The following is a 115,343-nucleotide window of genomic DNA, read 5'->3' on the forward strand; positions in this document are numbered from 1 at the left end:
AAGACATCCAGATCCACACGAAATTTGTGCCGGACAAGGACGTTCTTCCGGTGATCAACATGGAGTACACGGAAGGAATCGTGGACCGCTCCTTAAAGAGAATGCACCGCGAAGCTCTGGATCTGGTACAGTTCCACTGGTGGGATTTCAATGTGCCGGGCATGATGGAGACGGCCTTTGACCTTGTAAAGCTTCAGGAAAAAGGAAAGATCCGCAACATCGGTATGTGCAACATGGATACAAACGCCTTAAAGCAGATGGTTGACGCCGGTATCCCGGTCGTATCCAACCAGGCGCAGTATTCCGTCTTTGACCGCCGTCCGGAGAGAACACTTTTGGATTACAGCGCAGAGCACGGCATCTACACATTCGCTTACGGCACACTGGCCGGTGGATTTCTCGCGGAGCGCTACATGGGAAAGACATATGAGGCGCCGGAGACCCGTTCCCAGGTGAAATACATGCAGATCATCGAGGATTCCCTCGGCTGGGACGGAATGCAGAAGCTCCTTCCGGTCCTGAAAGCAATCGCAGACAACCACGGCGTCAGCATCGCCAACGTGGCAACCCAGTACATCTTAAACCAGAAGAGCGTCGGAGCCGTCATGGTCGGAACCAGAAACTCCAAACATGTAAGATCCAACATCCAGACACTGGAATTTGATCTGACCGCGGAGGAGATGAAGACGATCCGCGACTTTATCGATCAGTACCCGACTCCGGAGGGAGAATGCTATGAGCTTGAGCGCACCTCTCCGAGATATAAGGGGATCATTCTGACGGACAGAAACCATGTGGATAAGTAAAATGACATGCAGGGATCATGGCAGGAGATTTCCAGAAAAGCAGGATCAGCGATGACAGAGAATCAGACTGCAAGAATGGTTCGGACAGTTTTGTGAGAATATCAGAAAGTACGGAAGGGACACCAGAGATGGTGTCCTGTTTCGTTACAGGACGCAGAAAAACTGCTGCTTTTCATGGGAAGGAATCTTTCTCTTTACACATACCGAATTAGTAGGTATAATGGTAAAGGTTTCAGGGGCAAAATCCCGTCGAATGGTTGTTTTAACAGGGAGATTGCCGGTAACATTGCAGGAAAGACAGGATTGGAGATAGAGATGTTAAATCAGTTCTCAAGAACACAGCTCCTTTTAGGAGCAGAAAATATGGACCGCCTTGCGAAGGCGAAGGTTGCGATCTTCGGAATCGGCGGAGTCGGCGGATATGTGGCGGAGGCACTGGCGAGAAGCGGAGTCGGTTCCTTTGTGCTGGTGGACGATGATAAGGTCTGCCTGACAAATATCAACCGCCAGATCATCGCGACGAGAAAGACAGTTGGACAGTATAAGGCGGAAGTCATGCGCGACCGGATCCTGGATATCAATCCGGATGCCCAGGTCGAGGTCAGAAAGTGCTTTTATCTCCCGGAAAATGCGGATGAGTTCGACTTTACGGAATATTCCTATGTGGTCGATGCGGTGGACACGGTGACGGCAAAGATCGAGATCATCATGCGGGCGATCGACTGTAAAGTTCCGGTCATCAGCAGCATGGGCGCCGGAAACAAGCTGGATCCGACGCAGTTCCATGTGGCGGATATCTATAAGACGAGCATGTGCCCGCTCGCGAAGGTCATGCGCCGCGAATTAAAGAAGCGCGGAGTGAAGAAGTTAAAAGTCGTTTACTCCACGGAACAGCCGGTTGAGCAGCAGGAAGACATGAGCATCAGCTGCAGAAAGAACTGTATCTGTCCGCCGGGCGCGAAACATAAATGCACCGAGCGCCGCGCAATCCCGGGCAGCATCGCGTTCGTTCCGTCGGTTGCCGGACTGATCCTTGCAGGGGAGATCGTGAAAGACCTGACAGTGATGCCGCCGAAGAAGGTGGAAGAGCAGGGGCAGTGATCAATGCCGGGAGCGAATAAAAGATCATAAAAAGACATCACAAAACCGGAAATTGGAGTGGATTCCATTCGAACAAGGTTTTGTGATGTCTTTTTACTTTCAGGGATACAGAAAGAGCTGCCAATGGCAGCCCCCTCTGATTTCAGTTTTATAATCTTTCCAGGATCGCATCCACATACTCTTCGGTACTTGCTGTTCCGTGCAGGTCTTTTGTGAGGTGTTTTCCTTCTGCGAGAACTTCATCGACGGCTTTGCGGATCCGCGCTGCAGTCTCATTTTCCCCGAGGTACTCTAACATCATGCAGGCGGACCAGAGGAATGCAGTCGGGTTTGCAAGGTGCTTTCCGGCGATATCCGGCGCGCTGCCGTGTACAGCTTCAAACATGGCGTAATCGGCACCGATATTGCTGGATGGAACGAGTCCGAGACCGCCGATCAGACCGCTGCAGAGGTCGGAGAGGATGTCTCCGTACAGGTTCTGCATGACCATCACGTCAAACTGGTTCGGGTTCATCACGAGCTGCATGCAGGTGTTGTCGATGATCTTGTCATCGCTCTCGATCTCCGGATATTCTTTCGCGATCTCCTTGAAAATGGATAAGAACATGCCGTCGGACATCTTTAAGATGTTTGCCTTGTGGACGCAGGTCACTTTTCTGCGGCCATTTTTCTTTGCATACTCGAATGCGTCACGGATGATGCGCTCACTCGCTTTTCGTGTAACGATCTTGATCGCATGGACGGTGTCCGGATCGATCTGCTCTTCGACGCCGACGTAGAGGCCTTCCGTATTTTCACGGAAAATGACGATATCCACATTTTTGAACGGTGTTTTTACGGCATCGTTGGATCTTACCGGGCGGATGTTTGCGTAAAGATCATATTTTCCGCGGAGTGTCACGTTCAGGGAGCGGAATCCCTTTCCGACCGGGGTCGTGATCGGGGATTTTAACAGCACTTTTGTCCGCTCAAAAGATGCGTAGGCTTCCTCCGGGATCAGTGCGCCGTTGCGTTTCCATTCGTCCTCTCCGACGTTGTAGATTTCATATTCGAGAGGTGCGTTCGCTGCCTTTAAGATCTTTAACACATTGTCAACAAGTTCCGGACCGATTCCGTCACCGCGGAATACTGTAATTTTGTGATTCATATGATGATTCTCCTTTTTGAATGATTTGATTTGATCCTACAGTACAAATGTCACGATCAGGTTATAGACTGCACAGCAGATCACACTGATCGGAACGGCAACAAAGAGAAGCCGGTTAAACAGATGGTTGCGGTCTTCCTCGTTTCCACAGGAACCGAGGATCAGACTTCCGCCGGATGAGAACGGGCTGATCGCGCTGCTCTGTGCGCCGAGGATCGTGCAGGCAAAGAGAGCGGCTGGGTTCAGTCCGGTTGCAGCGGCGAGTCCCGGGATCAGCGGGAATAATGCCGGTGCAACAACGCCGGTCGTGGAACTGAAGAAGCTCATAAACGCACCGACGAAACTGAATGCCAGCGGGATCAGGGCAGCCGGTACATTGGATCCGATCCATGCGGACAGGGCATCGATCGTGCCTGCTTTTACAGCGACCGCGATCAGCATGCCGGCTCCGGCGATCATGAGGATCGTATTCCACGGAACACGAGCGATGACCTCTTTCTGAGGTGCCAGATCAAATAACAGGGCAATGATGGTAAAGCAGAAAGCAACGAGACCGACATCAACTTTTCCTGCAATCGTTCCGATCAGGGCATTGTCCGGAAGCGCGAGCTTTAAGAGTGGGAAGATCAGGACGATCACCATCATCAGCAGCATCAAGTATAAAGTCAGCTTCTGCTTCCTGTCAAACGGTTCCGGCCTGGAGAAAGTAACTCCTTTGCCGATGCCGCGGTTGCTCTTAAAACCGAAGCGGAAGATCGCGATCAGGATCAGGGAGAAGATGATGGCGAATCCAAAAATCTTCATTTCGTCCACAAACGAATTCGGTGTTCCAAAAGCCGGTTCTGACTCGTAAGCGGTATCGATCAGACCGCGGAATACGACACCGAGAGAGGCTGTCGGAAAGTTTCCGCCTGCAAGCGCACCGCAGTTGATCGCGACAGCGCCGGTCAGCTTGTCCATTTTTGCTTCCTCGCAGATCAGGATCGTGATCGGAGCCAGAAATGCGAGAACAGTAAAGTAGGCAGCTCCCATTACCGAGAGAACAACTGCTACAAAGAAGAGGGCAAACGGCAGCATGCCCGGGAAACGGCGGCACATGTAGAGAAGACTTGCAGACATCTTCTCAAGCGTTCCGTTGACAGCCGCAAAGTTGTAAAAAAGGGAGACGGACAGGATCACAAACATCGTGCTGACCGGCCAGAAACTAATCAGCTCTTTTGGCTTGATCCCCATACCGAAACATCCGATCAGGTAAGCGAACGCGATACAGAAGAATCCGGTATTGATCTTTGTCTTGTAGCCAAGAACGACGGCAACTGCGATGGATGCGACCAGAATGATACTTAACATGCGGATTCCTCCTGTTCGTTGATGCCGAGCAGGGATGCCGGGATCGTGTGAGTCATATGGTAAACATGTTCTTCCGGAATTCCGTGATCGACCAGATACTGCATGTATTCCGCAAGTGCGAGTTCCCAGTGCGGATTTTCCGTCTGTCCGCCGTCGGTGTCGACCATGACATTTCGGTAGCCGACTTCTTTGATGATCTCCAGATTGTCTGCGAGATTGCTCTTATATTTTCCGCCGCCCATGTTCTGTGCGTAACAGCGCTCCAGGATGACATTGTAATCCTTCACGAGGCGGAGCTGGTCTTCATGGCTCATTCCCACGATCCACCACTCCGGATGGGTGATCACGATATTTTTGACTCCGAGATCGCGGGCTGCCTCGACGACGGTAAAGATCTCATCAGGTGCGATATGGGCAGTTCCAAGGACTGCATTGTGATCGCGGACAAGTTCCAGTACAGAGCGCAGTTCCGGAACGATCTTTCCGTCTTTTACGACTTCCACGCACTGGCTCAGATCCTGGCCCATTTTCTGCATGTGATTTTTTGCGGACTGTGTCGGGAGCCAGACAACTTTTGCTCCAAGACGAAGTGCGGTATCGACGGCTTTCGGATTGATCCCGCCTACAACGCGGTTTAATGTGATGCTTCCGTACATGGTGAAGTTGTTCGTGTTTCCATGTACGATCTCGTTGTGACGGTTGCAGAGATATGCGCGGTCCATGGTTGTCCCCTGATGTGTCTTGATGACGATGGCACGCGCGCCGACGCGGATCGCTGCTTCCATGAGTTCGAAGTCATCGTATGCGCGAAGGCGCAGATCCGGATTCGTATGGACATGCATGTCGATCACGCCTTGCATGAGATCCTGTTTCATTCAAATTCCCTCCTGTGTGTTTTTGCTGTCTTCAGAGACATTGATTTTGCTATGGTTATATTTTATACTAGTCTTGATATAGGGGAAAGTCACAATTTACGATACCAGGTATCGGTAATTCCGATATCTGACGGAGGTGTTTTATGGACTTAAAAGAGCTGGATTACATTGTAACCGTTGCCGATGAGGGGAGCATTTCCCGGGCGGCGGAAAAATTGTTTATGGCGCAGTCAAGTCTCAGTCAGGCTGTCCGTCTGATCGAACAGGATCTCGGTACATCTGTTTTTGTCCGCACTGCCAGAGGAGTCCGCCTGACGGCTGCCGGGGAGGCGTTTATTTCTCATGCCAGACAGATCTTGCAGCAGTACCGGGAAGCGCGCAGTGAGGCTTCTGATATCGAAAACTTAAAAGGCGGGACGATCATCTTTGGGATCAGCACCTACCGGGGAACGTATCTGCTGCCGCCGGTCCTGAAAAAATTTCACGAGCGTTATCCAAAGGTGCATGTGGAGATCAGCGAGATGGACAGTATTGATCTGGAAAACCAGATCCTGGAGGGAATCCTGGATCTCGCACTGATCGCAGCACCTCCGGTCCGGATCAAGCATGGATTCGAGGAACTGATGAGGGATGAGATCATGCTCGTCACTACGAAAGAGCATCCTGTCATGAAATATGCACACGAATGCGAGAATGATCCGGAAGAACTGTGGATCGATCTGAAGGATACCGCCCCGTATGAATATATTTTAGGTCCGCCGAACACGGTACTCGGCCGGACGGCACGCCATTCTCTGCGGGAAGCAGGTGTGGAACCTCTCGGACTCGATACATACCTTTCCGCGGCGTTTGCGGCAGCTGTTGCGCGGGAAGGTGTTGCGCTGGCTTTTACCTACCGGTCCTGCCGGATCATGCGGGATGGATTCCGGTATCTGCGGATCGGAAAAGAGGGGATTTTCCTGGACCTTGCACTGGTCTGGCCGGCAGGAAAATACCGGTCCAGGGCGGCGAAAGCGCTCGCGGATCTGCTCCATGAGATGGCACCGGAACTGCTTCACCGATAGGATTTGACAGAGACACACTTGTATGTGTATAATAGAAATCAATGCATGACAATTTAACAGACTGGCGCGTCGTGGTGGTGAAGCTTTTTGCCGGTGCCGGTCTGGAACGACGGCTGTAAGAGGGGAAATGACAGAACAGCCGGAAAGATCGATCTGAAAAGGAGAAAAGAAAATTATGGTGTTAGCAGTCATCGAAGCGGTGTACCGCTTCCTGTGGGGAGATCTGTTCACGATCCCGATCGGCAACGGAAATGGGATCGGAATCCCTCTTCTCGTGTTGCTTTTGATCCCAACGGGGATCTATTTTACGATCCGGACGAAATTCCTTCCGGTCCGGCTGTTTCCGGATATGATCCGGGCGCTGGGCGGAAAAAAGAAGGAAGAAGGCGGTCTGTCACCGGTGCAGACCTTGTTTGTGTCGACAGCGACCCGTGTGGGAATGGGGAATCTCGTCGGAGTTGTCGCTGCGATCTCTGCGGGCGGTGCGGGAGCCGTGTTCTGGATGTGGATCTCGGCGATCTTTGGTTCCTCCACGGCATTTGTGGAGGCAGCCCTGGCGCATCTATACAAAGAAAAAGATCCGCTCTACGGCGGATATCACGGCGGTCCGGCTTATTATATCCACAGCTATGCGGAGCGCGTGAGAAAAAAGAAATTGAAACACTCCGTCGTTGCCGTTTTGTTTGCGCTGTCCGGTCTGATCTGCTGGGGTGGGATCAGCCAGGTCATCAGCAATTCGGTGGCATCGGCATTTAAAAATGCATTTGGAATCTCACCAATGATCACGACGGTCATTCTTGTTGTGCTCTCGGCGGTGATCGTCTTAAGAAAAAATGCAACGGTCCGCGCGCTGGATGTGATCGTTCCGATCATGGCGGGATGTTATTTTGTGATCACCCTGTTCATCATCGCGACGCATCTCGGAAGCGTTCCGGGCGTTTTCAAGAGGATTTTTGAGGAGGCATTCGGACTCCGCCAGATCGCAGCGGGCGGTTTTGGCGCGGTTCTCATGAACGGAGTCAAGCGCGGTCTGTTCTCCAACGAGGCCGGTTCCGGTTCCGCACCGTGTGCAGCGGCAGCGGCGGAGGAGAGTGACCCGGTAAAGGTCGGACTTGTCCAGGCACTAGGCGTATTTATCGATACGATCGTGATCTGCAGCTGCACGGCGATGATCATGCTGCTTGTCCCGGAGGAACTGACGATGGGACTCGCAGGAATGGACCTTCTCCAGAAAGTCATGAGCTACTATATGGGCGAGTTCGGAGTGGTCTTTATCGCCATCACGCTGGCATTGTTCAGTTTCTCGACATTCCTCGGAATCCTGTTCTATGCGCGTTCCAACGTGGCATACCTCTTCGGAAACCGCTGGTGCTATCAGACTCTTTATAAGATCTTCGCCCTGATCATGCTGTTTGTCGGCGGTCTTCAGGCCTACACAGTCGTCTGGGACCTCGGCGATGTCGGCGTCGGACTGATGACCGTGTTCAACCTCATGGTACTGTTCCCGCTGTCCGGGGAGGCGCTGCGGGCGTTGAGGGAGTATGAAGAGAAGAAAAAGATGAAGTGAAATGCTGGAAAAGAATAGAAAAGCGGCAGAAATCTGAAAAACTGTGAGCGGAGGAACGGGACAGTTCCATGATCGCATAAAAAGATCCGTCAGGATACCGGGGGGAAGAAATTTTCGGTATTTTGGCGGATCTTTTTTGTTTGATCATCATCCCGGAAATACCGCCTCGATCGTCAGCGACTTCCCATCCTTCGTGGACGCCTGGATCTTTCCGCGGTGCGTGTTCACGATGGCTTTTGCGATCGCGAGACCGATCCCGTAGCCGCCGGTCGCGGAATTCCTCGATCGGTCGGAGCGGTAGAAACGGTCAAAAAGGTGCGGGAGCTCAGTAGGATCGACCTCAGATGCCGTGTTGAAACAGCGAGAACCGACATGCTGGAGCTGCTGAAGAAGTTTCCGGACGATCAGAGGTCCGGATTCCACGCGGTCCAGTATATCTGTTCCAGGATCAAATCGCCGGAGAGCATGATGGAGAAATTAAAGAGGAAAGCGCTGCCGGAGACACTGGAGTCGGCACTCTGTGAAGTCCATGATGCGGTGGGAGTCCGGGTCATCTGTTCCTTTGCGGATGATGTGTTCCGGGTGGAAAAATGGCTGAAAAGTCAGGAAAACTATGAACTGGTCAAAGAAAAGGACTACATTTCATATCCGAAGCCAAACGGGTATCGCGGGATCCATCTGATCCTTCGGGGAATGACCGGAAAAACGGCGGGAACTTATGTGGAGATCCAGCTCCGGACGATCGCCATGGAGTTCTGGGCGAGCCTGGAACACCAGCTGAAATATAAAAAGGAGATCGGACATGCGGCGATGATGAGCGGGGAATTAAAGCAGTGCGCGGATGATATCGCGTCCGTAGATCTTTCGATGCAGACGATCCGCGATATCATCGAGACGGAAGAGTGAAAAGCTCTCAGCCGCGGATCCGCGCATGGATCCCGGAAGTGAGATTCGGGTGTTTCAGACCGCAGATCCGCTGTTTCGGGCTGCCGCCGATGAAGACGCGTTTCCAGACATCCTGGTCCAGTTCATCGTCATGGACATACACTTCGATATCGGTCATCGGCGGGAGCGGAGTTCCGCCGAGCGTGAAGCTGCCGGATGGATCCTGGATCAGGATCCCCTCTTTCACGACGTCTTTCTGCATATAAGAAGCGGCAAACTGAGCGGAGGAGAGATGTGTGATGAGTTCCAGCATCAGGTCGATCTTCAGGCTTTCCTCGGCGGACATTTCCTGTTTATTCAGAGCGCTTGTGAGTACGGATTCATATTTTTCGAGAAAATTTCCGCATGCGGATTCCAGCGTGGAGAGATCCTGCTTCAGTTCGTTTGTGATTTCCATAAAGACATCCTCCTTTAAATATATTTGGGAATTGAGAAACCTGCTCCGGAAACGGCAGCAGGATTATTTTTCATGATGATAATCCAATAATTTCCACAAATGACATTCACTGAATGTCATCGGTGTTTCAATAATAACATATATTGTTTGGAGTGACAATCAGTGAATGCCAAACAAGGAGTGTTATTATATGTATAAAAATAAAACAATATCCGGCAGGAACAATATCTGCGGGATCAAAATTCATGAGCTTCGCTGTGCGATGACGGATGTATCGCAGAAGCATCTGGCGGACATGCTCCAGCTCAAGGGACTGGATCTTGATAAGAATGCGATCCAGAGGATCGAGAGCGGGAAGCGGTTTGTGACCGATATTGAGCTGCGTTATTTCGCAAAGGTCTTAAACGTCAGTTATGAGGCACTTCTGGATCCGGATGTTCCTGAGAATGAGTAAAAGCTTTTGTGTAGTAATTTCCCGCAAACAGATCTGAACGTGCTTTCGACCGTCTGTTTGAGGAAAAATCGTCTTTTTCCTGGAAGAGAAGACCGATATGGTACGGAAAACCGCCGTCAAAGATGCGGTGGTAGGCGGGACTTCCGTCCTCACGGATCAGGAGTGTTTCCAGCGGAACCTGAAATAATTCACCGAGTACCAGCATATTCGGGAGGGAAGGAAAGGATTCCCCCCGGAGCCATTTATAGATCGACTGGGGACTGTCCAGTTCCAGCGCGTCCTGGAGATCCCGCACGGTCATTTTTCTTCTTCGCATTTCATCCCGGATCTTTTTTCCGGTCAGTTTTTTCGACAGATTTTTCATACTTTCAATCTTATCCTCCATATTTCCAATCAGAACAGATCAATATCAACTGTCGGACATAAAAAACGTTGCCGGCAGCCGGATGGGAAAGTATTCAATATATTTTCAAGGGAAACGGACGGCGGATCCTTGCCGGCCGGTGTGAAGATCTGAAGCCTTTGTTTTGCAGGCAGGTCTATCATACTATAAAATTCCGGGTTTGTCTTGAACTAAAAGGTTAAAATGAGAAATTTTATGAAAAAATATCAGGGCAGTGGATCCGGGGAGATGTACAGCTTACAGCGGGAAAGACAGAAAATGCACATTTTTCAGATGTAATGGGAAATAAAGACAAAAAAGATGGAAAACAGGAATCCGGCAGGACTGTCTTATCCCCGGACAGGAACCGGGAAAATGGTCTGCAGGGAATCTGTTTTCCACCTCTGAAAAATATAAATGATGTTATTTTAAGCATTGGAGACTGAGCTGCTCCGCTCCGGTTACTTTTCCTGACGTGCCTTTAACGGAAGGATTTCTTTCCGATACACATAGCCGAGGCAGACTGCACTGAAAATGATCGCGAAAACTTCGGCGATCGGGAATGCGAACCATACGACGTGAAGTCCTCCGAGTTTCGCAAAAACAAATGCGACCGGGAGAAGAACGACCAGCTGACGGAACACGGAGATCCATAAGCTCAGCATGCCGTGACCAAGCGCCTGGAACATGGAAGAGCAGACGATGGAGAATCCGGCGAACAGGAAGCTCAGGGAGATGGTCCGGAGTGCCGGGATGCCGATGGAGAGCATGGTGTCGGAGGCGCTGAAGATCATTAGGAGCTTATCCGGTATGAGCTGAACGACCGCTAAACCGATCAGCATGATCGTTACGGCATACATGGCAGCGAGCTTCAGGGTTCCCATGATGCGGTCCGGCTTTCCGGCGCCGTAGTTGTAGGCGATGATCGGGACCGTTCCGTTGTTCAGACCGAAGACCGGCATGAACACGAAGCTCTGGAGCTTAAAGTAGATGCCGAACACCGCAGTCGCCGTGGAGGAGAATGCGATGAGGATCTTGTTCATTCCGAAGGTCATGACACTTCCGATGGATGCCATGATGATGGACGGAATACCGACTGCATAAATATGGCTGATAATCTCGCTGTTTGGTTTAAAGTCACGGAGAGAGATCGTGATCTCATGGTTTCTCGTCTTGTTAAAGAAGAAACCGAGACAAAAGGCGATGATCTGCCCGATCACGGTAGCGCCGGCCGCACCCGCGATGCCGAGAGCAGGCGCTCCGAAATAACCGAAGATCAGGATCGGATCCAGAACGATGTTGATGATCGCGCCGAGACCCTGGGTGTACATGGAGTAGATCGTTTTTCCGGTGGACTGTAAGAGACGCTCACAGGCGATCTCCATGAAAAGTCCGAAGGAAGCGATCGTGCAGACTCTTAAATAAGTAGTTCCGAGATCCACGATCTCCTCGATATCGGTCTGGAGACAGAAGAACTGTCTTGCAAAGCAGAGGCCGAAGAGTGCAAATACGACATAGCTCAATGCAGCAAGGAACAGAGCGTGATCCGCGATCTTGTTGGCGCGTTCAAAGTTCTTTTCCCCAAGGTTTCTCGAGAGGGCGGCGTTGACACCGACGCCGGTTCCGGTCGCAACGGCGATCATCAGGTTCTGGGCCGGGAACGCCAGGGATACGGCGGTCAGGGCATTTTCACTGAGCTGTGCGACGAACATACTGTCGACAATGTTATAAAGTGCCTGGACGAGCATCGAGATCATCATCGGCACGGACATGGAGATCAGAAGCCGGTTTAGCGGCATGACTCCCATCTTGTTTTCTGTTGCCATAGAACATGACTCCTTTCATACATACATCCCTGCCTGTTTTCAGAAAAGAAAAAATGTAGGTAACGATTCAGCAGGTCTGCGCAGTTGCTGCGCTGACCGTAAGAAAGCCTTGACTTGAGGGAAAAATTCCATCGGCGCAGCGATCTGGAATGGATTTTTGCTCATAGCTTGCCATGCATCCGAAGGGAAGCTCCGGGGGAGATTCCAGTAGGTGTGAAGGTACTGAACAGTTACAAATGTGGAAAGACTGCCGAAAGTTTGTACTTTGGCAGTCAGGATTCCTGAAAAAGGCATACTGTCTGGCATTATACGACAAATAAAAATGTTCGTCAACATAGATCTCATAGGTTGCCGTGCCGGGGGAAGAGTTTTGCTGATCTTAGCGGATTTTGCCGGATTGACAAAAGGGCGGGGGCGGCGTATCATAAAAACGATGCGGTAATTTTTGCGGACAGAGTGTGTCCGTGTACTGCAGCATGAAAATTTCATGGTTTCCGTCTGAGAAAAACGAGGAAAGCTGTGTACAGAGCAGAGAGCGGAAACTTATATTAATGAATAGGAGAGAAAGAATGATCCAGGAAATCGCCCCACATAAATTTGATCTGACTTACGGACAGCCGAAGGCGCAGGATGAGGACTTTGTCCTCTTTATCAAGAAGAGCAAGACACTTTTGAGAAAAACAGCTGAGGAGAATCATGAGATTCCGAAGTTTTCTGATTTCCAGGAAGACAAAGAAGCGCTGAAAGAGAACGCGTACTATCTGTTCGCGATCGATGGAAATCATTATTATTATGTGACAGAGATGCCGGAACATGTCTCCGACGCATATGAGCTCTGCCCGACAGCGGCATATCGGAAGATGCATCCGATGTACCAGGCGTTCGCAGGGATCACTGCTACCCAGCTTCACCGCTTTAAGGAGAGCAGAAAGTACTGCGGATGCTGCGGTCACCTGATGGAAAACAGCAAGACCGAGCGCGCGCTGGTATGCCCGGAGTGCGGACAGACTGAGTATCCGAAGATCTCCCCGGCTGTGATCGTTGCGATTTCCGATGGGGACCGTCTCCTGATGTCCAGATACCGTGTGAACAACAATCCGTACCGCGGATATGCGCTGATCGCCGGTTTTGTAGAGATCGGAGAGAGTTTTGAGGAGACGATCCACCGCGAGGTCATGGAGGAAGTTGGCCTGAAGGTCAAAAATATCCGCTATTATAAGAGCCAGCCGTGGGCATTCTCCGACACGGAGATGATCGGATTCTTCGCGGAGCTCGATGGACCGGACAAGATCAAGCTTCAGGAGGACGAGCTCTCCGAGGCTGGCTGGTACCACCGCGATGAGATCCCGGATGAGACGATGATGAACAGCATTGGAAGTGAGCTTAAGATGGTGTTCAAGTACGGAAGTCTCGAGAAGTTCTATGAGGCGACCGGGTATCACGACGAAAATTAGGGATATGGGAATATCGGATCAAGTGTGATCCTGATGGGGATCCTGCAGAAAGAATCGATGGCAGGTTGTAAATTGAAAAAAAGCCGGAGACTGAATTTCAGACTGTACGAGAAATTCAGTTTCCGGCTTTTTGCAACAGAAATTTTCTGCTAAAAAGACAGATGGATCAGGCTTTGCGGAATGTCCGGCAGAATTCCAGAAATTCTCGCAGGGTATCAGGAATATCCTGTGGATGATAACAGAATCCGATCACGCGTTTCGGAATCGGGATATCAAGCGGGATCTCGATAAGCGTACCGTTTTTCAGATCATCTTCGATGAAGTCTTTGATGACGCAGCCGATCCCGAGTCCGATCCGGGAGAACTCGATGAGGAGTTCCATGTCAGTCGTCTCGAGGATCTGGTTGATCTCGATCTGATTGTCGGACAGGTAGGCATCGACGTGTTTCCGGCTCATGTTGGAGCGGTTTAAGAGCATGATATTTCCGGTCTTAAAGATATCCGGGTCGTTTCCTTCTCTTAAATGAAGATTCTCCAGGTAGGCAGGCGTACAGACGAAGATGTCGCTGATCTCCATCAGGGGCTGGAAGTGGAGTCCTTTTCTGTTTTTTGGCTCAGCGACAAGGCCGATATCGATCTTTCTGGCATCGAGCATGTCGAGTGTCTGGTAGGTGGACTGGCTCTCGATGGCGATGTTTACATGTGGATATTTTCCGATAAATCCTTTTAAGTAGGGGAGGAGGACGTATTTACACAGGGTGTTGCTGACGCCGATCTTTAAGTTTCCGATATGGAAGTCATGGATCCGTTTGAGTTCGCGTTCGCCGTGACCGATGGAGTCGAAGGCTGTGTTCACATGCTGGAAGAGGATGGTTCCTTCTCTTGTGAGCTGGACTCCGCGGGAGTTTCGGTTGAAGAGTCTGGTTCCGAGGCTTTCTTCAAGTTTGCTGATGGCTTTGCTGATGGCGGGCTGGCTGATGTAGAGTTCTTTGGCAGCCCGGGAGATGTTGCCGCAGCGGGCTACCTCGTAGAAGATTTTGTATTGTGACAGATGTTGTTCCATGAAAATACCGCTGTCCTGTCAGGGACCGCAGGAACATAACCCCCTTTCATATGTGGTATTCGTATTATTTATAGCTATTATAATGAATGGGGGTGGGGATGTCAATATGAAATTGATGGCGAAAGGTACGCGCCGGTCGGCCTCCGGCTTCGGGCACTCGGGATTTTAGGGGCGGTTCCTCTAGACTTGCGGAAGAATGCTAAGGGCGGAGAAGATGGGACACAACTCGCTGCGCTCAAACAAGTGTCCCATCTCCTCCAACGCATTCTCCCGCGAGCCAAGAGGAAGCCAAGCCCCTGAAATCAGGCACCCGGATCCGGAGGCCGGCCGGCGCTGAAATTGGCTGTGCTGGGTGGGGATCGCAGGCGCTGCGCTGTGCGATCCTGGATAGTGGTGATGTCAGATGCGGTATGTTTTGAAGATTTCTGATATCTGGTACTGGACTGTGTGCAATCCTGGCTTAGGCGATCGCACAGAGGCCCAGTTCTTTTTTGAGGATTTCATCGACGGAGTCGAGGATTCCGAGGTGTGTCTCGAGATCGAGGTGGTCTACGGTCATTTCATTTTTTCGGGTGCAGCCGTCGACGCTGCCTGCGGCTACGGCGAGACGGAGAGATTCGGTCTCTTCGGCGCGGGTCGGGAGCAGGCTCTTCTCGGCGAGGAGGGAGCAGAGGGCGGCGATGCCGATGCCCCACCAGTTGGAGACGCCGCTTGCGAGTGTGAGATCGGCGGCTTCGGCGGTGCAGATCTTATCTCCGAACGGGACAAATGTCTCGATCACATTCCGGTAGGTTCCCATTCCCATTTCGTTTCCGCCGTCACCGATGGAGATCGTGACTGCTCCGGCTTTTTTTGCCTCGGAGAGGAAGAGGGCGGAGTCGGTGATCATGTCGTCGAGGACTTCACCGCGCATGCTGTGATAGTGGCCATTGGCGGCTTTTCCTGGGCGTTCTAAGGAGATGAAGTGGGTCGGGGAGAAGTTTTTGATGCAGCTTCGGATGAAGTCTTCGGTGTCTGTTTTTGGCAGCATCATGAGTTTTGCTTTAGGTGCGCGGTAGCAGACGACGTCGCTCACGATGGAGAAGGCGGGTTCGTCGGTGATCACGAGGACGGAGACGCCGAGTGCTGTCAGGGCGGCGGCGATATCGGCGATGCCGAGAGGTCCGTCTGTCTCGCCTACATAGGTTCCGTCTTCAAGGCGGACCGGGAAACCGGTGAGAAGGATCACGCGGCGGGCAGTGGAGAGTGTTTCAAGTGTTTCGCGGATCGGGTTGTCCGGCAGTGCTTTTAAGAGTCCGCGGTTTCCGAAGTCCTGTTTCATAATGGTATCCAGATCTTTAAAGAATGTCATGTTCATATCCTCCAATTGATGATCGGGCTGCAGGGAAGCGGAGATGGGATCGCCTGGGACGGTCCGGGGCTTTTGCGGCAGCGCGAATGTGATGAGAAGGAGAATGCTTTTTTCGTATCAGGGCAACAAAAAAAGCCACTGATCCCCTTGTTGGAAGATTCATGGCTCTTATTTACGGTGGGAGCATCCGGGCAGGAGTCCCGATAAATAAAAGAATCTGTTTTTTGTATCTTTAGTTTAGTGGAAATGGGTGGAAATGTCAATGGAAAAAGGGAAATTCCGGTGGTATAATAAGCAGTAAAGTTACTTTTTATGGGTAGGAATTTTCTGAACTGAAAATTCCGTATGATACTGTTATGGCCGCAGATTTTGCCGATTCGGAATGCGAAGCATCGGCAAAATCCTGTTACAGTGCGCGGGCATGGAGTGCCCGTGTACTGTAACGCAGTAAGGTTATAAGTTGATCAATGGAAGTACAGAGTTTTGGGAAAAGGGGAATACATTATGGAGAACAGGAACACGATCCTCGTGGTCGGCCAGGCGAAGCCGAGCAAAGAGGATGCGATCTACAATCTGCACGGGGAATTTTATATCAGTCTGATCGTGGAGCGGGAGACTGGAAAAATTTTGGAGCTGGACTGCAATACGATCCTGGATGTGACAAAGCGGTTTGTGGCATCGATGTTTGTCGGAAAAAGTTTAAAGACGGATATTCCGGCGATCGAGAAGGAGATCCGGGAGCGGTATTTTGCGCTGACGCAAAAGCCTCTGATCGCGTGTATGAAGGACGCGTGCAACCGGTATCTCACGGCAATCGGGGAGAATTGTCCGCAGAAGAAGAGCTGAGGAGACTGAAAAGATGCAGGAATGTCTGATCAGACTGAGCTGAACGACCGGTTAAAGGAACTTTTAACAGAGCAGAGATGAGAACTATAACATAATTGTATAGATCTGGAAACAAAAGAGTATAAATTTTAACATTCTTAAGCCGGAGCTTGTCTCCGGCTGTTTTTTTCTTGTTTTTTCCGGGATGGATTGACAAGGGGAAAAAACATGATAAAGTTATGAATGCTGTTTTTCAAAACCCCATGAAAAAGCGGCAGATAGACAGAGGTCTGGCATGAAAAAATGATTCCACAGAAATATCCGGGAGACAGGTTTTCTGCGATATGTTGAGAAACATGTGACCCTGTTATCATGAAAATCTAAAGTATGAAAAAGGAGTACCCCACTTATGAGTTCGTGGAATGATGTAACGAAAAAGGTGCGCGGGATGCGGAAAAATTTCGCATTCCGCTGTGCGATTTCTTTTGTGGCAGTTCTGGCATCTGCCCTTTTGCAGTCCTATGTGATTCTGGCGTTTATCCGTCCGGCGGGACTTTTGTCCAGCGGATTTACAGGACTTGCGATCCTGATCGACCGAATTACCGAGCTGTACGGATTTTCCGTATCGACTTCCCTGGCGTTAGTTGTCCTGAATCTCCCGGTCGCACTCATGTGCTGCCGCAGCATTAACGTGAAATTTACCGTATTTTCACTTTTACAGGTATTTTTCGCCAGCTTTTTCTTAAAAGTCTGCCATTATACCCCGTTGTTTGATGACCTGACCCTGAATGTAATCTTCGGAGGTGTTCTTTATGGACTCTCTGTTGTTCTCGCACTGAAAGGAAATGCATCGACCGGCGGTACCGACTTTATCGCACTTTATGTCTCAAATAAGACAGGAAAGTCGATCTGGAATTACGTGTTCATGGGAAATGTCTGCATCCTTGTGATCTTCGGACACATGTTCGGATGGAAATATGCAGGTTATTCGATCCTGTTCCAGTTCATTTCCACAAAGATGATCTCCACCTTCCATCACCGCTACGACCGCGTGACCTTACAGATCACGACCGAGAAGGCGGAGGAGATCATGAAAAAGTACGTCAGCCAGTACCACCACGGAATTTCCTGTGTGGAAGCGATCGGCGGTTACAGCCACAAAAAGATGTATCTGCTCCACACCGTGATCTCTTCCTATGAGATCAACGATATCGTCCAGCTGATCCAGGATGTGGATGAGCATGTGATCATCAACGTATTTAAGACGGAGAACTTCTACGGAGGATTCTACCGGGAGTCCCTGGATTAAGAAAATCAAAAAGTAATAAAGTAACTATTCAGTAGGTCTGCGCACTTGCTGCGCTGACCGTAATAAAACATGGGACGGAAGGCAAAAATCCCATCGGCGAAGCCGATCTGGAATGGATTTTTGCTCGTAACTTGCCATGCATCCGAAGGGAAGCTCCGGGGGAGGTTCCTGTAGGTGTGAGGGTACTGAACAGTTACGTAATAAATTACAGACAGCACACAGAACTCTGATTGTCGACATGGAAGGAGTACGTGTGCTGTCTTTTTATTTACGCGGACAACGAGCCAAAGTCCGCGCTTGCGCGAGACCTTGGCGACTGTCGCGATAACAAGGGGAAACTCGCGAATCGTGTTTTTGCTTGTTTGACAGGAAATTCCTGCGTTAAATGTTGCGTACATTCGACTTAATGATGCCGCACACACCTTTTCTCCAGCATCGTCACCGCCTGATACAGCACCGCCGACAGCACACACAGGATCACGATAGACATGATCACGAGGTCCAGTTTGAAGACCTGGCTGCCGTAGATGATGAGAAAGCCGAGGCCTGCCTGCGCGGAGAGAAATTCCCCGATGATGACGCCGACGAGACAGAGACCGATGTTGACCTTCATGTTGCTGATGATGAGAGGGACAGAACCTGGCAGCAGGACCTTTGTGAGGACATCTTTCTGCTTCCCTCCGAGCGTATAGATCAGCCGGATCTGATCCGGGTCCATGGAGAGAAAGCCGTTGTAGAGCGTTAAGATCGAGCCGAAGACCGCCACGGAGACGGCCGCCGTGATGATCGTTTTCATGTTGTTGCCGAGCCAGACGATGAGGACCGGGGCGAGGGCGGACTTCGGCAGGCTGTTCAGCATGACAAGATACGGCTCCAGGATCTTTGCCAGCCGCCTGCTGGACCAGAGCGCCACCGCACCGAAGATCCCGATGCATGTCACGAGAAAAAAGCTGAGCATCGTCTCAAGAATCGTGATCCCCGTGTGATAAAAGATCGTCCGGTCCGCCGCCATGGAAAGAAAACAGGAGAGCACGCGGGACGGAGAACTGAAAATAAAATCATTCAGGATCCCGATGCGGGCACTGACTTCCCAGGAAACAAGAAACAGGATCAGAAACAAGACCCGGCAGGCAAAAATCTGTCTGCGGATCCGCCGTTCCTGTTCCAGATAGCGATGCTGGGCGGGAGAGACGGAGAGCGCTTCCGTGGGGATCGCACCCCGCCGCCGGAAAAAAAGAAAAGAAGCGATATCATGAAATTTCATCCGCTCCACCTCCGATCCCACATTTCGGTCCGTCATTTTCATCCTTTAGAGGAACACCCCCATACTTCCGATCATTTCCGTCCAAAGCCATTTCATCACCTTCCCCTGAATTTCCAAGAATCCTCCACAATTCATTAAAATAAGAAGAAAACTCCGGATAATTCCGCCGCTTCAAAGGACTCGTCTCATGATCCGGAAAACGGATCAGAAGCTCCCCCTTGATCCGCCCGGGCCGGCTCGTCAGGACCAGGATCCGGTCTGCCGCGCTGACGGCCTCGGAGAGATCGTGCGTGATCAGGATCGCCGTCTTTTTCCGGCTGCGGATGATCGAGCTGATATCATCACAGACGGAGAGTCTTGTCTGATAATCAAGAGCAGAAAACGGCTCATCGAGAAGCAGAAGATCCGGCTCCAGCGCCAGTGTCCGGATCAACGCCGCCCGCTGCCGCATGCCGCCGGAAAGCTCGGACGGCCTTGCGTCATAAAAATACTGAAGCCCATACGCATCAAGAAGCTCTCTCAGCCGCCCGATATGCCCGGGATCACACTTCCCCTGAACCTCAAGCCCGAGAGAAGCATTTGAAAAAATCGTGCGCCACTCAAACAGATGATCACGCTGCAGCATATACCCGATCCCGGACGATCCCTTCGCGACCGGGATCCCATCCAGAAGGATCTCCCCCCGCTCCGGCGCCAGAAGCCCGGAAAGCAGCGAAAGCAGCGTAGACTTCCCACACCCCGACGGCCCGACAATACAAAGAAACTCCCCACTGTTCACATGAAACGATATATCAGAAAGGGCCTTCGTCTCTCCCTCCAACGTATGATAGGAGAAATCCACCCCATTCACTTCCAACTTCGGAGTCATGGACACCTCACAAACAGTATTTATTATAAAATATGAATCCATATCTGCACACGTGAACCGTTATGCATCAATCTTTCCTTTTGTCCACCGCCAGCGCAGACCACCCACCAGGCACGGGTGCATATTTGCGGGGCTTGGCTTCCTCTAGGCTCGCAAAAGAATGCGTTGGAGGCGCGGGGACACTTGTCTGAGCGAAGCGAGTTGTGTCCCCGCACCTCCGCCCTTAGCATTCTTTCGCAAGCCTAGAGGAACCGCTCCGAAAATCCCGGCACCCGCGCCTGGTGGGTGGCCTGCGCGTCCCCCTCGCCAATCCCCCAAACCGTAAAGATTCCGCAAGAAAACCGAAAGACAGAAGTCCAAAAAACGCAAGCTTTCCCTGCTATACTACTCCTTAGTATAAAAAACAACACAAACACCAAGGGAGTAAACCATGAGCAGTGAAGAAAAAATCTCACCTGATGAGTTCGATCAGGAACTGGAAGCTCTGATGAGCGGAAAAAAAGAACCAAAAAAGAAAAAAGGTGGAAAGAAAAAGAAGATCGCCGTTTCGGCAGCCGTCATCCTGGTCCTTGGGATCGCAGCCGGAAAGATCCTCGGCGGCGGAAAAGACATGGTCCCGGTGGTGGACACCGTAAACCCTGTGAGAAAAACGATCCAGAACCGCCTCTCCGTCACCGGCCCGGTATCCGGGACCGACAGCGTGGACGTCGTCTCCAACCTCCATGCGGAGATCCTGGAGATTCCGGTAAAAGAAGGGGACAAAGTCACAAAAGGACAGACACTGGCAGTCCTCGATGACTCCGATGTAAGAAAAACGGCAGATATCGCAAAAAACGATTACGATCTCGCAGTGAGCACCTGCGCGGAGAAAGACAAAGAAGCACGAAACGGCTACGCGAAAGCCATACAGGACCTAAATACCGCACAGGCGAACTACGACCGGACAAAAGCACTCTATGATGGCGGCAGCGTGCCGAAAGTAGACCTTGAGACCGCGGAAAACGGACTCAATGACGCGAAACGCGAGCGGGACTCCTATACCGTGAAGAATGGGACAGCCGTCGCGGACGATTCCTACCGCCTCCAGATCGAAAAGGCAAAATATGACTACGAGAAAGCGACGGAATCCCTGGAGGACACCGTGCTGAAAGCGCCGATCGACGGCACCGTGGTCCGCGTAAATACGAAAGTCGGCCGCTTTGCCGACAAGATGGAGAACGATGCCCCGCTGTTCGTGATCGAAAACCTCGACCAGCTGGAACTTGAGATCAAAGTCAGCGAATATTCGATCGGAAAAGTCGCACTCGGACAGGAGGCGGAGATATCAGCGGACATTTTAAATGGCGCAACGGTCCACGGAGTTGTCGACTCGATCTCCCCGACCGGAGAGGAAAAAGGCGGCGGTTCTACCGAACGCGTCATCCCGACAACGATTCGGATCACGGACAGCGATACGAAGCTGATCGCCGGGATCACCGCCCGCGCTTCGATCGTGCTGGAGGAATCGGAAAACGCCCTGACAGTCCCTGTGTCGGCAGTCATGGAGAAAGACGGGGCAGCTTATGTCCAGGAGCTCACGGACGGGGTCGTCTCCTGGGTTCCGGTCACCATCGGCGTGGAAGGAGATGTGGAGGCGGAGATCATCCCGCAGGAGGGCCATGCGCTGGACGAAAATTCGCTTCTGATCGCGGAGCCGGGAGAGCAGTATCCGGAAGGAATGGCTGTCAATTCAGCGGCAAAACAGGGGGAATAAGAGATGTTTGAAAAATGGAGAGGAGCTGCCTGGCTTACGGAAAATGTGACGGACGAGCTGATCCGCCTGGAAAATCTCGTGAAGATCTATGACACGGGCGCGATCCGGGTCCTGGGATTAAAAAAGATCAACCTGACGATCCGCCGCGGGGAATTTGTGGCGATCATGGGCCATTCCGGATCGGGAAAATCCACCCTGATGAACATTCTGGGCTGTCTCGACCGCCCGACACTCGGTCATTACTATCTGGATGGGATCGACACGGCGGCGCTGTCGCCGGATGAACTCTCGGCGGTGAGAAACAAAAAGATCGGTTTCGTATTCCAGTCCTTCAATCTGATCTCACGCACATCGGCATTAAAAAATGTGGAGCTGCCGATGACTTATGCGAGGATCCCGAAGAAAAAACGGACGGAGCGTGCCATGGAACTTTTAGATTGTGTGGGACTTGGCGCACGTGCCGGTCACATGCCGAACGAGATGTCTGGCGGACAGAGACAGCGCGTGGCGATCGCCAGAGCTCTCGCAAACGAACCGCCGCTGATCCTCGCGGATGAGCCGACGGGAAACCTCGACACGGCGGCATCGATCGAGATCATGGAGATCTTTGCGGAGCTCCACAAGGCTGGAGCCACGGTGATCGTGGTCACCCACGAGGAAAACATTGCCGCCTTCACGGATAGGATCATCCACTTTTCCGACGGACAGATCATCAAAGATGAGATCAATGAGAATCCGACAAAGGGGAGCGGGGAACTCCACATGAAGGGCCTCTACCGACATTTCCGGGAGGCAGCCGGAACAGAGAGCGGGGTGAGTTCATGTTAGGGGAAAATATGGTCATGGCGTTCCATGCCATCATGGCGAACAAGATGCGTTCCTTTCTGACGATGCTCGGCATCATCATCGGGATCGGTTCCGTCATCTCGATCGTCTCCATCGGAGACACCATGCGGGGACTGTTTGCGGATCTCTACAAGGATGCGGGAACGACGCAGGCAGTCGTGTCGATCGGATACTGGGTCGAGGACGTGCGGGACAGCGATTATTTCACATTGGATGACCTGGAGAAGATCCGGGAAGTGTTTGCAGACGAGATCGCATATATCGACAGTTATGCAAGTGTGAGTCCGGATGTCCGCGTGGGTCGGACTTCCATGAAATTTGATCTTCAGGGAGTCGACCGGGATTATCAGGAAGTACAGCCGGTGACGATGGTTGCCGGACGGTATTTAAACGAGAGTGATATCCTTGGAAGAAAGAAAAACGTGGTGATGGAGGCGGAGAGCGCCGGAAAACTTTTTGGAACGGAGGATGCGGTCGGGAAGACATTCCGGACGACGATCTACGGGGACACGGACCTCTATACCGTAGTCGGCGTCTATAAAAAGGAGATGAGCGCGTTTCAGAAACTGCTGATGGGCGGTTCCAGCGATACAGGGTCCGCATACATTCCGTACACGTTGCTCACCTGGCCGAATGATACGTTTTATTACTGCCGCTTATATGCAAAAGAAGGAACCGATATGGTGGATCTCATGTCCCGCCTGACCGCCTATCTCGGAAAATTAAAAGGGCGGAACGCAGGAGATTTCTATACGAACACGGTGGCGGATGAGATGGGAAGCATTGACAGCATGATGGGAGGACTTTCCATGGCGGTCGGCGGGATCGCGGCGATCTCCCTGATCGTCGGCGGGATCGGGATCATGAACATCATGCTGGTGTCCGTCACGGAGAGGACCCGGGAGATCGGGATCCGGAAAGCGCTGGGCGCGAGGACCAGGGATGTCCTGATCCAGTTCCTCACGGAGTCGGCGATCCTGTCCGCCCTGGGCGGGATCATCGGCGTCGTACTTGCCGTGACCGTTGTGACGGCGGGAGGTGCCGCGTTTGGACTCCCGGCCGTGATCCGGCCGGGGATCATCATTCTTGCAGTGTCATTTTCGGCGGTTGTCGGAATTTTCTTTGGAATCTATCCGGCATCGAAGGCCGCAAAGGCGGATCCGATCGACGCGCTGCGGTACGAGTAAAAAAGTCTGCGATCCCCTTTAAGAATTTACGCGGCTAATCTGTTTGCAAGAATGTTCAGCGCCGTGTATAATTATGAAATGAACTGCCGCCTGGTATTCCGGACCGGAGAGAGTCGGGAGTCATTTCTTGAATATGCAGCGCTGGCAGCCGGAAACCTGATCCTGGACAGCATTATCCTCGGGATCCTTGTGAGGGGAGGAATTCCTCTCTACGTGGCAAAGTTCATGACGGAATGTACCATGTTCCTGTTCAGCTGGATCATGCAGCATCAGATCATATTCAGAAAGAGAGGAAAGCAGTATGGGATGGGAGTTTGATATCTTAAACGGGATCCAGTCGGTATTTCAGTCGGATCTTATGGATCAGCTTATGCCTGCAGTCACCGCTCTCGGGAACGGCGGCATCTTCTGGATCGCGGCAGGACTTGTTTTTACTTTATATAAAAAGACGAGAACATTTGGAATCTGCATTCTGACAGCACTGGTCTTTGAGGTACTGAGCTGCAATGTGATTCTGAAACCTCTGGTCGCAAGACCGCGTCCGTTTACTTCAGATCCGGCGAGAATCCTTTTGATCCCGAGACCGGAAGATTATTCGTTTCCGTCTGGACATACGGCGGTATCCTTTGCTGCAGCGTCAGCCGCCTGGTTTATGAAGAAGAGAAAAACAGGTGTGGCTTTTGGGGCCGTCGCATGCCTGATCGCATTTTCGAGACTGTATCTGTATGTCCATTATCCGACGGATGTATTGGCCGGGGCTGTCATTGGAATCCTCTGCGGGGCAGCCGCTTCAAAACTGACAGAGATGGTAGCGGCGGCCCGAGAGGCACGAAGAGATTCCGGCCCGGAAATTCCGGTCGGGAAGTTATGAAAGAGGGAGAACCATGGAGAAAAAGCCGGGAATGTCGCTGAGTTTGAGCTTCTGAGGTTCATGGCGCAGAATCCGAATGTCGTATTTTCAAAGGATCGTCTCTTTGAGGCAGTCTGGGGATACGATTACGTCTCGGACGCGGCGACTGTGTCAGTCCATGTGAACAGGATCCGGGAGAAGATCGAGGACGATGCGAGAAATCCGAAGATCCTCGAGACGGTCTGGGGAGCGGGATACCGGTTGAATTCATAATTATAACATGAAAAAACCGCTTACGGATTTCCGGATCCATAAGCGGTTTTGATCAATTTTTTCCTTTTTTATTCTACAAGAGCTCCATTTACATCAACCGTGTGTCCATCCGGAGTTACACAGTCAACCATGAGAGTTCCCTTGAATCCGTCGCCTTCCTCATGGAAGTAGTACCATTTGCCGCCGATCTCATGCCATCCGGTAAAGAGGGCGCCGGTCTCAAGGTCCATGTAGTACCAGTTGCCGTCATCTTTTACCCAGCCGGTCTGCATGATGTTGTCATGACCGAAATAGTACCAGGTTCCGTCGATCTCCAGCCAGTAGTCAGTTGCTTCGAGACCTTCTGCAAAATGATATTTCCAGGTGCCGTCAGCGAGTTCTTCCCACGCACCGCCAGCCGGGGATTTTAAGCCGCGGAGACGACCGCCGTTTACACTGCGGTACTGTTTAGGATAAGTCGGCTCTGTTGTGTCAGCAGCCTGTGCTGTGATCATTGTTCCGAGTGCCAGAGTTGCAGCGAGAGCTGCGATACAGATCTTTTTCATGAAAAATACCTCCTGGGATTTCCTTTTCCGGTATCAGACTGCATATAAAAAATATGAAATCTGCCGTTTTTTCTACGAACTTATCTATATCCTAATATGGAAACAGAAAAGAGTCAATAAAAAGTGGCAAAATAGCGGCAAATAGAGAGTGAAAAGACGGCAAAAATGCGGCGGGAGCTCTCACAGGCAGGAAATTTTGGGGTTGCTTTGTCATAGTGAGAAATTTCGTGAACTGAAAATTTCGTACAATCCTGTAACGTTTTCTGAACATGGAATTCCACGTGATATTGGAGTGAAAATATGAGAAAAAAGGGAAATAGAAAAGTGTTGTCAAGTTTTCGGGTTTGTGATAAAATGAGTGGCACAGTTTTGTGGATGACACAATTTCGATGAAACCGGCGGTTTTATGGAATTTTCTGCCCGGAATAAGGGCGGACGGACCGCCTTTTTGGATTCACTTTTGCGTTGATGGAGGCAGATATGAAATATAAGTGTCTGATCTTTGATCTCGATGGAACACTGGTAAATTCGATCCATGCGCTGACCTACTGCACGAACCTCGCTCTTGAGAAGTTCGGGCTCGGTCCTCTGACGGAGACTCAGATGAAGACGATCGTCGGGGATGGATATAAGATGCAGATGAAGCGTTCTCTGGCCGCCTGCGGAGATACGGACGAAGCGCATTACGAGGCAATCTTACCTGTATATATGGAGATTTTCGGAAAATACTGTAACTATGAGATGCATCCTTACGATGGGATCATGGAGCTCACGGCGAGAGCGAAGGAACTCGGTCTTAAGATCGCGGTCGTGTCCAATAAGCCGGACGCTCAGGCGAAAAAGACGGTGGAATACGTGTTCGGAACAAACTATTTCGACACGGTGATCGGGGAGCAGGAAGGTGTCCCGAAGAAGCCGGATCCGTCAGGGGCGCTGAAGGCGGCGAAACTCTGCGGTGCAGATCCGTCGGAGTGCCTGTATTTTGGTGACACGAACACGGATATGAAAACTGGAAAGAATGCGAAGATGACGACCGTTGGAGTTCTCTGGGGATTCCGGGGGCGTGAGGAACTTGCCGCATTTCATCCGGAATTTCTGCTTGAAAAGCCGCAGGATATCTTAAAAGAGATAGTCGGGTGATGATACCGGAGGAGACAGATTGAAATATTTTAAGAAAACAAGACGAAAACGGGTGGAAGCATGGCTCATTGCAGCGATGTTTCTTTTTGGTTCCCTGACCGGGTGCGCTTCTGTCAGGGACACACACGGGAATGTGGGAACTCCAGAAGACGGGAAGCTGAAGGTTGTGACGACCTTGTTTCCGTATTATGATTTCGCAAGACAGATCGCCGGTGACGTCGTGGATCTTTCCATGGTGATCCCTGCCGGTCAGGACAGCCATTCGTTTGAACCAACGCCTGCAGATATCCGACTGATCCAGAATGCGGATCTTCTGATCTGCAACGGCGGAACGATGGAACAGTGGGTGACACAGGTGCTCGGATCCCTGGATGCCCCGGACCTGAAGGTCATCACGATGATGGACTATGTCGATGTCGTTCAGGAGGAAATCGTAGAAGGAATGGAAGATTCCGGCGACGATCATGGACATGATCATGCGCATCATGACGAGGAAGACGGTGACCATGCAGATCATGACCACGATACGGAGGACCATGACCATGCGGACGACGACCATGCCTACGAGATCGAGTATGACGAGCATATCTGGACGTCTCCGGTGAATGCCATGAAGATCACGCAGGTGATCGCGGATACGCTGGAGGAGATGGATCCGGCGGATGCGGCGGTTTTCCGGGCGAATGAGGCGGATTACCTCGGGAAGCTGAAGAATCTCGACCAGGAATTCCGGGATGTCGTGGACGGTGCGGATCTTGACCTGATCGTCATGGCGGATAAGTTCCCACTCCGCTATTTTGCGGACACCTACGGACTCCGCTACCGGGCAGCGTTTTCCGGCTGTTCGTCCGACACGGAGCCGAGCGCGAAGACGATCGCTTATCTGATCGACAAAGTGCGGGAGGAACAGATCCCGGCGGTCTACTATCTGGAGCTTTCCAGCCACCGGGTGGCGGAGATCATCAGTGAGGAGACCGGAGCGAAGCCGTTATTATTCCACTCCTGCCACAACGTGACGAGGAGAGAATTTGAGAGCGGCGTTACCTATCTGCAGCTGATGGAACAGAATGTTGTGAATTTACGGGAAGGACTTTATCGATGAACCAGCCTTTATTAAAATGTGAACATGTGGACTTTGGATATGAAAATTACGATGTGGTGAAGGACGTGTCCATGGAGATCGTTCCCGGGGATTATCTCTGCATCGTCGGTGAGAACGGATCAGGAAAGAGTACGCTGATGAAGGGCCTTTTAGGGCTCTTAAAGCCGACCGGGGGAGTCCTCACGATCGCGGACGAGTTAAAACGGTCCGGCATCGGATATCTCCCGCAGCAGACGCCGGCGCAGAAGGATTTCCCGGCAACGGTCCAGGAGGTCGTACTTTCCGGCTGTCTCGGAAAGCGCGGAAACCGCCCGTTCTATTCTGCGGCGGAGCGGAAGATCGCACAGATCAACATGGAAAAGCTCGGGATCACGGATCTGAAAAAAAGCTGCTACCGGGATCTCTCCGGCGGCCAGAAGCAGAGAACACTGATCGCGAGGGCGCTCTGCGCGACCGACAAGCTCCTGATCTTAGACGAGCCGATCACCGGTCTCGATCCGGCATCGACCCAGGATTTCTATGCGGTGATCCGCCATCTGAACAGAGATGAAAAGGTCGCAGTCCTGATGGTCTCCCATGATATCGGGAACATCGTGACTCAGGCGAACAAGATCTTACAGTTGAAACAGACAGTCCAGTTCTACGGGACTGTGGAAGAGTATAAAAAATCGGAATTTGGAAGAGAATTCCTCGGAGGTGAGAGCTAAATGGGACTTTTACAGGAAATGTTTTCCTATCCGTTTCTGGTGCGCGCGATGATCGGCGGGATCTGTATCTCTCTGTGCGCGTCGCTTTTAGGCGTCAGCCTTGTATTAAAACGGTATTCGATGATCGGTGACGGACTGTCCCATGTATCGTTCGGTGCCTTATCGATCGCAGTGGCGTTTAACTGGGCGCCTCTCGCGGTGTCGATCCCGGTCGTCGCAGCCGCAGCGGTCCTGCTCCTTCGGATCACGGGAAACGGAAAGATCAAGAGTGACGCGGCGATCGCGATGATCTCTGCAGGATCCCTGGCGATCGGTATTATCGTGACCTCCCTGACAACGGGAATGACGACCGATGTGAGCAGCTACATGTTCGGAAGTATCCTCGCCATGAGCCGTGAGGACATGTATCTGAGCGTGGTGCTCTCCGTGATCGTCCTCGGAATGTTTGTGATCTGTTATAATAAGGTCTTTGCAGTGACGTTCGACGAGAGCTTCGCAAAGGCGACCGGCGTGCGCGTGTCGGCCTATAACCTTCTGATCGCGGTCCTTACTGCGATCACGATCGTCCTCGGAATGCGGATGATGGGTGCCATGCTGATCTCGAGTCTTGTGATCTTCCCGGCGCTGACCTCCATGCGGATCTTTAAGAGCTTTTTCGGTGTGGTCGTTTCCTCCGGCGTCGTGTCGGTGGTGTGTTTCTTCATCGGACTCGTTCTTTCCTATGTATATTCGATCCCGGCAGGAGCGAGTGTGGTGGTCGTCAATCTCGTGATGTTCGGGGTGTTCTGCATCGTTCAGATCCTGAAGCAGAAGGTGCGGTAAGAAAGATATGCTTTCTTCCGGTCAGCGCAGACAGATGCGCAGATCTGCGGAAAACTTCATAATGAGAAAAAATCTCAGATACTGCCGCTTTCTGAAAAACAAAGGAAAGCGGCAGTACTTGACTTTGCGGGAAAATGTGTTAAAGTTAGTAAATGGTAACGAAAAATGAAAGTGCTATGAGAAGACGGATTCGCAGTGATCTGAAAACTGCGGCATGTGTTCCGGTCTGCGGATGAGAAGAAACACCGGAAAACAGACCTGTCAGAACTACAGAAACATGGCACAGGTGACAAGAAAGAGGTGTCATTATGACAAAGATCGATATTATCTCCGGTTTCCTCGGAGCCGGAAAAACAACATTTATAAAGAAGCTTCTGAAAGAAGCGATCGCGGGTGAGAAAGTAGTCCTGATCGAGAATGAATTTGGTGAGATCGGAATCGACGGCGGATTTTTAAAGGATTCCGGAATTGAGATCCGTGAGATGAACTCCGGATGCATCTGCTGTTCCTTAGTTGGTGATTTCGGACGTTCCTTAAATGAAGTCCTCACAAAATATACACCGGACCGTGTCATTATCGAGCCGTCCGGCGTCGGCAAACTTTCTGATGTCATGAAGGCAGTATGCGACGTTGCAGGCGAGATCGACGTTGTATTAAACGGTTCTGTTACGGTTGTTGACGCACAGAAGTGCAAGATGTACATGAAGAACTTCGGTGAGTTCTTCAACAACCAGATCGAGAGCGCCGGAACGATCGTTTTAAGCCGTACCGATGTCGCTGACGCTGACAAGGTTGCACAGTGCGTTGAGATGATCCGTGAGAAGAACCCGAAGGCAGCGATCGTGACAACTCCGATCGACAAGCTGACTGGTGAGCAGCTTCTTGCGATCATCGAGAAACCGACCGATGATATGGCTGAGAAGCTTCTTGAGGAAGTAAAAGAAGGTCATCACCACCATCATGACGATGACGAGGAGTGCTGCTGTGGCCACCACCATCATCACCATGACGACGATGACGATGAGGACGAGCATGAGCACCACCATCACCATGACGATGACGAGGAGTGCGGCTGCGGTCATCACCATCATCACGACGATGATGACGATGAGGACGAGCATGAGCACCACCATCACCATGACGATGACGAGGAGTGCGGCTGCGGTCATCACCATCATCACCATGACGATGATGACGACGAGGATGAGCACGAGCATCATCATCATGACGGCGAGTGCGGCTGCGGTCATCATCACCATCACCACCATGACCATGATGCCGATGAGGTATTCACAAGCTGGGGTCTTGAGACAAACCGCACGATCACAAAGGAGAAACTTGAGTCCCTGTTACAGGAGCTTGCTCATTCCGAGAAATACGGTCAGGTTCTCCGTGCAAAGGGAATGCTCCCGGATGCAGACGGAACCTGGTACTACTTTGATCTCGTTCCGGAGGAGACGGAAGTCCGCACAGGCGCTCCGATCTACACAGGTAAAGTGTGCGTGATCGGTTCCAACTTAAAGGAAGACGAGTTAAAGAAAGCATTCGAGGCTTAAGAGACGAATGCGCAGTGTCGGGCATGTGCCGGACACGGATATGAAAGAATGCCCGTAGCTGTGAGAGCACTGAACAGTTACGATTACAGGAAATAAAAACGACAGGAGCTTTTTGCGTCATCAGGATCTCGCGAAAAGCTTCTGTCATACAATCAGATAGGAGAATAAAGCATTGAAACAGCAGGAAAAGATGCCGGTATTTGTCATCAATGGCTTTCTGGAAGCAGGAAAGACCCAGTTTATCACAAATACCTTACAGCAGGATTATTTCCAGGCCGACGGAACAACAGTCCTGATCCTCTGCGAAGAGGGAGATACGGAGTATGATAAGGAGATCTTAAAGAAGACAAGAACGAAGATCGTGACGGTTGAAGATGTCTCCGAGATGGATGAAGACTTCTACGGCCGGATCGAAGCGCTCTATGACCCGGACCGTGTCCTCATCGAGTGGAACGGAATGTGGCCGCAGGATCAGCTGCAGCTGCCGGATACCTGGGAGCTCTTCCAGCAGATCACGATCATTGACGGTTCTACCTTTGATCTTTATCTGAACAACATGAAGCCGCTCCTTGCGCTTCTTGTCAAACACTCCGAGCTTGTGATCATGAACCGCTGCGATGAAGTCAGCGACGAGAACATCACCCGCTACCGCCGCGGATTAAAGGCGTTAAACCCGCAGGCAGAGCTGATCTTCGAGGACGCGGAAGGCGAGATCGAGCAGGAAGTCCTGGAAGAGGATCTTCCGTACGATATGAAGGCGGACGTGATCAAGATCGATCCGAAGGATTTCGGTATCTGGTATATCGATGCGCTAGATAAGAAAGACCGCTACGAGGGAAAGGTCGTGGAGTTTACCGGAATGGTATTAAAATCCCCGGAATTCCCGAAGAACTACTTCGTTCCTGGCCGTATGGCGATGACATGCTGCGAGGCGGATATGACGTTCCTGGGCTTCATCTGCAAGGCGCGTGAGGCGAGAAACCTTGAGACAAAGCAGTGGGTCAAAGTCCGCGCGAAGATCGCTTACGAGTTCTGGCAGGACTACGACGGCGTCGGACCGGTCCTCTACGCGGAGAGCGTTGAGCCGGCGGAGGAGATCAAGGAGATCGTGCAGTTCTAAGGAAATTTGACAGGCAGAAAATTGGATTCCAACGAAAATAAAAAACAGACTCTTACTCTCGATTTGCAGGAGGAAAGAGTCTGTTTTTTATGTTAGTTCATCGGTGCCACCGGAACCGGCCGCTCGCGGTCGAACACTTCCGACACATCGAAGAGATCGCTCAGATGATCTTTCGTCGGATTCGTCTCCGGGAGGTCATAGTACATCCGGTAGCCATCGATATTCCGGCGTCCCTGACGCAGATAATCCGGTCCGAACTGTACCCAGTACCGGCTGGAGTCCACGTTGCAGAAGTAGCGGAAACCGAGCTGGTGGAGATACTCGTATTTCTGATTTTCAGATGTGTACGGGTGCCAGTCGCCGACATCGGAGCCGAACGGATAGAGCAGGATATCGGTCTTTCCGATCAGGGATTCCACGCGGGACGCCCATTTATCGGAATCGGTCTTCACATCTTCAAAGGAGCGCTTTCCGAAGTTGATATGTCCCCAGCTGTGGGAGGCGAGCTCCCAGCCGTTGTCGCGGAGACACTGCGCCACCTGGCGGACCGTCTCCTTATCGGCCTCATAGTTGGGGTTCGTAGTCTCATAGGACGGATCTGTCCGGTATCCGAGGACACCCTGATATCCTGTGAAAGCGAGGACAGCTCTTGCACCGCGGTAGGAGAAGTCCGGATGTTCCGTGATGAAATCCTCCAGAAGCGGAACGAGATCGTAGGAGCCGACGGACACGGAGCCGTCATCCATCACCATCTCACAGGTCGGTTTCCCGTCTTCCCCGACGATCATCCGGCTCGCGAAACCGTCGCCGGTCATGTACTCATAGTAGCAGAGATCATCCTGCGACATGACGAATGGGATCTTTCCGGGCGGCAGCAGGATCGTTCCCGGCACCATTTTTGCATTGCCGTTTTCATCGGTCTCCTCATGCGCAATGTCGTGAAGTTTCACGAGGACATAGCCTTTTGCGTACATGGAGTCCAGGATCTTTAAGAACTCACTTTTTGTCGTCATCACCTGATCGTAGCCTTTTTCATCGGCATCCCCGTCAAACGCTTTGGAGTTGTCCATGATGAGGGAATGGAAAAAGATGTGGGTGATCTTATTCACATCAGCAGGAACCAGAGTGGCTTTTGTCTCTTCGCAGGACGCGATCAATGCCTTTACATCCTCGTTTTCGGCATAATCTGTCGCCGAGTTCAGGATCTCAAGGGCGGCATCGTAATCGTAGGTAACAAATTTTGCATGGGCGCTGTTTAAGATCTCGTCCAGCGCAGCATCGCCGGTATTGTAGGCGGCTGTCAGAGCTGTGGAGGAAGGCGTTTCGGAAGATGCATCTCCATCGGATCCGCTCTCCGCCAGTGAAACGTTTGTCTCTCCGTTTCCGGAGGAAGGATCGGAGGAAGTTTCTGTCTCCTTTTTCACAAGTCCGGGAAGCCCGCCATGTTTTTTTATAAGGATCCCGCCGCCGACCAGAAGGAACAGAGCAGCGAGGACCATAAAAAGGATCGTAAGATAAACGGTCCGGCGTCGTTTCCGCATCTTTTCGCGGCTTGAAATATATGCGCGGCGTCTCTCAAAATCGTCGTTGTATTCCAAAGTATCACCTCTTGTAATCAATAAGGATTTTATGTAACTGTTCAGTACTTTTCACGGGTAGGAATTTTCTGAACTGAAAATTCCGTATGATACCGTTATGGCCGCGGATTTTGCCGATTTGGAATGCGAAGCATCGGCAAAATCCTGTTACAGTGCGCGGGCATGGAGTGCCCGTGTACTGTAACAACTGTTCAGTACCTTCACACCGAAAGGAACCTCCCCCGGAGCTTCCTTTCGGATGCATGGCAAGTTACGATTTTATTACTTCTATCATAACACAACCGCATGTTCGCCGCTATGGGAAATACAAAAATTAAGCATTTTGTAAGCAGTGGCATAATAAGGAATGTCCGCTCCATATTTTATATGGAGAAATCCTGCGCGAGAGCAGGCTGGGCGGGAGAAAAAGCATGAGAGCTGGAAAAAGGATCTTTTGCGGGATCATGGCCGGGATCCTAGTGATGATGGGACCGGTAAACGGATATGCGGGGGCAGGAAACAGCAAAATAGCGGAGAGTGGACGGATCACAGCGGAAACTGCGGCGGGAGCCGATCCCGGCCCGGAGATCACAGCCCCGTCCGCGATCCTCATGGAGGCGTCCACAGGGACCGTGATCTGTGAGAAGAACGCGGATGAGCCGAGAAACCCGGCGAGTGTCACGAAGATCATGACGCTGATCCTGATCTTCGATGCCCTGCAGTCCGGGAAGATCCACCTGACGGATGAGGTGGTGACGAGTGCCCACGCGAAATCCATGGGCGGATCGCAGGTGTTTCTGGAGGAAGGAGAGATCCAGACGGTGGAGACACTGATCAAGTGCATCGTCATCGCATCGGGGAACGACGCGTCGGTGGCGATGGCGGAGTTTGTCGGCGGAGATGAGGGGACATTTGTGAAGATGATGAATGAGCGGGCGAAAGGACTGGGGATGGAGCACACAAAATTCATCGACTGCTGCGGACTCACAAATTCCCCGGAACATGTGACGACCGCGCGGGACATTGCGCTGATGTCACGGGAACTCATCACAAAATATCCGCAGATCACGAACTACACGACGATCTGGATGGAGAACATCACCCATGTGACCAAACAGGGATCGAAGGAGTTCGGCCTCTCCAACACGAATAAGCTTTTAAAGATGGCGACGAACTTTGAGGTGACCGGTCTAAAGACGGGGTCCACGAGCATCGCGAAATACTGTCTCTCTGCCACGGCGAAGAAGGACGGTGTGGAGCTCATCGCCGCGATCATGGCAGCGCCGGATTACAAGGCACGATTTAAAGATGCGGTGACGCTCTTAAATTATGGATATGGGAACTGCAGGCTCTATAAGGACGAGACACCGCCGGAGCTTCCGAAGCTCCCGGTCAACGGCGGAAAAGAACCGGAAGTGGAACTTTCCTACGGGGAACCTTTTACATATCTCGGGCTCCACGGCGAGGATTTTTCCGGCATGGAGCGGGAACTGATGCTGGAGGAAGACGTAAACGCCCCGGTAAAGGCGGGGGACCGGCTTGGAACCTTAAGTTACCGCCTGAACGGGGAAGAAGTCGGAAATGTCCCTGTCATAGCGGCACAGAATGTGGACACTGCCGGATTTGCTGATTATATGAAGTGGATGACAGGGTGGTGGAGAATGAAAGGTGAAGAAGCTGGTGGTACTTTTCACAGGTAGAAATTTTCGGGATTGAAAATTCAATCTGGCGGTTCCATTTTCCGGAAAAATATTGTATGATGGTAACTATTCAGCAGATCGGTGCATTTACTGCACGGACTGTAAAAAACGATAAAGACACTGCGTGCCTGAAACGCGTACTCGCCCGAAGTTGAAGATTGGCGCAGGTAGCCGCGCCCGGAGCGAGAATGTGTCAAGGCACATTTTTTTATAACTGAGGAAGAAAAATGGCGGACAGACAGGAGAATAAAAAGACTGTGGTCGTGGTGGATGACGAACCGATCATCCGGATGGACCTCGGTCAGATGCTGGAAGAGTTAAATTATGAGGTAGTAGCGGAGGGCGCGGACGGATTTGACGCGGTGGAACTCTGCAGAAAGAAGAACCCGGATGTGGTCCTCCTGGACCTTGAGATGCCGGTATTTGACGGAATGACAGCGGCGGAGACGATCATCAATGAGAACCTCGCAGGCTGCGTTGTGATCTGCACCGCTTTTGCAGATGAAGACTTTCTGGAACAGGCCGGCCGGATCGGAGTGTCCGGTTATATCGTGAAGCCGGTCGAAGCGAGAAATCTGCGGCCGACGATCGAGATGGCATATGCGCAGGGGAGACGGCTTGCGAAACAGAAGCTGGCGATCGGTGAGGCGAACAGAAGACTGGAGGAGAACCGTGTGATCGAACGGGCAAAAGGTCTTCTGGCGAGATCAAAACATATCTCTGAAATGGATGCGTACCGGAAAATGCAGAAGACAGCCATGGAAAAGCGTGCACCGTTAGTTTCCGTGGCCCGTGCGATCATCCGCGTGGAATCCCAGAGGGACGAGGCAAATCAGGCGAAGAAGTGGCTGATGAGGGAGCGCCGGATGACGGAGCAGGAGGCGTACCGTTACCTCGTAAAGGGAGCGGAAAAGGCCGGGCTTACGGTTTCCGCCTTTGCAAAGCAGCTCCTGGAAGAGGAGGCGTAGCATGACAAAAGAAGAACTCATGAAACGCACCGGTCTCTCGGAGGAGAATGCAGAGATTTTAAAACGGACGGAACAGATGCTGCCGATGATGGCGGAGCTTGCGGGGGCCGATCTGTTTATCGACTGTATGGACAAAACGGATGGGATCATGTTTGTCGCAGCCCAGGCAGGACCGAAATATATGCCGTCAGCCTATCAGAAAAGTGTTGTCGGATGTGCAGCTGAGCAAAAGGACGAACCGGCGGTTTACCGGGCGCTCGAGACGAGAACTCCTGTACGGGATATCAAAGCAGTGACTCAGGAGGAAAATATGGTGCGCCAGGATGCAGTCCCGATCCAGGGCGAGGATGGAAGCGTCATCGGGATCCTGATCGGCGAGCGGGACATCAGCAAAGATATCCGGAGAGAACAGAAATACGAGGCGATGGCGAGACAGTCGGTGGCGTTTGGTTCGGTCGCGTCGAGGACTGAGAGTACCGCAGTCCGGAATGCGAGACGGGAAGTCCATCACCGGGTAAAAAATCATCTTCAGCTCATCGCCAGCATCATGAACATCCAGGCGAGAAAGTCGGAGAGTGAGGAAGTGAAGCAGGCGTTCCGGGAAAACATCGCAAGAGTCCAGAGCATCGCCTCCATCAACGAGATCCTCACGGCAAATGATGAGGGACCGGCGCCTCTGATGCCGTTTCTCGAGAAGTTAAAGAACCAGTTCCTGCTCCTATATGGGGCAGAATATCCCATTGATCTGAAACTTTCCGGCGATGATCTGACGGTTTCCCAGGATCAGGCAACGGACGTTGCGCTCGTGGTGAATGAGCTTGTTTCAAATGCGTACAAACACGCGTTTAAGGGAAGGGAAAACGGGGAAATCCGCGTGATCTTAAAGAACGGAGAACGGTACGCATCCGTGACGGTCCAGGACAACGGGACCGGAACGGAAGAGATCCGGAATGAGGGAAATTTCGGTATGATGCTGGTACAGATGACCGTGAAGGACAAATTAAAAGGAAAAGTCTATGTGGAGAGCGGAGAGAACGGAACCTCCGTCACCTTCGATTTTTTGATTGACAAATCCACGGAGACTGGAATATAATAAATGAAGAAATTGAATATTTCACCGCACAACAGGGTACGGTGCAACAGCGATAAGGCTCAGAGCAGGAATTTATTTCTGCTCTGGGTCTTTTGTCCTTTTCTGGGAAAATTTCGGTGAACGGAGGTGAGAATCCTGGAACATTCAAAAATGTTGAGCGTTGGGATCGATATCGGGACATCGACATCGCAGGTGATCTTCAGCCACCTGACGATCGAAAATACAGCGGGATACTTCTCGGTTCCTTCTGTGGAGATCGTGGGAAAGGAGATCATCTATAAGAGTCCGGTTTACCGGACACCGCTTCTGGACAGATCCTTGATCGACGGAGCTGCGTTAAAGAAGATCCTCGAAAAAGAGTATCAGAGCGCGGGCGTTGTCCCGGCACAGGTGGAGACGGGAGCCGCCATCATTACCGGTGAATCGGCGAGAAAAGAGAATGCCTCCATGGTCCTCGATGAGCTCAGTGTGTTTGCCGGAGATTTCGTCGTATCGACGGCGGGTCCTGATCTGGAATCTGTGATCGCGGGACAGGGAAGCGGCGCCTGGAAATATTCGGAGGATAACGGCGTTGTCGTTGCGAACCTGGATATTGGAGGCGGAACCACGAACGTGGTCCTCTTTGACGGAGGCGTGATCGGAACGAGAGGCTGCATGGATATCGGCGGCCGTCAGGTGACCGTGGATGAACATGGACGAATCACTTATGTGAGCCCAAGTGCCGCGGCAATTGCAAAAGCGCTGAGACTTTCGATCAATGAGGGTGACCCGGCAGATGAGGCGGTCCTCTCGAGACTCTGTGACGGAATGGCGGAAGTCCTCGAGGAAATGCTCGGGGCGGCGGAACCCACAGAGCTTTTAGAAGAAGTCCGGACAGCGGGTTCCTCAACATTTGAGATCCCCGCAGAACGTCCGATCCGGTACATCTGTTTTTCAGGCGGTGTGGCGGAATGCATCTACCATCCGGGAATGGATGTATTTGCATACGGGGATATCGGGATCCTCTTAGCAGATGCCATCCGGCGGAGCCGCCTGTTCTCAAAATTCCATGTGATCAGTGCGCAGGAGACGATCCGGGCCACAGTGATCGGAGCAGGAACTTACACGACGACGATCTCCGGAAGCACCATCGCTTACGCGGACGGGCTGTTCCCGATGAAGAATATTCCGGTACTCAAACTTTCGGAAACAGAGGAAAACGACTGCTGGCTGGGAAAGAGCGAAGGACTGAAAGAAAAGATCCTCTGGTTCTTAAAACAGAGTGACAGCTCGAAGATCGTTCTCGCCGTGAACGGAAAGAAAAATCCGGGTTACACGGAATTAAAGACGTTCGCCGCCGCTCTGGGAGATGGAATGCATGCGACGATCCCGACCGGGGAACCGCTTCTTTTTGTTGTCAGGGAGGACATGGCAAAGGCGCTGGGACAGCTTTTGAGACAGAGGTTTTTAAAAGAAAGAAATATTGTGGTGATCGACGAGATCCGCGTGGAGGACAACAACTTCGTGGATTTCGGAAAGCCGGTGATGAACGGTCTTGTCATCCCGGTAGTTGTAAAGACATTATTATTTGGGTAAAAGGAGGAGAGGAAAAAGGAACATGGGATACCATACGATACTTTCCGGACAACGCTTTACCTTTGATTCTGTAAAAGAAGTGATGGCGAAAGCCGGGGAACATAAATCCGGAGATGTCCTGGCCGGTGTGGCGGCCGCATCCGATATCGAGCGCATCGCAGCGAAGGATGTTCTCGCAGGAATGACATTGAGAGAACTCTACGAGAATCCGGCGGCGCCCTACGAGGAAGATGAGGTCACAAGGATCAACATCGACGGATTGAACAGGAAAATATTTGGCGAGATCGCCGGATGGACGGTCAGCGACCTCAGGGAATGGCTCCTCTCCTATGAGGCGGACAATGAGGCGATCCACCGGATCTCCCGGGGACTGACCGCGGAAATGGTTGCTTCCGTCTGTAAGCTCATGACGAATCTGGACCTGATCTACGCGGCACAGAAGATCCGCGTGACGGCTCACTGCAATACCACCGTCGGAGAGCGTGACATCATGGGAACAAGACTTCAGCCGAACCATACGACCGATAATGTCGAAGGGATCACGGCATCCTTATTTGAGGGACTTTCCTACGGATGTGGAGATGTCCTGATCGGACTGAACCCGGTCAATGATACCGTGTCGAGTCTCGCGGAGGTATTAAAGCGGTTTGACGAGGTCAAACACCAGTTTGACATTCCGACGCAGATCTGTGTACTGGGACATATCACCACCCAGATCGAGGCGGTCAAACAGGGAGCGCCGTGTGACATGATCTTCCAGTCCATCGCGGGCAGCGAGAAAGGAAACCGGGCGTTCGGTTTCTCCGCGGAGACTGTGGATGAGGCGCAGGAGCTGATGAGGACGCAGGGTACGGCGGCAGGACCGAATGTTCTCTATTTCGAGACAGGACAGGGAAGTGAACTTTCCTCGAACGCCCACTGGGGAGCGGATCAGGTGACGATGGAGGCGAGATGTTACGCGTTCGCAAGAAAATATCACCCGTTCATGGTCAATACAGTCGTCGGCTTCATCGGACCGGAGTACTTATATGATTCCAAACAGGTCATAAGGGCAGGACTTGAAGACCACTTCATGGCGAAGCTCTCCGGAATCCCGATGGGATGTGACTGCTGCTACACAAACCATATGATGGCAGATCAGAACGACATCGAGAACCTGTCCCTGCTCTTGGGGGCAGCGGGAGTCAATTACATCCTTGGCGTTCCGACCAGCGACGACATTATGTTAAACTATCAGACAAATGCCTACCATGACATCGGAACGATCCGTGAGATCCTGGGGAAACATCCGATCCCGGCATTCGAGCGGTGGCTTGAGAAGATGGGGATCATGGAAAACGGAAGACTTACAAAGTACGCGGGAGATCCGACGATCTTCATGAAGAAAGGGCGGTGATCGGAGTGCTGAGTAAAGAAGAGATCGACCGGATCGCGGAAGAGATCCTGGCCGGGTTTCAGGCGGGAAAGGAAGAGCGAACGTCCGCTCCCAAAACAAAAAAAGAAATTCCGGGGCTCTCTGGAGTCGCTGATGTGAAGGCGGAAGCTTCCGTGAGAGAAAACAGAAAAAAACAGGAACAGGAGATCCTCGAGGCGGCCGTCGGAAGTGTTCCTAAGGCGGAAACAACGGCGAAAGAGTCAGAAAGCGGAGAGGATGAGTTGAAGGAAAAGGACTGGCGGGCGCCTCTCATCGATAGCCCGCAGGATCCGGATGCCCTGCAGAGGATGATGGCGAAGACGACGGCTCGGATTGGAGTCGGCAGGTGCGGTCCGAGATTAAAGACCCAGACGCTTTTAAAGCTTCGCGCCGACCACGCGGCTGCGCGGGATGCGGTCATGATGGATGTCAGCGAGGAACTTGTCTCGGAACTGGGACTTTTCCCGGTAAAGACACTCTGCGAGGACAAAAACGTATTCCTCACGAGACCGGATCTCGGAAGAGATTTCTCTGAGGAGACAAAGAAGGCAATCTCCGAACACTGTGTCCATGATATCGATGTCCAGATCATCGTGAGTGACGGACTTTCTTCCTCCTCCATCGAGGCGAATGCGCCGAAGATCCTGCCGATCGTGATGGAAGGACTAAAAGAGAAAGGGATCAGTACGGGAACGCCGATCTTCGTAAAATTCGGAAGAGTCGCTGCCCAGGACCAGATCTCAGAGCTTCTTAACGCAAAGATCGTCTGCTCCTTTATCGGAGAACGGCCGGGTCTCGCAACGGCGGAGAGCATGAGCGCCTACATTTCCTATATGGCGACAGTCGGAATGCCGGAGGCGAGAAGAACCGTTGTTTCCAATATCCACAAAAACGGAGTCCCGGCGGTCGAAGCGGGAGCTTACATCGTTGATCTTTTAGCTCTGATTCTGGAGAAAAAGGCCAGCGGTGTTGACCTGAAAAAATAGGAGGCAGCATGGCAGGAAAACAGCTGAACACAAAGATCCTGGCAGTGCGGATCATCCCGAATGCGGATCCGATGCTCTTAAAGAACCTGGATGTCCGTCCGGGGGATAAGAGTCTCGGAATCTTCACCACCGACTGCGACGATGTGTCCTACACGGCGGTGGATGAAGCGACAAAGAAGGCAGATGTCCATGTGGCCTACGCGAAGAGCATGTACGCGGGTTCTGGAAATGCCAGCACGGCACTTGCGGGAGAGTTTATCGGGATCCTTTCCGGACCGGATCCGGAGGAAGTGAGAAGCGGACTTCAGGCGGCATTCTCCCTGATCGAGAACGACGCGCACTTTTATGAGGCGAATGAAACGGGAACGGTAGTCTACTTTGCCCACTGTATTTCCCGGACAGGAAGCTACCTTTCCAGTCAGGCGGGAGTGCCGGAGGGAACACCGATGGCGTATCTGATCGCACCGCCGTTGGAAGCTTCCGTGGGACTCGATGCAGCGTTGAAGGCGGCGGATGTGGAGCTTTCCCTTTACTACGGACCGCCCACGGAGACAAACTTTGCAGGCGGACTTCTGACGGGAAGTCAGGCATCCTGTCAGGCGGCATGCGATGCCTTTGCAGATGCGGTCTGCCGGATCGCTGAGGATCCGTTGGCATATTAGAAAATGAGATAGAACTACAGAACAGAAAGGAGTGGTCAGATCGTGAATATTGATCGTGATCTGCAGTCGATCCAGGAGGTCAGAGACCTGGTCGCAAAAGCAAAAGAGGCAGAAAAAACACTCTGCACATTTCCGCAGGAAAAATTAGATGCCATCTGTGCTTCCATCGCTTCCGCATGTATGGAGCATGCGGAGGAGCTGGCGAAGATGGCGGTCCAGGAGACCGGATTTGGAAAATGGGAGGACAAGGTATTAAAGAACAAGCTCGGCAGCGCAATTACCTGGGAGTCCGTAAAGAACATGAAGACGGTCGGAGTCTTAAGGGAGAATGAGGAGACAAAGGTGACTGAGATCGGCGTTCCGATGGGCGTTGTAGCGGCACTGATTCCGTCCACAAACCCGACTTCCACCGTCATGTACAAGAGCATCATTTCCATCAAAGCTGGAAATGCCATCGTGATCAGCCCGCATCCGGGAGCAAAAAACTGTATCACAGCTACATATAAGATCGTGAAAGAGGCGGCGGAACGCGCGGGTGCTCCGGAGGGAACCGTCAACTGTGTGAGCCTCACAACTGTCCAGGCGACGGATGCTCTCTTAAAGCATCCGGATGTAAGCATCATCCTTGCCACAGGCGGCGAAGCGATGGTCCATGCGGCGTATTCTTCCGGAAATCCGGCGCTCGGCGTTGGTCCTGGAAATGGTCCGTCCTATATCGAAAAGAGTGCGGACATCCCGATGGCGGTAAAACGGATCATGGATTCGAAGACCTTTGACAACGGAACGATCTGTGCATCCGAACAGTCCATCGTCACAGAGACTGAGATCGCAGAGAAGGTAAAAGAGGAATTAAAGAAACAGGGCGGCTATTTCCTGACGAAAGAGCAGTCGGACAAGCTTTCCGGATTTCTTCTCAGAGCGAACGGAACGATGAATCCGAAGATCGTCGGAAGAACGGCACTGAAAATTGCTGAGATGGCTGGGATCACGGTTCCGGCGGGAACAAAACTTCTCGTGTCCGAACAGGATCCGATGAATGTCAGCAAGAAGAATCCGTACTCCAGAGAAAAGCTCTGCCCGGTCATCGCATTCTTCACGGTAGACGGCTGGGAGGCCGCATGTGAGCTCAGCATCCGCATCCTTCAGAATGAGGGCGCAGGTCATACCATGACACTCCACACAAAAAATAAAGATGTTGTCCGTGAGTTCGCCTTAAGAAAACCGGTATCGAGGATCCTTGTCAACACCCCGGGTGCGCTCGGCGGAGTCGGAGCGAGCACAGGTCTTGCACCGGCCCTGACGCTTGGCTGCGGAGCAGTCGGCGGAAGTGCAACTTCCGATAACATCACCCCGATGAATCTCATCAACATCCGCCGTGTGGCATGGGGACTCTGCGAACTGGAGGATCTGAGAAAAGGAAGTCCGGTCCCGAAGGATGAGCCGGCCTGCGAATGCGGTACCAAAACAGATCTGACCCCGGAGGATATCGAGGCGATCACACGTGAGATCATGAAACGACTCGGAGCAGGACTCGGAAAATAATCAAAAAACAAGAAAGAATATATAATTTAAACTATTAGAACAGATAAAACAGGAGGAAATTGATTATGGCAGCATTATTAGCACTTGGAATGGTAGAGACAAAAGGTTTAGTAGGATCCATCGAAGCAGCCGATGCAATGGTAAAGGCAGCAAACGTTACTCTGATCGGTAAAGTACATGTCGGCGGCGGACTTGTGACCGTTATGGTGCGCGGCGATGTCGGAGCAGTCAAGGCAGCGACAGACGCAGGCGCAGCAGCAGCGGGCCGTGTAGGGGAACTCGTATCTGTACATGTAATTCCGCGTCCGCACGCAGAGGTTGAGTCCATTCTTCCGAAGCTTGGGGAATGATCATCTCAGAAGATCTAAGACATGTCACAGCCTGAAAAAGGCTGCGTGAAAGATATCAGGAGGAAACGAACATGGCATCATTACAGGCACTTGGAATGATCGAAACAAAAGGACTTGTCGGCGCGATCGAGGCGGCCGACGCGATGGTAAAGGCAGCAGATGTTACGCTGATCGGCAAAGAGCATATCGGCGGCGGACTCGTAACCGTTATGGTTCGCGGCGATGTGGCAGCAGTCAAGGCAGCCACAGATGCAGGCGCGGCGGCAGCAGGAAAAGTCGGAAATCTCGTATCCGTACATGTAATTCCGCGTCCGCACGGCGAAGTGGAATCCATTCTTCCGCACGTGAGCGTAGTCACAGAGTAAACAAAAGTAAAGGAAACAGCGCATGAAAGTACTGACAGAAATGGAGCTTCGGGCAAAGTGGAAAACCCCGGAGGACGGAGTCTACCATGTGGAAGCCGGGACATTTGTCACGCCGATGGCAAAAGACTTTCTGCGGGAAAAGGGGGTGTCCATGGTCATTGACCCGGAGGAGAAGAAGTCCATGACCAGGACGCCGGTAAAAAAACAGGGAGACCATACCTATATCGATGCAAAAACAGGAGAGGGATACCGGGAGAAACCGGAGAACATGACTCATCTTCGCGGGAATCTTCTTGTGATGAAGACCCATCCCCGGATCGCTTTCCGGGGAAAGGTGGATACGATCCAGGCGAAAGTCCTTCTTCTGATGGCGGAGTACCGGAATGAACCCGGGCTATATAAAGACCTCGCCGATATTTTAAACGGTCTGAGGGAAGTCCTGGGATCAGAAGTAAAGGAAGAGGAGATCGCGGGATTTTCTCTCTTCGGCCTGGATGAGAAGGAGATCCATCGGATGTCCCACCAGGTAAGGGAGACATTTGGGATGGATCATCCGATCCCGGACGCATCGATGGGAAAAACGGCCCTGGAACTGAACCTTTTGCGGGCAGAGATCCGGGAAGTGGAGCTTGCGGCGGCAAATGCGTTTGAAGACGAAGAAAACGACTATGGGATCATAAAGGCGTTAAACCGGTTGAGCAGCGGAGTCTATGTTGTGTTCTGCCGCCTGCTTTCCGGCTATTACGACAGGATGGAGGAATAACGTGGACAGAGAACAGATTCAGGAGATCATCTTCCGCGTATTGTCCGAATTCGGAAACTGGATGCCGGGACGGGAACCGGAACTGGAATTTCCCGTTGAGGTATCCGCAAAACATGTACATCTGACGGATAAAGCAGTGGAAGTGCTGTTCGGCAAGGGAAAAAAGCTGACGCCAAAGCGCCCGCTCTCCCAGCCGGGACAGTTCCTGAGTGAGGAGCGTGTAACTCTCGTCACTCCAAAAGGAAGGATCGAAAATGTGGCAGTCCTGGGACCGGAGCGCCCCTATGTGCAGGTGGAACTCTCAGCAACGGATGCCAGAACACTCGGCGTTAAGGCCCCGCTCAAAATGTCCGGGGATTTAAATGGAGCCGGGGATGTCTATATCATTGGACCGGAAGGCGTCTACGACGCAAAAGGAAGTGCGATCGTGGCACAGGCCCATATTCATCTCACACCGGATGACGCAGCAAAAGCAGGCGTTTCCGATGGACAGAGAGTGTCGGTGACGATCCGCGGGGAGCGTCCGGCAACTTTTGAAAATGTGATCTGCAGAGTCAGCTCCACAGCGGGACTTGCGATGCACATTGATTATGATGAGGCGAACGCGTGCATGCTTCCAAAGAATGCGACTGCGAAAATGCGCCTTCAGACACCGTGCTGCAGCCTGGAAAAGACTCCGGCAAAGCCGCACGCGGAGGAAAAGATCGAACAGAAACCGGCTGCGAAGACGGAGCCGGAGAAAGAAAACATTCCATGTGATGAGCCGGTAAAAAAGCCGGAGACGGTATTTAACGGAAAGCTGATCACGGAAGCGATCGCGAAAGAACTGACTGCACAGAAAGGCGGCACGCTGACGATAAAGAAAGGCGTGATCGTCACTCCATCTGCGAAGGACATTTTCAGCCGGGAAAAGATGGAACTCGTGTGGGAGACAGGGAGGTAAAAAACGATGATGATCTGTCAGGTGGTCGGTCATGTCTGGGCGACAAAAAAAGAAGAAAAATTAAACGGACATAAACTTATGATCGTCCGTGAGGAGACGACGACAACGAGAAAGGGAGCGACGTTTGTCGCTGCGGATTCGGTGGGAGCCGGGATCGGAGAGATGGTCCTTGTTGTCAGCGGAAGTACAGCGAGACGGGCGATCGGCGAGGATGACGCGCCCATCGACAGCGCCATCGTCGGGATCATCGATTCCATGGAGATTTCAAAGGAGAAGAATTAACATGGCAGGACTTACGGAAATCATAAAAGAAGCCGGTATCGTCGGATGCGGCGGAGCGGGTTTTCCGACCCATGCAAAATACTCCGGCGGTCCGGTCGAGACAATTATTGTGAATGGTGCGGAGTGTGAGCCGCTCCTGCAGACGGACCGGTATCTCATGAGAAAATGCGCCAGAAAGCTGATCCGGACGGCAGACCGGATCAAGGAAGAAACTGGTGCGAAAGAATTTATCATTGCGTTAAAAGCGGCATATACAAGGGAGATCGAGTCTCTGGAGCGTGCCATTGAAGAGCTTGGCTCCTCTGTAAAACTTCATAAGCTTCAGAGCTTTTTCCCGGCCGGGGACGAGCAGACGATCGTCTATGAAGTGACAGGACGGGTCGTTCCTCCGGCTGCGATCCCGCTTTCCGTCGGCTGCGTGGTCAGCAATGTGGCAACCATCTACGGGATCGGGGATGCCTTTGAGGGGGAACCGTTTACAAGAAAATTCCTGACCGTGACGGGAGAGGTCAACCATCCGACGATCTTAAGAGTGCCGGTCGGGACTCCGGTCAGCGAGTGCATCGCCCTGGCGGGCGGCACGCATCTTTCGAGGTATATCGTGGTCAACGGCGGTCCGATGATGGGAAAGATGATCCCCATGGAAGAGGTTCCGAACTCCTATGTGACGAAGACTATGTCGGGACTCATCGTGCTTCCGGAGGATTCCGCGATCGCGAGAAGAAACCAGGTGACGGTAAAGCACATGATCAATCAGGCAAAATCTGCCTGCATCCAGTGTTCCTTCTGCTCTCAGATGTGTCCGAGAGCGCTTTTGGGACATCCGATCCGTCCGAACAAGATCATGAGAAAATTGAGCTCCGGCACTCCGATCGGGGAGATGTTAAACGATCCGGATGTAAGAAATGCGGCGCTCTGCTGTGAATGCGGGATCTGCGAGATCTACGCGTGTCCGATGGGACTGAAACCGAGAACCGTGAATTCCATGCTGAAAAAGGAGCTTGCGAAGGCGGGGATCCGCTATCAGAGACCGGAAGGCGTGGAATATACAGCGCGTCCGGAGCGCGGGATGAGAAAAGCCCCGACAGAGCGAGTCGCGTCAAGAGCCGGTGTCGGCGCCTATGAGAACCTGAAGATCGATGATTTCTTTTCTGTAAACCCGGAGGAAGCGGGATGCGTCCGCTTAAGCCTCAGACAGGGGATCGGAGCACCGTCTGTTCCGACTGTGAAGGACGGGGATACGGTGAAAGCAGGAGAGCGGATCGCTGCCTGTCCGGAAAAGAGTCTGGGATCAGAGCTTCATGCTTCCGTGTCCGGAACGGTTTCCATTGATCCGGATGGAGCGTATATCGAGATCCGGACAGGAAAGAGCTGGAGTTATGAAAAACAGGAACCGTAAAAGATACGGAGACAGCCGGCAGTCAGGCAGGATAAAGGAGAGTGGCTATAGTGGAAGCGATCGGAATTCTTGAGAGCAACAGCATCGCGAAAGGAATCGAGGCAGCAGATGCGATCTTAAAAGCAGCAGATACATCCCTGCTGTTTTCAAAACCGGTATGTCCGGGAAAATATACGACCCTGTTTTACGGGGATGTGGCGGCGGTCCAGGCGTCCCTGGAGGCCGGAGAGCGCGTGACGGGAGAGCACACGGTGGATTCCGTTGTGATCCCGAGAGTTCATCCGCAGGTGATCCAGGCGATCAACCTGTCGACAACACCGGAAGGCGTGAATGCGGTCGGCGTCATGGAATTTTACAGCATTACAGCGGCAGTTTATGCGGCCGATGCGGCGGTAAAAGCGGCGGATGTCACACTGATCGATGTGCGTCTGGGGATCGGGATCGGCGGAAAATCGTTCGCGGTCCTGACCGGGGATGTGGCAGCTGTTGAGGAAGCAGTGAAGTGTGGAATGGCGGCAGGAACAGAGAAGGGATTGGCGCTCAGCAGCGTAGTGATCCCGAGCCCGCGCGAGGAGATCTTCGCGGCACTTTTATAATGAGACCTGAGAGGGAGAAGACATCATGACAGAGCAGAATCCTTTTGAGAGTAAACAGAGGATCATCCAGGAGTTCGTACCCGGCAAGCAGGTCACCATGGCCCACCTCATCGCGAATCCGAACGAGGATCTCTATAAAAAGCTCGGCGTCGTCAGCAAGACCCGTGGAGCTCTTGGGATCCTGACGATCACGCCGAGTGAGGCGGCGATCATCGGAGCCGATGTGGCGACAAAGGCGGCAGAGGTGGAGATCGTATTTGTCGATCGTTTTTCCGGCTCCCTGGTCGTATGCGGGGATGTGGCGGCCGTGGATGCGGCCCTTAAGGATGTACTCAGAGTCCTTGGAGAAGTCCTTCATTTTACACTCACAGATATTACAAGATCCTGATGAAAATCAGGATCTTGTAAGTTGGGAAGAAAGTTACTTTTTACGGGTAGGAATTCTCTGAACTGAAAATTCCGTATAATACAGTAGTGGTCGCAGATTTTGCCGATTTGGAATGCGAAGCATCGGCAAAATCCTATGTTACAGTGCGCGGGAGGAGAGAAGACATGAAGAAGATCATGATGGTGGGAAAGATCGGCTGCGGAAAGACGACGCTCAGCCAGAGACTCATCGGGGAGCAGGTCTCCTACAAAAAGACCCAGTCGATCCAGGTCATCGGGGATGATATCGTGGATACCCCGGGCGAATATGTCGAGCAGAAACAGTTTTACAGCGCCCTCATCGTGACAGCAGTGGAGGCGGATGTAATCCTGCTCCTCTGCTCGGCGATCGATGAGCAGAATGCATTTTCCCCGCGGATGGGATCCCTGTTCTCCGGAAAACCTGTGATCGGGGTTATCACAAAGACGGATCTGTGTGAGGATCCTGAGCTCATAGAAGGCGCTTCTGAGATCCTTTCCATGGCAGGGGCAGAAACAATCATCGAGGTCGGATTCGGGGATGATTCCTGCCTGGAGAAGCTCAGGGAGGCAATTGAGACGGCGGAGTAGACATTGTATATTTCGCTAAGAAAATGCAAAGATTTCGGTAAAAAACAGTTCGCTTTTTTTTATTATTTATGTATAATAGATAGAAAATGCAGAACTTGATATCTGAAAGAGCTGCAAAAAACAGAACTGTAAAGGTGAGAAGCGACAGTTCTCAAAATATCGCAGACAATGAGGTGATCCGATGAAAATTGGACAGTTGGCAAAGTTATGCGGTGTCAGTGTTGCGACGGTCCGCTACTATGTAAGTATGGGAATGCTGATCCCGAATGATTCCAGCGCCCAGTACGATTTCTCCGAGCGTGAAGTGGAGGATCTGAATCTGATCTTAAAGATGCGGAAGCATCAGTTTAAACTGAAAGAGATACAGCAGTATCTGATCCTGACGAGACATTCCAGAATGATCGAGCCGAGTACGATCAATGCGGCGCTGACGATTCTGGAGACAAAGCAGCAGGAAATATTCTCTGAAATAGAGGAACTGAAAAATTCCTACCGGGAGATCGGGGAGGAGATCCACAATCTCCGGGAAAAGGGAACAGCCGAGAGGCGTGTGACGGGGGTGCCGGTGAGTGCCCTGCCTCTTTTTGCGTGTCCGTACTGCGGGGAATCGTTAAATATCGAGGATGCGGAGATCAAGAACGGATACATCATTTCAGGAAAACTCGTGTGTTCCGGTTATGGGAATGGAACGTGTGAAAAGAAATATGAAGCGAAGATCGTTGACGGGATCGTGGAGACCGGAAATCTTTACACCGGAATCTATGATCATCCGGATCTCAAGCGCGGACTGTACCGGGATATGGGACCGGAATTCAGCTTTTGTTTCCAGAGATGCTATGACCGTGTGACAGAGTCTCTGATGAAGGATGATATGAACGGAAAAGTCTTTCTGGAGGCGAATATCAATGGATATTTTTACATGTACAACCATCTGGGACTTCTGCCGGCGAGCAGTACGCTGATCCTGATCGATAAATATCCGGAAATTCTCAGAATGTACAAGGCATTGATCGAACAGTGCGATATCAAGTGTCAGATCCTTTATATCGCTGATGCAGGAACAGATTACCCGCTAAAAAGCAGTTGTGTGGACCGCTACATTACATTCTGTGGGGAAGTAGAATATATGCTGTACCATCAGAACTGTTATCTGATGGATGCTGCAAGGTATTTTAAAGAGGATGTCCGTGTGTACGGTACATATTTAAGCTATGACAGAACTGCGAAATCAAGGAAAAATCTCCAGCAAAAATATCCGGAAATTTCGAGCAGAGGATTCCAGATGGAGTATCTGATGGAAGACTATAAAAAATGCGGATATGAGATGGCGATCGAACAGATGGGGGCGATCACGGACTGCGGAGCGAGAGTGTATGCCTTTGCCTGCCAGGTGATTGGGGAAGTCATGAGAATCTACTCGATCACGGCATGGAAGAAAGGTCATAAGCCAGAGACGATATAGAGAACGAAACGAGATATGAAACTGAAACGAAGCCCTACACATTTTTTCGATGTGTGGGGCTTCATTATAATAGTGATCCTTTATCCTTTTATCCCGTCAGATGTAATCCCAGTACTATCTGCAGGCATCAACAAACGCTTTCAGAAGCTTTAACTGCTCCTCAGAATCATACATCATTTCCGGATGCCACTGAACTGCTACAGAGAACGGATGGTTCTTCTGTACGATCGCTTCCGGAACACCGTCTGCGGATTTCGCAATGATCTCGATATCCTTGCCCGGATCCTTCACGGCCTGGTGATGGAAGGAGTTGATGCGGATCTCGGTTTTTCCGTAGATCTCCTCTAAGATAGAACCTTTCTCGATTTTTAAGTCATGCCACGGGTAGTTTCTCGGGTACTTGTCCCCAAAGTGATGTTCGAACTTTCCTTCGATCTCGAGATCCTGGTACAGGGTTCCGCCTGCAGCCACGTTCATGATCTGGATTCCGCGGCAGATGCCGAGGATCGGTTTCTTGATCTCATTCATGAAGTATTTTGCTACTGCGATATCGTGGTTGTCACGCTGTGGGATGATGGTTCCGCAATAGCCCTTCGTAGGTGTGTTATACTGCTCCGGTCCTACATCATGTCCACCGGAGATGATCACGCCATCTAACTTATTTAAGAATTCTTTGATGGATTCCTCATCACAGTCCTTATAAACCGGGATCAGTACCGGAATCGCACCGGCTTTTTCCAGTATGTATACATAATCTCCCGCAACAAAGTTCCAGTCCTGTCCCACGATTCCCATACCGGATGTCATACCTACGGTATCGCGGTAATCATAGTTGCATGTTACGCCAATCAAAGGTCTCTTCATATTTTGTATACCCTCCTGCATATCAATTCTCTTTTTTGTTTTTGCTCATTATTATTGCCACGCCTGTAGTTCTGTGCATCGTCGTGTACACATAGTATATTCTCTCAAGCATTCTTTCTGTCAATATCTGTTTTTAACAAAAATTATACAAAACCTAAAGTATACTTTACATTTAATAAAAATTTTATAAAAAATTACTCTTGAAGTCAAGTTGCCTTCATGGACTATAATGCAGACATCAGCGATGCGAAAGATCTTTTTTCAGAAATCTTTCCATACGAAACTTCAGAAAGCAGACGGAGAACAGCGAAAGAGATCCGTTCTTTTCTGATAAGGAAACACAAAGGAGGATGTGTGTATGTTTATTTACAATGCAGTGTTGGCTTACAACGCATGGATCTGGGGTATTCCGATCCTCATCATCTTAATCGGCGGTGGTCTTTACCTTTCCTTCGTAACAGGATTCGTACAGGTTCGTCACTTCCCGGATGTGCTCAAATCAACAGTCGGCGGAATGTTCAACAAAGAGGAAATGAAAGAGGAGACCGGTAAGCATCACGGTACGATCTCAAGTTTCCAGGCAGTATCCGCAGCCCTCGCGGCCGTTCTTGGTACCGGCAACATCGTCGGTGTCGGAACCGCTATCGTAGCAGGTGGTCCTGGCGCTATCTTCTGGATGTGGGTCGTTGGTTTCGTGGCAATGGCATTAAAGTATTCGGAGGCATGCGTTTCCATCGCAGTCCGTGAAAAGAAACCGGAAGGCGGCTACAAAGGCGGCGCCAACTACTACCTTTCCAAGATCAACAAACCGTTAGGTTTTGCATGGTCCATCGCAATGATCTATGGTCTGATCACCGCAGCCGGCGTTCATACCGGTTCCGTTGTCACAGCTTGTGAGAGCCTTGGCATCCCGCGTCTCGTTGCTACTATCGTCGTTTGTATCATCATCGCCCTGATCATCTTCGGCGGTCTTCAGGCACTCGTTCAGATTACAGAGCGTCTCGTTCCGATCATGGCAGCAATCTACATTATCGGTGGTCTTGCAGTTGTAGTATTAAATATCGGCAACCTTGTTCCGGCAATCGTAAGCATCTTCAAGGGAGCCTTCACAGGTACTGCAGCAATCGGCGGCTTCGCAGGCGCAACGATCTCCGCAGCGATCCGCAACGGCTGTGCACGTGGTGTTTACTCTTCTGACGCCGGTAACGGACAGTCCTCTATCGCATACTCCCAGTCATCCGAGACAGACCCGGTTAAACAGGGTATGTGGGGTATCTTCGAAGTATTCTTCGATACGATCGTTGTTTGTACATTCACAGCCCTCGTTATCCTTTGCACAGGTGTTTGGCAGACAGGTGAAGCTGGTTCCACACTTGCGATCACAGCCTTCACTTCTGCATTAGGCGGCGCAGGTAAGGTTATTGCATCTATCGGTCTTATGATGTTCGCAGGATCCACAGTTCTTGCTTTCTGTACCTTTATCGGTCTTACATGTGAGAACGTATTCGGCAAGACAGGCCGCTGGATCGGTCAGATCGGCTTTGTTATCCTCGCATTTGTCGGTGGTATGGTCGGCGTTGATATCCTCCTCGGATGGGCTGACTTCGGTAACTCCTTAACATTAACCTTAAACATCATCGGTCTTCTTTGCTTCAGCAAAAAGATTGCACAGTGGACCAGAAACTACTTCGAGAAAGGAAACTCTTTCGCAGAATAATTGCCGGATCTCCTGTTACCCCCTCGGATGTGGCAGCTTCCCTCACTGGCTGTCATCGGCAATTTACAAATATTACATCTTTTTTCATACCATGTTACAAAAAGGCGGACAGGTTTCATCTCCTGCCCGCCTTTTTACCTCGAACCGAAATGATTTTACTAATCGTCACTTCAGTTCTCCGGACTGAAAAATTCCGTTTTTTCATAGCCAGACAATCGGTTCCGGATTATAATAGTTCCGATCATCCGTAAACTACCCGTTCAATCTTCATGCATTAAGGAGATTCCATATGGAAAAAATAGTTACAACCACCATGATGGTTTTCATGGTATTAGGCGCTCTGGACCGGGCGGTATTCAGAAACCGGTTCGGGCTTGGAAATGAATTTGTAAAGGGATTAAACAGCGTCGGTCCCCTGATCCTCGGTATGGCGGGGATCATGTGCAGCGCCCCTGTGGTCGGCCGACTGCTTTTAAAGCTCGTGACACCGCTTTTCAGCACAATCGGCGCAGACCCCTCCATCATTGCCGGAACCTGCTTCGGTCTTGATATGGGAGGCTATTACATGACAGCGTCCATGTCAGACGATCCCGCAGCGATCATGCTGGGCGGAGTCATTTTGAGTACTGTTCTCGGCGCTACCATCGCTTTCACGATTCCTGTGGCATTGACACTCTGCCGCCCTGAGGACGCCCCCGCCGTCTCCAGAGGAATCGTCTTCGGGATCATCTCCATTCCCTTCGGTACTATCGCGGCAGCCATGTTTTCAGGTCTTACGCTGCGCTACACCCTGATCAACGCAGCTCCCGCTTTTGTTCTGGCTGCTCTCCTTGCGGGTGGAATGATTTTTTTTCCTCAAAAGACCCTGATCATCTTCCGCGCCTTTGGAAACCTCTTACAGGCCTTTATCATTCTGGCGCTTGCGGCCGCAGGTGTTGAGGCAACGCTGGGGATCACCGTGATCCCCGGGATGGATCCTCTGGCTGACCAGCTGGAGATCATCTCCATGATCGGAATCACTCTTGCGGGCGCTTATCCCTTTGTACATGTGCTCTCAAGGATCCTCTCACCGGTCCTCAATATGATCGCAAGGCTCATGGGCGTAAACGGTCCTTCCGTCACCGGAATGTTAGCCTGCTTGGCTAACCCGCTTCCGATGTACGACATGATCGCCCTGATGGACGAACGAGGAAAGGTTCTGGCAATGGCTTTCTGTACCTGTGCAAACGCCATGATCGGCGACCACTTTGCATTCATTTCCATCGCATACCCGGAAGGAACCGTAGCCATGTTTGTTGTAAAGATCGTCAGCGCCGCAGTTGCGCTTTTTATTGCAGCGCTGGCTACAAAAAAGGGCGGTAAAACGTGATCTATGCGTTTTGCCGTTTTTTTATATAAAGAGCTTCCTGATGATGGGAGGCTTTTTTCATTTATGACTACGTTTAGCTTAAAATCAGGAAACCTGTTGACGATGGATTGGATTATGGTATACTAAAAACAATATATAAAGGATCTAAATTTAGAACGGATTCAAAATCGAAGGTGCAGGGGGGGAGTCAAATGGAGAATGTTCAGTTGACTGCAATCGATAAAAATGAAATTTATTCAGAGAAGGTATACCGTCAGCTGAAGCAGCTGATCGTCGCAAACCATATTAAACCGGGGGAAATCTTGAATGAGAGGGAACTGGCGGATTCCCTGTCTGTCAGTAGGACTCCGATCCGGGATGCTTTGAGGACGCTGGAGCAGGAGGGCTGGATCTCAAAAAAGGGAAAGTTTAAGGTCGTAAGTCTTCTGACGTGGAAGAGTGTGCAGAGCCTTATGGAGATCCGCCGCCCCCTGGAGCTGATGTCCTATGATCTGGCAGTGCAGAAGATCACGGACGAGGATGTTGAGGAACTGGAACGGATCTATCGAAATATGGAAAAAATCGCGGAAAAGAAAGAAAAAGCGTCCCATTATGAGGCGATGGCAGCGGATATCGAGTTTCACTTACAGATCGCCAGAATCTCAAGAAATGACAATGTGTTCCATATTATGTCAGAGCTGGGTGACCAGTTGATTCGCACCTCTGTTCTTTCGGTGCGTTATGGAAGCTTCTCTCTGGATACCTACTGCAGCAATCACAGTAGATTTCTGGAATGTCTGAAGAACCATGAGTACCAGAAGGGAAGAGAAGAGTTGGAGCGCCATATTTCCGTATGGGAAGGCCACCTCAAAAAGGTTCCGGAGATTCTGCAGATCAACAGCGATGAGAACCTGGTGTTCTGAGGCATATCCGGGAATATTCCGGATGGCCTTCTGTTGTCATGCAGAGATGGATCAAGTTACTTGTAAAATGTGTATATATTTCCCGATATATCTTTATATGATTTGTACAAGAATAAAATATTCTGTCGAAAGCACTTGAAAAAATGAATTTTGAGTGTTATATTTTAACTATGAAATTTTGGTATACCAAATACTGAAAACCAAGGAAACAGTTCCACACATATCGCCAGCAGGCGATATTATAAAAAACAAAATTTTGGCATACCGAATACGGAATATTAAAATGCGGAGGTATTTATTATGGACATGAACGAATTATTTGCACGTGCGTTAAAGACAGACCCGGCTCAGATCGGACATTATGTTCAGGGCGGATTCATGGATGCAAGCATCAAACCGATCAGCGAAGATATCAAGATGATCGGACCGGCATTCACCGTAAGACTTCCAGGCAACGATAACGCAATGCTTTACTACGCAATGAAACGTGCTCCGAAGGGGTCCGTTGTTGTTATTGACCGTATGGGTGACAAGCGTGTGGCTGCTGTCGGTGAGATGGTTGTTCAGGCTGCGAAGAGTCTTGGACTTGCAGGTATTATCGTTGATGGACCGAATACTGATACACGTCCGATTAAGGCTCTCGGTTTCCCGTTATTCTCCACAGGACGTGCTTCCGTAACAAATACATTAAAGGGAATCGACGGCGAGTACAATGTTCCGGTATGCTGCGGTGGTGCAGTTGTTAATCCGGGTGACATCGTATACGGAGATGTAGACGGTGTTATTGTAGCTCCAGCTGACCGATTTGCGGAATTAGTTGAAAAGGCAGAAGCTGCAGACCGCAACGAAGTAGAGTGGAGAAAGAATTTTGCGGAAGGTAAATATCTGGATGCGCTGATCAACATCGACCGTCTGGTTGAGGAAGGCGTTAAAGGAAAAATTGCAGATCTGATGAAAGTTGACTAATCGAAATAAGAGATCGTAGAAAATAGCGACCTTTTCCAGATAACTCCCTTTCCGAATGTTTTGGCAATGTGGCTGATTTTCGGAAAGGGAGATTTTATATTTTTAAGCCTTGGTGGAAATTTAACAAAAATAAGACACCTGTTCAAAATAATAACTGGATAAACGAATGCAATTGGGGGAAATATAGAATTTAATTATGGTGTGTTCCGAATTGACAAAAATAATCGAACATTATAATATATTCGAGAGGGGCGTTTTAGCAGCCTGAGAAAAATACAGGCAGATATGAAACCGAGTTGATAAAAACGGCAGTAAATGCGAGGAAAGCTGTCGGCTATAAGAGTTAGAAGGGGAAATATCTATGAAATTAACAGATATCAAAGAGTATCTGGATACGCTATGTGAGTCGTTCGCAGCCGTATTAAATCTGGAATTTACAATTACAAATATTGATCCGCTGGAACGTGTTGCCGGATCGAATGACTGGTTCAAGACCCATGGTTCTGCATATAGAGAAGATGAGATGCGGCCCGAGTGGAAAAATGGTTTTTCCCTCCAGATGGCAGCAACAAAAAAGCCAGTGATCGTTCGTGATGCACTGGCTTATATGGAGAAATATTACTATGATGACAGGAAATTCGATTTTGCGAATTACGCACTGATCGGTCATCCGATTCTTGTAGGACCAGAGGAAAACGTTGAGGGGTGTGTGTATTTCGCATCCTTTGACAAGGAACAGAAGAAACTGATCGAGACAAAAGAGGACCAGCTGCTGTTATGTATTGAGAAGATATCCAATTTGATTGCCAGCAAGCTGGAACAGGAAGATCTGGTGGATCAGATGAGGGTGCTTAATAACAATCTTACCTATGTGGTAGAGACCATGGAAGAAGGAGCACTTCTGATCTCATCGAACGGAGAGATCCGTCATATCAACAAGCTGGCAAAGATATATCTGCATTTAGATGAACCAAAGCTTGGCGAGATGCTCCTCCAGGACGTGAAGGAAGTCGCTGAAAATACCGTAAAGACACACCGGAACAACATTCGTGAGATCCACAGGACCGTGGATGATTTCCAGTTCCTTCTCCAGGTGAAGAGTCTGTACGTCAATGAGAGCGACGGGGATGTTCTCTGTATCATAAGCCCGTTCTCCCAGATTCAGGAGCAGATCAACCAGACAGAGGGAGATACAAATGGGATCGAGAATCAGCTGGTCTTTGCGGATAAGAAGATGCGGGAGCTTGTGAGCCAGGCGACAGTGACAGCCCGTCACAACACAAATGTTCTGATCACAGGGGAGAGCGGAACAGGAAAAGAACTTTTCGCCCGCCTGATTCACGCGAAAAGCTCCAGGAAAGATGGACCGTTCGTCGCGATGAACTGCGCAGCGATTCCGGAGTCCCTGATGGAAAGTGAGCTGTTCGGATACGAGGAAGGTGCTTTTACCGGCGCGAGAAAAGGCGGAAAAATCGGTAAGATCCAGCTGGCCCACAAGGGAACCTTTTTCCTGGATGAGATCGGCGAGATGCCGTTATATCTCCAGGCAAAACTTCTCCGTGTCCTGAGTGAGAGAAAGATCGACCGAATCGGAAGCAATTCTAATTCCCTGATCGACGTGGATGTGCGGATTATTGCCGCGACAAACAGAAACTTAGAGGAAATGATCGAGAGGAAGGAATTCCGGGAAGACCTGTATTACCGACTGAACGTGGTTCCGCTTCATCTGCCGCCTTTAAGGGAACGGGCGGGAGATATTCCTGTTCTTGTCCAGTATTTCCTCGGAAAATATGATAAGATCCTCGAGAAAGATATCCGCGGAGTGTCCACTCTTGTTCTCGAAAAACTGATGGAATATTGCTGGCCGGGAAATGTCAGGGAATTGGAAAATTGCGTGGAATATATGATGACGTTCGAGAAAAGTAACGTGATTTCCATGGACGTTCTTCCAGAAAAGATCAACGGTCTAAAATCTGAGAATGGCGAGGGTGAAAAGAAGACGTTAAAGGAGCTTCTCCATGAAAAAGAAGTGGATGTATTAAAGAATAAAGTAAAAAAATATGGAGGACAGCCGACGAAGAAGCAGATTAAAGAGATCTGTGATGAGCTGGATATCAGTGTGGCATCCTATTATAGAAAAATGAATGAGTTTATTAAGGAATAAAGGGAGAAGACTTATAATTTTTAAGTGAAGTTATAAGTCTTTTCCGTTTTTTTGATAAGCAGATGGTCTGATTTGGACCAAATATGAAAATTGAGTAAGTCTGAAACATAACGGAAGTCTCAAAAGTGAGAAAAATATCGAAATAATGTCTAAAAAATGAGACTAAAACAGCCGATACATACTAATTGTAAGGTGAAAAGAAAAATGGAAATTGTGAAAAATGCACAAAAGCAGCACTCAAAAAGGCAGATATAACCAAAAAAAATGTGCAAAACTATAAAAAGAGGGGAATTTGCTGAATTTGGCACATGGGTTGCTATATATAAGTGCAGAAGCATTGAACGAAACAAAATAAGATCCTCCGGGACCGCAGGGCGGTTTAGAGAATGCTTACTACAAAGAATCAAAAGGAGAGGAAATTATGGCATTAACAAAAGAACTCATCGATCGTTTTATGAAGGTTGATCCGGCACAGCTTGGACATTTTGTAAAGAACGGATATATGAATACCAGCATCAAACCGGTATCCAAAGATTTCAAGATGATCGGGCCGGCTGTTACCGTAAGAATGACAGGCGACAGCAACATCATGTTATATTACGCAGTTGAACATGCACCGAAGGGTTCCGTAATCGTTGTAGACCGCGGCGGAGAAAACATTCACGCATGCTGCGGTGACGGATGCTCCTTAAACGCGCAGTGCCAGGGAATGGCAGGAATCGTTATCGATGGACCGGCAACAGACTCCGCAGGAATCGTATCCGTAGGACTTCCAGTATTCGCTACAGGACTTTCCGTTGTGACAACTACTATTAAAGAAGATAAGACCGCAAGCTTCAATGTACCGGTCAACTGCTGCGGCGTTGTTGTAAATCCGGGCGACATTATTTTCGGAAACGCTGAGGGTGTAATCGTTATGAAACCGGAAGAGTGCGAGAAACTCTTAGAGATGGGCGAAGCTGGAAACCGCGCAGAGCAGGCTCCGGACGGAATGTTCGCAGGCTTCAGAAGTGGAAAGAAGATGTCCGATTACTTCCCGATCATCAACGACGCGTTAAAGATCGCCGGTGAGGAAGCAAATCCGTGGGAAGATGCAGAGAAAAATAAATAAGATTAACATAACCAAAGAAAACAGGAGGATTACACATGAAAAAAACATTAGCAATGGTACTGGCAGCAGGTATGGTAGCTACAATGCTCGGCGGATGCTCATCAGGCGGTTCCTCTACACCGGCGACAACAGCGGCAGCAGGCGGAACGACACAGGCAGCTTCAAACACAGCAGCGAGCGGTGATGTCGTAAAGTTATCTTTAGCAACAAAGGTTGCGGCAGACAGCTTTGAGGGAAAATCCTTCCAAGATTTCGCTGATCTTGTAAAAGAATACACAAACGGAACCGTTGAAGTAACTGTATATCCGAGTGAGCAGTTAGGCGACTCCACAACAGTAGTCAGCAACATGCAATTAGGTACTGTTGATATGTACTGTGAGGGCGGTATCTTCTACTTAGGATACGGCGTAGACACAGGTATCTGCTCTTACCCGTTCTTATTTGACAGCTGGGATAAATATGAAGAGATCGTAAAAGGCGATTTCGGTAAATTACAGGAACAGCAGCTTGAGTCCGCAGGATTTAAACTCATCAACACAAACCGTGACTGGAGACGTGGACCGTACTACGTTACATGCTCTACAAAGCCGATCACAAGCGTTGCTGATTTAAAGGCAATGAGACTTCGTTCCGCAGATTCTCCTGTATTCATGGAAGCAATGAAATCTCTCGGTGTAACAACAACCGTTGTCAATTACAGTGAGTGCTATATGGCTCTTCAGCAGGGGCAGGTCGACGCTGTTAACTGCCCGATTTCAAATGTAGAGTCCATGGCATTCTACGAGGTTGGACCTTATGTAACACGTATGGACTGCTATCCGGCAGAACTCTGGATGGTTATGAACCTCAACAAGTTTAACAGTCTTACAGCAGACCAGCAGGATGCACTTATCCGCGCAGCGAACGATGCGGCTACACACTCCAATGAGACCATCGACAAAGAAGTTGACGATATGATTGCAAGACTTGAAGCCAAAGGCGGCGTTACATTTGATCTTGACTTTGATGACAGCATTTTCGCAGACGCTCTGAAAGATTACTACAAAGGCTTAGCCGCAAAGGGCGAATTCAACGAGATCATCGTTAAAGAACTTGGCTTAAACTAATCAACAGAACTGATTCACACAGACAGGCTTAAGGGAACTGGGTTCCTGATCCGGAGCGGTCGGGAACTTCTCCCAAAAGCTTAGCAATTTGCAGGAGTAAGCGTATGAAAACATTGAAAAAAATATATGACGGCATCGTCGAAGTAGAAGGATGGATCGCCGTTGTTGCACTCGTTGCAGCAATTGTTTTAAACGCCTATGAGATCTTACAGAGAAACTTATGGGGAAATTCCTTTATCTGGATACAGGAAATCAGTGTACTCTTAATGTTATGGTTCGCAATGCTCGGTCTCCCGAAAGTAGCGAATGACAATGCGGACATCTGCCTGGACTTATTTATCAATAAGCTTTCGCCTTCCGCACGAAAGATCGTTGATCTCTTTGTGGCGGCCATGCTCGTATTCATGAACTATATATTATTAGTAAACCTCTATAAATTGTACTTATCACAGGGCAACAATGTGACGATTGTAGCGAGATATCCTCTTAAATTCAGAAGCTACGCTCTGTTTATAGGAATCGGAACAACAGAGATTAAATACATTGTGAACACTGTCAAAGCAGCACTTGCGGTTTTTGGAAAGAAAGGAGGAGATGAGAAATGATTGCGATTTTCATGTTTATCATCCTGATTGTATTTGTACTCTTAGGAGCACCAATCTCCATGGCGATGGCAATCGGAGCGTTAGCCGCTATAAAATACAGCGGACTTGATCCTGTTATTATCCCAAGCCTTATTTCCGGCGGCATGAGCAACTACACACTTATGGCGATTCCATTTTTCATCTTTCTTGGAAACATCATGAATAGCGGCGGTATCACTGAGAGAATCTTTGACTGGTGTGAAGCTCTTGTTGGACATATGAAAGGAAGCCTTGCACAGGTTAACGTTGTTACATCCGTTGTCTTCGCAGCAATCTCCGGTACTGCGGTTGCCAATGCGGCTGGTCTTGGAATGCTGGGCGTAAAGGCAATGAGAAGTAAAGGATACGACGGAAAGTTTTCCACCGGTGTAACCGTAGCGGCATCTCTGTTGGGACCGATCATTCCTCCCAGCGTTGTTTTATTGGTATTCGGTTCCCTTTCCAATACTTCCCCGGGAAAACTTTTTATGGCAGGTCTTCTTCCGGGACTTATTCTTGCGGCAGCGTTAATGGCACAGATTTACTTCATGTGTGCGACCGGAAAAGTACAGTGCCCAGAACCAGAAAAATTTAGTCTTAAGAAACTTATCACTGCAACAAAGAGAAGTATCTTCGCTCTTCTTTGCCCGGTATTATTATTCCTCGGTGTTGGTACCGGTGTCGCAACAGCAACAGAGGTCGGTATCCTTGGATGCGTATATGCAATCTTTGTAAGCATCATTTACAAGACATTCTCTCTCAAGAACCTGATTGATGCGCTCAAGAAGACAATTACTTCCGCATCCTCCATCATGTTCCTTACAGGTGTTGGTTCTGTTATCGCATGGGTCATGACAAAAGAACAGGTTCCGCAAACTATCACAAACGCATTGGTTGGTTTTACTTCCAGTAAGTATGTCGTCCTCTTGATCATCCTCTTTATCCTTCTTTTCCTTGGATGCTTCATGGACGGTACTTCTATCCAGCTCGTTATGGTTCCTGTATTAATGCCGATTGCGGCAGCTTTCGGAATTGATATGATCCACCTTGGCGTTGTCGTTGCCCTCGCGGTAACGATCGGAGCTTCCACTCCGCCGGTAGGTGTGTGTCTGTTCGTACTCAGTACAGTAACGGGAGAACCTCTTGAGAACGTAATTGCAGGTACAAAGACCTTCTATCTTCCGATCTTTATAGCACTTTTATTTGTAACATTCTTCCCGCCGATCGTAACATGGCTTCCGAATTTACTGCTTGGTGCTTAATGTAATGCTAAAAATGATAAAGGTGGTATTCTTATGAAAAGTAGATTTGTAGTTGCTCAGATGGAGCAGAATGGTGACCCGGAGATCAACCTTGAGAACGCTAGAAAAGCAGTTGCAGAGGCTGTAGAATATTATCATGCAGACTTTATCGTATTCCCGGAGTGCTTTATGAGCCTTTATCCGGCGGGAACTCCGCATGAGACACAGCTTGCGAGCGCCCAGACTCTGGACGGACCGTTTGCAACGGAAATGAAGAAACTGGCAAAAGACAACCATGTATGGATCGCATTCGGAATGAATGAAAAAGTAGACAATCCGGCAGATCCGCGCAACCACAATACGACAATGATCATCGACAGTGAAGGCGAGGTCAAGGGCGTGTACAGAAAAACACATCTTTACGATGCGTTCGGATATAAAGAGTCTGATACGATCTGCCCGGGCGACAAGCTGTTTGATCCGATCGATACCCCGTTCGGAAAAATCGGACTGTTTGTATGCTACGAAGTAAGATTCCCGGAGGTTGCGAGAGATCAGGTTCTCAAGGGAGCCGACATCATTCTCATGCCGACAGCATGGGCAAGCGGTCCGTTAAAATCCCATCAGTTCAAGACTCTGATCACAGCGAGAGCCATCGAGAACACCGCTTACATCGTTGCGGCAGACCAGGTTGGCGTAAACAGCATGGGCGAGAGCATCATCGTGGATCCGATGGGCGTTGCGGTTGCATCCGCAGGCGAGACACCGCAGCTTATCTGCGCGACCATCGATACAGACAGAATCAAACAGGTCCGCGCGAAACTTCCGTCTTTCAAGGATCGCAGACCGTACCTCTATCTCGTAAAATAAAATAGCTTACAATTTCTCATTATACCGTTACCTCTTGTAGGAAAGGCGCTTCTGACCGTGCAGAGGCGCCTTTTCCGCAATTAATGACTATTTTAGAAAGGAGAAACACAGTATGAACGAATTATTAAAAATGACAGCCCACCAGATAAAAGAAGGTAAATTTGATAAGGTGATTCTGGCGATCGGTTCCTGCGAGGCCCATGGACAGCATCTGGCAGAGGGCTGTGACACCATCGTCTCCTACGAACTCAGCAAACAGGTGGCGGACCGTGTGCCGGGAATGCTGGTTCTCCCGCCGATTACTGTGGGCTACAGCGGACATTATGACACATTCCCGTTTACCCTGACCTTTGATTATGAGACCATGATCCATGTGATCTATGATATCGTGGAATCTGTCCTGAGAAACGGTATCAATAAGATCTTTTTGATGAACGGACATGACGGAAATATCGCTCCAATCGAGATCGCGGCGAGAAAGATCAAGGAGAAATATCCGGACGCAAGGATCGCGTCCCTGCCGGAATGGTGGGTCATCGCCGGAAAGCTCGTCCCGGAAGGAACCTTCAAGGTCTGGAACGGACTTGGACATGCGGGAGAGGGCGAATCCTCCATCGCTTACCATTTATTCCCGCAGTGGTGTGAGCCGGATCAGGCAACATGCGTCGTGCCAGATCATCTTCCGGAACATGTCGATATCAAGTGGGATTTCGCTGAGATCACAGATACAGCCCAGACCGGTGACGCGACCATCGCGACAGCGGAAAAAGGAAAGCTCATGAATGACTGCCTCGTAGATGCTGTCGTGAAAGATATAGAGGAGCTTGAGAAGACAGGATGGAACTATAATACGAGCCACTGCGCGACAAAGCTGAAATGATGGCGATAGTGTGAAATTAAAAGGGATATTCTATACGATCTTATCAGCGGTTCTGTTTGGGGTGAATCCGCTGCTGTCGAAGCAGATCTACGCCATGGGCGGAAATTCGGTCACGTTGACATTCTTCCGTATGATGATAACGGCAGTGACATTCTGGATCGTGAATGCAGTCTGGATGCATAAAGATTACAGCGTGAGCCGGGATGAATTCAAAAAGCTGTTTTTCTGCGCCCAGGGGTACTGCCTGACGCCGTATCTGCTTTGGAGTTCTTACAATTACCTCCCGTCCGGAATGGCGACAACGATCCACTTTGTGTATCCGGTGCTTGTCCTGATTGGAAGTATCGTATTTTATCATGAGAGACTTACCAGAAAAAAAGCGGTGAGTTGTCTTTTCTGCGTGACAGGGATCCTGTGTCTCTGCCAGGCGGATGGGACGGTCAGCTTGATGGGATTTCTGCTCGCGTTTGTCTCAGGAATCGTCTACACACTGTATATTTTGCTGTTAGATCACTGCGGACTCGTGGACATGCATCCGTATAAGTTAAGTTTCTGGCTTTCCGGAATCGGCACCGTGGAGATATTCCTGATCGCGCTGGAGACGGGGAAATTTACGTTGGGCATCGCAGCGGCAGGCTGGGGACTGACGGTCATCTTTGCCCTGTCAGCAGGTGTGATCGCCTCGACGGCATTTCAGCTTGGTACAAAGTATGTCGGCGCGCAGAACGCCTCGATGCTCTCGACTTTTGAACCGCTGACAAGCGTGATCGTGGGAGTTATTGTATACCATGAAGTTATGACCGGAAGGACGCTCACTGGGATCGCGGCAATTTTACTGTCGGTGATCGTTGTGTCGTGTCCGGAGCGGACAAAAAAATAATTGAAAAAGCGGAAGCGGTCAGGACGTATGAGTGATACGGTCCGGGGCTTCCGTTTTTTGATGCCAAAAACTTGAGAAAACTGCCGCTGATTTCTGCAGGGGAGAGATAGCGCCTGTTATTGCGGATGCCCTGCAGCAGATGGGATTACTGTGCTGCAGCTTCTTTCGCAAACCCCGTATTCACAAGATCCTCATAAGGAACCCGTGTGTCAAGCTCCCCGGCTTCCTCGAGGATATTCTCAAGAAGTTCAAAGCTCTCTTTTTCAAAGATGGTATTTCCTTTCCAGGTATCCTGCTCTTTGTAACGTTCCACAATGATCTTGATCTTTTCGGTGTCTGTCTCCTGAAACTGTGGTTTGATCGTCTCGGCGATCTCTGCGGCGGAGTGGGTATTCACGTAGTCGAGGCCTTTCTGGATCGCATTGGTGAAGCTTTGTATGATCTCCGGATGCTTTTCAATATAGCTTTTTTTTGCACTGTAGGCCGTGTAAGGGACGTAGCCGGAATCTTTTCCAAGGGATGCGACTACATAGCCGTTTCCTTCCTGTTCCAGGGCTGTCGCGAAGGGTTCGAACTCGACGGTGTAGTCGGAATCATTGCTGGTGAACGCTGCCGCGGTGAGACCGAAGCTGATGCTCTGGTCGATGGTGAGATCTTTGGCGGGATCGATGCCGTTCTTCTTTAAGATATACTCAAAGACCATCTGGGGCATGCCACCGGCACGGCCGCCTAAAACTTTCTTCCCAATGAGGTTTTCCCACTTGAAATCAGCTTCCGGTGTGCGTCCGACCAGGAAGTTTCCGGCGCGCTGGGTGAGCTGGGCGAAGTTTACGGCGTAATCCTCATCGCCCTGGATATAAGTATAGATACTCGCCTCAGATCCCATGAACCCGATGTCCGCATCCCCGGATACCAGGGCTGTCATGACCTTGTCAGCCCCTGCACCGTTTACCAGTGTCAGATCGATTCCCTCCTCCTCAAAATACCCCAGCTCGATGGCGGCATACTGGGGGGCGTAGAAGATGGAGTGGGCAACCTCATTTAAAGTCACGGGAGTTAAAGATGATTCCGTGTTCTTCTTACATCCGGCAAGCAGAGCCGCCGCCGTAAACACAAGAAGAACCGGTGCCAGAAATTTTCTCATAATACCAAAAGACCTCTCTTTGCGATCGTTCTATATGTTCAGTGTATGAGAAATGCCGGAAAGGGTGCAAAAGATCATGATTCCTGCGGTGCCTTGACGTAGCATAAAGCAATAGGAAAAACCTATAGCAGACCCTGAGTACATCCAATTAGACAGATTTTCCAACATATGGTACTATTACCTTGCAACCAGATAGGATGGTTGGTAAATGAAAATAAGAAATTTTTCGGGAATGAAATGCGATGTCCCGATCCGGAATAAGAGGAGGAAAATCACTATGGCAAAGAAAACAAGAGCAGAGAGAAACTTCAAATTTGAGACATTACAGCTTCATGTAGGACAGGAACAGCCGGATCCGGTGACAGACGCGAGAGCGGTTCCGATCTACCAGACTTCTTCCTATGTATTTAAAAACTGCGAACATGCAGCAGCACGTTTCGGACTTACCGATGCCGGAAACATCTACGGAAGACTGACAAACCCGACCGAGGATGTATTTGAAAAGAGAATCGCAGCACTTGAGGGCGGCGTTGCAGCACTTGCAGTTGCATCCGGTGCAGCGGCAGCAACATATGTATTTGAAAACCTTGCACATGCAGGCGACCACATCGTTGCAGCAAAGAACATCTACGGAGGAACCTACAACCTCCTCGCACATACACTTCCGGAGTACGGTGTGACAGCAACCTTCGTTGATCCGTTCAACTACGAGGAAGTTGAGAATGCGATCCAGGAGAACACAAAAGCGATCCATGTTGAGACACTCGGAAACCCGAACTCCGATGTTGTCGATATCGAGAAGCTCGCATCCATCGCTCATGCACACAAGATCCCACTCGTAGTGGATAACACATTTGCGACTCCGTACCTTGTAAGACCGATCGAGTACGGCGCAGACATCGTATTCCATTCCGCAACAAAATTCATCGGCGGCCACGGAACCACGATCGGCGGCGTGATCATCGACAGCGGAAACTTTGACTGGGAAGCAAGCGGAAAGTTCCCGTCCTTAGTTGAGCCGAACCCGAGCTACCATGGCGTAAGCTTCGTAAAGGCAGCAGGAAGAGCAGCATTCGTCACAAAGATCCGTGCGATCTTACTTCGTGATACAGGCGCAACGATCTCCCCGTTCCACGCATTCATCTTCTTACAGGGACTTGAGACACTGTCCCTCCGTGTAGAGCGCCATGTACAGAACGCATTAAAAGTCGTTGAGTACTTAAACAACCATCCGCTCGTAGAAAAAGTAAACCATCCGTCCGTATCCGATGATCCGGAGCAGCAGAGACTTTACAAGAAATATTTCCCGAACGGCGGCGGCTCCATCTTTACCTTCGAGATCAAAGGCGGTGCAGAGGCTGCGAAGAAGTTCATTGATAACCTGGAACTCTTCTCCTTACTCGCAAACGTTGCCGATGTAAAATCCCTTGTCATCCATCCGGCATCCACAACCCACTCCCAGTTAAACGATGAGGAGCTTGCAGATCAGGGCATCAAGCAGAACACGATCCGTCTCTCCATCGGTACTGAGAATATCGACGATATCATCGAGGATCTCGACGAGGCATTTAAGACATTACAGGAATAATCCACTGCTTTTACAGAATGGTACGGGACGATGAATGCCTGGCAGGAATCGTCCCGGAGATCATAAGATCCTTGCAAAATACTCCCAATATGATATTCCCCCTCAATAAGTGAACGAAAAACAGCAGCCAGTGCGCAAAAAAAGTGCATGTGGCTGCTGTTTTGCTGTGGCTGTATAACTGCAGGAAAACGCTGGTGGCAGGTTTATGCAAAACATAAGGGGGAACGCAGGAGATATAAGATGAAAAGATGATCTGTGAGTGTATTTCTGATGGGTGAGAGTAGCTGTCTACTGTAACTGATCGAAGAAAAAATAGCTTCGCAGCAGTTATTTCGGAAGGAACTAGCTACGAAGCTTATATCATTTGGTATTATGAGGTGGAAGACCTGACCGATACCGCCGCTGCCAATCTTATGATTTGCATGGCCCCTTCACACTGTTTAAGATCTCCTCCGCTGCCAGTCTGTGTTTCTCCTCCAGCTCATGTTTCTGGTCCAGGATCGTCTGGATCGTGATGCCGTCCAGGTAGTCCATGATGACGCGGTTTAAACCTTCCCAGACCGGGAGCGTGTCGCAGGCGGAGCAGCGTTCGCAGGGATTCGGAGTGTGCTCGAGGCAGGAGACCGGGGCGAGACTGCCCTCTGTGGTCTCTAAGATCTCACCGACCGTACATTCCGACGGAGCTTTCGCGAGACGATATCCGCCCTGGTATCCGCGGGTAGTGGAGAGCATTCCGGTCTTATTTAAGAGCGGGACGATCTGCTCCAGATATTTTTTTGAGAGTCCCTGGCGGGCGGCGATATCCTTTAAGGAAATAAACCCATCCTCGGTGTGTTCCGCCAGGTCGATGACCATGCGGAGCGCATAACGGCCTTTTGTAGATATTTTCATAATTGCTTCACCAATTTAAACAACAGCCTGGCATGGGAAAAGACAGCCGGGCGTTGAACTTTCTGTAATATTTTATCTCAGTCAGATCAGACTTCCACCTCGTTTAGGTGACAAACAACGCAAATCGGAACTGTTTCCGATTATACTACAAAAAAGATGGGCGTTCAACTAAGGTTTTGGCTTTTTCTCGTGGTTGCCAGAAAAATACACATGTGATAAAATAAAAAAGAGTTTCCGGCAGAGAACGGAAACCGCCAATAGAGGTCCTTTGGAAAAAGGACCAGATTGCTGCGAAAACAGAATATCAGCGGTGGCCCTGAAAATGAAAAGCTAACAAGTTGGTTGAGATGAAATCAGGATCGCTGCAGAAATAGTGAGTCAGAAAGAAAGGAACCAGAAAAGTTATGAAAAAGCTGGAAGATTATGTTGTAAGCATTCCGGATTTCCCGGAGCCGGGAATTATTTTCCGCGATATCACCTCGATCTTACAGGATCCGGATGGATTTAAGCTGGCGATCGATTCTCTCCTTGCGATGGTGAAGGACGTGGATTTCGATGTGGTTGTCGGCGCGGAGTCCAGAGGATTTATTTTTGGAACACCGGTCGCGTATGAGATGGGAAAATCCTTTGTCCCGGCGAGAAAACCGGGTAAGCTTCCGAGAGAGACGGTTTCTATGGAGTATGCCTTAGAGTACGGCACTGGAACGATCGAGCTTCATAAAGATTCCATCAAACCGGGTCAGAAGGTCGTGATCATCGATGATCTGATCGCAACCGGTGGAACTGTGGAGGCGATCGCAAAGCTCGTGGAAGAACTCGGCGGCGAGGTCGTTAAGATCTGTTTTGTGATGGAGCTTGCGGGATTAAAAGGAAGAGAGAAACTTCAGAAATATGATGTGGATTCCGCGATCATTTACGAGGGTAAGTAATAAGGAAACCAGGTCCATGCAAATGATGGTCGCTGGATGATACACACCTTCGCAGAATGGTTATTTCAACTGCAGAATGGATTTTCGTTGGGATAAATTTACGGTTACTCAGCATCTTAAAGAGATGGGAGTCATGTCTGACTAAGAAAAAAGATTATATGCCGCCAGAGAACGCGACAAAAGCGGGCTGGCGGCATCTGTTTTTCTGTCAGAAGAGCGTATCGGAAGAACTGTTGTATTTATCAGGAAAAGAGGATAAAAATGAGAGAGATCGTATTTAAAATGGAGCGCCCGGGTCTCGTTGAGGTCGGGCAGGAAGTGGATGTCAGCGAGTCGGTCACACCGGTCAATGTCAATTACATGATCGAGCCGGCGGTGGCCATGTCGGGGCTGTTCCGTTTTACGGAGCGTCTGAAGAGCAAAAAGGGCATTGTGAAGGACATCATCCAGAATGACCGCGGATACTATGTGACAGTGGAGTTCGACGAGTAGCGGAATGGTTTGTTTGACTTATGCAGCGGAGCGCTGCGGTTTCCTGTGGAAAAACAGCAAAAGCAGGAAGTAGGCGGCTGACAGGATGAGGATCCGGACGGCGGTGCGGAAAAATTCTGGAAAACCGGACGGGATCGGGAAGTCTTCCGGGAACAGGCGGAAGATCCAGAGCGCGCAGAGCAGGCAGAATACCGGTTTTCCGATCAGGGTCCATGCGTTCCATTCAAACGCAGTGATCCTTCGGAGTGCCAGGATATGGAGCAGGGCGAGGAGAACCTCGCTTGCTAACATCCCCCAGAGACAGGAACGGATCCCGAACACCGGGATCCCGAACCACACGAAAGCGATGCGGACGAGGAGAGAGACCAGGTGATGGAAAAATGTGAGCTTCGTCCTTCCAAGGCCATTTAAAATGCTGCCGGACGAGGTGGCAAGATAGAGAAACGGGCAGAGCCAGGCGAGGATCTGAATGAAAGATCCGGCGTCCTGGCTTTTAAATATCTGCAGCCCCAGAGTTTCGCCGAAGACCGTGAATACCCCGATGCAGAAGATCCCGAGGTAGAGGCTGTAGCGGAAGGACATGGAGATCCCGTCCGCGATGCCGGAGGTGTTTCCGGCAGACTGGTGTCTGGCGGTTGACGGCAGCAGGACCACAGCCAGAGAGTTTACGAGAGCGGAGGGAAAGAGGACAAACGGCATTGCCATGCCGGTGAGAGTCCCATATGTACTGACAGCCTGGGACCTTGTGAGGCCGTAGACAGTGAGCCGCTCCGGGATCATGATCGTCTCGGCACTCTGTAAGAGGTTCAGGATCAGCCGGTTGGCCATGAGCGGGACGGCGAGAGCGAGGAGAGCACTCATGGGAGACAAGAAATCCAGGAGTCCCGGAATATCTGCGGTACTTTGAAATTTATGAGGTTTGTGCGCGGCATGATCGGAGAAATTTGCTGAATTATTTTTATTTCCATGAAATTCATGAAAAAGAAGAAAAAATATCAGGACAAACAAAGCAGATCCGGCCTCTCCGGCCACCAGGCCGAATACCGCGAGCGACACCGTGATCGGAATCTTCTTCTCGATCCAGATGGATGCCAGGAGAAAGACCGTAAAGATCCGGATCATCTGTTCAAAGAGCTGGGCGGCTGCAGGGACAGACACCTTTTCCTTTCCGTAGTAGTAGCCGCAGATACAGGCATGGACGGAAGTGCAGGGGATTGCAAAGGCCATGACGGAGAGCAGCGGGGCGCACCGCGGTTCCATGAGGACAGATCCCGCGAGAAATCCGGAAAAATGTCGGATCATAAGGGCCGCGGAGAGTGACATGGAAAAGGAAAGGAGAAATCCGGAAACAAGCGTCCGCTTTGCATGTTCCGGCTCTGCTGCGATGAAACGGGAGATCGCAGTCTGGATCGAGCCGGCGCACAAGGAGAAAAAGATCCCGTAGACCGGAAAGATCATCTGATAGATCCCGAGACCTTCGGCGCCGATCGTGCGGGAGAGAAAGATCCGGTAGAAAAAGCCGAGGACGCGGGAGAGTAGACCGGCGGCTGTGAGAAGAATTGTTCCGGTGATGAGTGGATGGGGCTTATGGGAAGAAGGCATGGCAGCTCCGAAATGGCAGAAGGATTCGGTTATATATATGTGGGAGCAGGGGAATGATATGAATCCGGTTTATCGCAGACGGATGACTGATATGAAGACTGAAATCATCACAAATTCTTTAATACTTAGTGATTCACTGTGTATTTCTGAAAAAACATGAGAATACCGGTTGAAATTCCTGAGGGGTTTCGTATATAATGTAAAATATCTGTGGCCTGTCCGCGCTTTTTGCGGCGCTGACTCGCGGGTCATGGCATAAACTAATAGTGTTATCAGGCTTTGAACCTCTTAAAACAGAAAGGCGGAACAATGAAGAAAGTAATTTATCTCGACAACGCGGCTACGACAAAGGTACGTCCGGAAGTCGTGGAAGCCATGCTGCCGTTTTATACAGAATATTACGGAAACCCTTCTGCGGTATATGAGTTTTCCACACCGTGTAAGGAAGCGCTCGCAAAGGCAAGAGAGACGGTCGCAAATTCTCTCGGCGCAAAGGACAATGAGATCTACTTTACAAACGGCGGTTCCGAGTCCGACAACTGGGCTTTGATCGCAACTGCGGAGGCATATGCATCCAAGGGAAAACACATCATCACAACAAAGATCGAACACCACGCGATCCTTCACACCTGTGAATATCTTGAAAAGCGCGGCTACGAGATCACATACCTCCCGGTGGATGAGTACGGCACCGTCTCCATCGACGAGTTAAAGAAGGCGATCCGCCCGGATACGATCCTGATCTCTGTAATGTTCGCAAACAACGAGATCGGAACGATCCAGCCGATTAAAGAGATCGGTGAGATCGCCCATGAAAACGGAATTATCTTCCACACCGACGCAGTTCAGGCATACTGCCATGAACCGATCAATGTGGATGAGTACCATATCGACATGTTAAGCGCCAGCGGACACAAGTTCCACGGCCCGAAGGGAGTCGGCTTCCTCTATATCAGAAAAGGCTTAAAACTCCGCTCCTTCATCCACGGCGGCGCCCAGGAGAGAAAACGCCGTGCCGGAACTGAGAATGTGCCGGGAATCGTGGGTCTCGGAAAAGCAGTCGAGATCGCGATGGCAGAGCTTGAGAATAATAAGAAGAAAGAGACAGAACTCCGTGATTACCTGATCGGACGTGTCATGGACGAGATACCGTACACACGCTTAAACGGTCACCGCACAAACCGTCTCTCCAACAATGCGAACTTTGCGTTCCAGTTTATCGAAGGTGAGTCCTTACTCATCATGCTCGATATGGACGGGATCTGCGGTTCCAGCGGATCTGCATGTACATCCGGTTCCCTGGATCCGTCCCATGTGCTGTTAGCCATCGGACTTCCGCACGAGATCGCGCACGGATCCTTACGCCTTACCTTAAGCGAGGAGACAACGAAGGAAGAGATCGACCATACTGTAGACTGCCTTAAGAAGATCGTGGAGAAGCTTCGCGCAATGTCCCCACTCTATGAGGATTTCATTAAGAAGAACAGAAAGTAAGAGGAAAAATAATGTATTCAGAGAAAGTAATGGACCATTTCCAGCACCCGAGAAACATGGGAGAAATTGAGGACGCCAGCGGCGTAGGTACTGTCGGAAACGCAAAATGCGGCGATATCATGAGAATCTATCTCGACATTGATGACGAGACACATATCATCCGTGACTGTAAGTTTAAAACATTCGGCTGCGGTGCTGCCGTTGCCACAAGCAGCATGGCGACCGAGATGGTAATGGGAAAGACGATCGAGGAAGCGATGGAAGTAACTAATAAGGCAGTTATGGAAGCACTTGACGGACTTCCGCCGGTAAAGGTTCACTGCTCCCTGCTTGCAGAGGAAGCGATCCATGCAGCACTCTGGGATTATGCAGAAAAGCACCATATCGAGATCAAAGGCTTACAGAAGCCGGTGTCCGATATCAGTGAGCATGAAGAGGACGAGGAATATTAATGAAGAAAAAAGTCGTGGTGGGAATGTCAGGAGGCGTGGACTCATCGGTTGCGGCCTGTCTTTTAAAGGAACAGGGCTATGATGTGATCGGTGTCACCATGCAGATCTGGCAGGAAGAGGATTCCTGTACCGTTGAGGAAAACGGCGGATGCTGCGGACTCAGCGCGGTGGAAGACGCGAGACGTGTCGCGTGGACCCTTGGAATTCCCTACTATGTTATGAACTTCCGGAAAGAATTCCAGAAGAATGTCATTGACTATTTTGTTGCGGAGTATCTGCACGGACGGACACCGAATCCGTGCATTGCCTGCAACCGCTATGTAAAATGGGAGGCGCTTTTGGAGCGCAGCCTGGAGATCGGAGCCGATTATATCGCGACCGGTCACTATGCAAGGATCAGCCAGCTTCCGAACGGCCGTTATACGATCCGGAACTCCGTGACGGCGGCGAAGGATCAGACTTACGCGCTCTATAACCTGACCCAGTTCCAGCTTTCCAAAACTTTGATGCCGATCGGTGATTACACGAAGGACGAGGTGCGAAAGATCGCCGAGGACCGTGGACTTGCCGTAGCAAAGAAGAAGGACAGTATGGAGATCTGCTTCGTTCCGGATAATGATTATGCCGGATTTATCGAGCGGGAAGCCGAAAATGTTCCGGGAAGCGGAAACTTTGTGGATAAAAATGGTGTGATCCTTGGAAAACATAAGGGGATCACTCATTACACGGTCGGTCAGAGAAAGGGCTTAAACCTCGCGATGGGCCATCCGGTGTTTGTCACAGGAATTCGCCCGGAGACGAACGAGGTTGTGATCGGCGAAGGAAATGATGTATTTTCCGATCATCTGGTCTGCAAGGATGTGAACTGGATGGCGATCGACGGACTTCACGGCGGGGAACGGGAAGTTCTCGCGAAGATCCGCTACAGCCACAAGGGATCTCCGTGTATCATCAGGGAACTCCCGGACGGAACCGTGGAATGCCGGTTTAAAGAGCCGCAGCGTGCGATCACGCCGGGACAGGCAGTTGTATTTTATGAAAATGAATGTGTAGTCGGAGGGGGAACGATCCTATGAGCAGGATGAAAAAGGGGAACGGACTCCTCCGATTCCTTATTTCTGCGGTCTTTTTTGCACTGGTGCTTTCCGGCTGCAATGGGACGAGAAAATATGAGGCGGTGGATCTGAGCAGCGAGACTGCGGCAGCGGAGTCAGAAAGCGGATCCGGCGAGGAACAGGGAACGGAAAATTCCGATGAAGCTGATCTTCAGGCATTGGGCAATCCTGCCGGGGAGATGATGAGCGCAGATCAGGCGGCCGAAAGCTCGCAGGATGCGGAATCGGTCTCCGAATCAGAGGAGATGGCTTCGGAGATGTCGGAGGAGGAGAGTGTCGCGGCAGCGAGAGAGTCAGCGGCGGAGGCTTATACAGCCGCGGCGAACGATGACGCGGAGACTGCTCCGGAAGTTCCGTTTAACGGACATACCGTCGCGATCGATGCGGGACACCAGGCGAAAGCCAATACTTCCAAGGAGCCGATTGGCCCGTCCTCTTCGACGATGAAGGCGAAGATGCCGGAAGGCTCGGTTGGAACGGCGAGCGGCGTCCCTGAATATGAGGTCACTCTTGCGGTCGCAAAAAAGCTTGAGACAGAGCTCACAAACCGCGGATACCATGTCGTCATGATCCGGACGAGCAACGATGTGAACATGAGCAGCGCGGAGCGATCCGTCGCAGCAAATCAGAGCGGCGCGGATATCCTGATCCGGCTTCACGCGGATTCCATGGACAACTCTGGTGTCTATGGGGCATTAGCAACCTGTATGACAGCCCAGAACCCTTACAACGCGTCTCTTCATGACAAGAGCTACAATCTTTCCAAAAAGATCGTGGATACCGTCTGCGGGACGACAGGAACGAAGAATCGAGGCGTCCAGGAGACGGACAGCTCCTCCGATATCAACTGGTGCGAGATCCCGGTCTGTGTGCTCGAGATGGGATTCTTAAGCAATCCTGACGAGGACACCTGGCTTCAGGACGATGGCTACCGGGGAAAGATCGCGAGCGGGATCGCGGGAGCGGTGGATGCTTATTTTGCGGAGGGGAATTAAAATAAATTTTTTAAATCCTCTATACAAATCGAAAAAAATATGTATAATAATATATAGTCTGCTTTTTCAAAAAGCAGACAATCCGGAGACGTAGCGAAGCGGCCGTAACGCGGCGCACTCGAAATGCGTTTATCGGTTCATCCCGGTACGAGGGTTCGAATCCCTCCGTCTCCGCTCGAAACCCTTGATTTTTCAGGGGTTTTTCTTATTTACGCGAATAACGGGTCAAAGTCCGCACTTGCGCGAGACCTTGGCGACTGTCGCGATAATAAGGGGAAACTCGCGAAGCGTGTTTTCATTTGTTTAACAGGGAATTTTCTGTTAAGCAAAAGGGCACGATGTGCCAATGAGATGCACTTGTGGAAGAAGAAAATTGGCGCAGGCGATCGCGCTCGGCGTGAGGAAAAGGCCGTCCGGTGAGGACAGCTTTTTATGTATGAAATCGATCGTTTGTCGACCAGATAGGAAAATGTTATGCTTTTCCTGGCAGAACATCTGCCAATGTGTCCGCATCTATGGTTTGGACGGAATTTTGCCACAAAGTCTTAGATGTGTGACAACGAAAACGTAAGAAGTTCTTAATAAAAAAAGAGGGAAATTGTAGTATACTTGGTACGTCTTAAAGAAAAGGGATGTTTATGCCGAAGCTTTGGAGAGACATTGGATGGAGAATGCAGTTTACGATCGATATTCAGATGATAGAAGCCTCAAGGTTATGACTTTTGGCAAGAAAAAAGACGTATGAAAAGAGAAAGGCGGTTTTAGAATGTTTCAGAAAAAATTTCGATATATGACAGCGCTTCTCGCAGCGCTTATGATCACACAGGGCAGTTTTACAGCTTTTGCGGATGAGACTCCGGTTGGACCGGGATACGAGGACCAGAATAAGGCCTCCACGGATACCACGACAAGTGATCCAGCAAGTGCATGGAAAAAGGTCAACGGTGTTTACGTAGACGCGAATGGAAAAAATATGGACGGGGCGCTTCTTCGCGGCATCAGCGTTTCCAAATGGCAGGGCGATATCGACTGGGCGAAGGTTGCAGCGGATGATGTCTCCTTTGCGTATATTCGTATGGGATCCTTTGGATATGAAGGACAGTATACCATGGACGAATATTATGAGAAAAATATGAAAGGGGCTTCCGCAAACGGAGTTCAGGCGGCCCCGTATGTGTTCCTCCAGACCCGGACCGTCGATGAGGCAAAAGCGGCAGCAAAATATACTCTGGAAAAGATGTCCGGATATGCGGTAAAATTTCCCGTTGCCGTGGATGTGGAATCAAAATATATTCTGGACTATTTATCAGTGCAGGATCTGACAAATGTGGTAAATGCGTTCTGTGACACGATCGCTGCGGCCGGATATACCCCGATCGTTTACAGCGATTACAGTAAGTTTACGAACGAGATGGATACAAACCAGATCAAATACGATCTCTGGCTTGCGAGATATGGTGCGGACGGACATTATCAGGGACGTACGATCTGGCAGTGCACAGATAAGGGACGTGTAAACGGGATCAACGGAAATGTCTGCCTGGAATTCACATATAAAGACTATGCTCCGAAGGCTGCACAGGGAACCGCGATCGACAGCGGTGAATGGAAGCAGGAAGGCGGAAAATGGTATTTCTACCGCGATGGCGGACGAATGAGCGGCTGGGTAAATCCGGATGGCTACTGGTACTATCTTGATCCGGCAGAGTTAGGTGCGATGGTGACAGGAACGACGAAGAACATTGACGGTGTGGATTATACCTTCAATGCGAGCGGTGTGATGCAGTAAGGGAAAAAAGGTCCTTTCTGACCTGCAGCTTCCGTTTTTGGCGGACAGGCAGTTAGGACAAAGATTCTGCCGGGCAAGAGAAATCTCCCATACATGGGAAAGTACCGCGAGTCCGGCGGAAAGTCTGAGAATAGCGTTCAGCAAAAGGATATAGGATAAAGAATAAAGGAAAAAGAAGAGCAGGAACAAGACTTTTTGAGGAGCCATGTTCCTGTTCTTCTTTTACTCTTCCCAAGGAAGATCCACGATCGTCGGTTCATGGTGAACGGCCGGGAGAAATTTTTCGAGAATATCGGATGTTTTGATCTTCAGGCTGCTGGTGTTGATGCACGGATGGCAGCCGAAATATTCGTCCTTTAAGACATCGGAGTCGATCAGAAGTTTTACATGACCTTCCGGATCGTTCATAAGCCCCATCACACTGACAGAACCGGGAGTCAGCTTTAAATATTCTTTCATGTGATCATCATCTGCGAAGGAGAGTCGGGCGGAGCCGATCTGCTTTGAGAGGACTTTTGTCTTGAATTTTTTGTGGCCCGGCATCAGAAGAAGATAAAATTTTGTCTTCTGCGCATTGCAGAGAAAGAGATTCTTGCAGATGTGGATCCCGAGGATCTCGTCAACACCGTTGCAGGCATCGATTGTGAATGCGGCTTCGTGGTCGACGCGGGTGTAGGGGATATTCAAGGAGTCGAGAAGATCGTAAGTGCGGATCTCTGTCTCAAGACGTCCGGAACAATCTTTCGGACGGCCTGTCTCGGCGACAGGGGATGGAGTGGAAGCTGGCTGAGCAGTGTCGTGATTGCATGTGTTTTCCATGAGTGTATGTCCTTTCTGTCTAAACTTATGTAAAATCATGTAGAATAATTCGGGGAAAAAAGATATACTTTATGTGATATTATAATCAGATGGATTGGGAGAATCAAGGGGAAGCCGGATAAAAGATAGAAAAAGAGAATGGAGAAAACAAAAGATGGAAAATAGAGAAAACCGGGATAAGAAGATGAAGAAAATGAGTGAAAAGAAAGAGTGGACAAACGGGAACGGAAGAACAAACCGGAAATCCGGAGAAATGCTGAATACCCGGGCACGGGGAGACCAGAATAGCGGGAAATCGGGGAAAAAGAACTCTCTCTGTCCGCATTTTAAATCCTGCGGCGGGTGTCAGTATCTGGACATGCCGTATGAGAAGCAGCTAGAGCACAAAAAGAAAGAGGTTGCAGACCTTCTCCGCCCGTTCTGCAAGGTCGAGACGATCATCGGCATGGATGATCCGTTCCATTACAGAAATAAGGTTCATGCGGTGATGGCGAGAGACCGGAAAGGCAGGATCATTTCCGGAGTCTACAAAGAGGGAACCCACACGGTTCTGCCGGTAGAAACATGCCTGATCGAGAATAAAAAGGCGGATGAGATCATCGGAACGATCCGGGAACTGCTTCCGTCGTTCAAGATGAAGGTATTTGATGAGGACACCAGATATGGCTTCCTCCGCCATGTTCTGGTGCGAATAGCCCATGCGACAGGGGAGATCATGGTGGTCCTGATCACGGCATCGCCGGTGTTCCCTTCGAAGAATAACTTTGTGAAAGCGCTGAGAAAAGTCCATCCGGAGATCACGACCGTAGTCCAGAATGTAAACGACCGGAACACCAGCATGGTGCTCGGAGAGAAGGAGCACGTCCTCTACGGACCGGGATTTATCGTGGATGTTCTTTGCGGGAAAAAATTCCGGATCTCCTCAAAATCCTTCTATCAGATCAATCCGGTCCAGACGGAGAAACTCTATAACCTGGCGATCGAGGCAGCAGGTCTTACCGGAAAAGAACTGGTCGTTGACGCCTATTGCGGGATTGGAACGATCGGGATCGTTGCGGCATCCGCGGCAAAAGAAGTGATCGGCGTTGAGTTAAATAAGGACGCTGTCCGGGATGCAGTCACAAACGCGAAGGTAAACGGTGAGAAAAATATCCATTTTTACAACAACGATGCCGGAAAATTCATGGTCCAGATGGCATCCCAGAATGCCCACGCCGACGTTGTCTTCATGGATCCGCCAAGAAGCGGAAGCACCGAAGAATTCATGGACGCCGTCGCGATCTTAAACCCGGACCGCGTCGTGTATGTTTCCTGCAATCCGGAGACGCTGGCGAGAGACTTAGCGTATTTTAAGAAGAAAGGATATCGGGCGGAGAAGGCTTGGGCTGTGGATCAGTTCCCGATGACCGGGCATGTGGAGACGGTTGTCTTGCTTTCCAAGGGTGAGGTCGACTCGAAAAAGATTCGGGTTGAGTTCTCTTTGGAAGATATGGATATGTCCGAATTTCAGGATGGGGCAACCTACACCCAGATCAAAGACTATGTGCTGGAGCATAGCGGGTTAAAGGTATCCAACCTTTATATCTCACAGATTAAGAGGAAATGTGGGATTGAAGTTGGCAAGAATTACAATTTGCCGAAGTCCGAGGATTCCAGACAGCCCATGTGTCCGCCGGAAAAAGAGAAAGCAATCCGAGAAGCATTCAAATATTTTGGGATGATCTAACATCCCGCAAAATGGAGGTTTCTTATGGATAGATTGATTTCTTGTGAGTTTAACATGGATACCGCTTGTGTGGAACTGAAATTTTTAGATGGCAGCATGATTGCCATTGATACCATCGCCGTGGAGAATGAGGTTGCCGATAATATGTATCAGCGGTCAGAACTGGACTATCTGATCTACAATGATCCGATTGGATATGCTGATTTGATACTGAACGGTAATCCCGAAACCTATTTGAAAACTGTAACTGAATACAAACCGCTTGATAGCTAACCAACACTTTGCCCGTGGGAGAAATTCTGCGGGCAATTTTTTTGTATCTTTTCTGTGAACTCTATTGATTTTGGCTGTCTAATGCGGTAGACTATGTGTGAAGTCTAATGGTGTAGACAGGGAGGGCGTGAATATGGATTTTCCGAAGATTCACGAAAGTGAATATCGTTTTTGTTTGATTATGTGGGAGCATGAGCCGGTTACTGCTGTCGAGCTTGTAAAGCTGTGCCAGGATCAACTCGGATGGAAAAGGACTACGACTTATACCGTTATCAAGCGTCTTGGAGAGCGTGGTGTGCTGAAGAACGACAATGGCACTGTTACTTCTCTCGTTTCCAAAGATGAAGCCCAGGCGTGTGAGATCGATGAACTGGTTGAGAAAAAATTCGAGGGTTCTCTGCCTGCCTTTATCGCTGCTTTTACAAAGCATCAGGCTATGTCCGAAGATGAGCTTGATGAGGTACAGCGCATGATCGACCGCATCAGGAAAGGAGGTTCACAATGAACGAACTCTTTTTGAAAATTATCAACATGAGTATATCTGCAAGCTGGCTTATCCTGGCTGTGCTGATACTCAGGCTTGTTTTGAAGAAAGCTCCCAAGTGGGTCAATGTTCTGCTTTGGGGTATCGTGGCTGTCAGATTGATTTGCCCGCTCTCTTTTGAGAGCGCATTAAGCCTTATCCCAAGTTCAGAAACAATTCCGTTGGATATTGAAATGGCGGCCAAACCCACAATAGACAGCGGTGTTCCGGCGATCAATAGTGTGGTCAATCCTGTTCTATCCTCATTTGCCCCACCACAGCATGTATTGACGAGTGCAAACCCGCTTCAGATTTGGATTCCGATTTTGAATATTATCTGGTTGATTGGTGTCGGCGCCCTTCTCTTGTATACCGCAGTTAGTTATTGGCGCCTATGTCGTAAAGTGGATACCGCTGTTCGCTACAAGGGCAACATTTTCCAGAGTGAGAATGTAAGTTCTCCGTTTGTCCTGGGCATTATCAAACCGAGAATCTATCTCCCGTTCAACATGAATGGTCAGGATCTGGAGCACGTTGTTGCCCACGAACAGGCGCACATTCGCCGCAAAGACCATTGGTGGAAGCCTCTTGGTTTTCTCCTGCTGACGATTCATTGGTTCAATCCTTTGATGTGGTTGGCTTATGTACTTCTTTGCCGTGACATTGAGTTTTCCTGTGATGAAAAGGTCATCAAGGAACTTGGCAACGAACAGAGAGCCGACTATACACAGGCTCTTGTGGTCTGCAGCGTCAACCGTCGCATGATTGCGGCCTGCCCACTTGCCTTTGGTGAAGTTGGTGTTAAAGATCGTGTGAAGTCTGTGATGAATTATAAGAAACCTGCGTTCTGGATTATTATTCTGGCAGTCATTGCCTGTGTGATCGTTGCGGTCTGCTTTTTGACCAACCCGATGGGATTCCAATTCGATGAAGCAACACACACCATCGTTTCTGCAAATCATTTTGATATGCGAAATGCGGATGACGCGGTGGCTATTGAAATGAATCCCGCACAGATTAGTGAGTTGAGTTCTCGGCTGGCCGGGGTCAAGAACACGAAGAAGAGCGATGAATATGGTGGATTCACACCGGGATATCAAATCAGCGCACTCCTGGAGGATGGCACATATATCCGGATAAACGGTTATTCTCTCTCCGACAATGATATGGTAGATATCGAGTGGAACGGAGAACGGTATGTTGTATCCGACGGAGAGTTCCAAGATTATTTGAGTAGAATCTGTGTGGGAGGAGATGTCGCAGTTGCTGAACCTGTACCGTCTGTTACAAAATGGTTTGACTATCTTGAAACACCAGATGAGATGCAGTGGGGTGGTCGCCATGAGATTAATCTTCCAGAGTTCCCGGATGTGACTTTCCGTTGGACTTATGGAGAAATGATGGCTGTTACGGGTAACGAAATCACTTCGTTGTATACCGGGATGCCCATCTGGAACGCCTATTTCTGCGACCTCACCGGCGACGGCTTGCCTGAGTTGTGTTCTATAATCAGTTGGGGATCTGGCATGATTGATAACCGTGTCACCATCTATGACTATGCAAACGGAGCAAGCTATGAACTGTCTGATCGAGGATATTTCGATTTTACCCTCAGATTTAATGAAGCTGACGGATACCTCTATGTAGATAAAAAGAAATATAATACTGATGAACTGGTAGAAACTGGTCGATTGGTTTTCAAGAATAATTGTATTCAGATTGAAGGTTTTTCCAACGAAGCGCATCAGGTTTTCCAAGCTGAAATTCTGGAAGATCATAATGGTTATTATCTTGTGAAGCCTGTTGAAGGTAGCTGGGAACTGAATAGTGCAGACCGAATTGAAGTACCTATCAGAAATGCTCATCCATCACCAGAACCTGAAATCGGAGATGTGATTGAAATTGAATACTCCGGTGAAATCCTTGAAACTTATCCTGCACGAATTGCGGATGTTTATGGAATCAAGGTTATAAAGCAAACCGAAACATGGGACTTAATCCCTATGGTTATGGTGAACGGGACACTGTATCTTGATACTGGCCATGAAAGCAAAATAGAAGCAAGATGTGGTGTTATGGATGGAGAAATCACATCCCAGGTTGATGGAAATAAACAGCCCAGCGTTGACAATCAATCCAATTTTGGTACAGGATATGGTTATCAATACGGGGCAACTGAGGGAACCATTGAACTCTTTATGAATGGCAAGTGGTGGATCTTCGCTACCGAAGAAGCACGACAGAAAATCCAGTTCCCGTCCATAGAGGATGAAATTTCTAAGTTTTATCTGACCATTGGCTCTGAAGGCGTTAAGAGCATCAAGCTTTCAATGCCAAATTCCAGTGGCGGCTTTGAAAATGCAGATGGTTCTCTGCTCAAGAAAGGCGAACGCATCTGGCTCGAAAATCTCGATGGCTACACTGATCTGCGAGGATTAACAATAACTGCCCTGGGTGAAAACGGAGAAATCATCTGGACAGCATCAATTCCAGATGAAGAAGAAAACAAAGGATTTACCCATCTGGTAAATGATGATTGGGAAATCACAAATATCGAATAATTAGTTCCCAGCAAATAAACCGCTGCAATTCTCATTCCAAAGTGGGATGGATGTTGTAGCGGTTTTTCTTTTTATGGTTCAAATGCCACCATTGTTTCCTTTGGTAGTTTCTCATTTTCACAGTTCAGAAGATAGGCTACGGCCTTGTTCGCAAAGCGGTTGGTTTTTATCGTATCCCAATCGGCAAGATGGATGATCTCTGCTGTGCTGCTTTCAAAATCAAATGAAATCTTACCCCATTCGCCGTCGCAGTCTGCTTGGTATTCGTAGATTGCGGCGGCGATTTTCTTTTTTCGCTTGATCTTGGATTTCTGTTTTAGCCGGACTGCATGGATTGCGCCCTCGGCAACCAACAATTCCGTCAACTTGTCCACTGCTTTTCGGTAGGCTCGTTCTGCACCGCTGGCTGTACTGCCCTCAAACATAACCGCCAGTTCTTCAAAGGTGGGGCGGTTCTTCCATGAGCCGACACGCCCACAGGTCATACAGATCGCCAGCCGCTTTTCAAGCAAGGTTTGCTCCCGGTAATTCAGTTTCTCAAATGCCCGCTGCACCTTTTCTGCCTGTATGCCGTTCCAGAGGATATCGGTATAGTTCCAGCTATCGTCAAGGGCTACATCCTCGCCTGTTTCCTCGCCGTTCTCGTCTGTCACATAGAATGGCTGCTGATTGCGGATTCCACGGACAACTTTCAGATATTCTTCCGCAAGGGCAAGATCGCAGTTGTATTTCTTGGAAAATTCGTTGACCGCATCCTTGGTATTGTGGTACAGCCAAGCCATTGACCGCACCATTTTGTAATTGGTCAGAGAGGACACCGACCATTTTTCTTCGCCCATGCGAAAACGGAGCATAGCATCCCGGATGAACGGGAAAATGTATGTAGCATACTCTGCACCCTTGGCAAGGTCATAGTCCATCAGCTTTTGGAGCATTTGCTCCCGGCAGGAGAGCTTTATATCTATAAATCGGTCTGTGTCATACAGATCGCCGCCATCCACACCGAGAAAGTCTTTGATGCGCTTGTTAAGTTGCGGCTCGTAGTGGTGTAGGAAGAATGAGAAATATATCAAATTCTTTTCCTGCAAGGCAGACAGGATATATTCGTTCAGATTGCCCACCGCTGGAGGCTCCGGTTCCAGTTGGAAGATGCGCTCTGCCGCATAAGGAATGATGCCGTCACCGTGCGGATTGACAGCGTGTTTTGGTATGTATCCGGTCATGTCCCATGAAAAATCACTCAGCATAGCGCACCTCCTTTCGGTTCTTTCTCTATCAATATCGACAGTAATTATGCATCGAACTTTTTGTTAGTAGTATTATTTTCGTCGTCCATCATATCACTTAGCACGGCAAAAGCTTGGCTCAGCGGCACAGCCTTAGAAGTCCAGTTTTTCAAACTAAACAAGTTGGAAGATTCATCAAACACATCAAATTCGTCTGTCCCATCAGTGATTTTCTTCAAGTACAACATTTCTATCAAATACAAAGCTCCCAAGATATTTAGTACATTCTCCTGCTTTGCTTGCTTCAACTGCTCATAGCGGTTGTGCTTGACATCTGTAAATGCTCCCCACCATTGCAACGACTGTGCGGGCTGGGTAATATCCCAATTCATAAACGGTTGTATTTCGATATCGTATTCCTGTACACTGATTTTTTGATTTTTTATATCCGGTGTGTTGGTCAAAATATACTGTGCATAGTCTGCAACCGTTTTTCGATCCGTTGTATTGAAACCGCAAAACTCTTTGAATACAGTATCCAACTCTGCCCCTATGGCTTGAATTAAGAGGGCATATCCGTTAGAAAATGCATCAAAATTGTCCTCATGTAGTTCTACAAACTCTATTGATTCAACAAAACGCTTTTCGAGCATTAAGTAGTATTTCCAATGATTCTGACTAAGTTCTTTTCTATTCATGTTTGTCCCTTTCTTTGTATATTTTTGCACTTGCTTCCTTTTTCAAAGCCGCCTGGTCCATTTCTTTTTCATAAGCTCCCTTGGCATAGGCTACATTGCTCAATGCCCGGAGCATCTTATCTTTTGCCAGCTTTTTCATAACCTCTGCAAGATCAGCGTCCAGAGTACCACGCTTCACATAGCGGTTTATGGTGTTCAGCCGTTTCTCATAAATCTGTTTCACCGGATGATCGTCCGCAAGCTCCCGTTGTTCTCTGCCTTTCAGGTTGCCGATCTGCCGACAGGTGCGGTGCAGCTTGTCCCCCGGTGCATAGCCGCCACAGTATTTGGTGTGCCGTGCGTTGGTGGTCAGAAACCACTTGCCGCAGATTTTGCATTTCTTCGGTGCATGACCAACACACAGGCCCTCAAAGAGATCAGACCGGAACATCCCTACAAAGGATACATAGTGCATCCGCTTGACCAGCTTCGCAACTTTTTCGCCGGGACGGATGACGGATACATACTGAACGGAATTGTTCAGGGTAGACATCCAGGCATTGCCTTCCGTGATGGAAAACTCCGGCGGGAAATAGCTGCCGAACATTTTTGCAAAACCCTCTGCGGTGCGGTCTGCTTCGTTGCCGTCTGTTTTTTCTGCAAAATCAAGCATGGCCGTTTGGTATTCCCCAAGGGAGTATGCCAGATGCCCGAAAACTGCGGTATAGCGTTGAAGCATCATCGCATCGGTAAAGTTCTGGATTTCTTCAAATTGCAAAGAATTGGTTGCGGCTTTTATGGCAAACTCCACATATTTCAGCGCATTGTCCACAGTAAAGGCTTTTTCAATCCGTTCTCTGTGCTTTGAGATATTCATATAGGAGAACGGCGGTGTTTGACTGAGAATATCGAGCATCGTCAGAGCAGCTTCCTTTGCAATAGGACAGAGTGCAGAAGCATCCTGTCCGGCGTTTAATATTCCAAGCAGCAGATTGATTTTCTCGCATTGCTCGTTTATTTTTGCAATGGTATTCACAGGAACATTCAGTGCATCACAGGCAAGCGTACCGACAGGAAATGTTTTGCTCTCATATATGACCGTATCCTGCCAGAAATCCAATGTCATCAATTCTTGATTCATGCTTGCCCTCCTGTCCTGTTTTTTCATTTTTCTAATTATATCATGTAAATGTGAAGAAATCTACGTCCTCAGATAAGTTGTCCTGTTTTTTGAAACAGGATTGTCCTGTCATTAGCCTGTTTTTTGAAAAATCCGTCATAACCATAATAGAAGGAGCGAAGCACCTGCCAATCACGGCGGGTGCTTCGTGCTTTCCAGAATATTATGAACGGAGGGTTTTCTATGACAATCTATGAAACCATCAAGGCGGCAATCAGCGTCAAGCAAGCCGCCGAACACTACGGGCTGAAAGTGAGCCACAACGGCATGGCTTGCTGCCCGTTCCACAACGACAGGCATCCGAGCTTGAAGCTGAATGAGGACTATTTTTTCTGCTTCGGCTGCGGAGCCAAAGGGGATGTGATCGACCTTGTGGCAAGGCTGTTCAATCTGAGCAGTTATGAAGCAGCGCAAAAGCTGGCTTTGGACTTCGGGCTTGACCCGAAACCGCCCACTGCCGCAGCTATGGTCAAGCCGAAGCGTCCCTATATCCGTCAGTTCCGGGAGGATGAAATGCTGTGCTTCCGGGTGCTGACGGATTATTTGCATCTGTTGGAAGATTGGAAAGTGCGCTATGCTCCCAAGACACCGGAAGATGCTCTGGATGACCGTTTTGTGGAAGCCTGCCAGATGCACTGCCATATCGAATATATGGCAGATGTGCTGACGGTGGGTGATCTGGAAGAACGGGTGGCATTGGTGGACAAGCTGATGCAGGACGGCAAAATTGCTTTTCTGCAAAAGTATACCGCACGAAAGAAAAAGGAGGTGGCGCACCATGGCGAAGAACCGGAAAACGCCTGATATGAACTTGCCCATGTGGTTTGACGGGCAGAACATCAACGAAGCTCTGTTTTGTGAAGAATTTCTGCAAGAGCGCAGGATCATCTTCGCAAACGGAGCTTTTTTCACGCCCGATGGTCGAGTGACGGACGATCTTCCTCTGCGTGGGGAGATTTACGACAAGCTGAAATTCTGTGCCGTAAACAATATCCCCCGGAAGATCACCAACATTCTGGAAGTGCTGAAACTGGAAGCGCAAGTGCCGGACTTTCCACCGGAGCAGGATCGGATTCATGTGTCCAACGGTACGCTGCTATTGAACGGCACATTTACCGAGGGCAGACCGGCTATCGTGCGGAGCCGTTTGCCGGTTGCTTACAATCCCGATGCTACTGCGCCGGTGATCTGGCTGAACTTTCTGGATGGGTTGCTTTACGTCGAGGACATTCCAACTTTGCAGGAGTTTATCGGCTATTGCCTGATTCCCTCCAACAAGGGGCAGCGCATGATGGTGATTAAAGGCAACGGCGGCGAGGGCAAATCCCAAATCGGAGCTGTGCTTTCTGCTATCTTTGGCACGAATATGAAAGACGGCAGCATCGGCAAGATTTCCGAAAACCGCTTCGCCCGTGCCGATCTGGAACACATTCTGCTGTGCGTGGATGATGATATGCGGATGGAAGCCCTGCGCCAGACCAACTATGTAAAATCTATCGTGACCGCACAAGGCAAGATGGATTTGGAACGCAAAGGCAAGCAGAGTTATCAGGGCTGGATGTTCGCCCGGCTGCTGGCATTCAGTAACGGTGATCTGCAAGCCCTGTATGACCGCAGTGACGGATTTTATCGCAGACAGCTTGTGCTGACCACCAAGGAAAAGCCGGTGGACAGAGCTGACGATCCTGATCTTGCAGAGAAGATGAAAGCTGAAGCCGAGGGTATCTTCCTGTGGGCATTTGAAGGCTTGCAGCGGCTTGTTGCCAACAACTTTAAGTTTACGGAGAGTGACCGTATCCGGGAAAACCGGGAAGCGGTCAAACGTGACAACAACAATATCTTTGATTTCATGGATTCCGAGGGATACATCCGGCGTAAAGCGGATGCGTCCATCAGCTCCAAGGATTTCTATGAAATCTATCGGATGTGGTGCGAGGAAAATTCTCTTGCTCCGCTGAAAGCCCGCAGCTTCAGCGACGCCATGATTGCCAATGCCAAGAAATTCAATCTGGAGCATTGCAACAACATCACCAACTCAGCCGGACGGCGGGTGTGGGGATTCATGGGAGTGGAAGCCATTGCACGACCTCATATAAATGGGTTTTACGGAGATTCGCCGTGTACGTACGTACCGGAGGACATTCCGGAGGAATGGCGGCAGGTCGAGTAAATCCCATTGCTGGTATGTATGTACGCAGCAAAAGAGCGTAAAACGCTTGTTATAGAAACAGCACACATCCTCTCGTTCGGGCTGTTTCTATGTCCACAGGCTTTTGAAAAAGTGTCTGTGGACACCGACTGCAAGAGGAAGTTGACACAGAACAGCTTCATGCAGACGGGCTGACCATGGGAAAAGGCGCAGACATTTTCGCCTTGGTCAGCAGAGGTCACCGCAGTGACCGCATTCCCCCTCGGGAGAGCCCTCGGAGAGCCCACGGCACTTTGCAGCCAGTATGGATGAAAGTGTCATAGTGGGTTATTACACTTTGAAAAAGTGCCGTTCTCCAGCCTTCCGCTGTCTGCAAATCTCAAAGAAAGGAAAAATCCAATGGCAAGAAATGATGGAATAGACCGTACCGTAGCCAGAAATCAGGACTTGGAAACACCGGCTGATGTGGCGAAGGTACAGGAACACAATGAGCGTGAAAAGGACAGCTACAGCAATCAGGACATCGTGCCGGAACGTACTGCGCTGAATGTTCACTTCAAGTCTCCCACTGACGATTATGTAAAAATGTTCGAGCAGATGGAACAGGATGGCGTGATCTCCACCAGAGGTCTGAAACCGGATGCCATCAAATACGGAGAGTTGGTGTTTGATGTGAACTCCGCTTATTTCTACAACTACGGCGGCTATGAATTTGCGAAACAGTTTTATGCCGATGCCTATAAAGCCGCCGTGGAGATTGTCGGTGGTGAGCAGTATATCCTCTCCGCTGTGATGCACGCCGATGAGCGCAACCGGGCAATGTCCGAAGCTCTGGGCGAGGATGTGTACCACTACCACCTCCATGTGGTCTATATCCCGGTGGTGGAAAAGCAGATCCTTTGGTCGAAGCGATGCAAGGATGAAGCCCTCCGGGGAACCATCAAGGAGGTCATCACACAGGTCAGCCGCAGCAAGAAATGGGAGTCCAAGCCGGTGCTTGGCGAGGACGGAAATCCCATGCTCAACGCAAAAGGGAAAAAGATTTTGAAGTCATCCTACAGTGTGTTGCAGGATGACTTTTTCAATTTCATGCGAAACGCCGGTTATACCGATGTGGAGCGTGGAGAGCGTGGCAGTACAGAGGAACATCTGACTGTGACCCAGTTCAAGGTGCAGGCAGAACAGCAGCGGTTGGAAGCTGTGACCGGGCAGGTAGCACAGGCGGAGCGGAGTTTGGAGAATGCCAAAGCTGCCACGGAGAAACAGAAAAAGAAACTGGAAGCTCTGCAAAAGGAAACCAAAACAGCAAAGACCGTTGCTCTGACGGTGCAGGAGATTGAAACGATGGGAAAGAAAGCCACATTCGGAAATAATATCACGCTGACACCGGATGAGTGCGACACGCTCAAACGCTATGCGGTCAACGGCATTATCGCCAATGCTGACAACAAGCGCTTGAAGGAGAAACTGGCTTCCGCTGAAAAGACGGTTTCCATCTGGAAACAGCGGTATGAAGCAGTAAACGAAAAATATATGGAACTGAAACAGAAAGCCCAGCCTTTTCTGGATGCACTGGAAATTGCATCCGAAAGGGTTCGGGCTTTTATCAATTCTATCCTCATCAGAGGAAAGGAAACGCAGGAACACAAACACCCTGACCGGAAGCGTGGACAGGATATGGAACTTTGATGGAGGAATCGCCTATTGAAGAAATATTATGAGGAAGCGAAATATAATGCGGCATTTGACCGCTGTGTGGATGTTATGAGCCAGATGCTCCAGAAGTACGGGCATCAGGTTTTGGATAAATTAGAGCAGGATACACCGCAAACGGTGGAGTGTTCCAAGGATGATAAGCAAGCGCAGCCTTTGACGGATAAGGCTGCGTAAAAATTTACAATTTACACGTTGCGTACTTGTTGCGGCTATGCTATAATATGTACGCAACGTGTATTTTTGCTTTTTGGGAGAAAAGACGAATGGATTGTAAAAACAGAATTATTAAGTTGCGTGAAAGCACAGGACTGAACCGGAAGGATTTTTGCAAGCTCGTCCATATTCCTTACCGGACTATGACCGAGTGGGAATTGGACAACCGCCATGCACCGGATTATGTGCTTAGACTTTTGGAGTATTATATCCGCAACGAGGGATTGATGGTAAAAGAAATGAGCGAAGGAGGTGGCGATTCTGAAAAAGAAGCAACTTAAATGTTATCTATATACGAGAGTGTCCACCTCCATGCAGGTAGACGGATACAGCTTGGATGCCCAGCGGGACAAGTTGCGGAAGTATGCGGCATACGAGGATATGGTCGTTGCCGGGGAGTATTCTGACGAAGGATTTTCCGGCAAGAACATCCAAGGGAGGCAGGAGTTTCAACGGATGCTGAACGACATCCAGGACTGCAAAGACGGCGTTTCCTATGTGCTTGTCTTTAAGCTCTCCAGATTTGGCAGAAATGCAGCCGATGTTCTGAACTCTTTGCAGCTCATGCAGGATTTTGGTGTCAACCTGATTTGCGTGGAGGATGGCATTGACAGCTCCAAGGATGCCGGAAAGCTTATGATTTCCGTGCTGTCTGCGGTGGCGGAAATCGAGCGAGAGAATATCCGCACACAGACAATGGCAGGACGGGAGCAAAAGGCTCGTGAGGGCAAATGGAACGGCGGTTTCGCTCCCTATGGATACAAATTGGAAAGCGGAAACCTTGTCATTGCGGAGGATGAAGTGGAAGTAATCCGTGTTATTTATGACCGCTACATCCATACCAATGAGGGCGTTGCCGGAGTTGCTAAATATCTCAACCGCAACGGGTTTGTGAAGAAGCTGCGGCAAAATAACACCATCCCCGGATTTTCAAGGAACTTCGTGCAGGACGTACTGGATAATCCCGTTTATATGGGTAAAATTGCTTATGGCAGACGGAGAACCGAAAAGAGGCAAGGTACAAGAAATGAGATGCACGTGGTCGAGCAGTCGGAGTTCCCTGTTTACGATGGTCAGCATGAAGCCATCATTTCCGAAGAAGATTGGTATCTGGCACAGGAAAAGCGCAAGATCAATTCCTTTAAGCGGGAAAAGGTCAACAATCCAGACCACGCACACATCCTATCCGGTATTTTGAAATGCCCGTGTTGCGGAAAGAGTATGTACGGCAATATTGCCAAGGCTCATAGCAAGGACAAGAAAACACGGTATTATTACTACTGCAAAAATACGGTTACGCCGACGGGACATGAGTGCAGCTTCCGGCTGAATATCGAGCAGACGGAAATCAACAAATTTGTGGCGAAGGTCATCTCCGCTATGGTCAGCAATCCCCGATTTATAGAAGCAATTCAAGCGAAAATTGGAACGGCGGTTGATACAGAGGATATGGAAAAGCAGATCGCCGTTCTGCAAGGACAGCTAAAGCAAGCCTTTGGAACGAAAAGCCGCTTGGAGCGTCAGATGGATACTTTGGACATCAATGATGCCCACTATGACAGAAAAATTTTGGATTTGCAGCGCCGATATGATGAACAGTATGATACGATAGAAGAAATCGAAGTTCAGATTGGCGAATTGCAAAGTCAGATACGCAGCATCCAGCAGGAGAAAATCTCCGGCGATAACATTTATCGGCTCTTACTGGCATTTGATGAAGTCTACCATTCCGCAACGGAAGCAGAACAGAAAGAGTTTATGAAAGCCTTTATTGAGCGAATTGAGATGTTCCCGGAAAAGAGAAAAGACGGAAGCTGGATAAAGAAGATTGTATTCAACTTCCCTGTGCCTGTTGATGGCGAGGAAGTGAAAGAACTTCCCTTGGAAACTGAAACAACAGTCGAGACTGTGGTAGGACTACACAGAAAGGATATGTAGAAATCCTTGAATTTACGCACTTTGTAGAGTTTTTCAGCTTCAACAGGATTGCTGAAAATCACAAGGAAAAAGAGCTTGTGAGGAAGGTAACGGTTGTTGTGGCATTAGACCTCGGTTGTGGGAACACAAATAATTCTGAATATGAAAGTAAATAGAGAACTATCAGATATGTTGATAGAACGTAGGGATACTTGAAAGAGTGTCCCTATTTTTTATATTAGGGCATTCCATTAGGAGTGCCTTTTTCAATTCACTTTAGAAGGAGGTCATACAATGACAAACACAGCGTTAGGAGCAGGAGCTGAAAAAGCCCAAGAAATTATTTTTATCAGCGAAGCACATGAGAAATTCTACTACGAGAAATTAAAAGAAGTAAGGTATCAGGATGTGTACCACAAGGCACTTTGCTACTGTCTTGGCATTAACGATGATACCAGAAGAAATGCGAACCGCATTTATGATTTTAAAACAGGCTGTGTAAAGACAGAATGTTTGCATGAAGGCTGGCAGACCAGCGGAAGCGTGAAAGTAGTCAGAATGGCATTTAATTTATATTGCAATGCCACACCAAGCGTGGATGATTACACGGACGCAGAGGAGCAGATTAACGAGTGCAGGCAGTACACAGTGGAAGAATTGTTTTGCTGTGCCTATGCACCATATTTTTGGCAGGCAATACAAATCCGGTATCCGGAGTATGCAACCTATAACCGGAAACTGTATGCCCTGTTTGGAGGAGCAGATTGATGTTAAAAGTTCGATTGATGGGAACAAAGAATGATATTAAATGGTTTGGGAAGATTTTGCAAAGAAATTCCAAAATCGAAGTGACAGAGTTTTCAGATTTATACCCGAATAAAGGGACAAAGAAGTTTTACAGAGCGTATGTAGAAGTGAAAAAGACTAATGTAGCAGAAAGTTAGCAGAGAGTAAAGGAGAATGTATCATGTGTAAAATAATAGCAATCGCAAATCAGAAAGGTGGAGTCGGAAAGACCACCACAACAAGTAATTTGGGAATAGGACTGGCAAAGCAGGGAAAGAGAGTTCTGCTGATAGATGCCGATGCACAGGGCAGTTTGACTGCAAGTTTGGGATTTACAGAGCCGGACAAGCTGGAGGAAACACTTGCGACTGTGATGGCGAATATCATCAATGATGTGGAAATAAAGGATGATTACGGGATTTTAAGGCATGAGGAAGGAGTTGATCTTATGCCGGGCAATATCGAATTATCCGGTCTGGAGGTATCTTTGGTAAATGTCATGAGCAGAGAGCTTGTGATGCGTTCCTACATAGAGCAGGTGAAAGAAAGATATGATTATATCCTGATTGACTGTATGCCGTCACTTGGCATGATAACCATAAATGCATTTGCCTGTGCAGACAGTATCTTAATTCCGGTACAGGCGGCATATCTGCCAGTAAAAGGTTTGGAACAGCTTATTAAGACGATTGGTAAGGTGAAACGTCAGATAAATCCGAAGCTGTCCATTGAGGGTATTTTGCTGACCATGGTTGACAGCAGGACAAATTATGCAAAGGACATCAGTGCATTACTGATTGAGAATTATGGAAGCAAAGTAAGGATATTTGAGAATAGCATTCCGATTTCCGTAAGAGCTGCGGAGATTTCAGCAGAGGGCGTCAGCATCTATCAGCATGATCCTAAAGGAAAAGTGGCAAGTGCCTATCAGTCTTTGACGGAGGAGGTGCTTGGCAATGAGTAAGGCAGGAAGTGCGGCAAAGGTAAAGCTAAACAGTTTTGATGATTTATTCGGTGCTTCTGATATGACAGCGGGCACCGATCAGGTACAGGAGATAGCTCTTTCAGAGCTTTATGAGTTCAAAGGACACCCTTTTAAAGTGCTGGATGATGAAAAGATGCAGGAAACAGTGGAGAGCATCAGAAACTATGGTGTGCTTATGCCCGGTATTGCAAGACCAAGGGCAGAGGGCGGTTATGAGATAATCGCCGGACATCGTAGAAAACACGGCTGTGAGCTTGCAGGTCTTTCCACCATGCCTATGTTTATCAGAGATTACAATGATGATGAAGCTACAGTGATTATGGTGGATACCAATATCCAGAGGGAAGATATTCTCCCAAGTGAAAAGGCAAAAGCCTATTCCATGAAGTATGAAGCCATGAAGCATCAGGGCAAAAAAGGAAATGGAAGCAGCCTTGATGAAGTGGGAGAAGCAGCCGGAGAGAGTGGAAAGACGGTTCAGCGTTATATATGGCTTGCACGTCTGTCAGATGAATTGCTGGATATGGTTGATAAGAAAAAAATCGGTCTGGTACAGGGTGTTGACATATCTTTTCTGACAGAGCAGGCACAGGAATGGGTGCAGGTTATTCTTGAAGAAACGGGTGCAGCTATTTCGACTTCCCAATCATCAAAGTTAAAAGAATATGGAAAAAACGGCGAGTTGACTCTGCCAATGGTAAGACTGATCTTGACAGAGGAAAAGCCAAAGGAAAGAAAAGTTACAATTAAGGCTGATAAAATCAGCAGATATTTTACGGAGGATTATTCCAGTGAGGACATAGAAAATATTATCTATCAGCTATTGGAAGAATGGAACACCGGAAAGGCGTCGAATAAGCAGTAAAGGAGGCACGGTAAAGTGGGCGATACAATAAACTTTGATTATTACTACGGAATTGAAGCAGAGCAGTTCTCTTTTTATCGTGTTCCCCGACTTTTGATTAAAGACGAGAGATTTAAGGGGCTTAGCAGTGATGCTAAGCTCCTCTATGGGCTGATGCTTGACAGAATGTCTTTATCCATGAAAAACGGGTGGCTGGATGATGAAAACAGGGCGTACATTATTTATACGGTGGATGCCATTATGGAAGATTTGGGATGTGCAAAGGCAACCTGCGTTAAGATTATGAAAGAGCTTGATACCGAAAACGGAATCGGTCTGATTGAAAAGAAACGCCGTGGACTTGGAAAGCCGGACATAATTTATGTGAAGAATTTTTCTACAATTACTGATGCAAAGACAGAGGAAAAGACCGATAATGCTGATAAATCCACAGAAGTTCAAAAACTGAACCTCAAGAAGTCTAATATGCATACTTCCAGAAGTTCAGAAATTGAACTTCAAGAGGTTCAGGATTTAGAACACCAGAAGTTCACAATGCAGACTTCAAGAGGTTCAGAAAGTGAACTTGCAGAAGTTCATAAAGCAGACTCTATTTATACTAACTATAATCAAACTAACCAGAGTTATACTGATATAAGTTATACCAATCCTATCAATCAATCTGGTAATGAGAGTAAGTCGGAAAAAAGGATTGATTTGATGGATGATGTCAATGCATACATAGAACTGATTAAGGATAACATCGAATATGAGCATCACATGAAGTACGATGACTGGCAGAACAAGGCTTTGTATGAGGAGCTCTTTGAGGTTATCTGTGAGGTTGTATGCGTAAAGCGTACAACAATCCGGATTGCAGGGGAGGATTATCCTTATGAGCTTGTAAAATCTAAATTCCTGAAGCTGAACAGTGGACATCTGGAGTATGTGATTGGCTGTATGCACGATACGAATACGAAAATAACAAATATCAAGGCATATATGGTTACTGCTCTTTATAACGCACCCTCAACGATAAACCATTATTATCAGCAGGAAGTGCAGCACGATATGTACGGAGGTGGCTGGCATGAAAAAGGCATTGTTTAAAATAATTCTTCCGGTATGCGTTCTTGTTCTGTGGATGATTACCTGTTATCAGGTTTGCAATAAAGCAGAAGGGTTTGATTATTTCCTTTATTGGATTTTGGTAGGATGTCCCTATGGTATCAGAAAAATGTGCATGTTCCTTGTGCCGAAGAATTTTGGTATTGCAGGAAGTATGGGAATACTGGCACTGAATTGTATCGTTGGAGGTCTGATTGGTGGTATTATTGTTCTTGTGAGGATTATCGTTATATTTACGGAGATAATAAAAGTAATAGCAGGACACTTCTGGACACAATGTCCAAAGGTGTAAAAGAAAAAAGAGCAACAAAAAAGGCATTGTCAATCAATCATAAACAATACCTCTACTTGTCATCTGGAACATATTCCATAATATCTTCAATCCGGCAGTCAAGTATCTGACATAGCCTGTTCAGAATAATGGTCTTTACTACCATATTTTGCCGGAGCCGCTGAAGCTGTGCTTTGTCAATGCCATAGTCTTTAATGAGCTGGTACTGACTGATGTTTTTAGACTTAAGCGTTTGCCAAAGGGGATCGTATTTAATCATACAGGCAACTCCTTTCCTACCTTGTATTTTAATGGCAGGGAACTTATAATAATATGGTGCGTGTATGCACCATAAAATATGCAAATGGTAAAAACGATAATGATTATTTCAGAAGAATGAGGATATAGATGCAGGTAGTGTGGTTTTGAAACAGGAGGATGGTTAATCGTGAAAGAAAAATACATTACAGACGATGAAAGGGAGAAATGCAGAAAAGTTGCAGATGCTTTTGCAGAGCTGTATGAGATTGAAAATATACTTGTTGTGGATGCTGGAAGATATGGTTTTGTCAAGTTACAGTATTATAGACCACCGCAAGGTTTTGAAGATGCAATTACCTTTACGGATAGCCGGAGCATGTTTGAAAACTTGTGGGAGGAATGGTTTGACACGCAGCTGTTCCTTCTGGCAAAAGGAACACCAATGGCAGGAATGGGATATAATGAGATATTCCAGTGTCTGCCAAAGGAGAAACAAGAGGAACTTATGAATAGAAAAGCCGGATTTGCAAAAACGGCAGGAATAGAATAATCAGGTAACAGCGTTAGGGCAGTTATGAGTGAAATACTTGTAGCTGCTTTTTTTGTGCTTTTGGACACGATGTCCAGAAGCGGGGAAGGAGAGATATATAGATGGAATCAATGAGAGATATTAACAGGGTAATGGAGCGTGAGATAGCGAAGGGGAGCTGCCCTTTGAAGCTGGATCATATTGAATTTGGAGATTATTCGTATCAGGAGATAACATCAAAGGAGAAACTGCTGGAGGTATTATCGTATTTGTTACGGATAGGTGATTACAAGCAGTATGCCGGAAAGACTATCCTTAATAATGTTTATATGGACCTGCGAGGGAAAAAGCCCGTATTTAAGAGAACCAAGACAGCTATGGAAAGAAATAATATATTTGCAACAATCAGAAGGTATGCAAAGAAGCTAAAGCCGCAGTATAATGGAGATGTATATTTGGAAACGGTCAGATGTTATTTTGATATACCGCAAGAAAATCTGGAAAAGTGCCGATATACATATCAGGGGAACGAAACATACGCCTTTCTGATGTCGGATAAATATATCATGGCACTATATACGCATTGTCTGGTGGCAAGAAAAGAAGCTGCTGTGCAGGATTGGCAGGTGGAAGGTTTTACTGAAAAAGAATATGAAATGGTAAGACTGGAGAATGTGGGTGATGTTTTGTTTCAGGCATTGATGCTGGATGATGTAAAGATAAAAGATGGAATGATGTATGCAGATTTTTTATCGGTGATTTTAGATAATATTGTTGATAATTATTAAAAAGTTATGCGTTACGAAAGGGAGAGAAAAAAATATGGGTGAACCAAAATGTATTTATTGTGGAACTTCCAAAGATTTGTCTGATTCAGATATTATACCAGATGCATTAACCGCATCAAGGATAATAAACAAGTGTGTGTGTCATGTGGAGCATAATAGTGGAATGACAAAAAAATTTGAATCAGAGGTGGCTGAGAAATTAGCCTTTCTATTGAATTATTTAAATATTAAATCGAAAAAAAGTAATCATTTTCCGACTTATGAAGCAGATTATGTGATTGCAGGGATACGATATCATGATAAAAAGGTGGTCAAAGAACATGATTTTATAAACAAGAAAATTCTGTGGAGTGAGAATAATGAGTCAGCATTTGGACCGTATGAAAAGATTGAACAGATAGCAAAATCAAAAAAGACTAATAAAGGCGATATTGAACAAATAGATATAAATACTCAAGTGATAGAATCACATATTCCACTTAAGTATGAGGTCTTTTTTAGTGAAGCGATGCATAGGCAAGTGGCGAAGATCGCATATGAATGGTATTGTCTGAAAAATAAAGTGGAAGATAAATACGAGGATTTTTCAGATATAATAGCCTATATTCTAGACGGTGGCAATGACCAAGTTGTAAAAATGGTCACAGATAAAATGCTACTCGACAAATTTAGCGAATTTTGTCATGATGGAAGTCATGCTATGTTAGCTTATATTGATAATCAAGGTGGCATTAGTGTATTAGTGGATATTTTTGGAGTTGCAGTATATGATATAAAGGTATGTAAACATATACCAACATTTTGTGAGAATAATTGCATATTGCAAAAGATTAACATTGATGGTTCAGGAAATAGAGAGCGTGAATGTTTATGTGTTCATGACTATAATGATATTGTTTCAGACATGATTAATGGAATGAGTGAGAGTACTGATTTTCCGGCACAGGAAATTGGGGGATTGCAATGTCATGTAATGATGCCCCAAAATCAACATATTAACTATAATCTCTTTGTTTTAGATATTCTTCATATATTGGGTAAAGGAGTGGCAGGAATTCATGGTGGTAATCAATATGTGGTTGATTTTGTACTAAATCAATTACAAGACTTATTAAATACGGATGTCATTCATAAGAGAGGGCTTAAAAGATTTGTTGAGGACAATATTGGAAGTGATGAAATAAAGATAAATGGAGAAAATATAGGAGAACATAGCATCTTTTACTATTACATTCTTTATAAATTTGGGGAAAGTGAAATTCAAACTTTAGATGATAAAGTTGTTGAACAGTTCATTATCAATCTATTTAATACAAGGAAGATTGATTCAAGAGAAGTGAATATGAGGGAAAAGCTTGAAGAAATGTTACGTGAAGAAAAGTATAGTGAATTGATTAAGTTGGGGGCATGTAAAATAAGAAATTGGTAATCAAAATTTCAAAGTAAGTTTGAAGTTGCTGATTTGAAACAGATTATAAAAGAAACAGCGTCAGGGCAGTTATAAGTCGAGAGATTTGTAGCTGCCTTTTTTATTGCTTTTGGACACGATGTCCAGAAGCGGAAAGGAGAATTATGAGGTATTTATTACATCGGCTGTATGTTCCGCCTTAGCGAAGCATACGCACAGGAAGATGCAGATCGGAGGTACTTATGCAAGAGGAAGTAACGCAGAAAACAATCGCTCTTGTAATTAAGACCGCTAAACTGGATGCCAACGTCTTGAAGGCTGCAATGCGGATGTATTTGAACCACCGCAGGCAGAAAGCACAGAAAACGCATGGTAAAACTTCTGTGAAAAAGCTGGTTGGCGAAGGTGTGGGAGTTTCGTCTATCGAAGTGACGGACGGCAATATCAAATCCTTTGAGCGGGTAGCTCGTAAATATAATGTTGATTTCGCCGTCAAGAAAGACAAGACAACGGCCCCGCCGAAATATGTGGTATTTTTCAAGGGCAGGGATGCCGATGCAGTAGCACAGGCATTCAAGGAATTTGTTTATGGTAATGAGAAACGAAAGAGCAGAACTTCCGTAAGGGAGAAACTGAAACGCTTCAGGGATGCAGTATCACAGAATAAGAACAGAGAACGGAGCCGGGAAAAGAATAAGGACAGGGGGCAGAGCCTTTGAGTAACATCATTGAAGGCATAACCAAAGACCTGAAGGCTATCCCGAAAAATCTGAAAGCAAAAGTAGGCGGTATGGATACCAAGAAGCTGGTGCTTTTGAATCTGCCCTATATCTTTGTTGGATATTTCTGTGATAAGGTTGCATGGATGTGGAGAGTATCAGAAGGTACAAATGCTTCTGATAAGATGATGGCAGTCATGAACCGTTTTGATAAGCTGTTTGCCAATCCTTTGCCCAGCTTCCACCCAAGAGATTTACTGATTGGTGTGGCAGGCGGCATAGCGCTCCGCCTTGTGGTGTATTACAAAGCCAAGAATGCCAAGAAGTTCCGGCAGGGTGTAGAATACGGTTCCGCAAGGTGGGGAAATGCCAAGGACATAGAGCCATATATGGACTCTGTGTTTGAAAATAATGTCCTTCTGACACAGACAGAACGGCTGATGATGTCGGGCAGACCGAAAGAGCCGAAGTATGCAAGAAATAAAAACATTCTTGTTATCGGTGGTTCTGGTTCTGGTAAGACTCGCTTTTTTGTGAAGCCGAACCTGATGCAGATGCACTCGTCTTATGTTGTCACTGATCCGAAAGGAACAGTACTGGTTGAGTGTGGAAAGATGCTAAAGAGGGGCAGGTACAAGATAAAAGTTTTGAATACCATAAACTTTGCTAAATCCATGCATTACAATCCTTTCGCCTACATTCGGAGCGAAAAGGATATTTTGAAACTTGTAAACACGATTATAGTCAACACCAAAGGAGAGGGACAGCAATCCGGTGAGGACTTCTGGGTAAAGGCTGAAAAGCTCTATTATACGGCACTTATCGCTTATATCTGGTATGAAGCTCCGGAAGAGGAGCAGAATTTCGCAATGCTGATTGATATGATTGATGCCAGCGAAGCCAGGGAGGACGATGAGAATTTTAAAAATGCCGTGGACTTATTGTTTGAGGAGCTGGAAGCGGATAAACCCAATCATTTTGCAGTAAGACAGTACAAAAAGTACAAACTTGCTGCCGGTGTTGTATGCTCTAAAAGACTTCTTAATCAAGCGGTTGGGAAGTCTCTTAGAACACACAACCTAAAACCGAAGAAAGGAGCGCAAGTTATGAGAAAAAACGAGAAAATCACTGCTCTGTACGAACGACTGAGCCGTGATGACTTTGGCAAAGATGATGACCAACAGCGTGAGAGCAATTCCATTTCCAATCAAAAAGCTATGTTGGAGGAGTTCGCCGCACGGCAGGGCTTTACAAACATTGTCCATTTCACAGACGATGGCATTAGCGGCACCTGCTTTGACCGCCCCGGATTTTTGGCAATGATGAAAGAGGTTGAAGCCGGGAATGTGGAGTACCTGTGTATCAAGGACATGAGTCGCATGGGTCGTGACTATCTGAAAGTCGGTCAGATTATGGAAATCCTGCGTCAGCGTGGCGTTCGCCTTATCGCCATCAATGACGGCGTGGACAGTGCCAGAGGGGACGATGATTTTACCCCATTCCGCAACATCATGAACGAGTATTATGCCAGAGACACCAGCCGTAAAATCCGTTCCACTTTCCAGTCCAAAGGCAAGTCCGGCAAGCACCTTACAGGCACGGTCATTTACGGCTATCTCTGGAACGAAGCAAGAGACCAATGGTTGGTTGACCCCGAAGCCGCAGAGGTGGTCAAGCGTATCTTTGCCATGACGATTGAAGGCTACGGTCCGTATCAGATCGCCAGCAAACTGAAATCGGAAAAGGTGCTTATTCCGTCCGCTTACCTTGCCCAGCACGGCGAGGGCGTGAACAAAAACAAGACTTTCAAAGATGTGTACGGCTGGGGTTCTTCCACCATCTGCAACATTCTTGAAAAGCGTGAATATCTGGGACACACCATCAACTTCAAGACCCGAAAGCACTTCAAGGACAAGAAAAGCCATTATGTCCCGGAGGACGAATGGACGATTTTCGAGAATACCCATGAAGCTATCATTGACCAGCAGACCTTTGACCTTGTGCAGAAAATCCGTGGGAATGTCAGACGCTACCCGGACGGCTGGGGCGAAGCAGCTCCCCTCACGGGCTTGCTTTATTGTGCCGATTGCGGCGGCAAGATGTATGTCCACCGTACCAACAACGGCAAGCGTATTTCTCAATATACCTGTTCCCAATACAGCAAAGTCCCAGTTGGAAAGCTCTGCACGACACAGCACCGTATCAATGAAGATGTGGTACTGTCCCTTGTCTCTGAAATGCTCAAAGCCATTGCCGAGTATGCCAAGCATGACCGAGCCGAGTTTGTCCGTGTGGTGCAGGAAGCGCAGTCCAGCCAGCAGACAGCAGAGGTTAAGAAACAGCGGATACGCCTTGCCACCGCAAAGCAGAGAGTGTCCGAGCTGGAAGTCCTGCTCTGTAAAATCTATGAGGACAACATTTTAGGAAAGCTGTCCGACAGCAGATACGCCACTCTGGACGCTCAATACGAAAAGGAACAGTCCGAGCTTACCGCCGAAATCTCTGCTCTGGAAAAGGCTGTCAAGAGCTATGAGAAGCACGAAAAGGACGCTGATCGTTTTATCGCTCTGATTGACAAGTACGAGAACTTCGACAAGCTGACCATTGCCATGCTCAACGAGTTTATCGAGAAAATCCTTGTGCATGAGCGTGACCGCAAAGGCAGTATACAGACCACACAGGAGGTCGAGATTTACTTCAATTTTGTCGGGCGTTTCGTTCCCCCAGCGTTTGGAGAAGTGGAGCTTACTCCGGAGGAATTAGAGGAAATCCGCAAGCGTGAGGAACGCAAGGACAGGCTTCATCAGAACTACTTGAAGCGGAAAGCCAGCGGAGCGCAGAAGCGATACGAGGACAAAATCAAGGGGAGAAAAAAGGCAGAAATCGAAGCCAAGAAAGCCGCTATTCGTGCGGAGGATATTGCAAAGGGAGTGTTCGTCCCTGTCAGCAGTTTACCGCAGAGAGAGCCGATGAAAGGAGTACAAACAGCATGAATATCACTTACACACAGAACGGAGATTATCTTATCCCGAACATCATTATCCGCAAGACAAAGCCCCTCGGACACTACGGCAGACTCCGCAAGGCGTATCTGGAAATGCACCGCCCGATACTGTTCAATGAGCTGGTGCTATCCGACAAGCTCTTTGAACATTGCGCCGAGATTGAAGAAGCGGCACGAAACCGCATGGAGCTGATCGTGCCGAAGCTGGCAAAGCAGTACGGCGTGACCGAGCAACTGAAAGCCGATAATCAAATGGAATGGGTGCGGCAGATGAACGCTTGCAAGGCACAGGCAGAGGAGATTGTGAAAGCGGAATTGATTTATGATTGAGCGAGGAAGTCCGGGCAGAAAACTGTTCGGACTTTTCTCATATATTCCAAAGTTGCGGTTGAATTGTTCATGGATTTTATGATATGATTTAAATACGAAAATTGAGCAACAAATCAGGATTTGAAAGGGGACAGACAGATGAAAAAAGTGATTGCTGCAATGGCTGCAATGTTTATTGCTGTGGTGCTATTAGGCGGGCTATGGGGAATCTTACTCAAACCAATCATGGGCGGTGGTGGTGCAGACCTAAGTTTTATTTACCCTATCTATATCGGGTTAATCCTTTTGGCAGGGCTGATTGTTGGTGCTGCGGTAGTGCTTTACGAGGAAATCAAAAAGCTTCAGGAAGAAATAAAAAATATCAGTGAAAAAACAACAGAGGAAAAACAAGAATAACTTACCAATTCAATTTTACTGAACCAATAAAATCCCTTTAGGAACTAAAGGGCGCACTTCTATACTCTCTGTCGAGAGTAGTGCGTCCTGCGGAGCTTCATTCCCGGTCGGCAGAGAATAAACTGCCAGATCGAGAATGCTTCGTCACTTCGTTCCGTCAAGGTGGCTACACCCCCTTGCGCCGCTAAAGCGGCTATCCCCTGTGGACTTGCCGTCCGCAAACAGCATAAAATGCTGTTCGCCGCCAGCAAGTTTGAAAAACCGAATACCGAAAATCAGACCGTTGACCTGCGCCCTCTGCGCACAAAGTCGGCGGTCTTTTTTTATCCCCATTTTCAAAAAAGGAGGTCAATCCCAATGACAAAATCGAAAACCCTTGAACAGCTCCGAGCCGAAAAGGAACGAGCCGAGACGCAGCTTGCACAGGAACAGCACAAGCTTGAGCGTCTGGAGAACCGAAAGAAGTATCTTGAGAAAGGCGAACGCACCAAGCGCACCCACCGCCTTTGCAATCTGGGCGGCACGGTTGAGAGCCTTGCCCCGGAGATCAAAGATCTCACACGCACCGAAATGACAGAGCTGATGGAACACATCTTTTCCCTGTCCGAAGTCCAGCGAGCTGTCCGTCACATGGCGATTACCCACATCAGCCAAGCAAACAGAGAAAGGGAGTTGAAAGCCGATGGCACTATTTCACCTGAGCGTCACGCAGACTAAGCGAAGCGCAGGACAGTCCGCTATTGCTTCTGCCGCCTACCGTGCCGGGGAGCGATTGTATAGCGAGTATTACGGCGAGTACAGCGACTACACCCGCAAGGGCGGCGTGATCTGCTCCGACATTCTCCTGCCGTCCCATGCACCGCCCGAATACGCAGACCGCCAGACGCTATGGAACGCCGTGGAAAAAGCCGAGCGTGGGAAGAACGCCCAGCTTGCATACAGCTTTGACATTGCCTTGCAGAATGAATTTTCCCTTGAGGAAAACATCGCTCTTGCAAGGCAATTTTTGTTGGAGAACTTTGTGAGCCGGGGCATGGTGGTTGACTTCGCCGTACACCAGCCGGACAAGGAGGACGGCGGCATATCAAACCCGCATTTCCATGTGCTTTGCCCCATCCGTCCCATTGAGCAGAACGGCAAGTGGGGGCTAAAGCAACGCCGGGTGTATGAGCTGGACGAGGACGGCAACCGTATCCGAGACCAGAACGGCGAGTATGTTTTCAACGCCGTTCCCACTACCGACTGGGGCAGCCCCGAAACGCTGGAATACTGGCGGCAGACATGGGCGGAGCTATGCAATGGCAAGTTTGCGGAAAAAGGGCTTGATGTTCGTATCGACCACCGAAGCTATGAGCGTCAGGGCGTGGAGCTTCTTCCCAGCGTCCATGAGGGCGCAACCGTCCGGGCAATGGAGAAGAAAGGCATACGCACCGAGAAAGGCGAGTTCAACCGCTGGATCAGAGCGACCAATGCCGTTATTCGGGACATTAAGAAGAAAATCGCTCTCCTGTTTGATTGGATTGCCGAAGCAAAAGCGGAGCTTGCCAAGCCACAGGCACCCGACCTTGTTTCTCTGCTGAACGCCTATTACACCCAGCGCAGAGCCGGGGCATATTCGCAGAAAGGCAAGGTCAGCAACCTAAAAGAGATGAACGAGACTTTCAATTATCTCCGGGCAAACGGCATTTACTCCCTTGAAGATTTGGAAAGCCGTGTCAGCGAACACAGTGCTGCCACAGAGAGCTTGAAGAAAACGCTGGACGAACAGACCGCTCGAATGAAAGCAATTAAGCAGCTCTATGACAGCTCCGCTGCTTTCCAGAGCTTGAAGCCTGTCTATGACGGCTTGCAGAAAATCAAGTTTGAGAAGCCCAGAGCCAAGTACAAGGCTGAACACGCCGACGAACTGAAAATGTTCTACGCCGCCAGACGCAAGCTGACCGGGGAGTTCCCGGACGGCAAGGTGGATATGAAAAAGCTGACCGAAGAGTATGACGAGCTGGAACAGGCGCACAACACCACCTATGGCGAGTTTAAGACCGTCAGAGACGATTTACACCGTCTTTGGAAGGTCAAGTCATGTGTAGATACTGCCGCCCGATTTAACGAGCGTACAGAGGAACAAATGCTCCAAAATCGACCCCAAACACGACACAAAAAGGAGAATATGACACGATGAAAAAATACGACTGGAAGAACGAGTACAACCCCATCCGCAGAACGGCAAAACGCCTTTTGAGCGGAGAAGCTTTGACCGATGGCAGACCGCTTTCCGACCTGATCGAGCTGGACGAACACACCCGGAAATGCCTTGCCTTTGAAGCTACCCTCACCGACCGCCAGATTGATATGTTGCAGGAGCTGGGCTATCTGCCTGTTATCATGAGACAGTACGGCGAGGAATGTGCGAACTGCCCCTACACGCTGGACGAGCGTGAGCATGGCATTTGCAGACGATGCGCTGTTTTCAAGAAGTAAGGAGGACGCCCATGCAGTACACCCAAGCACAGATCGACCGGGCAAACGCCGTCAGTCTGGAAGATTTTCTCCGCACACAGGGAGAGACGCTTATCAAAAGCGGACGGGAATACCGCTGGAAAGAACATGACAGCCTGACCGTCCGGGGAAACAAGTGGTTTCGCCACAGCCGGAGCAAGGGCGGCTATCCCATTGATTTTGTCATGGAGTTTTACGGCAAGTCCTTTCCCGAAGCTGTCCAGCTCTTAACCGGCGAAAGCGGTGAGGGACAGAGCGAAGCCAGCACAACACCGCCCACAGCGTTTCACTTGCCCTTGCACAACAGAACAGCCGACAGAGCAATTCAATATCTTTGCGAAAGCCGAGGTCTCAACAAAACGCTTGTTGAGGCTTTTCTTCTTTCCGGGGATATTTACGAGGACGCAAAGTGGCACAATGTTGTGTTTGTCGGCAGAGACCGAAGCGGTACGCCGAGATACGCCCATGTGCGAGGAACGGCAGACCCATTCAGACAGGACATTGCCGGGTCTGACAAGTCCTATCCGTTCCGCTATGAGGGCAACGGCAACCAGCTCTTTGTCTTTGAAGCACCGATAGACCTTTTGTCCTTTATCTGCCTTTATCCGCAGGATTGGCAGACAAGAAATTATCTTGCCCTGGGCGGCGTTTCGGGCAAAGCCCTTGACCGTTTCCTTTCTGAACGCAAGGACACCCGAAAAGTGTTCCTCTGCCTTGACAGCGACACCGCAGGAAGCGAAGCCTGTACCCGACTGGCACAGTCCATTCCCGGCGAGATCGCCGTCATTCGCCTTGTCCCGGCAAGGAAAGACTGGAACGATGTTCTCCGTCAGCAAGGGGACATTCCCAGCCGCAAATTCATAGCCGAGACAATCACGCTGCGAGAGTTGCCCACCGCCCAGCCTGTCCCCATGCTCCGTATGGCAGATGTGGAGCTGACGAGCGTGGATTGGCTATGGTTTCCGTATATCCCATTTGGAAAGCTGACCATCATACAGGGCAACCCCGGCGAGGGCAAGACCTACTTTGCTATGCGCCTTGCGGCGGCTTGCACCAACCGAAAGCCCTTACCCGGTATGGAGACACTTGAGCCTTTCAATATCATCTATCAGACCGCCGAGGACGGTCTGGGCGATACCGTTAAGCCCCGGCTGATGGAAGCTGACGCAGACCTTGAACGAGTGCTTGTTATTGATGATAGAGACACGCCGCTGACCCTTGCTGATGAGCGCATCGCAAGAGCAATCCGAGAGAACAACGCAAGGCTGGTTATCATTGACCCGATGCAGGCGTTTCTGGGCGCAGATGTGGACATGAACCGGGCAAATGAAGTCCGTCCCATCTTCCGTAGTCTGGGAGACATTGCACAGGCTACCGGATGCGCTATCGTGCTGATCGGACACCTGAACAAAGCCGCAGGAACGCAAAGCACCTATCGGGGATTAGGGTCTATCGACATTACGGCGGCAGTCCGCAGTCTGCTTTTTATCGGCAAGCTGAAGGACAGCCCCACAACGAGGGTGCTTATCCATGAGAAAAGCTCCCTTGCGCCGCCCGGACAGTCCCTTGCCTTTTCTCTGGGAGACGAGAAAGGCTTTGAATGGATAGGAGCTTATGACATTACCGCCGACGAGCTTCTTGCCGGGACAGACACCGCCAAGACCGAGAGCAAGACCGCACAAGCGCAAATGCTCATTCTGGAACTGCTGGCAGATGGAAAGCGTATGCCAAGTGCAGAGCTGGAAAAGACGGTCAATGAGCGTGGGATTTCCTCACGCACCATGAGAACGGCAAAGAGCCGTATCGGGGACAGGCTTGTGACCGAGAAAGACGGCACAGCATGGGTCTGCTATCTCCGCAACTGACAACAGGAACACGGCAAGCATGGCAAAGACGGCAAGGTTTTTATAGATACCTTAATGTTGCCGCCTTGCCTTGTTCCCTCATACCGACACCGCCCGATGATGAACAGTCACCGGGCATTTTTCATTTACAGGAGGATTTTGAATGAACAATACCGCAACCAACACCGCCACTTGCCCGACTGTCAGAAAGCAGATCGGAAAGACAACCTATATCGTCCGTGTGCATTTCAGCCAGACCGCAAAAGAGACGATGGAGGACAAAATCAAGCGTCTGCTCCGTGAGGAAGTCCGCAAAATGTAACTTCTTTTTGAATTTGATGAAAAAGTCCTTGACTTTTCGTCTCTGGAAAGACAGCGAAATCAATCCTGATTAGCTGCGGTGCGAGGTTAGCACCATTTGATATTAAGGAGCTGCGTGACCTTATGGAATATGACGAGCTGGAGCTTGATACTCTGGGAGAGGAAAAGACAGCATTATTCGTTATTATTTCCGATACCGATGCCACATTTAATTTTGTGGTATCAATCATGTATTCACAGCTCTTTAACCTGCTTTGTGATAAAGCAGATGATGTTTATAACGGAAGGCTCCCGGTTCATGTGCGTATGCTCCTTGATGAGTTTGCGAACATCGGGCAGATTCCACAGTTTGAGAAGCTGATTGCTACAATCCGTAGCCGTGAAATATCAGCTTCTATTATTTTGCAGTCAAAATCCCAGCTCAAGGCGATTTATAAGGACAATGCAGACACTATAGAGGGCAACTGTGATACCACCTTATTCCTTGGAGGAAAGGAAAAGACCACGTTAAAAGAGTTGGCGGAAGTATTGGGTAAAGAAACGATTGACCTTTATAATACATCGGATACAAGAGGTACGAGCCAGTCCTACGGTCTGAATTATCAAAAGACCGGAAAAGAGCTGATGAGTCAGGATGAGATAGCGGTCATGGATGGTGGAAAATGTATCATGCAGCTTAGGGGCGTGAGACCTTTTTTCTCAGATAAGTTTGATATAACGAAGCACAAGCGGTACAAAGAGCTGTCCGATTATGACCCGAAAAATGCTTTTGACATTGAGGATTATGTGAAGCATCTGCATCGCATGAAAGTCAGACCGGATACGGAGGTAGATGATGCCTTTGATTGCGGAGAAGTTGGGGGCGATACAACTGAAACGGCAGCTTTTGGACAGGATGTCTAAAAGTGCAGAACCGAAAACTGAATATGGAACCATTAACCTCTGGACATTGTGTCCAGAAGCAAAAGAGTTTTGACTTGTATTTTATTACATCTCAAAACTCTTTCTTTATGTAAAAAATTAGAGAAAGAACGAGGTAGATTAAAATGTCATTTTTTACAACAGCAGTAACAGGATTAAAGACGGTAGTAACCGCGATCGGAGCAGGTGTAGGTGTTTGGGGAGTTATCAATCTCCTGGAGGGATATGGTAATGATAATCCCGGTGCAAATGCTCATGTACGGTAAGGAAGCAAGCAACCGAAAACAAGAGATAGACCGCCAGCACTACACTATTCCGAACCAAAGACCAAAAGATAAGCATTGTGGGAAAATCTAAACTTTTGGATTTTCCTACAATGCCAACTACGGCGGAATCCCTCCCACTCCTTATATCTTTCTGTATACATTGAATTTGTATTTAGTAAAATGCAGACAACACCACGGATCGGCTTTTGGTTGGACAATTCCAACCAAACACCACAGCAGACAGCAGAAAACATTCTGAACGCTAGGAAGCCGGTATGATTGTTACATATAAGGGGAAGAAAAATTTCTTTTAGGTACTTGCTTTCCTAAAACTGATGTGATACAATGATTTAATCCAGAAAAGGAGTAAAAAATATGCGGCAAGGTATTCTTAAATAAAACTATAATCAAATAGTGGGAACAAAGGATTATGATAGCTCCTTTTGTAGGGGCTTAGTTTTTTGTACCCAATTTAAGAATACTTTTGCCTTATCAATTTTGACATATCCCCAAAAACAGCAATCACAAACAGGTGTATGCTGTATATGTGTATGTCCGCAACTTATAATCCCCAGTGGTAAAAGTATTTTACTGCTGGGGATTTTTATGCCCTTTGGGGCTGTAAAGGGAGGACAATCACATGAAAATAATCAATATTGGAATTCTTGCCCATGTAGACGCTGGAAAGACGACCTTGACGGAGAGCCTGCTATATGCCAGCGGAGCCATTTCAGAACCGGGGAGCGTCGAAAAAGGGACAACGAGGACGGACACCATGTTTTTGGAGCGGCAGCGTGGGATTACCATTCAAGCGGCAGTCACTTCCTTCCAGTGGCACAGATGTAAAGTTAACATTGTGGATACGCCCGGCCACATGGATTTTTTGGCGGAGGTGTACCGCTCTTTGGCTGTTTTAGATGGGGCCATCTTGGTGATCTCCGCTAAAGATGGCGTGCAGGCCCAGACCCGTATTCTGTTCCATGCCCTGCGGAAAATGAACATTCCCACCGTTATCTTTATCAACAAGATCGACCAGGCTGGCGTTGATTTGCAGAGCGTGGTTCAGTCTGTTCGGGATAAGCTCTCCGCCGATATTATCATCAAGCAGACGGTGTCGCTGTCCCCGGAAATAGTCCTGGAGGAAAATACCGACATAGAAGCATGGGATGCGGTCATCGAAAATAACGATGAATTATTGGAAAAGTATATCGCAGGAGAACCAATCAGCCGGGAAAAACTTGCGCGGGAGGAACAGCAGCGGGTTCAAGACGCCTCCCTGTTCCCAGTCTATCATGGCAGCGCCAAAAATGGCCTTGGCATTCAACCGTTGATGGATGCGGTGACAGGGCTGTTCCAACCGATTGGGGAACAGGGGGGCGCCGCCCTATGCGGCAGCGTTTTCAAGGTTGAGTACACCGATTGCGGCCAGCGGCGTGTCTATCTACGGTTATACAGCGGAACGCTGCGCCTGCGGGATACGGTGGCCCTGGCCGGGAGAGAAAAGCTGAAAATCACAGAGATGCGTATTCCATCCAAAGGGGAAATTGTTCGGACAGACACCGCTTATCAGGGTGAAATTGTTATCCTTCCCAGCGACAGCGTGAGGTTAAACGATGTATTAGGGGACCAAACCCGGCTCCCTCGTAAAAGGTGGCGCGAGGACCCCCTCCCCATGCTGCGGACGACGATTGCGCCGAAAACGGCAGCGCAAAGAGAACGGCTGCTGGACGCTCTTACGCAACTTGCGGATACTGACCCGCTTTTGCGTTGCGAAGTGGATTCCATCACCCATGAGATCATTCTTTCTTTTTTGGGCCGGGTGCAGTTGGAGGTTGTTTCCGCTTTGCTGTCGGAAAAATACAAGCTTGAAACAGTGGTAAAGGAACCCTCCGTCATTTATATGGAGCGGCCGCTCAAAGCAGCCAGCCACACCATCCATATCGAGGTGCCGCCCAACCCGTTTTGGGCATCCATAGGACTGTCTGTTACACCACTCTCGCTTGGCTCCGGTGTACAATACGAGAGCCGGGTTTCGCTGGGATACTTGAACCAGAGTTTTCAAAACGCTGTCAGGGATGGTATCCGTTACGGGCTGGAGCAGGGCTTGTTCGGCTGGAACGTAACGGACTGTAAGATTTGCTTTGAATACGGGCTTTATTACAGTCCGGTCAGCACGCCGGCGGACTTCCGCTCATTGGCCCCGATTGTATTGGAACAGGCATTGAAGGAATCGGGGACGCAGCTGCTGGAACCTTATCTCTCCTTCATCCTCTATGCGCCCCAGGAATACCTTTCCAGGGCTTATCATGATGCACCGAAATACTGTGCCACCATCGAAACGGCCCAGGTAAAAAAGGATGAAGTTGTCTTTACTGGCGAGATTCCCGCCCGCTGTATACAGGCATACCGTACTGATCTGGCCTTTTACACCAACGGGCGGAGCGTATGCCTTACAGAGCTGAAAGGATATCAGGCCGCTGTCGGTCAGCCGGTCATCCAGCCCCGCCGTCCAAACAGCCGCCTGGACAAGGTGCGCCATATGTTTCAGAAGGTAATGTAAAGATACATAATCGTCAAGACGGCAACAATCAGAAGTTATGGAGGGTAACAATGGAATATAGTAAGGAAGATTTAATGGAAGCAAAAAAGCAAATTTGGGGAGTGGGAGAGAACATGGGAACAGAGGAAAGTAAAAAAATCTGGGAGGAGAACGCACAATTTTGGGATAATGCAATGGGTGACGAATCTAATGAATTTCACAGAGAGGTAGTGCGTCCCAAAGTAACGGAACTTCTATCTCCTAATCCTGCGGATTACATTTTGGATATTGCGTGTGGCAATGGAAATTATTCTTCGTATCTTGCACAAAGAGGCGCTTCGGTTGTCGCTTTTGATTACAGCAAAAAAATGATAGAATTGGCTAAAAGACGGCAATCACAATATGCAAAACAAATTGAATTTTGTGTGGCGGATGCGACCGATAGAAAAAGTATATTAGAATTAAAAAGAAATCGAGCCTTTACGAAAGCAGTTTCTAATATGGCAATTATGGATATTACGGATATTGAACCACTTCTTATGGCTGTTTATGAACTGTTGCAGGAAAGCGGAATTTTTGTCTTTGCAACGCAACACCCTTGTTTTGTCACGTTGACTGAAAAATATATGACACCGCACAGTTACTATGATATAGCGATTGAAGGGCAACCGAAAGAGCAGATTTATTATCATCGTTCCATACAAGATATTTTTAACCTTTGTTTTAGAGCTGGATTTGTCATTGATGGATTTTATGAAGAATGTTTTAAAACCAACAAAGAAATTCCTATGGTAATGATAGTAAGGCTTAAGAAGGTAAAACGTGATAGCTTAAAATAAATTCAAGTTTGTCGGGTAAATAGCAAACCCAGCCGAGCCAGTCAACGGTCAAGATGAACGGCGCATATGCGCAGCCGTTGACAGCCCCGCCCGCCTTTGCTGGTAGGCAATCAAGGGGCGACAGCAAGAAGTGCCACCGCCCCGCACTATTATTCAGAAAGGGGAATTTCCATGACCGACCAGATAGCCTATCAAGAATATATCCAGCGCAGGTACAACGCCTTTTGCAAGACTGTTATCCGCTGTGCCGCCTTGGACAAGATTTTGAAGCTTAAACGGCAATGGGAACGGCAAGTTTCCCTTGACTATCTGATGAACGAGAAGTTTGTCCAGTTTGCCGCGTCGGAGCCGGACGAGGAATACCCATTTACCGTCTGCGGTCAGACCGTCCTGCTCTGCAACGCCGCCCTTGCCGACGCGATCTCTGTTTTGCCGGAGCAGACGCGGGAAGAAATCCTGCGCTATTACTTTCTGCGCCAGCCGCAGCGCGTGATCGGCGCGTGTATTGGCCGGTCACGCAGCACAGCGGGGCGGCATATCCAGCTTGCCTTGCAGCGGCTACGCGAAGAAATGGGGGTGAGCCGGTATGAGTAGACTTCTCCCCTATGAAACAATCCTCAAAGCCCGTGAGGGCGACCCAGAAGCCGTGAACGCTGTCCTGCTCCACTACGCCGGATATATCCGCTATTTCTCAAAAGTGAACGGGCAGGTCAACGCCGAGGTGGAGGACTATGTAAAGCAGCGGTTAATTGACTGTCAATTCAAGTTCCGGCTTGACGAACCACCGGACAAGTCATAAAAACTGAATACCAGCCGCCACCGACGCGGCCAGCGAAAGCAGTAAGTCTTGAAAAAGATTTACTGCTTTTTTTGTTGTCCGGCTCCGCTCCCGGCCATTTTGCCCCCTGCCGGTTGTAGTAGTAAGCGAGGAGGGAATTTTTCTGCCCTGGTGTTTGGCATTTGGAGCATTTACCCGTAGTAGAGGGCAAAGAGAAAGGATTTCTCCAACACCGGGTAGAAACCACTGCGTCCGGTGTCATTTTAGCGAAAGCGGGCAGGAATGCCCTTTACAGGATTAGTAGTAGCAGAAAAAGAGAAACAAACTTTTGTGGTTGCAGTTTTCCAAAAAAGTGGCGGACGGAAGTGAGAGAAAGTTTGCAGTCACGGAGAGCAAGATTCTACCGCAGTACCAAAATTCGCTTATCGCTCATTTTGCCCCTGCGGGAATCTTGTTGGGGAGTGCCTTCCCCAAACCCTGCTTATGCGGCTTACGCCGCTGGAAAATCCCTCAAAATAATTTTTCGGATTTTTCAAAAACAGTTCCGCTTTACACCCTGTTTTTCTCCTATTAGTGAGAGGACACCACGCACAGCCGAAGGAGGTTTTACCATGCGAAAACGATATAACACGCCGCACCGCAGCCGGGTAGTCAAGACACGCATGACCGAGGAAGAATACGCCGAGTTTGCGGAAAGGCTTTCTGCTTACAACATGAGCCAAGCCGAGTTTATCCGGCAAGCCATAACCGGGGCAGCCATACGCCCCATCATAACCGTTTCCCCCGTCAATGACGAGTTGCTTGCCGCTGTCGGGAAGCTGACCGCCGAATACGGCAGGATCGGCGGCAACTTAAACCAGATAGCCCGGACGCTGAACGAGTGGCACAGCCCCTACCCGCAGCTTGCCGGGGAGGTACGGGCGGCGGTTTCCGACCTTGCTGCCCTAAAGTTTGAAGTCTTGCAGAAAGTGGGTGACGCTGTTGGCAACATTCAAACATATCAGCTCTAAAAATGCGGACTATGGCGCAGCGGAAGCCTATCTCACATTTGAGCATGACGAGTTTACCATGAAGCCCACCCTTGATGAAAACGGGCGGCTGATA

At 49.1% G+C, this 115,343-nt stretch carries 114 protein-coding genes, 1 tRNA gene and 3 pseudogenes (2 of these 118 cut by a window edge); 96 read left to right on the forward strand and 22 right to left on the reverse strand.

Annotation, left to right across the window (positions count from 1 at the left end):
* Together ACXMYH_RS04670 and ACXMYH_RS04675 are read left to right on the forward strand one after the other, a co-directional pair.
* A protein-coding gene (locus ACXMYH_RS04670; RefSeq protein WP_118298506.1) for an aldo/keto reductase crosses the window boundary here: on the forward strand, positions 1–806 show its 3' portion. The gene continues 244 nt to the left of window position 1, outside the view; only the last 806 of its 1,050 coding nucleotides appear in the window; its start codon lies off the left edge, out of view; it ends in the stop codon at positions 804–806.
* 315 nt (positions 807–1,121) lie between these two features.
* Positions 1,122–1,907 (forward strand): tRNA threonylcarbamoyladenosine dehydratase, encoded by a 786-nt coding sequence (locus ACXMYH_RS04675; RefSeq protein ID WP_118298505.1) that lies wholly within the window; start codon positions 1,122–1,124, stop codon positions 1,905–1,907.
* 148 nt (positions 1,908–2,055) lie between these two features.
* Here the strand turns inward: ACXMYH_RS04675 and ACXMYH_RS04680 are convergent, their stop codons facing one another.
* From ACXMYH_RS04680 to ACXMYH_RS04690, 3 genes are read right to left on the reverse strand one after another with little or no spacing between them, the layout of a single operon-like run.
* The gene (locus tag ACXMYH_RS04680) at positions 2,056–3,054 is read right to left on the reverse strand and encodes an isocitrate/isopropylmalate dehydrogenase family protein (RefSeq protein WP_118529495.1); all 999 of its coding nucleotides are present in this window, start codon (positions 3,052–3,054) and stop codon (positions 2,056–2,058) included.
* Positions 3,055–3,090: 36 nt separating this feature from the next.
* The gene (locus ACXMYH_RS04685; protein WP_118529496.1) at positions 3,091–4,404 is read right to left on the reverse strand and encodes an SLC13 family permease; all 1,314 of its coding nucleotides are present in this window, start codon (positions 4,402–4,404) and stop codon (positions 3,091–3,093) included.
* On the reverse strand, positions 4,398–5,279 hold the full coding sequence (locus tag ACXMYH_RS04690; RefSeq protein ID WP_118529497.1) for a DUF6282 family protein: 882 nt from the start codon (positions 5,277–5,279) through the stop codon (positions 4,398–4,400). Before ACXMYH_RS04690 ends, ACXMYH_RS04685 begins: the two co-directional genes overlap by 7 nt.
* A 143-nt stretch (positions 5,280–5,422) precedes the next feature.
* Between ACXMYH_RS04690 and ACXMYH_RS04695 the strand changes: the two genes are divergently transcribed.
* Positions 5,423–6,343 carry a LysR family transcriptional regulator gene (locus ACXMYH_RS04695; RefSeq protein ID WP_215703153.1) on the forward strand — a complete coding sequence of 307 codons (921 nt, stop codon included), beginning with the start codon at positions 5,423–5,425 and terminating at the stop codon, positions 6,341–6,343.
* Between the two features lie 175 nt (positions 6,344–6,518).
* Positions 6,519–7,910 (forward strand): alanine/glycine:cation symporter family protein, encoded by a 1,392-nt coding sequence (locus tag ACXMYH_RS04700; RefSeq protein ID WP_118298500.1) that lies wholly within the window; start codon positions 6,519–6,521, stop codon positions 7,908–7,910.
* Between the two features lie 147 nt (positions 7,911–8,057).
* Here the strand turns inward: ACXMYH_RS04700 and ACXMYH_RS04705 are convergent, their stop codons facing one another.
* Entirely contained in the window at positions 8,058–8,333 is a 276-nt protein-coding gene (locus tag ACXMYH_RS04705) for an ATP-binding protein (protein ID WP_486555607.1), read from the reverse strand.
* 42 nt (positions 8,334–8,375) lie between these two features.
* Between ACXMYH_RS04705 and ACXMYH_RS04710 the strand changes: the two genes are divergently transcribed.
* Complete coding sequence (locus ACXMYH_RS04710) at positions 8,376–8,816, forward strand: GTP pyrophosphokinase (RefSeq protein ID WP_486555608.1); 441 nt, start codon at positions 8,376–8,378, stop codon at positions 8,814–8,816.
* Between the two features lie 7 nt (positions 8,817–8,823).
* On the opposite strand, the gene ACXMYH_RS04715 is transcribed toward ACXMYH_RS04710, so the two are convergent.
* Complete coding sequence (locus tag ACXMYH_RS04715) at positions 8,824–9,252, reverse strand: hypothetical protein (protein WP_118298497.1); 429 nt, start codon at positions 9,250–9,252, stop codon at positions 8,824–8,826.
* A 190-nt stretch (positions 9,253–9,442) separates the two neighbouring features.
* Between ACXMYH_RS04715 and ACXMYH_RS04720 the strand changes: the two genes are divergently transcribed.
* Positions 9,443–9,706, forward strand: coding sequence for a helix-turn-helix domain-containing protein (locus tag ACXMYH_RS04720; protein WP_118529503.1), 264 nt, complete (start codon positions 9,443–9,445; stop codon positions 9,704–9,706).
* Here the strand turns inward: ACXMYH_RS04720 and ACXMYH_RS04725 are convergent.
* A complete protein-coding gene (locus ACXMYH_RS04725; protein WP_147352701.1) occupies positions 9,660–10,070 on the reverse strand; it encodes a helix-turn-helix domain-containing protein in 411 nt (136 codons plus the stop codon). The genes ACXMYH_RS04720 and ACXMYH_RS04725 overlap by 47 nt on opposite strands.
* 479 nt (positions 10,071–10,549) lie before the next feature.
* Complete coding sequence (locus tag ACXMYH_RS04730; protein ID WP_215703156.1) at positions 10,550–11,914, reverse strand: MATE family efflux transporter; 1,365 nt, start codon at positions 11,912–11,914, stop codon at positions 10,550–10,552.
* A gap of 569 nt (positions 11,915–12,483) precedes the next feature.
* Here ACXMYH_RS04730 and nudC point away from each other — a divergent pair.
* Complete coding sequence (gene nudC / locus ACXMYH_RS04735) at positions 12,484–13,368, forward strand: NAD(+) diphosphatase (RefSeq protein ID WP_215703157.1); 885 nt, start codon at positions 12,484–12,486, stop codon at positions 13,366–13,368.
* A 166-nt stretch (positions 13,369–13,534) separates the two neighbouring features.
* On the opposite strand, the gene ACXMYH_RS04740 is transcribed toward nudC, so the two are convergent.
* Both ACXMYH_RS04740 and ACXMYH_RS04745 read right to left on the reverse strand, forming a co-directional pair.
* On the reverse strand, positions 13,535–14,431 hold the full coding sequence (locus tag ACXMYH_RS04740; protein WP_486555609.1) for a LysR family transcriptional regulator: 897 nt from the start codon (positions 14,429–14,431) through the stop codon (positions 13,535–13,537).
* A gap of 460 nt (positions 14,432–14,891) precedes the next feature.
* A complete protein-coding gene (locus ACXMYH_RS04745) occupies positions 14,892–15,782 on the reverse strand; it encodes a DUF4392 domain-containing protein (protein ID WP_215703158.1) in 891 nt (296 codons plus the stop codon).
* A 504-nt stretch (positions 15,783–16,286) separates the two neighbouring features.
* On the opposite strand from ACXMYH_RS04745, the gene ACXMYH_RS04750 reads away from it, so the two are divergent.
* Positions 16,287–16,628, forward strand: coding sequence for a DUF3870 domain-containing protein (locus ACXMYH_RS04750; protein WP_118298490.1), 342 nt, complete (start codon positions 16,287–16,289; stop codon positions 16,626–16,628).
* A 388-nt stretch (positions 16,629–17,016) separates the two neighbouring features.
* Entirely contained in the window at positions 17,017–17,916 is a 900-nt protein-coding gene (locus ACXMYH_RS04755) for a YitT family protein (protein WP_405580336.1), read from the forward strand.
* Between the two features lie 403 nt (positions 17,917–18,319).
* On the opposite strand, the gene ACXMYH_RS04760 is transcribed toward ACXMYH_RS04755, so the two are convergent.
* A complete protein-coding gene (locus tag ACXMYH_RS04760) occupies positions 18,320–19,180 on the reverse strand; it encodes an ABC transporter permease (protein WP_118529509.1) in 861 nt (286 codons plus the stop codon).
* Complete coding sequence (locus ACXMYH_RS04765; RefSeq protein ID WP_118299130.1) at positions 19,167–20,048, reverse strand: ABC transporter ATP-binding protein; 882 nt, start codon at positions 20,046–20,048, stop codon at positions 19,167–19,169. Before ACXMYH_RS04765 ends, ACXMYH_RS04760 begins: the two co-directional genes overlap by 14 nt.
* A 430-nt stretch (positions 20,049–20,478) precedes the next feature.
* On the opposite strand from ACXMYH_RS04765, the gene ACXMYH_RS04770 reads away from it, so the two are divergent.
* From ACXMYH_RS04770 to ACXMYH_RS04795, 6 genes and pseudogenes are all read left to right on the forward strand, one after another.
* Positions 20,479–21,801: an efflux RND transporter periplasmic adaptor subunit gene (locus tag ACXMYH_RS04770; RefSeq protein ID WP_215703160.1), complete on the forward strand. Its 1,323-nt coding sequence runs from the start codon at positions 20,479–20,481 to the stop codon at positions 21,799–21,801.
* A 3-nt stretch (positions 21,802–21,804) separates the two neighbouring features.
* Positions 21,805–22,629 carry an ABC transporter ATP-binding protein gene (locus ACXMYH_RS04775; protein WP_118299128.1) on the forward strand — a complete coding sequence of 275 codons (825 nt, stop codon included), beginning with the start codon at positions 21,805–21,807 and terminating at the stop codon, positions 22,627–22,629.
* Positions 22,623–23,834 carry an ABC transporter permease gene (locus ACXMYH_RS04780; protein ID WP_486555610.1) on the forward strand — a complete coding sequence of 404 codons (1,212 nt, stop codon included), beginning with the start codon at positions 22,623–22,625 and terminating at the stop codon, positions 23,832–23,834. The genes ACXMYH_RS04775 and ACXMYH_RS04780 overlap by 7 nt, the downstream gene beginning before the upstream one ends.
* Before the next feature lie 63 nt (positions 23,835–23,897).
* Positions 23,898–24,152, forward strand: a complete 255-nt coding sequence (locus ACXMYH_RS04785; RefSeq protein WP_486555611.1) for a GtrA family protein — start codon at positions 23,898–23,900, stop codon at positions 24,150–24,152.
* Positions 24,136–24,705, forward strand: a complete 570-nt coding sequence (locus ACXMYH_RS04790) for a phosphatase PAP2 family protein (protein WP_486555612.1) — start codon at positions 24,136–24,138, stop codon at positions 24,703–24,705. The genes ACXMYH_RS04785 and ACXMYH_RS04790 overlap by 17 nt, the downstream gene beginning before the upstream one ends.
* Before the next feature lie 39 nt (positions 24,706–24,744).
* Positions 24,745–24,957: pseudogene (locus ACXMYH_RS04795) on the forward strand (winged helix-turn-helix domain-containing protein); the annotation flags it as partial.
* A 68-nt stretch (positions 24,958–25,025) separates the two neighbouring features.
* On the opposite strand, the gene ACXMYH_RS04800 reads toward ACXMYH_RS04795, so the two are convergent.
* Positions 25,026–25,502, reverse strand: coding sequence for a hypothetical protein (locus ACXMYH_RS04800; protein WP_118321592.1), 477 nt, complete (start codon positions 25,500–25,502; stop codon positions 25,026–25,028).
* Between the two features lie 480 nt (positions 25,503–25,982).
* Between ACXMYH_RS04800 and ACXMYH_RS04805 the strand changes: the two genes are divergently transcribed.
* The 6 genes from ACXMYH_RS04805 (at position 25,983) to ACXMYH_RS04830 (ending at position 31,949) form a co-directional block, all read left to right on the forward strand.
* Complete coding sequence (locus ACXMYH_RS04805) at positions 25,983–26,642, forward strand: HAD family hydrolase (RefSeq protein WP_118529514.1); 660 nt, start codon at positions 25,983–25,985, stop codon at positions 26,640–26,642.
* 19 nt (positions 26,643–26,661) lie between these two features.
* Complete coding sequence (locus ACXMYH_RS04810) at positions 26,662–27,744, forward strand: metal ABC transporter substrate-binding protein (RefSeq protein ID WP_486555613.1); 1,083 nt, start codon at positions 26,662–26,664, stop codon at positions 27,742–27,744.
* Positions 27,741–28,451 carry a metal ABC transporter ATP-binding protein gene (locus ACXMYH_RS04815; protein WP_118529515.1) on the forward strand — a complete coding sequence of 237 codons (711 nt, stop codon included), beginning with the start codon at positions 27,741–27,743 and terminating at the stop codon, positions 28,449–28,451. The genes ACXMYH_RS04810 and ACXMYH_RS04815 overlap by 4 nt, the downstream gene beginning before the upstream one ends.
* Complete coding sequence (locus ACXMYH_RS04820) at positions 28,452–29,273, forward strand: metal ABC transporter permease (protein ID WP_118529516.1); 822 nt, start codon at positions 28,452–28,454, stop codon at positions 29,271–29,273.
* A gap of 308 nt (positions 29,274–29,581) precedes the next feature.
* Positions 29,582–30,829 carry a CobW family GTP-binding protein gene (locus ACXMYH_RS04825; protein ID WP_329751578.1) on the forward strand — a complete coding sequence of 416 codons (1,248 nt, stop codon included), beginning with the start codon at positions 29,582–29,584 and terminating at the stop codon, positions 30,827–30,829.
* A 172-nt stretch (positions 30,830–31,001) separates the two neighbouring features.
* Positions 31,002–31,949 carry a TIGR03943 family putative permease subunit gene (locus tag ACXMYH_RS04830; protein ID WP_346011260.1) on the forward strand — a complete coding sequence of 316 codons (948 nt, stop codon included), beginning with the start codon at positions 31,002–31,004 and terminating at the stop codon, positions 31,947–31,949.
* 92 nt (positions 31,950–32,041) lie between these two features.
* On the opposite strand, the gene ACXMYH_RS04835 is transcribed toward ACXMYH_RS04830, so the two are convergent.
* Positions 32,042–33,547, reverse strand: coding sequence for a polysaccharide deacetylase family protein (locus ACXMYH_RS04835; RefSeq protein ID WP_486555614.1), 1,506 nt, complete (start codon positions 33,545–33,547; stop codon positions 32,042–32,044).
* A gap of 410 nt (positions 33,548–33,957) precedes the next feature.
* Here ACXMYH_RS04835 and ACXMYH_RS04840 point away from each other — a divergent pair, with 410 nt between their 5' ends.
* The 18 genes from ACXMYH_RS04840 to ACXMYH_RS04925 all read left to right on the forward strand — a co-directional run bounded on the left by ACXMYH_RS04840 (position 33,958) and on the right by ACXMYH_RS04925 (position 50,622).
* Positions 33,958–35,226 (forward strand): D-alanyl-D-alanine carboxypeptidase family protein, encoded by a 1,269-nt coding sequence (locus ACXMYH_RS04840; protein WP_486555615.1) that lies wholly within the window; start codon positions 33,958–33,960, stop codon positions 35,224–35,226.
* Between the two features lie 227 nt (positions 35,227–35,453).
* Positions 35,454–36,194, forward strand: a complete 741-nt coding sequence (locus tag ACXMYH_RS04845; RefSeq protein ID WP_118299119.1) for an ANTAR domain-containing response regulator — start codon at positions 35,454–35,456, stop codon at positions 36,192–36,194.
* Position 36,195: 1 nt separating this feature from the next.
* Entirely contained in the window at positions 36,196–37,287 is a 1,092-nt protein-coding gene (locus tag ACXMYH_RS04850) for a sensor histidine kinase (protein WP_486555616.1), read from the forward strand.
* 150 nt (positions 37,288–37,437) lie between these two features.
* Positions 37,438–38,862: an ethanolamine ammonia-lyase reactivating factor EutA gene (locus ACXMYH_RS04855; RefSeq protein WP_243016067.1), complete on the forward strand. Its 1,425-nt coding sequence runs from the start codon at positions 37,438–37,440 to the stop codon at positions 38,860–38,862.
* A gap of 22 nt (positions 38,863–38,884) precedes the next feature.
* Positions 38,885–40,258, forward strand: coding sequence for an ethanolamine ammonia-lyase subunit EutB (locus tag ACXMYH_RS04860; protein WP_118299117.1), 1,374 nt, complete (start codon positions 38,885–38,887; stop codon positions 40,256–40,258).
* A gap of 5 nt (positions 40,259–40,263) precedes the next feature.
* Positions 40,264–41,262, forward strand: coding sequence for an ethanolamine ammonia-lyase subunit EutC (gene eutC / locus ACXMYH_RS04865; RefSeq protein ID WP_118529610.1), 999 nt, complete (start codon positions 40,264–40,266; stop codon positions 41,260–41,262).
* 8 nt (positions 41,263–41,270) lie between these two features.
* Positions 41,271–41,924, forward strand: a complete 654-nt coding sequence (gene eutL / locus ACXMYH_RS04870; protein WP_486555617.1) for an ethanolamine utilization microcompartment protein EutL — start codon at positions 41,271–41,273, stop codon at positions 41,922–41,924.
* A gap of 39 nt (positions 41,925–41,963) precedes the next feature.
* A complete protein-coding gene (locus tag ACXMYH_RS04875; RefSeq protein ID WP_182435714.1) occupies positions 41,964–43,466 on the forward strand; it encodes an acetaldehyde dehydrogenase (acetylating) in 1,503 nt (500 codons plus the stop codon).
* Between the two features lie 65 nt (positions 43,467–43,531).
* The gene (locus ACXMYH_RS04880) at positions 43,532–43,816 is read left to right on the forward strand and encodes a BMC domain-containing protein (protein ID WP_118299114.1); all 285 of its coding nucleotides are present in this window, start codon (positions 43,532–43,534) and stop codon (positions 43,814–43,816) included.
* A 71-nt stretch (positions 43,817–43,887) separates the two neighbouring features.
* Positions 43,888–44,181, forward strand: a complete 294-nt coding sequence (gene eutM / locus ACXMYH_RS04885; protein ID WP_118299113.1) for an ethanolamine utilization microcompartment protein EutM — start codon at positions 43,888–43,890, stop codon at positions 44,179–44,181.
* A 22-nt stretch (positions 44,182–44,203) separates the two neighbouring features.
* The gene (locus ACXMYH_RS04890; protein ID WP_118299112.1) at positions 44,204–44,944 is read left to right on the forward strand and encodes a hypothetical protein; all 741 of its coding nucleotides are present in this window, start codon (positions 44,204–44,206) and stop codon (positions 44,942–44,944) included.
* Between the two features lies 1 nt (position 44,945).
* A complete protein-coding gene (pduL, locus tag ACXMYH_RS04895) occupies positions 44,946–45,887 on the forward strand; it encodes a phosphate propanoyltransferase (RefSeq protein ID WP_486555618.1) in 942 nt (313 codons plus the stop codon).
* A gap of 6 nt (positions 45,888–45,893) precedes the next feature.
* Complete coding sequence (locus ACXMYH_RS04900) at positions 45,894–46,169, forward strand: EutN/CcmL family microcompartment protein (protein WP_118299110.1); 276 nt, start codon at positions 45,894–45,896, stop codon at positions 46,167–46,169.
* Position 46,170: 1 nt separating this feature from the next.
* Entirely contained in the window at positions 46,171–47,568 is a 1,398-nt protein-coding gene (locus ACXMYH_RS04905) for a 4Fe-4S dicluster domain-containing protein (protein ID WP_486555619.1), read from the forward strand.
* A 41-nt stretch (positions 47,569–47,609) separates the two neighbouring features.
* The gene (locus ACXMYH_RS04910) at positions 47,610–48,164 is read left to right on the forward strand and encodes a BMC domain-containing protein (protein ID WP_405580372.1); all 555 of its coding nucleotides are present in this window, start codon (positions 47,610–47,612) and stop codon (positions 48,162–48,164) included.
* 25 nt (positions 48,165–48,189) lie between these two features.
* Positions 48,190–48,552, forward strand: coding sequence for an ethanolamine utilization microcompartment protein EutS (gene eutS, locus ACXMYH_RS04915; protein ID WP_118299107.1), 363 nt, complete (start codon positions 48,190–48,192; stop codon positions 48,550–48,552).
* Positions 48,553–48,716: 164 nt separating this feature from the next.
* Positions 48,717–49,160, forward strand: coding sequence for a EutP/PduV family microcompartment system protein (gene eutP, locus ACXMYH_RS04920; protein ID WP_118299106.1), 444 nt, complete (start codon positions 48,717–48,719; stop codon positions 49,158–49,160).
* Positions 49,161–49,341: 181 nt separating this feature from the next.
* The gene (locus ACXMYH_RS04925) at positions 49,342–50,622 is read left to right on the forward strand and encodes a MerR family transcriptional regulator (RefSeq protein ID WP_486555620.1); all 1,281 of its coding nucleotides are present in this window, start codon (positions 49,342–49,344) and stop codon (positions 50,620–50,622) included.
* Positions 50,623–50,736: 114 nt separating this feature from the next.
* Here ACXMYH_RS04925 and ACXMYH_RS04930 read toward each other — a convergent pair whose 3' ends face one another.
* The gene (locus ACXMYH_RS04930) at positions 50,737–51,486 is read right to left on the reverse strand and encodes a gamma-glutamyl-gamma-aminobutyrate hydrolase family protein (RefSeq protein ID WP_118321604.1); all 750 of its coding nucleotides are present in this window, start codon (positions 51,484–51,486) and stop codon (positions 50,737–50,739) included.
* Positions 51,487–51,844: 358 nt separating this feature from the next.
* Here ACXMYH_RS04930 and ACXMYH_RS04935 point away from each other — a divergent pair, with 358 nt between their 5' ends.
* From ACXMYH_RS04935 to ACXMYH_RS04990, 12 genes are all read left to right on the forward strand, one after another.
* Complete coding sequence (locus tag ACXMYH_RS04935) at positions 51,845–53,203, forward strand: alanine/glycine:cation symporter family protein (protein WP_486555621.1); 1,359 nt, start codon at positions 51,845–51,847, stop codon at positions 53,201–53,203.
* Between the two features lie 289 nt (positions 53,204–53,492).
* The gene (gene eutH / locus ACXMYH_RS04940) at positions 53,493–54,572 is read left to right on the forward strand and encodes an ethanolamine utilization protein EutH (RefSeq protein ID WP_486555622.1); all 1,080 of its coding nucleotides are present in this window, start codon (positions 53,493–53,495) and stop codon (positions 54,570–54,572) included.
* 191 nt (positions 54,573–54,763) lie between these two features.
* Complete coding sequence (locus ACXMYH_RS04945; RefSeq protein WP_486555623.1) at positions 54,764–55,474, forward strand: GntR family transcriptional regulator; 711 nt, start codon at positions 54,764–54,766, stop codon at positions 55,472–55,474.
* A gap of 306 nt (positions 55,475–55,780) precedes the next feature.
* Positions 55,781–56,440 (forward strand): RraA family protein, encoded by a 660-nt coding sequence (locus ACXMYH_RS04950; protein WP_243016071.1) that lies wholly within the window; start codon positions 55,781–55,783, stop codon positions 56,438–56,440.
* 361 nt (positions 56,441–56,801) lie between these two features.
* Positions 56,802–58,604, forward strand: a complete 1,803-nt coding sequence (locus tag ACXMYH_RS04955) for a sigma-54 interaction domain-containing protein (protein ID WP_118529530.1) — start codon at positions 56,802–56,804, stop codon at positions 58,602–58,604.
* 421 nt (positions 58,605–59,025) lie between these two features.
* Complete coding sequence (locus ACXMYH_RS04960; protein ID WP_118321609.1) at positions 59,026–59,715, forward strand: RraA family protein; 690 nt, start codon at positions 59,026–59,028, stop codon at positions 59,713–59,715.
* A gap of 35 nt (positions 59,716–59,750) precedes the next feature.
* Positions 59,751–60,821, forward strand: coding sequence for a TRAP transporter substrate-binding protein (locus ACXMYH_RS04965; protein WP_118529531.1), 1,071 nt, complete (start codon positions 59,751–59,753; stop codon positions 60,819–60,821).
* A 104-nt stretch (positions 60,822–60,925) separates the two neighbouring features.
* Positions 60,926–61,426, forward strand: coding sequence for a TRAP transporter small permease (locus ACXMYH_RS04970; RefSeq protein WP_486555624.1), 501 nt, complete (start codon positions 60,926–60,928; stop codon positions 61,424–61,426).
* Entirely contained in the window at positions 61,423–62,706 is a 1,284-nt protein-coding gene (locus ACXMYH_RS04975) for a TRAP transporter large permease (protein ID WP_118321612.1), read from the forward strand. The genes ACXMYH_RS04970 and ACXMYH_RS04975 overlap by 4 nt, the downstream gene beginning before the upstream one ends.
* Positions 62,707–62,739: 33 nt before the next feature.
* The gene (locus ACXMYH_RS04980; protein ID WP_142411104.1) at positions 62,740–63,555 is read left to right on the forward strand and encodes a carbon-nitrogen hydrolase family protein; all 816 of its coding nucleotides are present in this window, start codon (positions 62,740–62,742) and stop codon (positions 63,553–63,555) included.
* A 112-nt stretch (positions 63,556–63,667) separates the two neighbouring features.
* The gene (locus tag ACXMYH_RS04985; protein WP_118321614.1) at positions 63,668–64,435 is read left to right on the forward strand and encodes a creatininase family protein; all 768 of its coding nucleotides are present in this window, start codon (positions 63,668–63,670) and stop codon (positions 64,433–64,435) included.
* A 10-nt stretch (positions 64,436–64,445) separates the two neighbouring features.
* A complete protein-coding gene (locus tag ACXMYH_RS04990) occupies positions 64,446–65,315 on the forward strand; it encodes a DMT family transporter (RefSeq protein ID WP_486555625.1) in 870 nt (289 codons plus the stop codon).
* 145 nt (positions 65,316–65,460) lie between these two features.
* On the opposite strand, the gene ACXMYH_RS04995 is transcribed toward ACXMYH_RS04990, so the two are convergent.
* Positions 65,461–66,459, reverse strand: coding sequence for an ABC transporter substrate-binding protein (locus tag ACXMYH_RS04995; RefSeq protein WP_405579680.1), 999 nt, complete (start codon positions 66,457–66,459; stop codon positions 65,461–65,463).
* Positions 66,460–66,736: 277 nt separating this feature from the next.
* On the opposite strand from ACXMYH_RS04995, the gene ACXMYH_RS05000 reads away from it, so the two are divergent.
* A complete protein-coding gene (locus ACXMYH_RS05000) occupies positions 66,737–68,047 on the forward strand; it encodes an O-acetylhomoserine aminocarboxypropyltransferase/cysteine synthase family protein (RefSeq protein ID WP_118529535.1) in 1,311 nt (436 codons plus the stop codon).
* Positions 68,048–68,458: 411 nt separating this feature from the next.
* On the opposite strand, the gene ACXMYH_RS05005 is transcribed toward ACXMYH_RS05000, so the two are convergent.
* A complete protein-coding gene (locus tag ACXMYH_RS05005; RefSeq protein WP_118297722.1) occupies positions 68,459–68,938 on the reverse strand; it encodes an RrF2 family transcriptional regulator in 480 nt (159 codons plus the stop codon).
* 404 nt (positions 68,939–69,342) lie between these two features.
* On the opposite strand from ACXMYH_RS05005, the gene ACXMYH_RS05010 reads away from it, so the two are divergent.
* Both ACXMYH_RS05010 and ACXMYH_RS05015 read left to right on the forward strand, forming a co-directional pair.
* Positions 69,343–69,867 carry an adenine phosphoribosyltransferase gene (locus ACXMYH_RS05010; protein ID WP_118297723.1) on the forward strand — a complete coding sequence of 175 codons (525 nt, stop codon included), beginning with the start codon at positions 69,343–69,345 and terminating at the stop codon, positions 69,865–69,867.
* Between the two features lie 261 nt (positions 69,868–70,128).
* Positions 70,129–70,359: a hypothetical protein gene (locus ACXMYH_RS05015; RefSeq protein WP_182426484.1), complete on the forward strand. Its 231-nt coding sequence runs from the start codon at positions 70,129–70,131 to the stop codon at positions 70,357–70,359.
* An 18-nt stretch (positions 70,360–70,377) separates the two neighbouring features.
* Here the strand turns inward: ACXMYH_RS05015 and ACXMYH_RS05020 are convergent, their stop codons facing one another.
* The gene (locus ACXMYH_RS05020; RefSeq protein WP_215703177.1) at positions 70,378–71,961 is read right to left on the reverse strand and encodes a putative polysaccharide biosynthesis protein; all 1,584 of its coding nucleotides are present in this window, start codon (positions 71,959–71,961) and stop codon (positions 70,378–70,380) included.
* Positions 71,962–72,270: 309 nt separating this feature from the next.
* Between ACXMYH_RS05020 and nifS the strand changes: the two genes are divergently transcribed.
* From nifS to ACXMYH_RS05050, 6 genes are all read left to right on the forward strand, one after another.
* Complete coding sequence (gene nifS, locus ACXMYH_RS05025) at positions 72,271–73,455, forward strand: cysteine desulfurase NifS (RefSeq protein ID WP_118322114.1); 1,185 nt, start codon at positions 72,271–72,273, stop codon at positions 73,453–73,455.
* A gap of 11 nt (positions 73,456–73,466) precedes the next feature.
* Positions 73,467–73,907 carry a Fe-S cluster assembly scaffold protein NifU gene (gene nifU / locus ACXMYH_RS05030; protein WP_021904779.1) on the forward strand — a complete coding sequence of 147 codons (441 nt, stop codon included), beginning with the start codon at positions 73,467–73,469 and terminating at the stop codon, positions 73,905–73,907.
* Positions 73,907–74,983: a tRNA 2-thiouridine(34) synthase MnmA gene (gene mnmA, locus ACXMYH_RS05035; RefSeq protein ID WP_486555626.1), complete on the forward strand. Its 1,077-nt coding sequence runs from the start codon at positions 73,907–73,909 to the stop codon at positions 74,981–74,983. The genes nifU and mnmA overlap by 1 nt, the downstream gene beginning before the upstream one ends.
* Positions 74,980–76,017, forward strand: coding sequence for an N-acetylmuramoyl-L-alanine amidase family protein (locus ACXMYH_RS05040; RefSeq protein WP_252197460.1), 1,038 nt, complete (start codon positions 74,980–74,982; stop codon positions 76,015–76,017). The genes mnmA and ACXMYH_RS05040 overlap by 4 nt, the downstream gene beginning before the upstream one ends.
* A gap of 84 nt (positions 76,018–76,101) precedes the next feature.
* A tRNA-Ser gene (locus tag ACXMYH_RS05045) sits at positions 76,102–76,191 on the forward strand.
* Positions 76,192–76,783: 592 nt separating this feature from the next.
* Positions 76,784–77,806 (forward strand): GH25 family lysozyme, encoded by a 1,023-nt coding sequence (locus ACXMYH_RS05050; protein ID WP_486555627.1) that lies wholly within the window; start codon positions 76,784–76,786, stop codon positions 77,804–77,806.
* 222 nt (positions 77,807–78,028) lie between these two features.
* Here ACXMYH_RS05050 and ACXMYH_RS05055 read toward each other — a convergent pair whose 3' ends face one another.
* Positions 78,029–78,625, reverse strand: coding sequence for a prolyl-tRNA synthetase associated domain-containing protein (locus tag ACXMYH_RS05055; protein ID WP_329751572.1), 597 nt, complete (start codon positions 78,623–78,625; stop codon positions 78,029–78,031).
* Positions 78,626–78,779: 154 nt separating this feature from the next.
* Here ACXMYH_RS05055 and rlmD point away from each other — a divergent pair, with 154 nt between their 5' ends.
* The 4 genes from rlmD to ACXMYH_RS05075 all read left to right on the forward strand — a co-directional run bounded on the left by rlmD (position 78,780) and on the right by ACXMYH_RS05075 (position 83,708).
* A complete protein-coding gene (gene rlmD / locus ACXMYH_RS05060) occupies positions 78,780–80,351 on the forward strand; it encodes a 23S rRNA (uracil(1939)-C(5))-methyltransferase RlmD (protein ID WP_486555628.1) in 1,572 nt (523 codons plus the stop codon).
* Positions 80,352–80,375: 24 nt separating this feature from the next.
* On the forward strand, positions 80,376–80,624 hold the full coding sequence (locus ACXMYH_RS05065; RefSeq protein WP_007488104.1) for a DUF6061 family protein: 249 nt from the start codon (positions 80,376–80,378) through the stop codon (positions 80,622–80,624).
* Positions 80,625–80,757: 133 nt separating this feature from the next.
* Positions 80,758–81,129 (forward strand): BlaI/MecI/CopY family transcriptional regulator, encoded by a 372-nt coding sequence (locus ACXMYH_RS05070; RefSeq protein WP_007488105.1) that lies wholly within the window; start codon positions 80,758–80,760, stop codon positions 81,127–81,129.
* The gene (locus ACXMYH_RS05075) at positions 81,126–83,708 is read left to right on the forward strand and encodes a M56 family metallopeptidase (RefSeq protein WP_390593777.1); all 2,583 of its coding nucleotides are present in this window, start codon (positions 81,126–81,128) and stop codon (positions 83,706–83,708) included. Before ACXMYH_RS05070 ends, ACXMYH_RS05075 begins: the two co-directional genes overlap by 4 nt.
* A 71-nt stretch (positions 83,709–83,779) precedes the next feature.
* Here the strand turns inward: ACXMYH_RS05075 and ACXMYH_RS05080 are convergent, their stop codons facing one another.
* The 3 genes from ACXMYH_RS05080 to ACXMYH_RS05090 are packed head-to-tail and all read right to left on the reverse strand — an operon-like array spanning position 83,780 to position 86,752.
* Entirely contained in the window at positions 83,780–84,955 is a 1,176-nt protein-coding gene (locus ACXMYH_RS05080; RefSeq protein WP_007488109.1) for a sigma-70 family RNA polymerase sigma factor, read from the reverse strand.
* Between the two features lie 44 nt (positions 84,956–84,999).
* Positions 85,000–85,632, reverse strand: a complete 633-nt coding sequence (locus tag ACXMYH_RS05085; RefSeq protein WP_021683574.1) for a hypothetical protein — start codon at positions 85,630–85,632, stop codon at positions 85,000–85,002.
* Positions 85,625–86,752, reverse strand: coding sequence for a DUF6076 domain-containing protein (locus ACXMYH_RS05090; RefSeq protein ID WP_039996407.1), 1,128 nt, complete (start codon positions 86,750–86,752; stop codon positions 85,625–85,627). Before ACXMYH_RS05090 ends, ACXMYH_RS05085 begins: the two co-directional genes overlap by 8 nt.
* A 222-nt stretch (positions 86,753–86,974) precedes the next feature.
* On the opposite strand from ACXMYH_RS05090, the gene ACXMYH_RS05095 reads away from it, so the two are divergent.
* The 12 genes from ACXMYH_RS05095 (at position 86,975) to ACXMYH_RS05150 (ending at position 96,821) form a co-directional block, all read left to right on the forward strand.
* Positions 86,975–87,595, forward strand: coding sequence for a CHC2 zinc finger domain-containing protein (locus tag ACXMYH_RS05095; RefSeq protein WP_486555629.1), 621 nt, complete (start codon positions 86,975–86,977; stop codon positions 87,593–87,595).
* Positions 87,570–88,961, forward strand: coding sequence for a DNA primase family protein (locus ACXMYH_RS05100; RefSeq protein ID WP_486555630.1), 1,392 nt, complete (start codon positions 87,570–87,572; stop codon positions 88,959–88,961). Before ACXMYH_RS05095 ends, ACXMYH_RS05100 begins: the two co-directional genes overlap by 26 nt.
* Before the next feature lie 378 nt (positions 88,962–89,339).
* Positions 89,340–90,629 carry a plasmid recombination protein gene (locus ACXMYH_RS05105; RefSeq protein WP_486555631.1) on the forward strand — a complete coding sequence of 430 codons (1,290 nt, stop codon included), beginning with the start codon at positions 89,340–89,342 and terminating at the stop codon, positions 90,627–90,629.
* Positions 90,630–90,644: 15 nt separating this feature from the next.
* Positions 90,645–90,830 carry a hypothetical protein gene (locus ACXMYH_RS05110; RefSeq protein ID WP_007488117.1) on the forward strand — a complete coding sequence of 62 codons (186 nt, stop codon included), beginning with the start codon at positions 90,645–90,647 and terminating at the stop codon, positions 90,828–90,830.
* A gap of 89 nt (positions 90,831–90,919) precedes the next feature.
* Positions 90,920–91,150, forward strand: a complete 231-nt coding sequence (locus tag ACXMYH_RS05115; RefSeq protein WP_007488123.1) for a helix-turn-helix domain-containing protein — start codon at positions 90,920–90,922, stop codon at positions 91,148–91,150.
* Positions 91,151–91,181: 31 nt separating this feature from the next.
* Positions 91,182–92,807 (forward strand): recombinase family protein, encoded by a 1,626-nt coding sequence (locus ACXMYH_RS05120; protein WP_486555632.1) that lies wholly within the window; start codon positions 91,182–91,184, stop codon positions 92,805–92,807.
* 273 nt (positions 92,808–93,080) lie between these two features.
* Positions 93,081–93,554, forward strand: a complete 474-nt coding sequence (locus tag ACXMYH_RS05125) for a DUF6075 family protein (protein WP_117553182.1) — start codon at positions 93,081–93,083, stop codon at positions 93,552–93,554.
* Complete coding sequence (locus tag ACXMYH_RS05130) at positions 93,554–93,730, forward strand: hypothetical protein (RefSeq protein ID WP_002582201.1); 177 nt, start codon at positions 93,554–93,556, stop codon at positions 93,728–93,730. The genes ACXMYH_RS05125 and ACXMYH_RS05130 overlap by 1 nt, the downstream gene beginning before the upstream one ends.
* Positions 93,731–93,753: 23 nt before the next feature.
* The gene (locus ACXMYH_RS05135) at positions 93,754–94,536 is read left to right on the forward strand and encodes a ParA family protein (protein ID WP_209284970.1); all 783 of its coding nucleotides are present in this window, start codon (positions 93,754–93,756) and stop codon (positions 94,534–94,536) included.
* Complete coding sequence (locus tag ACXMYH_RS05140; protein WP_209284971.1) at positions 94,529–95,422, forward strand: ParB/RepB/Spo0J family partition protein; 894 nt, start codon at positions 94,529–94,531, stop codon at positions 95,420–95,422. The genes ACXMYH_RS05135 and ACXMYH_RS05140 overlap by 8 nt, the downstream gene beginning before the upstream one ends.
* Before the next feature lie 15 nt (positions 95,423–95,437).
* Complete coding sequence (locus tag ACXMYH_RS05145; protein ID WP_209284972.1) at positions 95,438–96,511, forward strand: DUF6017 domain-containing protein; 1,074 nt, start codon at positions 95,438–95,440, stop codon at positions 96,509–96,511.
* The gene (locus ACXMYH_RS05150) at positions 96,492–96,821 is read left to right on the forward strand and encodes a DUF6050 family protein (protein WP_117553186.1); all 330 of its coding nucleotides are present in this window, start codon (positions 96,492–96,494) and stop codon (positions 96,819–96,821) included. The genes ACXMYH_RS05145 and ACXMYH_RS05150 overlap by 20 nt, the downstream gene beginning before the upstream one ends.
* A gap of 52 nt (positions 96,822–96,873) precedes the next feature.
* On the opposite strand, the gene ACXMYH_RS05155 is transcribed toward ACXMYH_RS05150, so the two are convergent.
* Positions 96,874–97,080, reverse strand: a complete 207-nt coding sequence (locus ACXMYH_RS05155; RefSeq protein WP_482577888.1) for a helix-turn-helix domain-containing protein — start codon at positions 97,078–97,080, stop codon at positions 96,874–96,876.
* 168 nt (positions 97,081–97,248) lie between these two features.
* On the opposite strand from ACXMYH_RS05155, the gene ACXMYH_RS05160 reads away from it, so the two are divergent.
* From ACXMYH_RS05160 to ACXMYH_RS05255, 20 genes and pseudogenes are all read left to right on the forward strand, one after another.
* The gene (locus tag ACXMYH_RS05160) at positions 97,249–97,611 is read left to right on the forward strand and encodes a hypothetical protein (protein ID WP_330593135.1); all 363 of its coding nucleotides are present in this window, start codon (positions 97,249–97,251) and stop codon (positions 97,609–97,611) included.
* A 101-nt stretch (positions 97,612–97,712) separates the two neighbouring features.
* A complete protein-coding gene (locus ACXMYH_RS05165) occupies positions 97,713–98,378 on the forward strand; it encodes a hypothetical protein (protein WP_117553188.1) in 666 nt (221 codons plus the stop codon).
* 34 nt (positions 98,379–98,412) lie between these two features.
* On the forward strand, positions 98,413–99,807 hold the full coding sequence (locus ACXMYH_RS05170; protein ID WP_117553189.1) for a hypothetical protein: 1,395 nt from the start codon (positions 98,413–98,415) through the stop codon (positions 99,805–99,807).
* Between the two features lie 221 nt (positions 99,808–100,028).
* Positions 100,029–100,505 (forward strand): PcfB family protein, encoded by a 477-nt coding sequence (locus ACXMYH_RS05175; protein ID WP_117566687.1) that lies wholly within the window; start codon positions 100,029–100,031, stop codon positions 100,503–100,505.
* Positions 100,502–103,498: a DUF4368 domain-containing protein gene (locus ACXMYH_RS05180; protein WP_486555633.1), complete on the forward strand. Its 2,997-nt coding sequence runs from the start codon at positions 100,502–100,504 to the stop codon at positions 103,496–103,498. The genes ACXMYH_RS05175 and ACXMYH_RS05180 overlap by 4 nt, the downstream gene beginning before the upstream one ends.
* On the forward strand, positions 103,495–103,839 hold the full coding sequence (locus ACXMYH_RS05185) for a TnpV protein (protein ID WP_227152366.1): 345 nt from the start codon (positions 103,495–103,497) through the stop codon (positions 103,837–103,839). Before ACXMYH_RS05180 ends, ACXMYH_RS05185 begins: the two co-directional genes overlap by 4 nt.
* Before the next feature lie 138 nt (positions 103,840–103,977).
* Positions 103,978–104,235: a hypothetical protein gene (locus ACXMYH_RS05190; protein ID WP_046415454.1), complete on the forward strand. Its 258-nt coding sequence runs from the start codon at positions 103,978–103,980 to the stop codon at positions 104,233–104,235.
* 357 nt (positions 104,236–104,592) lie between these two features.
* Complete coding sequence (locus ACXMYH_RS05195) at positions 104,593–104,952, forward strand: DUF3847 domain-containing protein (RefSeq protein WP_374739764.1); 360 nt, start codon at positions 104,593–104,595, stop codon at positions 104,950–104,952.
* Positions 104,918–106,414 (forward strand): MobQ family relaxase, encoded by a 1,497-nt coding sequence (gene mobQ / locus ACXMYH_RS05200; protein ID WP_486555634.1) that lies wholly within the window; start codon positions 104,918–104,920, stop codon positions 106,412–106,414. Before ACXMYH_RS05195 ends, mobQ begins: the two co-directional genes overlap by 35 nt.
* Entirely contained in the window at positions 106,411–106,713 is a 303-nt protein-coding gene (locus ACXMYH_RS05205; protein WP_024729653.1) for a hypothetical protein, read from the forward strand. The genes mobQ and ACXMYH_RS05205 overlap by 4 nt, the downstream gene beginning before the upstream one ends.
* Before the next feature lie 11 nt (positions 106,714–106,724).
* On the forward strand, positions 106,725–108,596 hold the full coding sequence (locus tag ACXMYH_RS05210) for an AAA family ATPase (protein ID WP_486555635.1): 1,872 nt from the start codon (positions 106,725–106,727) through the stop codon (positions 108,594–108,596).
* 142 nt (positions 108,597–108,738) lie between these two features.
* Positions 108,739–108,897, forward strand: a complete 159-nt coding sequence (locus ACXMYH_RS05215) for a transposon-encoded TnpW family protein (RefSeq protein WP_006428300.1) — start codon at positions 108,739–108,741, stop codon at positions 108,895–108,897.
* A 41-nt stretch (positions 108,898–108,938) separates the two neighbouring features.
* A pseudogene (locus ACXMYH_RS05220) lies at positions 108,939–109,799 on the forward strand (VirD4-like conjugal transfer protein, CD1115 family); the annotation flags it as partial.
* Positions 109,800–109,942: 143 nt separating this feature from the next.
* A pseudogene (locus ACXMYH_RS05225) lies at positions 109,943–110,071 on the forward strand (Maff2 family mobile element protein); the annotation flags it as partial.
* Positions 110,072–110,723: 652 nt separating this feature from the next.
* Complete coding sequence (gene tet(W) / locus ACXMYH_RS05230) at positions 110,724–112,643, forward strand: tetracycline resistance ribosomal protection protein Tet(W) (RefSeq protein ID WP_002586627.1); 1,920 nt, start codon at positions 110,724–110,726, stop codon at positions 112,641–112,643.
* Between the two features lie 50 nt (positions 112,644–112,693).
* The gene (locus tag ACXMYH_RS05235; protein WP_002586626.1) at positions 112,694–113,461 is read left to right on the forward strand and encodes a class I SAM-dependent methyltransferase; all 768 of its coding nucleotides are present in this window, start codon (positions 112,694–112,696) and stop codon (positions 113,459–113,461) included.
* Positions 113,462–113,632: 171 nt separating this feature from the next.
* On the forward strand, positions 113,633–114,055 hold the full coding sequence (locus ACXMYH_RS05240) for a sigma-70 RNA polymerase sigma factor region 4 domain-containing protein (RefSeq protein WP_002586616.1): 423 nt from the start codon (positions 113,633–113,635) through the stop codon (positions 114,053–114,055).
* Entirely contained in the window at positions 114,048–114,260 is a 213-nt protein-coding gene (locus ACXMYH_RS05245) for a helix-turn-helix domain-containing protein (protein ID WP_002586615.1), read from the forward strand. Before ACXMYH_RS05240 ends, ACXMYH_RS05245 begins: the two co-directional genes overlap by 8 nt.
* 590 nt (positions 114,261–114,850) lie before the next feature.
* Positions 114,851–115,249, forward strand: a complete 399-nt coding sequence (locus tag ACXMYH_RS05250; RefSeq protein WP_002569238.1) for a plasmid mobilization protein — start codon at positions 114,851–114,853, stop codon at positions 115,247–115,249.
* Positions 115,221–115,343, forward strand: the start of a protein-coding gene (locus tag ACXMYH_RS05255; RefSeq protein WP_002569237.1) for a relaxase/mobilization nuclease domain-containing protein. It continues 1,500 nt past the right edge of the window; only the first 123 of its 1,623 coding nucleotides appear in the window; it begins with the start codon at positions 115,221–115,223; the stop codon falls past the right edge of the window. The genes ACXMYH_RS05250 and ACXMYH_RS05255 overlap by 29 nt, the downstream gene beginning before the upstream one ends.

Source organism: Pilosibacter sp. NGB245 (assembly GCF_057397225.1).

Bases quoted from the DNA above. Each gene is read 5' to 3' on its own strand.
- ACXMYH_RS05165 (WP_117553188.1), top strand. From the start codon at position 97,713: ATGGAATCAATGAGAGATATTAACAGGGTAATGGAGCGTGAGATAGCG.
- ACXMYH_RS04750 (WP_118298490.1), top strand. From the start codon at position 16,287: ATGGAGAACAGGAACACGATCCTCGTGGTCGGCCAGGCGAAGCCGAGC.
- ACXMYH_RS05000 (WP_118529535.1), top strand. From the start codon at position 66,737: ATGGCAAAGAAAACAAGAGCAGAGAGAAACTTCAAATTTGAGACATTA.
- ACXMYH_RS05090 (WP_039996407.1), bottom strand. From the start codon at position 86,752: ATGAATCAAGAATTGATGACATTGGATTTCTGGCAGGATACGGTCATA.
- ACXMYH_RS05095 (WP_486555629.1), top strand. From the start codon at position 86,975: ATGACAATCTATGAAACCATCAAGGCGGCAATCAGCGTCAAGCAAGCC.
- ACXMYH_RS05005 (WP_118297722.1), bottom strand. From the start codon at position 68,938: ATGAAAATATCTACAAAAGGCCGTTATGCGCTCCGCATGGTCATCGAC.
- eutP (WP_118299106.1), top strand. From the start codon at position 48,717: ATGAAGAAGATCATGATGGTGGGAAAGATCGGCTGCGGAAAGACGACG.
- ACXMYH_RS04755 (WP_405580336.1), top strand. From the start codon at position 17,017: ATGAGTTCGTGGAATGATGTAACGAAAAAGGTGCGCGGGATGCGGAAA.
- ACXMYH_RS04840 (WP_486555615.1), top strand. From the start codon at position 33,958: ATGAGAGCTGGAAAAAGGATCTTTTGCGGGATCATGGCCGGGATCCTA.
- ACXMYH_RS04745 (WP_215703158.1), bottom strand. From the start codon at position 15,782: ATGACATTCTTTAAAGATCTGGATACCATTATGAAACAGGACTTCGGA.
- ACXMYH_RS04740 (WP_486555609.1), bottom strand. From the start codon at position 14,431: ATGGAACAACATCTGTCACAATACAAAATCTTCTACGAGGTAGCCCGC.
- ACXMYH_RS05215 (WP_006428300.1), top strand. From the start codon at position 108,739: ATGAACAATACCGCAACCAACACCGCCACTTGCCCGACTGTCAGAAAG.
- ACXMYH_RS04890 (WP_118299112.1), top strand. From the start codon at position 44,204: ATGAAAGTACTGACAGAAATGGAGCTTCGGGCAAAGTGGAAAACCCCG.
- ACXMYH_RS05130 (WP_002582201.1), top strand. From the start codon at position 93,554: ATGTTAAAAGTTCGATTGATGGGAACAAAGAATGATATTAAATGGTTT.
- ACXMYH_RS04825 (WP_329751578.1), top strand. From the start codon at position 29,582: ATGACAAAGATCGATATTATCTCCGGTTTCCTCGGAGCCGGAAAAACA.
- ACXMYH_RS04725 (WP_147352701.1), bottom strand. From the start codon at position 10,070: ATGAAAAATCTGTCGAAAAAACTGACCGGAAAAAAGATCCGGGATGAA.
- ACXMYH_RS05250 (WP_002569238.1), top strand. From the start codon at position 114,851: ATGCGAAAACGATATAACACGCCGCACCGCAGCCGGGTAGTCAAGACA.
- ACXMYH_RS04720 (WP_118529503.1), top strand. From the start codon at position 9,443: ATGTATAAAAATAAAACAATATCCGGCAGGAACAATATCTGCGGGATC.
- ACXMYH_RS05235 (WP_002586626.1), top strand. From the start codon at position 112,694: ATGGAATATAGTAAGGAAGATTTAATGGAAGCAAAAAAGCAAATTTGG.
- ACXMYH_RS04715 (WP_118298497.1), bottom strand. From the start codon at position 9,252: ATGGAAATCACAAACGAACTGAAGCAGGATCTCTCCACGCTGGAATCC.
- ACXMYH_RS04975 (WP_118321612.1), top strand. From the start codon at position 61,423: ATGATTGCGATTTTCATGTTTATCATCCTGATTGTATTTGTACTCTTA.
- nudC (WP_215703157.1), top strand. From the start codon at position 12,484: ATGATCCAGGAAATCGCCCCACATAAATTTGATCTGACTTACGGACAG.
- eutL (WP_486555617.1), top strand. From the start codon at position 41,271: ATGGCAGGAAAACAGCTGAACACAAAGATCCTGGCAGTGCGGATCATC.
- ACXMYH_RS04685 (WP_118529496.1), bottom strand. From the start codon at position 4,404: ATGTTAAGTATCATTCTGGTCGCATCCATCGCAGTTGCCGTCGTTCTT.
- ACXMYH_RS04970 (WP_486555624.1), top strand. From the start codon at position 60,926: ATGAAAACATTGAAAAAAATATATGACGGCATCGTCGAAGTAGAAGGA.
- ACXMYH_RS05245 (WP_002586615.1), top strand. From the start codon at position 114,048: ATGAGTAGACTTCTCCCCTATGAAACAATCCTCAAAGCCCGTGAGGGC.
- ACXMYH_RS04860 (WP_118299117.1), top strand. From the start codon at position 38,885: ATGGGATACCATACGATACTTTCCGGACAACGCTTTACCTTTGATTCT.
- ACXMYH_RS04790 (WP_486555612.1), top strand. From the start codon at position 24,136: ATGGGATGGGAGTTTGATATCTTAAACGGGATCCAGTCGGTATTTCAG.
- ACXMYH_RS04900 (WP_118299110.1), top strand. From the start codon at position 45,894: ATGATGATCTGTCAGGTGGTCGGTCATGTCTGGGCGACAAAAAAAGAA.
- ACXMYH_RS05010 (WP_118297723.1), top strand. From the start codon at position 69,343: ATGAAAAAGCTGGAAGATTATGTTGTAAGCATTCCGGATTTCCCGGAG.
- ACXMYH_RS04930 (WP_118321604.1), bottom strand. From the start codon at position 51,486: ATGAAGAGACCTTTGATTGGCGTAACATGCAACTATGATTACCGCGAT.
- eutS (WP_118299107.1), top strand. From the start codon at position 48,190: ATGACAGAGCAGAATCCTTTTGAGAGTAAACAGAGGATCATCCAGGAG.
- ACXMYH_RS04955 (WP_118529530.1), top strand. From the start codon at position 56,802: ATGAAATTAACAGATATCAAAGAGTATCTGGATACGCTATGTGAGTCG.
- ACXMYH_RS04695 (WP_215703153.1), top strand. From the start codon at position 5,423: ATGGACTTAAAAGAGCTGGATTACATTGTAACCGTTGCCGATGAGGGG.
- ACXMYH_RS05085 (WP_021683574.1), bottom strand. From the start codon at position 85,632: ATGAATAGAAAAGAACTTAGTCAGAATCATTGGAAATACTACTTAATG.
- ACXMYH_RS04770 (WP_215703160.1), top strand. From the start codon at position 20,479: ATGAGCAGTGAAGAAAAAATCTCACCTGATGAGTTCGATCAGGAACTG.
- ACXMYH_RS04855 (WP_243016067.1), top strand. From the start codon at position 37,438: ATGTTGAGCGTTGGGATCGATATCGGGACATCGACATCGCAGGTGATC.
- ACXMYH_RS04925 (WP_486555620.1), top strand. From the start codon at position 49,342: ATGAAAATTGGACAGTTGGCAAAGTTATGCGGTGTCAGTGTTGCGACG.
- ACXMYH_RS04760 (WP_118529509.1), bottom strand. From the start codon at position 19,180: ATGAAATTTCATGATATCGCTTCTTTTCTTTTTTTCCGGCGGCGGGGT.
- ACXMYH_RS05105 (WP_486555631.1), top strand. From the start codon at position 89,340: ATGGCAAGAAATGATGGAATAGACCGTACCGTAGCCAGAAATCAGGAC.
- ACXMYH_RS05140 (WP_209284971.1), top strand. From the start codon at position 94,529: ATGAGTAAGGCAGGAAGTGCGGCAAAGGTAAAGCTAAACAGTTTTGAT.
- ACXMYH_RS05115 (WP_007488123.1), top strand. From the start codon at position 90,920: ATGGATTGTAAAAACAGAATTATTAAGTTGCGTGAAAGCACAGGACTG.
- ACXMYH_RS05080 (WP_007488109.1), bottom strand. From the start codon at position 84,955: ATGCTGAGTGATTTTTCATGGGACATGACCGGATACATACCAAAACAC.
- ACXMYH_RS04675 (WP_118298505.1), top strand. From the start codon at position 1,122: ATGTTAAATCAGTTCTCAAGAACACAGCTCCTTTTAGGAGCAGAAAAT.
- ACXMYH_RS04995 (WP_405579680.1), bottom strand. From the start codon at position 66,459: ATGAGAAAATTTCTGGCACCGGTTCTTCTTGTGTTTACGGCGGCGGCT.
- eutH (WP_486555622.1), top strand. From the start codon at position 53,493: ATGGAAAAAATAGTTACAACCACCATGATGGTTTTCATGGTATTAGGC.
- ACXMYH_RS04700 (WP_118298500.1), top strand. From the start codon at position 6,519: ATGGTGTTAGCAGTCATCGAAGCGGTGTACCGCTTCCTGTGGGGAGAT.
- ACXMYH_RS05125 (WP_117553182.1), top strand. From the start codon at position 93,081: ATGACAAACACAGCGTTAGGAGCAGGAGCTGAAAAAGCCCAAGAAATT.
- ACXMYH_RS05170 (WP_117553189.1), top strand. From the start codon at position 98,413: ATGGGTGAACCAAAATGTATTTATTGTGGAACTTCCAAAGATTTGTCT.
- ACXMYH_RS04960 (WP_118321609.1), top strand. From the start codon at position 59,026: ATGGCATTAACAAAAGAACTCATCGATCGTTTTATGAAGGTTGATCCG.
- ACXMYH_RS05195 (WP_374739764.1), top strand. From the start codon at position 104,593: ATGACAAAATCGAAAACCCTTGAACAGCTCCGAGCCGAAAAGGAACGA.
- ACXMYH_RS04880 (WP_118299114.1), top strand. From the start codon at position 43,532: ATGGCAGCATTATTAGCACTTGGAATGGTAGAGACAAAAGGTTTAGTA.
- ACXMYH_RS05040 (WP_252197460.1), top strand. From the start codon at position 74,980: ATGAGCAGGATGAAAAAGGGGAACGGACTCCTCCGATTCCTTATTTCT.
- ACXMYH_RS05150 (WP_117553186.1), top strand. From the start codon at position 96,492: ATGAAAAAGGCATTGTTTAAAATAATTCTTCCGGTATGCGTTCTTGTT.
- ACXMYH_RS05020 (WP_215703177.1), bottom strand. From the start codon at position 71,961: ATGCCTTCTTCCCATAAGCCCCATCCACTCATCACCGGAACAATTCTT.
- ACXMYH_RS04965 (WP_118529531.1), top strand. From the start codon at position 59,751: ATGAAAAAAACATTAGCAATGGTACTGGCAGCAGGTATGGTAGCTACA.
- ACXMYH_RS04780 (WP_486555610.1), top strand. From the start codon at position 22,623: ATGTTAGGGGAAAATATGGTCATGGCGTTCCATGCCATCATGGCGAAC.
- ACXMYH_RS04935 (WP_486555621.1), top strand. From the start codon at position 51,845: ATGTTTATTTACAATGCAGTGTTGGCTTACAACGCATGGATCTGGGGT.
- ACXMYH_RS04805 (WP_118529514.1), top strand. From the start codon at position 25,983: ATGAAATATAAGTGTCTGATCTTTGATCTCGATGGAACACTGGTAAAT.
- ACXMYH_RS05210 (WP_486555635.1), top strand. From the start codon at position 106,725: ATGCAGTACACCCAAGCACAGATCGACCGGGCAAACGCCGTCAGTCTG.
- ACXMYH_RS05185 (WP_227152366.1), top strand. From the start codon at position 103,495: ATGAATATCACTTACACACAGAACGGAGATTATCTTATCCCGAACATC.
- eutM (WP_118299113.1), top strand. From the start codon at position 43,888: ATGGCATCATTACAGGCACTTGGAATGATCGAAACAAAAGGACTTGTC.
- ACXMYH_RS04800 (WP_118321592.1), bottom strand. From the start codon at position 25,502: ATGAAAAAGATCTGTATCGCAGCTCTCGCTGCAACTCTGGCACTCGGA.
- ACXMYH_RS04950 (WP_243016071.1), top strand. From the start codon at position 55,781: ATGAACGAATTATTTGCACGTGCGTTAAAGACAGACCCGGCTCAGATC.
- ACXMYH_RS04845 (WP_118299119.1), top strand. From the start codon at position 35,454: ATGGCGGACAGACAGGAGAATAAAAAGACTGTGGTCGTGGTGGATGAC.
- ACXMYH_RS04980 (WP_142411104.1), top strand. From the start codon at position 62,740: ATGAAAAGTAGATTTGTAGTTGCTCAGATGGAGCAGAATGGTGACCCG.
- ACXMYH_RS04765 (WP_118299130.1), bottom strand. From the start codon at position 20,048: ATGACTCCGAAGTTGGAAGTGAATGGGGTGGATTTCTCCTATCATACG.
- ACXMYH_RS04730 (WP_215703156.1), bottom strand. From the start codon at position 11,914: ATGGCAACAGAAAACAAGATGGGAGTCATGCCGCTAAACCGGCTTCTG.
- ACXMYH_RS04945 (WP_486555623.1), top strand. From the start codon at position 54,764: ATGGAGAATGTTCAGTTGACTGCAATCGATAAAAATGAAATTTATTCA.
- ACXMYH_RS04905 (WP_486555619.1), top strand. From the start codon at position 46,171: ATGGCAGGACTTACGGAAATCATAAAAGAAGCCGGTATCGTCGGATGC.
- mnmA (WP_486555626.1), top strand. From the start codon at position 73,907: ATGAAGAAAAAAGTCGTGGTGGGAATGTCAGGAGGCGTGGACTCATCG.
- nifU (WP_021904779.1), top strand. From the start codon at position 73,467: ATGTATTCAGAGAAAGTAATGGACCATTTCCAGCACCCGAGAAACATG.
- ACXMYH_RS05075 (WP_390593777.1), top strand. From the start codon at position 81,126: ATGAACGAACTCTTTTTGAAAATTATCAACATGAGTATATCTGCAAGC.
- ACXMYH_RS05050 (WP_486555627.1), top strand. From the start codon at position 76,784: ATGTTTCAGAAAAAATTTCGATATATGACAGCGCTTCTCGCAGCGCTT.
- ACXMYH_RS05190 (WP_046415454.1), top strand. From the start codon at position 103,978: ATGAAAAAAGTGATTGCTGCAATGGCTGCAATGTTTATTGCTGTGGTG.
- ACXMYH_RS05175 (WP_117566687.1), top strand. From the start codon at position 100,029: ATGCAAGAGGAAGTAACGCAGAAAACAATCGCTCTTGTAATTAAGACC.
- ACXMYH_RS05070 (WP_007488105.1), top strand. From the start codon at position 80,758: ATGGATTTTCCGAAGATTCACGAAAGTGAATATCGTTTTTGTTTGATT.
- ACXMYH_RS05055 (WP_329751572.1), bottom strand. From the start codon at position 78,625: ATGGAAAACACATGCAATCACGACACTGCTCAGCCAGCTTCCACTCCA.
- ACXMYH_RS04710 (WP_486555608.1), top strand. From the start codon at position 8,376: ATGATGGAGAAATTAAAGAGGAAAGCGCTGCCGGAGACACTGGAGTCG.
- ACXMYH_RS05155 (WP_482577888.1), bottom strand. From the start codon at position 97,080: ATGATTAAATACGATCCCCTTTGGCAAACGCTTAAGTCTAAAAACATC.
- ACXMYH_RS05135 (WP_209284970.1), top strand. From the start codon at position 93,754: ATGTGTAAAATAATAGCAATCGCAAATCAGAAAGGTGGAGTCGGAAAG.
- ACXMYH_RS05205 (WP_024729653.1), top strand. From the start codon at position 106,411: ATGAAAAAATACGACTGGAAGAACGAGTACAACCCCATCCGCAGAACG.
- ACXMYH_RS05120 (WP_486555632.1), top strand. From the start codon at position 91,182: ATGCAGGTAGACGGATACAGCTTGGATGCCCAGCGGGACAAGTTGCGG.
- ACXMYH_RS04815 (WP_118529515.1), top strand. From the start codon at position 27,741: ATGAACCAGCCTTTATTAAAATGTGAACATGTGGACTTTGGATATGAA.
- ACXMYH_RS05240 (WP_002586616.1), top strand. From the start codon at position 113,633: ATGACCGACCAGATAGCCTATCAAGAATATATCCAGCGCAGGTACAAC.
- rlmD (WP_486555628.1), top strand. From the start codon at position 78,780: ATGGAAAATAGAGAAAACCGGGATAAGAAGATGAAGAAAATGAGTGAA.
- ACXMYH_RS04820 (WP_118529516.1), top strand. From the start codon at position 28,452: ATGGGACTTTTACAGGAAATGTTTTCCTATCCGTTTCTGGTGCGCGCG.
- ACXMYH_RS04850 (WP_486555616.1), top strand. From the start codon at position 36,196: ATGACAAAAGAAGAACTCATGAAACGCACCGGTCTCTCGGAGGAGAAT.
- nifS (WP_118322114.1), top strand. From the start codon at position 72,271: ATGAAGAAAGTAATTTATCTCGACAACGCGGCTACGACAAAGGTACGT.
- ACXMYH_RS05100 (WP_486555630.1), top strand. From the start codon at position 87,570: ATGGCGAAGAACCGGAAAACGCCTGATATGAACTTGCCCATGTGGTTT.
- ACXMYH_RS05065 (WP_007488104.1), top strand. From the start codon at position 80,376: ATGGATAGATTGATTTCTTGTGAGTTTAACATGGATACCGCTTGTGTG.
- mobQ (WP_486555634.1), top strand. From the start codon at position 104,918: ATGGCACTATTTCACCTGAGCGTCACGCAGACTAAGCGAAGCGCAGGA.
- ACXMYH_RS04985 (WP_118321614.1), top strand. From the start codon at position 63,668: ATGAACGAATTATTAAAAATGACAGCCCACCAGATAAAAGAAGGTAAA.
- ACXMYH_RS04680 (WP_118529495.1), bottom strand. From the start codon at position 3,054: ATGAATCACAAAATTACAGTATTCCGCGGTGACGGAATCGGTCCGGAA.
- ACXMYH_RS04775 (WP_118299128.1), top strand. From the start codon at position 21,805: ATGTTTGAAAAATGGAGAGGAGCTGCCTGGCTTACGGAAAATGTGACG.
- ACXMYH_RS05015 (WP_182426484.1), top strand. From the start codon at position 70,129: ATGAGAGAGATCGTATTTAAAATGGAGCGCCCGGGTCTCGTTGAGGTC.
- ACXMYH_RS04690 (WP_118529497.1), bottom strand. From the start codon at position 5,279: ATGAAACAGGATCTCATGCAAGGCGTGATCGACATGCATGTCCATACG.